The sequence below is a fragment of the Stenotrophomonas sp. YJH_SMC_65 genome (assembly GCF_059369475.1).
In genome coordinates this window covers 1-110787 of the sequence record NZ_JCAFSR010000002.1, presented here as the reverse complement: position 1 = coordinate 110787, position 110787 = coordinate 1, and the positions used below count along the sequence as shown (strand labels likewise).

Genomic DNA, 110787 nt, shown 5'->3' with positions numbered 1-110787 from the left:
TTGACCACCCAGGTCACCATCGCAAAGCCCGAACGCGAGACGTAGCCCATGAACGTGGTGGCGAAGCCGCCGGCCTGCTGCCAATGGCTGCGCACCCATTCGATCAGGCGGTCCGGATCCAGCCACTGCATCACTTCCAGGCCGGTCTTGTGCTCGAACCAGGGGATGCCGGTCTGCATCAGCCACGCCTGCGCCTGCGGCGCGGCCGCGATCAGGGTGGTGATCTGGCGCTCGATCATCGGCACCAGCACCAGCAGCAGTGCCACGATCACCAGCACCATCGCTGCGAACACCAGCACCACGCCGGTCATGCGCGAGCGGCCGGTGGCCTCGATGCGGTCCACCAGGGGGTCACCCAGCCAGGCCAGCGCCAGTGCCAGCACGAACGGGGTCAGGATCGGCGCCAGCAGCCACACCACCCAGCCGATCAGGCCGGCGAACAGGATGTACTTCAGCCGGCGCAGGAACTGCGCGATTTCAGCTTCCGGGCTCAGGATCATCGCAGGCGGTACTCGTTGCTGACCGGCGCGGCCACCGGGGCACCGGTGGTGTCATCGATCGGGGTCGGCAGGGCCGGCAGCGGCGCGCTTGGCACCAGCACGCCGTTGTCGCCAAGCATGCGGTTGAAGCCGGCCAGGCCGGTGGTCATCTCCACGCTCAGCTCCAGTTGGCCGGCCGAGGCGTGCAGCGGGGTGACGCTGCGCACCACCGGCACCTCGCGCAGGCCAGCGGCCAGCCGCAGGTAGTCATCGGCGCTGTTGATGCCGGTCACCACCAGGCGGTAGGTGCCGGCCTGGCCGACGGCAACGCCGGCCTTGGCATAGCGCTTGACCAGCGCATCGGCGGCACCGTCGGCACCGGCGGCCATCGCGCGCATGGCGTTGGCGTCCTTGCTGGTCCACTTGTTCAGTTCGCGGCCGTTGTCGACGAACACCCAGTCCGCCTGCCAGCCACCGTTGGCGCGGTAAAGCTTGCCGATCAGCTGCATCGGCGGTGAGTAGCGCGAGGAGGCACGGGCCACGGCGGCGCTGTCCTGGCGCCAGATGGCACCGGCCAGGGCCTGTTCGGCAGCACCGCCGCTGGGCAGGCCCAGCTTGTAACCCCGCTCGATGGCGCGGTTCAGCAGCGGGCGGGCGGCATTGGCCTGCTGCACGCTGACCAGGCGCGGGCCACTGCCGTCGTCGACGGCCAGCCACAGCACCGGCTTCGGTCGCGGCTGCGGCCACAGCGGCAGGCCCAGCGCCGAGACCAGCGAATCGACGTCATCATCGCGGAAGCGGGCCACCAGCAGGGTCCGGAAGCTCGGTGCGCCGCTAGCACCCACGCTCTGGTCCTGCTTGTAGTCGTAGCTGGCCACGTAGTCCTTGGCATTGCGCAGCGCCTGCACCACGCCGGGGCGTGACATCACGTTGCGGTCGCCGGACAGCTTGCCCAGCACCACGCTCAGGGCACGGGCCAGGGCACCGTTGCGATCGGCCTCGGCCTGGCTGTTGACGGGCACTTCGGCCTCGTAGGCCCCCGAAGCGGTGGCGACATCTCCCTCGGTGCGCAGGCCGCTCTGGGCCATCGTGGCCACCGGCAGGCTCAGTGCAAGGAGCAGGGTCAGAATCAGGCTGCGGCGCATCAGGACATCCATTGGCTCGACGAATCCGGGGGAATTGTTGCCCGAATACGGCCTTTGCGCCAATGCGGCCTGTTAAAATCGCTCATTCAACCCCTGCCAGCGCCGACGCCCGTGACCAACACCCCGTCTTCCGCCCCTTCCCCCCTCACCTACCGTGACGCGGGTGTCGACATCGACGCCGGCAACGCGCTGGTCGAGCGGATCAAGCCCCTGGTCAAGCGCAGCTTCCGCCCGGAAGTGATGGGCGGCCTGGGCGGCTTCGGCGCCCTGTTCGACCTGTCCAACAAGTACCGCGAGCCGGTGCTGGTGTCGGGTACCGATGGCGTGGGCACCAAGCTGAAGCTGGCCCACCAGCTGAACCGCCACGATACGATCGGCATCGACCTGGTCGCCATGTGCGTGAACGACGTGCTGGTGCAGGGTGCCGAGCCGCTGTTCTTCCTGGACTACTTCGCCACCGGCAAGCTGGACATCGACACCGCCGCAGCGGTCGTGGGCGGCATCGCCAACGGCTGCACCGAGGCCGGCTGCGCGCTGATCGGCGGCGAAACCGCTGAAATGCCCGACATGTATGCCCCGGGCGAGTACGACCTGGCCGGCTTCACGGTCGCCGCGGTCGAGAAGAGCGAGCTGAAGGACGGCGCCAGCGTGGCCGCCGGCGACGTGCTGATCGGCATCGCCTCGTCCGGTCCGCACTCCAACGGCTACTCGCTGGTGCGCCGCATCTACGACCGCGCCGGCCGCCCGGCCGACCTGGAGCTGGAGGGCGGCGTGAAGCTGGTCGACGCGCTGATGGCACCGACCCGCCTGTACGTGAAGCCGATCCTGGCGCTGCTGAAGTCGCACGGTGCCGCCATCCACGGCATGGCCCACATCACCGGTGGCGGCCTGACCGAGAACATCATCCGCGTGGTGCCCGACGGCCTCGGCCTGGACATCCAGGCATCGTCCTGGACCCTGCCGCCGGTGTTCCAGTGGCTGCAGAAGGAAGGCGCCGTGGCCGACAGCGAGATGTGGCGCACCTTCAACTGCGGCATCGGCTTCGTGCTGATCGTGGCAGCCGACCAGGTCGCCGCCGTGTCCGAGGCGGTCAAGGCGCAGGGCCTGGACCACTGGACCATCGGCCAGGTGGTCACTGCTGAAGGCGCCGAGCGCGTCCACATCGGCTGAACCCGGCCCCGAGGAGCCCGCATGGACGCAATGCCCCCGCTGCCCCCTACCCCCGTGCCGCCGCCAACGACGGCGGTACCGGCGTTCAGCCCCCAGGACGCCGACCACCTGCGCATGCTGTCAATCGCGCACTACGTGGTCGGCGGCCTGATCGCGCTGTTCTCGCTGATCTTCATCGTCCACATCGTGCTCGGCGTCACCGCGCTCACCGGCAACCTGCCGATGAACTCCGGCGGCCAGCCCTCGTCGCCGGCCGAACAGCGCGTGTTCGGCTGGATGTTCGTCGTGATCGGCTGTGTCATCGTGTTCGGTGGCGTCACCCTGGGCGCGTTCGTGGCCTACGCCGGCCGTTGCCTGGCCCGCCGCCGCCGCTACCTGCTGTGCCTGATCGTGGCCGGGCTGGCCTGTCTGTTCACGCCGATCGGTACCGTGCTGGGAGTACTCAGCCTGATCACGCTGCTGCGTCCGCAGGTCAAGGCCGCGTTCGACACAGCGGGCACGGCGGCATGACGAGCCCGGGCGCACCGCCGCCGCTGCCGCAGCAGACCCTGGCGCACCTTCAGCTGGGCAGCCACCTGCAGACGCTGAAGGTGCTGTTCTACGCGCTGGCGGTTTTCCACTGGATGGCCGCGCTGGCCTTCCTCGGTTTCATCGGCCTGGTTGCCAGCTCGCGCGGGCTGGACGATGGCGCGGTACTGGCCACCGTGTACGGCGTCGTTTCAGCGCTGGCTGCCGCGCTGGGCTTCGTGCAGCTGCACACCGCGCGCCTGCTGTCGCGCCGCACCGGGCTGGCCTGGTGCCAGCGCGCGGCCTGGCTGGCGGTGCTGGCCGGCCCGCTGGGCATGGCCCTGACCGCCTATGCCTGGGTGTTCCTGTCCAAGCCTGACATGGCCGCCCTGTTCGACCGCGGCGACCATCTCCGCGTCTGAACTTGCCGGCAGACGCCCCGCCCTTTCCTGATCGACTTCCCATGTCCGCGCCTGCCCTCCCCACGACCGCTTCGCCCAGCGCCTTCCGTTTCTCGCGCCCCAAGAAGCTGGCCTTCGCTGCCGTGCTGGCGGTATTCGCGGTCAGCTGGATCCAGCCGCTGTGGCCCACCGAGCAGGCGCTGCACAGCACGCTGACCGTGATCGGCCTGGGCGCCCTGCTGTGGGTCGACCGCCGGGGTGGCTGGCTGGGCAACGGTGCCTTCATCGCGATCTGCGGCTTCATCGCGCTGCACTGTGTGGCCGCCCGCTGGCTGTACTCGAACGTTCCCTACGACGCGTGGACGCAGGCGCTGATCGGCTGGTCGCCGAATGCGGCGTTCGGCTGGCAGCGCAATCATTTCGACCGCCTCATCCACTTCCTGTTCGGCGTCTGTTTCACGCCGGCACTGCTGCAGCTGGCACGTCACGCCTGGCCGGCGCTGCGCCGCGGCCAGGCCTTCGCCCTGGTGGTGATGACGGTGATGTGCGCCAGCCTGGTCTACGAGTGGTTCGAATGGGCCATCGCGCTCGCCCTGTCGCCGGACGCCGCCGAGGCCTACAACGGGCAGCAGGGCGACATGTGGGACGCCCATGCCGACATGCTGATGGCCACCGTGGGCAGCCTGCTGACCTGGCCGCTGATCCGCCGGAGTACCCCGCAATGACCGCGCCCACCCGCATTGCCGTGCTTGCCTCCGGCCGCGGCAGCAACCTGCAGGCCATCCTCGATGCCATCGCTGCGGGACGCCTGCGCGCCGAGGTCGTCGGCGTATTTTCCGACCGCCCGGCCGCCGCCGCGCTGCAGCGGGTCAGCGCCAACCTGCGCTGGGCGCATGCGCCGAAGGAATTCGACGACCGCGCCGCCTACGAGCAGGCACTGGGCGACGCACTGGCCGCGGTCGCACCGGACTGGATCGTCTGCGCCGGCTACATGCGCATACTCGGCGCCGCCTTCGTGCAGCGCTTCAATGGCCGCCTGGTCAACATCCACCCGTCACTGCTGCCGCTGCACAAGGGGCTGGACACGCATGCGCGGGCACTGGATGCAGGCGATGCCGAGCACGGTGCCAGCGTGCACCTGGTCGTACCCGAGCTGGACGCCGGCGCCGTGCTGGCCCAGGTGCGGGTACCGGTGCTGCCCGGCGATGACGCCGACACCCTGGCCGCGCGTGTGCTGGCGGTGGAGCATCCCCTGCTGATCGCCACGCTGCAGCTGCTGTGCGCCGGCCGCCTGACTGAACGGGAGGGCCAGCCGCAACTGGACGGTCACCCCCTGTTTAGCCCGCTGGCCCTAGATTCCGCCGGGAACCTGAACCGGTAACGCCCACGCACACGCCCCGCTGACTGCGGGGCTGGCATCCTGCCCACCTCCTGCGGCTCCTCTCTTCCATGAAGACCACGACCCTGCTGTCCACTTCGCTGCTGCTGTCGCTTGTCGTGCTCCCCGGCGTGGGTTGGGGCCAGGCGCAGGCGCCTGCCGCCTCGCCGGCTCCGGCGCCGGTGCCAGCGGTGCAACCGCCGGCCGAAGCGGCGGCCCCGGCCCTGCCGGCCTTGGCGTGGGAACCGCCGCCGCTGCAGCCGTTCAGCGCCACCTACCAGGCCTTCTACAAAGGCAAGGAGGCCGGCGACGCCAGCATGCAGGTCACCCATACCGGCGGCAACCAGTGGCGGGTCGACATGCAGGTGGTCGGCCGCCGCGGCTTTGCCAGCGTGCTGGGCCTGAACATCGAGCAGAGCACGGTGTTCGAGGAGCGCGCCGGCGCCTATGCACCGCTGAGCCAGAGCACGGTGCGCAAGGGCCTGTTCCTGGGCAAGAAGGCGGTCGGCACGTACAACTGGCAGGCCGGTACCGCGCAGTGGACCGGCGACGTCGAGAAGAAGCGTGCGCAGCCGATTCCGCTGCAGCCGGGCGACCAGAGCGCCCTGCTGATCAACCTGGCGATCATGCGGGATGCCCGTCCGGGTGCCACCATGCACTACCGCTACGTGGACATGGGCAAGGTCCGCCAGCACGACTACCAGGCCGCGCCGCAGACCGAGAACGTCGAGGTCGGCGACCTGTCCTACAACGCGCTGCGGGTCTACCGGACCAACGGCGGCAACAACGAAACCATCCTCTGGATCGCCAACGGTGTCCCCACCCCGGTGCGCATCCTGCAACGCGAAGACGGCGAAGACCGCGTCGATCTGCGCCTGATCGAATACCAAGGAGTCTGAGCATGAGCACCCTGACCCGCCCCCTCACCTGGATCGCTGCAGCCGCGCTGTCGGTGGCCAGCCTGCCGGCCATGGCCCTGCAGCCGTTCAAGGCCGATTACCTGGCCAGCTACATGGGCATGCAGGCCAATGGCAGCATGACGCTGAGCAGCGAGGGTGCCAACAAGTGGCGCTACACGCTGCAGGTGAAGAACCAGCTGGCCGACCTGAGCCAGAGCACCGTGTTCGAAGAAGTGCGCGGCCAGCTGCGCCCGCTCAGCAGCCAGGACCGTTCGGCGCTGCTGGTGAAGAAGCGCAACGTGCAGGCCAACTACAACTGGACCAGCAACCAGGCCACCTGGACCGGCGACATCAAGCCGGACCGCGCTGGACCTATCGCACTGAAATCCGGTGACATGGACGCGCTGCTGATCAACCTGGCGATCGCCCGTGACCTCGCCGCCGGCAAGCCGCTGACCTATCGCATGGTCGACGAAGGCCGCATCAAGAACATGACCTACCGCGTGATCGGCAAGGAGTCGATCACCGTGGGCGGCAAGAGCTACGAAGCGACCAAGGTCTCGCGTGCCGACGGCAACAAGGAGCTGATCGCCTGGATCGTGCCGGAGTTCCCGGTGCCGGCGCGCATGCTGCAGCGAGAGAACGACCGCGATGCACTGGACCTGACCATCAAGGCGATGAACTGAGTGCCGGGGTCGGATCCCATTCCCTCGGGGATGGGCTCCGACCCCAGGCCCCGCGAAAAGAAAACGCCCGCTTTCGCGGGCGTTTTTCTTACTTCTTTTCTTCGGCCGCCGCCGGCTTGAACTCGGTACGGCAGTCCACGCGGATCTGCTCGCCGGTGCTGCGCCAGACGAAGGTGCGGCAATGGCGGTTGCCGTCCTGGCTGTCATTCACCGCAACCGCATAGAACGACTCGATGATCTCGTCGCGCGAGACCGTGCCATCGCCATTCCAGTCCATGTCCTTCTGCTCGATGCCCTGGGTGATGGCGATGTTGGCGTACCAGGCGTAGCCCAGCCACGCCAGCACGATCAGCACCAGCGCCAGCAGCGCCTTGCGACGCGGGCTGAACTTGCCGCGCAGGATCATGGCACGCGCCGGATGGTGGCACCGAGCGAAGACAGCTTCTCTTCGATGTTCTCGTAGCCACGGTCAAGGTGGTAGATGCGGTCGATGGTGGTCTCGCCGCTGGCCATCAGGCCGGCCAGGATCAGCGAGGCCGAGGCACGCAGGTCGGTGGCCATCACCGGTGCGCCACTCAGGTGCTCGCTGCCCCGCACGATGGCGGTGTGGCCTTCGACCTGGATGTCCGCGCCCAGGCGCAGCAACTCGTTGACGTGCATGAAACGGTTTTCGAAGATCGTTTCGTTGATCACGCCGACGCCGTCGGCCACGCAGTTGAGCGCCATGAACTGCGCCTGCATGTCGGTCGGGAACGCCGGGTACGGCGCAGTGGTCAGGTTGACCGCCTTCGGCCGCTTGCCCTGCATGTCCAGGGTGATGGTGTCGTCGGTGGTCTCGATCTTCGCACCGGCTTCGACCAGCTTGGACAGCACCGCGTCCATGGTGTTCGGGCGCGCACGGTTGACCGTGACCTTGCCGCCGGTCATCGCCGCAGCCACCAGGAAGGTACCGGTCTCGATGCGGTCGGGCAGCACTTCATGGCGGCCGCCGGACAGGCGCTCGACGCCTTCGATGACCAGGCGGGCAGTGCCCAGGCCTTCGATCTTCGCGCCCAGCGCGATCAGGCAATGCGCCAGATCGGTCACTTCCGGTTCCATCGCACAGTTGTCGAGGATGGTGGTGCCTTCGGCCAGCACCGCGCCCATCAGCACGTTCTCGGTGCCGGTAACGCTGACCATGTCGAAGGTGAAATGGCCGCCCTTCAGGCGCTTGGCCGTGGCCTTGATGAAGCCGTTCTCGACCACGATCTCGGCGCCCAGCGCCTGCAGGCCCTTGATGTGCTGGTCGACCGGACGCGAGCCGATCGCGCAGCCGCCGGGCAGCGACACTTCCGCCGCGCCGAAGCGGGCCAGCAGCGGGCCCAGCACCAGGATCGAGGCGCGCATGGTCTTGACCAGCTCGTACGGGGCAACATGCTGGTTCACCGGACGCGGGTCGACCACGATCGCACTGCCGCGCGACAGCGTGCCCTGGTCGATGGTGACCTTGGCACCCAGTTCACCCAGCAGCTTCACCGTGGTGACCACATCGTGCAGGTGCGGCACGTTGGTGATCTCCACCGGCGCATCGGCCAGCAGGGTCGCGCAGAGAATGGGGAGGACGGCGTTCTTGGCGCCGGAGATGCTCACTTCACCGTGCAGCGCAGCGCCGCCGGTCACAACGATCTTGGCCATGTATTCGGGATCTTCTGCGGTTCAGCCGGCTTCGGCCGGGGTCACGGTTTTCAGCGCCAGCGCGTGGATCGCGCCGCCCATCAGGTCGCCCAGGGTGGCATAGACCATCCGGTGGCGGGCCAGCGGCATCTTGCCGGCAAAGGCCTCGCAGACCACGGTCGCTTCGAAATGCACGCCATCGTCGCCCTGCACGTCGGCGCGGGCGCCGGGCAGGCCGGTTTCGATCAGGTTGCGGATGGTGTCGGCGTCCAACGGGCTTTCCTAATAAAATGTGCCTCCATTCTACTTCCGCTGCGTGGCGTCCGCATGGCCGAATCCCTGTTGCCCCCCCGTTCCGTCGACCCTGCCGGCCTGGTCGCCAGCGGCCGCCGCGTCTTCGAGATCGAGCGGCAGGCGCTGGATGCCGTGGCCGACCGCCTCGGCGAGGCCTTCCAGCAGGCTTGCCAGGCGATCCTGGCCAGCCGCGGCCGGGTGGTCGCCACCGGCATGGGCAAGTCCGGGCACATCGCCCGCAAGATCGCCGCTACGCTGGCCTCCACCGGCACTCCCGCGTTCTACGTGCATCCGGGCGAAGCCGGCCATGGTGACCTGGGCATGATCACCGAGGCCGACGTGGTGCTGGCCCTGTCCTATTCGGGCGAATCGGACGAAGTGCTGATGCTGCTGCCGGTGCTCAAGCGCCAGGGCAACGTGCTGATTTCCATGACCGGCCGCCCGCAGTCCAGCCTGGCCACCGCCGCCGATATCCACCTGGACGTCAGCGTGCCGGCCGAGGCCTGCCCGCTGGCGCTGGCGCCGACCTCCAGCACCACCGCCTCGCTGGCGATGGGCGATGCGCTGGCCGTGGCCCTGCTCGACGCACGCGGCTTCACCGCCGACGATTTCGCCCGCTCGCACCCGGCCGGCAGCCTCGGCCGCCGCCTGCTGCTGCATATCACCGACGTCATGCACACCGGGGAGGACCTGCCCAGCGTGGGGGCCGACGCCAGCCTCAGCGAGGCGCTGGTCGAAATGAGCCGCAAGCGGCTGGGCATGACCGCCGTGGTCGATGCCGACGGTGTGCTGATCGGCCTGTTCACCGACGGTGACCTGCGCCGGGCGCTGGACAGCGCGCTGGACGTGCGCACCGCGAAGATCGCCGATGTGATGACCCGCAACCCACGTACCATCGGCGCCGACCAGCTGGCGGTGGAGGCTGCCCGGCTGATGGAGACCCACAAGATCACGGGCCTGATCGTGGTCGACGACCAGGGCCGGGCGGTCGGTGCCCTGAACATTCATGACCTGTTGCGGGCCCGGGTGGTTTAACCGACAGTCCGTAGACCCCATTCAGTCTGTACCGTCCCAACCCGAATCCACCGAGCCTGCCACCCTGATGCCCTGGTCCCCCCTGTCCGCCTTCCCCGCCCACCTGCATGCCGCCGCGGCCCGCGTCCGCCTGGCCTGCTTCGACGTGGACGGCACCCTCACCGACGGTCGGCTGTACTACGACAAGGACGGCAACGAGAGCAAGGCGTACTTCGTGCAGGATGGCCTGGGCCTGAAACTGCTGCAGCAGCACGGCATCCACCCCGTGCTGATCACCGCGCGCAACAGCCAGTCCGCGCTCAGGCGCGGCGCCGACCTCGGCATCGATACCCAGATCGCCGTGGGCGACAAGCTGGCCAGCGTGCAGGCGCTGTGTGCGCAGCACGGCATCGGCCTGGAGCAGGTGGCCTTCATGGGCGACGACCTGCCTGACCTGGCACCGCTGGGCGCGGTCGGCCTGGCGGTGGCGCCGGCCAACGCCCACCCGTGGATCGCCGAGCGCGTGCATTGGCAGACCCGCGCCGATGGCGGACGTGGTGCAGCCCGTGAGCTGTGTGACATCCTGCTGGCCGCGCAGGGACATGTGGACGCGGTCCTGGCGAGGTTCGGCGCATGAACCTGCCGAGCCTGAACTGGCGCACCCTGCTCGGCATCGGCCTGCTGCTGGCGGCCCTGCTCAGCAGCTGGGCGGCCCTGCGCAACCGCGACAAGGGTCCGGCCACTGCCGGCCAGGATGTCGGCGTGGACTACGTCCTGCACGACTTCCAGGTCGTCGCCCTGGATGAGCACGGCAAGGAATCGACCACCCTGCGCGCACCGTTGCTGGAGCGCCAGCGTGGCGACCAGACCATCAACATCGCCACGCCGCTGTTCGAGATGCCGGACAAGGATGGCAAGCACTGGACCCTGCGTGCCGAGACGGGCTGGCTCAGCGCCAAGGGCGACCAGATGAAGCTGCGCGGCAATGTCGCCGGCGACAGCCCGGCCGATCCGGGCGTGGTGCCGACCACCTTCCGCACCGACCACCTGGACGTGTTCCCGAAGGAGAACCGTGCCCGCACCGATGCGCTGGTCACCATGACCCGCCCCGGCATGGAACAGTCCGGCGTTGGCTTCGAGGTGGATTCGAAGAACAACACGTATCATTTCCTCAGCCAGTCCAAGGGCCGTTACACGCCCCGACGCTGATTCCGCCGCCCTCCTGCGACGTCCCCGGACAGGCGCAAGGCAGGCAGCCCACCCATCCGCCCCCGGTTTCCCGGGCGGCCCCACCGGTAGAACGGACCCCGATGAAGATTCCCTTTGCAGCCGTACTCGCGCTCGGTCTCCTTGTTCCCAGCGCTGCCTTTGCCAAGTCCACCGACCGCAACGAGAACATGAACATCGACTCCGGCGCGCAGTCGGGCGTGCTCACCGGCGATGGCAAGACCGTGCTCTCGCAGGGCGTGACCGTCACCCAGGGCTCGCTGGACATCCGCTCGTCCGAAGCCGAGATCTACCTGAAGGACGGCGAGGCCGTGCGTGCGGTGTTCACCGGCAAGCAGGCCACGATGAAGCAGCAGCTCGACGATGGCACCTGGATGGACGCGGTGGCTGATCGCATCGACTACGACATCAAGACCGAGATCATCACCCTGACCGGCAACTACAAGGTCACCAGCGCGCGCGGCACCAATGCCGGCCAGCGCATGGTCTACAACACCCGTAGTGGCGAAATGAATTCCGGTGGCGATGGCAGCCGCGTGCGCACCGTCATTCCGCCGAAGAACAAGAACGCGGCGGCACAGCCGGCGGCCACGCCCAAGGCGGCGGCGCCGGCCAGCACGTCGGCCAAGCCGGCCGGGAGCAAGAAGTAATGCTCGTCGCCAAGGGCCTGCGCAAGCGCTACAAGCAGCGCGAAGTCGTCAAGGACTTCGGGCTGACCCTCGACGCCGGTGAAGTGGTGGGCCTGCTCGGCCCCAACGGTGCCGGCAAGACCACCTGCTTCTACATGATCGTCGGCCTGGTCGCCGCCGATGCCGGCAGCATCGTGCTCGACGGCAAGGACATCACCAGCGATCCGATGTACACCCGTGCCAAGCAGGGCGTGGGCTACCTGCCGCAGGAGCCGTCGGTGTTCCGCAAGCTGACGGTGGCCGACAACCTCCGCCTGGTACTGGAGCTTCGCGAAGACCTGGATTCGGCCGGCCGCGAACGCGAATTGAACAGCCTGCTCGACGAGCTGCAGCTGGGCCATGTGGCCGACCAGCTCGGCGCCAGCCTGTCCGGTGGCGAACGTCGTCGCTGCGAGATCGCCCGCGCACTTGCCGCGCAGCCGCGCCTGATCCTGCTCGACGAACCGTTTGCCGGTGTCGACCCGATCTCGGTGGGTGAAATCCAGCGCATCGTCACCCATCTCAAGCAGCGTGGCATCGGCGTGCTGATCACCGACCACAACGTGCGCGAGACCTTGGGAATCTGCGACCGCGCGTATATCCTCGCCGAGGGCACCGTGCTGGCCCAGGGCTCGCCGGAGGCGATCCTGGACAACGCCGACGTACGTCGCGTCTACCTTGGGGATTCCTTCAAGCTGTGACCGCAGGCGCCGGGTCCCTTTCCTTCCGTTCGGCACAGGCATGAAGACTCGGCTGCAGACATCGTTGGGACAACAGCTGGTGCTCACGCCCCAGCTGCAGCAGGCGATCAAGCTGCTGCAGATGTCCACGACCGAGCTGGAGCTTGAAATCGCCCAGGCCGTGGAGAGCAATCCGCTGCTGGACTGGGCCGACAGCAACGACAGCAGTGCCGCCAATGAGGCCAGCGACAGCACCGATGCCGACGCGCCCGCCGAACGCACCGACAACGGCGACGACTGGGCGCCGGCCGAACTCGACTGGAGTGCCGCCGGCAGTGGTGGCAGCTTCGACGATGACGATGACACCGGCAGTGCCGCCGAGCGCGTGGCGGAAACCGAAACGCTGGCCGACCACCTGCTGTGGCAGCTGCACCTGTCGCATCTTTCCACGCATGACCGCAGCATCGGCGCTGCACTGATCGATGCGCTGGACGACGATGGTTACCTGCGCGAACCGCTGGCCACCATCGCCGAAACCCTGCTGCCGGCGGTCCATGCCGGTGAGGATGAAATCCTCGCGGTGCTGCATCGCATCCAGCGTTTCGACCCGGTCGGCGTTGCCGCGCGCACGCTCGGCGAGTGCCTGCAGCTGCAGCTGGACGTGTTGCCTGCCGACACGCCGGGGCTGGCGCTGGCGCGACAGATTGCCGCAGGCCCGCTGGAACGGCTGCCGCGCAGTGGCGTCTCCGGGCTGGCGCATGAACTGAAACAGCCGCTGGACGAGGTCGAGACGGCGGTCGCGCTGCTGCGCTCGCTGGACCCGCGTCCGGGCACGCAGATCGCGCCGCTGTCGCAGGACACCTATGTGGTGCCCGACGTGGTGGTGTGGCGGCAGAACGGCATCTGGCGCGCAGCGCTGGCGGCCCATGCCGGGCCGAAGGTGGTGATCCACCGTGGCTACGAACAGCTGATCCGCCGCTGTGGCGAGGCCGACGCCGGCTACCTGCGCGGCCAGCTGCAGGAGGCGCGCTGGCTGCTGAAGGGCCTGCAGCAGCGCGGCGAAACCCTGCTGCGGGTGGTGCGCAGCCTGATCCTGCAACAGGCCGGCTTCCTCGAATTCGGCGAGCAGGCGCTGCGCCCGCTGACCCTGCGCGAGATCGCCGCCGAGCTGGGCCTGCACGAATCCACGGTGTCGCGCGCGATCGCCCGCAAGCACGTGCGCACGCCGCGCGGCACCCTGCCGCTGCGCGCCTTCTTCGCCTCGGGCATCGATACCGAAGGCGGTGGCGAGGCGTCCAGCACGGCCATCCAGGCGATGATCCGCCGCCTGATCGACGACGAGAACCCGCGCAAGCCGCTTTCTGACGCCAAGCTGGCTGACCTGCTCAAATCGTCGGGAATTCCAGTAGCGCGACGCACCGTGGCGAAGTATCGTGAAGCCATGAACATTTCCGCCTCGCACGAAAGGGTCAGAATCGCTTGACGCGCCGCCGCGCCCGGCGGAGAGGTTCATTGGCACATCCGAACACAGGAGAAACCCGATGCGCATCGAAACGTTTGGCAAAGACGTCGAAGTCACCCCGGCCCTGCAGTCCTATGTAGAGGAGAAGCTGGCCCGGATCGGAAAACACTTCGACCAGCACTGCGAAGCGCGGGTGACCCTCAAGCTGCAGAAGACCGAACACCACGTCGACGCCAGCCTCAACATTCCGGGGCAGACCCTGCACGCCGAGGCCGGCGGCCAGACCATGTATGCCGCGATCGACCTGCTCGCGGACAAGCTTGACCGCCTGGTCATCAAGCACAAGGAGAAAAAACAGCAGCACGCACCGCTGCCGGTGGGCGACAATGGTGGCTGATCGCCACCGTTCCCCGCAGACATGCCCCTGACTGACCTCCTGGCGGCCGTGCAGACCCAGCTCTGCACGGCCACCGACCGTGACAGCGTCCTGCAGGCCGCCGCCGGGTTGCTGGCCTGCCGCCAGGCCAACGCCGAACAGATCTATCTGAACCTGTGCCAGCGCGAAGCCCTGGGCAGCACCGCGATCGGCCACGGCATCGCCATTCCCCACGGCCGCGCGCCGACCCTGGACCGCCCCCGTGGCGCCCTGCTGCGACTGGCGACCCCGGTCGATTTCGGCGGCGACGAACCGGTGGACCTGGTGTTCGCGATGGCCGTCCCCGCCCACTACACCCACCAGCACCTGATGCTGCTGTCCGAGCTGGCCGAGCTGTTTTCCGCACCGGACATCCGCCAGGCCCTGCGCGAAGCCGGCGATGCCCGGGCGCTGCGCGAGGCGCTGGACATGACCCCACCTGCGAGTGCCGCATGAATACCAGCATCACCGCCCGTGAACTGTTCGAACAGCAGCGCGAGCGGCTGGGGCTGCGCTGGGCCGCTGGCAAATCCGGTGAGAAACGCGAGCTGGAGGCCGGCAACACGGTCTCGCGGCGTCCGTCGCTGGCCGGCTACCTCAATGCGATCTATCCCAACAAGGTGCAGATCCTGGGCACCGAGGAACTGTCCTGGCTGGACGCGCTGGAACCCCGCCAGCGTTGGGAGACCATCGAGAAGATCATGCAGTCGCATCCGCTGGCGCTGGTGCTGACCCGCAACCAGGCGTGCCCGGAAGACCTGCGCGCGGCCGCCGATGAATCCGGCACACCGCTGTGGCTGTCGCCAAAGCGCGGCCACGAACTGCTCAACCACCTGTCCTACCACCTGGCGCGCACGCTGGCGCCGCGGGTGATCCTGCATGGCGTGTTCATGGAGATCTATTCCATCGGCGTGCTGATCACCGGTGAGGCCGGGTCGGGCAAGAGCGAGCTGGCGCTGGAGCTGCTAAGCCGCGGCCATCGCCTGGTGGCCGACGATGCGCCCGAATTCACCCAGATCGCCCCGGACGTGCTCGACGGCACCTGCCCCGAACTGCTGCAGGACCTGCTGGAAGTGCGCGGCCTGGGCGTGCTGAATGTGCGCGAGATGTTCGGCGACACGGCTGTAAAGAAGAACAAGTACCTTCGGCTGATCGTCCACCTGACCAAGCCGATGACCGAACCCACCCCGCATGGCTACGAGCGCCTGACCGGCGACTCGGGCACCCGCCATGTGCTGGACCTCGACGTTCCGCTGATCACCCTGCCGGTGATGCCCGGCCGCAACCTGGCCGTGCTGACCGAAGCCGCCACCCGCCTGCACATCCTGCGCACCAAGGGCATTGATCCGGCAGCGATGTTCATCGCCCGCCACAGCAATCTGCTGGAACGGCGAACACCCTGATTCCCCTGCCCCTCGAAGAGCCTGTCCATGAGCACCGCCACCCCCTCCGCCCCGACCCTGATCATCGTCAGCGGCCTGTCCGGCTCGGGTAAATCCGTCGCCCTGAAGACCTTCGAGGATCAGGACTACTACTGCTCGGACAACCTGCCGATCCACCTGCTGCCGGACTTCGTGCGCAGCCTGCTGGCCAACCACGATGGCAGCGCGCCGCGCCGGCTGGCGGTGGGCATCGACGTGCGCGGCCAGGCCGACCTGAGCCAGCTGGGCGACTGGCGGCAGCTGGCCACCGACGCCGGCGTGGAAGTGAAGGTGCTGTTCTTCGAGGCCAGCGACGAAACGGTGCTCAAGCGCTATGCCGACACCCGCCGCCGCCATCCGCTGAGCCAGCTGGGCCTGTCATTGCCCGAGGCGATCGCCCGCGAGCGCGAGCTGACCGCGCCATTGCGCCGCGAGGCCGATGCGGTGATCGATACCAGCAACCTCAACGTGCACCAACTGCGGCGGCGGATCATCACCGAGTTCGCGATGGACCATGCCACCGGCCTGTCGCTGCTGTTCGAATCATTCGCCTACAAGCGCGGTGTACCCGCCGAGGCGGACTTCGTGTTCGATGCGCGGGTGCTGCCCAATCCACACTGGGACCCGGACCTGCGTGCGCTCAGCGGCCGCGAACCGGGTGTACGCGACTACCTGGAAGCGCAACCGGACGTGCAGCGCTACCTGGCCCAGCTGATGGATTTCCTCGATACCTGGCTGCCGAAACTGGGTGATGGCACCCGCAGCTACGTGACCGTGGCGTTCGGCTGCACCGGCGGCAAGCACCGCTCGGTGTTCCTGGCCGAGCGCATGGCCCGGCATGCCCGCGAGATGGGCTGGCAGGACGTGGCGACGTACCACCGCGAACAGGATTGAGGGTGGCCGGCCGGGCTGCGCCCGACACCCGTCGGTAGTGCCGGCCGCTGACCGGCAACAGCAACAGCAACAGCAAAAGCGGCATTCCGTGGGATGGCGGGGCGGTGTGGGTAGGCAGGACACGCCGTGAACCCCCCTCCGGGGTCCGGCCCAGCCGCTGGCGGCTGGGCGTTCGGGCGCTTGCGAAGCAGTGCTTCGCAAGCAAAGCGCCCTCACCCATGGGGGCTCGATGGCGCCAACGGTCCTGCCTACCCACACCGCCCCGCCTCTGACAGATTCCGTGCGCTGTTGGTAGGTGTCGACCTTGGTCGACACGATGGATCCACACCATGCCTGGATGAATCGCTGCCAGGCATCGAAAAACGCATGGGGTCGGATCCCTTTTCCAGGGGAAAAGGGCTCTGACCCCGATAACGCTGAATACGGGACACAGTGCCCCTCATCTGCTGCTATCGCCGATTCACCTTGACCTGTTAACGTGCAGTAATGACCTGTGGCATTCTCCTCGTAACACATCCCGGGGTCGGGACCGCCCTGCTTGACGTGGCGACCCGGCTCCTGCGGCAATTGCCGCTGAAAACCGAAGCTTTCGAAGTACCGTTCGACGCAGACATGGACGCCCTGCTCCCGCTCGCCTCGGCCGCCCTGCGGCGGGTCGACAGTGGTGAGGGCGTGCTGATCCTGACCGACCTGTACGGCGCCAGCCCCGCCAACCTTGCAGGGCAGCTGGCCCGGCTGGGGACCCCGGTTCGCCGGGTGTCGGCGCTGAGCCTGCCGATGTTGCTGCGGGTGATGAATTATCCGGAACAGGGACTGGATCAACTGCCCGCCACAGCCGCGGCGGGTACCCGTAATGGAGCGATAGTCGACGATGCTTGAACGAGAACTCACCGTCAGCAACCGCCTGGGCCTGCATGCCCGGGCCACCGCCAAGCTGGTGCAGACCCTGGCGCCGTTCCGCTGCAACGTGACCATGGCCGCCAAGGGCCGTGAGATCAACGCCAAGAGCATCATGGGCGTGATGCTGCTGGCCGCCGGCCAGGGCACTCCGGTCACCGTGCGCATCAACGGCGAAGATGAAGCCGCCGCGATGGAGGCGGTGGTGGGCCTGTTCGAACGCCGCTTCGACGAGGACAGCTGAGCGTGCCACGCGCACGCGCCGGCCAGCTCCCTTCCGGCCAACGGCCGGTACAGCTGTTGGCCGGCCATGGCGCGGCGCGCGGAACGGCGATGGGCCGGGCGCGCGTGCGGCTGCCGCATGCACTGGAAGTGGCCGAGCAACGCGTGGCCGCCCACCAGGTCGAGGCCGAACTGGCCCGCCTGCACCGTGCGCTGGATGCCGCGCGTACGGAAATGCACGAACTGCGTCAGCGCCTGCATGGCGCACTGAACCAGGAAGTGGGCGAGTTCCTCGACCTGCACGCGTTGCTGCTGGACGACCCCGAGCTGCTGTATGGCCTGGACGAACTGATCCGCAGCGGCCCGTACAGTGCCGGCTACGCGCTGCGCCTGCAGCGTGACCGCCTGGCCAAGGTCTTCGATGGCATGGACGATGCCTACCTGAAGAGCCGCATGGACGATCTCGACCATGTGATCGGCCGCATCCACGCCTTCCTGCAACCCGAACGCCCGCCGGTGATGAAGGGCCTGGCCGGCGAGATCCTGGTCTGCGACAACATCGCCCCATCCGAACTGGCGCAGCTGCAGGCGCAGGGCGTGGTCGGCATCGTCACCGCCGCCGGCAGCGCGCTGTCGCACAGCGCGATCCTGGCGCGCAGCCTGCACCTGCCCCTGATCGTCAATGTGCCGCAACTGCTCAGCCGCGTCGCCGACGGCGACGTGCTGATCATCGACGGTGCCGACGGCAGCATCACCGTCAACCCGCTGGCCGACAACCTGCGTGACTACCGCGCACGCCTGAAGGAACACGCGCGCGAGCAGCGCGAGCTTGGCCGCCTGCGCAGCAAGCCCAGCCGTACCCGCGACCAGGTCGACATTGCCCTGCTGGCCAATGCCGAATCGCTGGAGGACGTCACCCAGGCGCATGCGCTGGGCGCGCAGGGGCTGGGCCTGTACCGCACCGAATTCCTGTTCCTGCAGCGCAACGAGCTGCCGGACGAAGAAGAACAGTTCCAGACCTACCGTGATGCCGCACTGGGCATGAGCGGCCGGCCGGTGACCATCCGCACGCTCGACCTGGGTGCGGACAAGGCCGATCGTACCGGCCTGACCCTGAGCAACGAAGAGAACCCGGCACTGGGCCTGCGCGGCGTGCGCCTGTCGCTGGCACGGCCCAAGGTGGCCGACACCCAGCTGCGCGCGATCCTGCGCGCCTCGGCCTACGGCAAGCTGCGCGTGCTGGTGCCGATGGTCAGCACCCGCGAGGAACTGCTGGCGGTGCGCCGGCGCATGCTCAAGCTGAGCGAACAGCTGCGCAGCGAAGGCCATATGGTGTCCGAGCACGTGCCGCTGGGCGCGATGATCGAAGTCCCGGCGGCGGCATTGGCGCTGGAGAGTTTCATCGATCTGGTCGATTTCCTGTCGATCGGCACCAACGACCTGGTGCAGTACCTGCTGGCCGCCGACCGCAACAACGAGGCGCTGGGCGAGTTGTATTCACCGTTGCACCCGGCGGTGCTGCGGCTGTTGCAGATGGTGATCGAGACCGGCGCACGCCACCGCATTCCGGTGGCGGTCTGCGGCGAGATGGCCGGTGATGCGCGGATGACCCCGTTGCTGCTGGCGCTGGGCCTGAGCGAGTTCAGCCTGCATCCCGGTACGTTGCTGGAGGTGCGCCGTGCCATCCGCGAAGCCGATCTGGGTGCGCTGCGCGCCCGTGCCCCGAAGCTGCTGGCCGCGCGCGACCGCCGCGCCATCGAACGCTGGCTGGCGCTGGTGGCCGATACGCCCTGACACCACCCGCTCGCCGGACATGCACGCCTGGGGTCAGATCCCTTTTTCGCGGGAAAAGGGATCTGGCCCCGTCTCGTTGAAGGCCAAGAGGTTGCCGGCCAGCGGCCGGCACTACCGCCACCCGGCGGCTATGCGCTGAAACATCCCCTTGCGATAATGACGCGCTGAACACCCCTGTTGCCGCATCCTTGCCGGGATCGCGGCTTTTCTTATCCCGCGGGAGCTGCGATGGCTGAAGCTGTACGCCACGACAAGACTGCGCGCCAACTGCGGATGTTGTCCGATGCACTGGACAGCGGCCGGCTGGGCCCGGTACGTCGGCTGGTCAACACCCTGGCCCCGGCCGAGATCGGCAACCTGCTTGAATCGCTGCCGCCGGGCAAGCGCGAGGTGGTGTGGGGCCTGGTTGATCCGGAAGATGACGGCGAGGTGCTGGTCCACGTCGGCGAAGACGTGCGCGAGAGCCTGCTCGCGGACATGGACCCGGACGAGATCATCGCCGCGGTCGAAGACCTGGACATCGACGACCTGGCCGACCTGGTCGAAGACCTGCCCGATACGGTCATCGACGAGGTCCTCAAGTCGATGGACCGCGAGAACCGCGAGCGCCTGGAGCAGGTGCTGTCCTATCCCGAGGACAGCGCCGGCCGCCTGATGAACCCGGACGTGGTGACCGTGCGCGCCGACGTCAATGTCGACGTGGTGCTGCGCTACCTGCGCCTGCGCGGCGAACTGCCGGACCATACCGATCACCTGTTCGTGGTCAGCCGGCGCCATCAGTACCTCGGCCGGGTGTCGCTGGCGGCACTGGTGACCCACGAGGACACCACCCCGATCAACCGCCTGATCGACGACGAGCAGCCGGCCATTGACGTCGGCGAGAGCGACCAGGAGGTCGCCCGCCAGTTCTCCGACCATGACTGGATCTCCGCGCCGGTGGTGGACGACAACAACATCCTGATCGGCCGCATCACCATCGATGACGTGGTCGACATCATCCGTGGCCAGGCCGAGCACCAGGCACTGGGCGCCGCCGGCCTGGACGAGGACGAAGACCTGTTCAGCCCGGTCTGGCGCGCCATGCGCCGGCGCTTGATGTGGCTGTCGGTGAACCTGTGCACCGCCTTCCTGGCCTCCAGCGTGGTCGGCCACTTCGAAGGCACCATCGACAAGCTGGTGGCGCTGGCCGTGCTGATGCCGATCGTGGCGGGCCTGGGCGGCAATGCCGGTACCCAGGTGCTGGCGCTGATGGTGCGCGGCCTGGCACTGGGCCAGGTAGGCGCGTCCAACGCGCGCACGCTGCTGTGGAAGGAGGTGCGGGTCGCCTTGTTGAACGGCGTGATGCTGGGTTCCGTGCTGGGGCTGATCGTGCTGGCCTGGTTCCACTCGCCCGGGCTGTCGGCGGTGATCGCCATCGCGCTGACCTGCAACCTGCTGTTCGCCGCACTGGCCGGCGTGCTGGTGCCACTGACCCTGAAACGCTTCGGCTTCGACCCGGCGCTGGCCAGCGGCATCTTCCTGACCGCCGTGACCGACTCGATGGGCTTCTTCACCTTCCTCGGCCTGGCCACGCTGGTGCTGCTGCACTGAACCCTGCAGGGTCCGATCCCCGCCGCGCGGAGTTCCAACCCACGCCAAAACCCAGGGTCGGATCTCCGCTGCGCGGGGCTCTGACCCGTTTCCAACTGGACACCCATGGCCACCACGATCGAAAACTATTTCCAGCCCGGCTGGCGCGACCAGCAGCACACCTGCCCGGCCTGCGAATGGAAGGGCAGCTCGCGTGCCATGGAGATGGAGCTGGACGAGGACGCCACCGAGTACGCCTGCCCGGTCTGCGAGAACCCGCTGCTGGTGGTGCTGCATCCGGACATCGCGCAGGTGCAGGCGGCCGCCGCCGAGGGCAATGCCGAAGCGCAGGAGCAGCTGGACATCATTGCCAGTTTCCCGCGACCGGAGTGACGCGCCGCACGATGCCGCGTTGACCTGCGGCGGGCTAGGATGCAGCTGACCCTGCCGCCCCGGGAAATCCCATGGTCCGATCGATGTCGCGCTGGCTGCCGCTGCTGGCCTTTCTGATGATGAGCGGTTGCACTTCGCTGCCGGACAGCGCGCGCGGCCGCTTCGAGGGCCGCGCAGTGAAGGTGGACGGCGAGACCGCCTACTACCAGGTGTTCATTCCGGCCGGCGTTCAGGCCACCGCTCCCACCAGACTCCCGGTCATCCTGTTCCTGCACGGCTCCGGCGAGCGTGGCGGCGACGGTGTCAAGCAGACCCATGCGGGGCTGGGGCCGCACCTGCGCAGGCACGCGGCCGACTTCCCCGCATTGGCCGTATTCCCCCAGGTGCCGGGCCACCAGGAATGGAGCGGGCGCAACAACCGCGTTGCGCTGGCCGCCCTGGACGCCACCATCGCCGAGTTCGGTGCCGATCGCTCACGGCAGTACCTGACCGGGATGTCGATGGGCGGCTATGGGAGCTGGAACATCGCGCTGGATGACCCCGGGCGCTTCGCCGCGATCGTGCCCGTGTGCGGCGCGGTGCTGGCGCCACGCGCGGTGCGCCCGACCCTGTTCGTCGAGCAGGTCGCCCAGGAAACCGATCCGTATGCGGCCATCGCCCAGCGCCTGAGAGGCACGCCGATCTGGATCTTCCACGGTGCGCTGGATGATGTAGTGCCACCGGACGACGATCGCAGACTGCACGCCGCATTCCGGAGCGCCGCTGCACGCGACGTGCGCTACACCGAGTACCCGGACGGCAACCACAATGCCTGGGACGCCACCTACGCCGACCCGGCGATGTGGGCATGGCTGTTCGCGCAGAAGCGCTGAGCCGCAGCTTCAGTAGTTGCCAACCTTGGTTGGCATTGACTGCCCTGGTAGTTGCCAACCTTGGTTGGCACTGACTGTCCTGGTAGTTGCCAACCTTGGTTGGCACTGACTGCTCTGGTAGTTGCCAACCTTGGTTGGCACTGGCCTACCTGAAACCAACCCATTCCCCGATGTTCACTGGAAGCAGGCCCGTCCATGCTTGCTCCATGCAGAACACACGTCTCCTGCTCGGTCGTCGCTCCAGCATCGGCCTCAGCTATATCCTCACCGCCGTCGTCCATGACCGCGCGCCGCTCTTCACCAACGCCGCAGCGGCCGCCTTGGCAGTCCGCGAATTCCAGCGACTGGATCAGGAAGGCTTCACCCGCTCGATTGCGTACGTGGTCATGCCCGACCACATCCACTGGCTGGTCGAACTACGTGCGGGAACGCTGGAAACCGTCATGAAGCGTTTCAAGTCGCGCACAGCCCAGCAGGCAAACCGGTTGCTGGGGCGAGTCGGGCGCTTCTGGCAGGCCTGCTATCACGATCATGCGATCCGCTCTGACGAATCGTTGCACCGGCGTGCGATGTACCTGATGGGAAATCCGATCAGGGCCGGACTGGCGACGCGGCTTGGGCAATATCCCCATGCATGGTGCGAATGGGAGCTTGGGGCTTCGTGTGATCCGCTCGACAACTTGGGCGCGGATGGATAGTGCCAACCAAGGTTGGCATCTACCAGAGCGGTGCGCGGACAAGCCGCGCGGCAAGTGTGTCAACCAAGGTTGACACCTACCAGAGCGGGTGGTCAGCCCAGCAGGGTTTCCAGCACGGCCATGCGCACGGCGACGCCGTTGGCGACCTGGCGCAGCACCCACGACTGCGGGCCGTCGGCCACGTCGTCGGTCACTTCCACGCCGCGGTTGATCGGGCCCGGGTGCAGCACCGCGGCATCCTTGCCGGCGCGCGCCAGGCGCTCGCGGGTCAGGCCGTACTGGGCGTGGTACTGCTCCAGCGACGGCACCAGGCCTTCTTCCATGCGCTCGCGCTGCAGGCGCAGCATCATCAGCGCGTCGACGCCTTCCAGCATCGCGTCGAAATCATCGCCGACCACGCAGCCCTTCAGGGTCTCATCGTCCGGCAGCAGCGACTGCGGGCCGCACACGCGGATCTCACCCACGCCCAGCGTGCGCAGCGCATGCAGGTCGGTGCGGGCCACGCGCGAGTGCTTCACGTCGCCGACGATCACCACTTTCATCTTCGAGAAATCCGGGCCCTTGGCCTGGCGCAGGGTCAGCATGTCCAGCAGGCCCTGGGTCGGGTGCGCGCTGCGGCCGTCACCGGCGTTGATCAGTGCGGTGCCCTCGCCCGCCGCTTCTGCCAGTGCGGCTACCGCGCCATCCTCCGGGTGGCGCACCACGAAGCCGCGCACGCCCATCGCTTCCAGGTTGCGCAGCGTATCGCAGGCGGTTTCGCCCTTGCGGGTGGACGAGGTCGAGGCATCGAAGTTGAGCACATCGGCGCCCAGGCGCTGCGCGGCCAGCTGGAATGAGCTGCGGGTGCGCGTGGACGGCTCGAAGAACAGCGTGCACACCGCCGAACCGGCCAGCACGTGGCGCTTGTTGCCGACGCGGCCGACTGCGGCATCGCGGATCTGACCTGCCCGGTCAAGCAGCTGCAGCAGGGTCCCGCGCGGCAGGCCCTCCAGGGTCAGCAGGTGGCGCAGGCGTCCGGAGGCATCGATTTGCTGGGCGGTCATGGCGGTGTCGGGCAGTCAGGGAATGGGGGTGGCGTCGTCGGGGGACGACAGCCAGCGGTCGATGATCACCGCCGCGGCCACGGCATCGAGCGCGGCCGCATCACGGCGGCGCTTGCGCCCTTCGGCGCGCTCGACGGCGAAGCGGCGGGCGGCCTCGACCGAGCTGGAACGCTCGTCGATCATCACCACCGGCAGCTTGAAACGTTCCCGCAGCTGGCGGGCGAAGCCCTGTGCGCGCTTGCGGTTGGGTTGGTCCTGGCCGTCCAGGGTCAGCGGGTCGCCGACCACCAGGCCGTCGGGCTTCCATTCCTTGAGCAGGCGTTCGATCGCGGTCCAGTCCGGGCCATTGCCGTGCACATCGACCACCGCCACCGCGCGCGCATGCGCAGCGAAGGCACTGCCGATGGCCACGCCGATCCGCCGCGAGCCGACGTCGAAACCCAGAACGGTGCCGTCACGGCGGATCGCCGGGGCAGCAGGAGCCGGTACGGGCGTGGCCGGCTCAGACATGGCCGCTGTAGTCGGTCAGCCGGAACAGGTCCACGCCGATGCGCGAGGCCGCACCCTGCCAGCGCTGCTCCAGCGGCAGCTGGAACACCAGCTCGGCATCGGCCGGCACGGTCAGCCAGCTGTTCTCGGACAGCTCGCTTTCCAGCTGCCCTGCGCCCCAACCGGCACAGCCGAGGGTGACCACGGCATTGGCCGGGCCTTCGCCACGCGCCATCGCTTCAAGGATGTCGCGCGAAGTGGTCAGGTACAGGCCGTCACCCACGATCAGGCTGGAATCCCACGCGCGCGCGTCGTCATGGATGACGAAGCCGCGCTCGGGATGCACCGGGCCGCCGTTGAGCACCATGCGCGCCTGCAGGTCGCCGTCACCGGTGGTGATGTCCATCTGGGCAAGCACTTCACCCAGCGTGTACTCGGAAGGCTGGTTGACCAGCACGCCCATCGCCCCGTTCTCGTCGTGCTGGCAGATCAGCGCGACGCTGCGGGCAAAGGTCGCGTCGAGCAGCGACGGCAGCGCGACGAGGAGGTGATCGGCGAGGGAGGTCGGCGTTACAGGCATGGTCCCATTCTACCTGCTGGGGGCGGGATGGTCGCGCAATGGCGGCGAACCGCGATGGGCTAGGATGGTGCTTTGCCATGGAAGGTCATCGATGCAGTCTTCATCGCCCCTGACCCTGCCGGCACGCAGCGCCATCGTCCTGATTGCCCTGCTGCAGGGTCTGATGCTGTATGCCGCGCAGGAACTGTCCGATGCGTGGCCGTTCCGCGATATCGGCTGGCGCTACTGCTGGTACGCCTGGGTGCTGGCCATTCCCAGCGCGGTGGCGCTGAGCCTGGTCGAGCTGGGCCAGCGCCGCCTGTGGCTGCAGGCCGTGCTCGGCTCGGCGGTGGTGCTGGCGCTGGCCGCTTGGATCGGCTGGAACCTCACTGGCGAGACCGCGCTGGAGTCGAGCGCGCTGCAGTTTCCACTGACCCTGGGCATGGCCGTGGCGGTGTTCGTGGTGCTGCCCTGGTGGCAGTTCCAGCTGCAGCACGGGCATTGGCGCGCCAGCTACCCCGAGCTGTTCGAGCGCGCCTGGCAGAACGGTTTGACCCTCGCCCTGGCGGCACTGTTCACCGGGCTGACCTGGCTGCTGCTGTGGCTGTGGGCGGCGCTGTTCCAGCTGCTGGAGGTCACCGTCTTCCGCGACCTGTTCCGCCAGGATGCCTTCATTGCGCTGGCTACCGGCAGCCTGGCCGGGTTCGGCGTGCTGATCGGGCGCACCCAGCACCGCGCGATCCAGATCACCCGTCAGGTGCTGTTCGCGATCTGCCGCGGACTGCTGCCGCTGCTCTCGTTCATCGCCGTATTGTTCGTGCTGAGCCTGCCGCTTACCGGGCTGGAACCGCTGTGGAAGACCCGCTCGGCCGCCAGCCTGCTGCTGGTGCTGTCGCTGTTGCTGGTGACGTTCACCAATGCGGTCTACCAGCAGGGGGACGACACCGCGCCCTACCCCGTCGTGCTGCGCCGTCTGGTTGAAGCCAGCCTGCTGGCGCTGCCGGTCTACGCCGCACTGGCGCTGTACGCACTGGGGCTGCGCGTGGTGCAGTACGGCTGGACCGTGGACCGGTTCTGGGCGGTACTCGTCGCAGTGGCCGTGGCCGGCTATGCCGTGGGCTACGCGCTGGCGGTGCTGCGCCGGCAGCGCCGCTGGTTGCAGATGCTGGAGCCGGTCAACCGCTGGATGTGCTGGGCGGTGCTGGCACTGGCATTGCTGGGCAACTCGCCGCTGCTGGACCCGGTGCGGCTGACCCTGTCCAGCCAGCTGGCGCGCCTGCGTGCCGACCCGCCCGCGATCACCAGCAGTGACGTCAACGTGCTGCGCTTCGATCTTGGCCACCGCGGCGTGCGGGCGCTGCGCGAGCTGCAGCGTGATCCAGCCATCACCGCCGATGCCAACGCGCCACAGGTGATCGCTGCCGCGCTGGCACGTACCTCGCGCTGGGATGACGGCCAGCGCCTCGACAAGGGGCCGCAGGACGTCGTCGCCCTGCAGCGCGCGTTGAAGCTGGCCAAGGGATCCAGCTCGCCACCGGACGACTGGTGGCAGGCACTGGCCACGCGCGCGATCGATGGCGAATCCTGCGCCCAGAGCGAGCGCGACTGCCTGATCGTGCATCGCGATCTGGATGGCGACGGGAACACCGACGTGCTGCTGTGCGAGCTGTACACCATCCGTGGGCCGGACTGCGTGCTGTACGCACGTGGCAGGGACAACCACTGGCGCCGGGCCGGTTCGCTGTTCGGCACCGCCAGCGGCCAGGCCGAGGCGATCAACCAGGCGCTGCGTGATGGCAAACTCACTCTTGAACCGCCGCGCTGGCCGATGCTGTCCATTGGTGGGCGCCCCGCAGTGGCCATCGATCCCGAACCCGAATCCAGCGAGTCTTCCCCATGAGCGGCTACTGCCTCATCGCCCCGGGCCATCCGGTGCACGACTACTACCACGCCAACGAGTACGGCTTCCCGCAGCGTGACGAGGGCGAACTGTTCGAGCGGCTGGTGCTGGAAATCAACCAGGCCGGGCTGAGCTGGGAGACGATCCTGAAAAAGCGCGAGGGCTTCCGCGCGGCCTATGACGGCTTCGATGTCGACCGCGTGGCGGCCTATGCCGAGCAGGACATCGAGCGCCTGCTATCGGACGCGGGCATCATCCGCAACCGGCTGAAGGTACTGGCCGCCATCCACAACGCGCAGGTGATCCAGCAGCTGCGGGCCAGTCATGGCAGCTTCGCGGCGTGGCTGGATGCGCATCATCCGCGCAGCAAGGCCGACTGGGTGAAGCTGTTCAAGAAGACCTTCCGCTTCACCGGTGGCGAGATCACCGGCGAGTTCCTGATGAGCCTGGGCTACCTGCCCGGCGCGCACGCCGAGGATTGCCCGGTGCATGCGCGGCTGCTGACGCTGTCGCCGCCGTGGTTGCAGGCCGCCGTCCGCTGAGGGATCTCCGCGCGTGGATGCCGGTAGTGCCGGCCGCTGGCCGGCAACCCCGTTGAACGGTCACACGCCCATGTAACGGCCGGGGCGGTGGTTGAACATCAGCACCAGGCTGAGCACCACCGCGCCGATGGCCGAGTACAGCACCTTCGATGGCGACAGCACGAAGAACGCGGCCACCATCAGGCAGGCGTCGTAGGACATCTGCACCTTGCCGGCGCTCCAGCCTCGGGTGCGCTGCAGGTATACCGCCAGGATGCCGATGCCGCCCAGGCTGGCGCGGTGGCGGATGAAGAACAGGATGCCCAGGCCTGACAGCGCACCACCGACGATCGCCGAATACAGCGGGTTGATGTGCGAGAAGTCGATCCAGCGCGGCAGCAGGTCGGTCAGCACGCCACAGGCGGTGACCGCAGCGAAGGTCTTCAGGGTGAATTCCCAGCCCATGCGCCGCAGCGCCACCCAGTAGAACGGCAGGTTGACCAGCACGAACACCAGGCCGAAGTTCCAGCCCATCGCGTAGTGCAGCAGGAAGGCCATGCCCGCCATGCCGCCGATCATCAGCCCGCCCTTGGCGAAGATGGCCAGGCCCAGCGAGGCCACCATCGTGGCCAGCACCATGCCCTGCACGTCCTCGGCGATCGAGTGACGCAGCGCTTTTTCGTCGGCGGTGGTGCCAGCACTGTCGGGCGGCGGGGTCAGCGGACCGGCGGTGACCAGGTGGCCGTCAGCGTCGTCGCACGGCGCGGGGCCATGGGAAGGAAGGGACATGCGGTGGGGGAACAGCAGGTAGGGAGCGGTATTAGACACGATCTGCATGACAGTTGCAGATGAAATCGTTCAGCTGAATGCGCCTCGCACTGCCCCGGGCTCGGCGCTGCTCAGCCCTTGCCGGCCAGATGGTGAGCCACCAGTGCGTTGGCATGGCCATGGCCCAAGCCATGTTCACTCTTCAGGAAGCTGACCAGTTCCATGTGTTTCAGGCCCTTCTTCCCGGCCAGCAACCCGAACCAGTGCGCCACCGGCTGCCCGTAGGTCTTCTCGATGGAGGGGAAATACGAGGCCGGGCCTTTCGGCTTGATGTCAGTGCTCATGTGCAGCTCCCGTTGAAGTCATTCATTCGACGAACCACAGACGCAGAAATCGACACACCCAAACGTCCGACCCCGCCTCGCCCGACAGGCCGCAGCCAACTGTCGAAGGCGGGGTGGGTCCGGTTGAGGGGGTGTGAGCGGCATGGATGCCGCGACCAAGCCCCCATGGATGGGTCTACGGCGTCCCCCTCAACCGGGCCCACCCCGCCATCTCACGGATAGCCAGTTTTTGAAGTTGACGTGGCCGTTGACGTTGCTTCGGCAGGTGCCGGGCGCAGCCCGGCCGTATCATTCCAGCATGCCCCGCGAAAACCTCAACGACCTGCAGGCCTTCGTCCACGTTGCCCGCGAGGGCAGCTTCACCCGGGCCGCCGCCCAGCTGGGCGTGTCCCAGTCCGCGCTCAGCCATGCCATGCGCGGCCTGGAACAGCGCCTGGGCGTGCGCCTGCTGACCCGTACCACCCGCAGCGTATCGACCACCGAAGCCGGTGCCCGCCTGCTCGACACCCTGGGCCCACGCCTGGCCGAGATCGAGGACGGGCTGGCCGCACTGGCCGAGTACCGCGAACGCCCGGCCGGCACCATCCGCATCAACGCCACCGGCCATGCCGCCGAGTACATCGCCTGGCCGCGGCTGGCGCCGTTGTTGCAGCGTTATCCGGACCTGAAGGTGGAACTGACCACCGACTACGGCCTGGCCGACATCGTCGCCGAGCGCTACGACATCGGCATCCGCCTCGGCGAGCGCCTGGCGCGCGACATGGTCGCGGTGCCGATCAGCCCGCCGCTGCGCATGCGCGTGGTCGGTGCACCCAGCTACTTCCGCCAGCACGTGGTGCCGCAGCATCCGGACGACCTGGCCAAGCACAACTGCGTGACCCTGCGCCTGCCTACGCATGGGGGACTGATGCCGTGGGATTTCGGCCAGGATGGCAACGAACTGAGTGTGCGCGTTGGCGGGCAATGGACGTTCAACACCATGGGCATGACCCGCGCCGCTGCGCTGGCCGGCAGCGGACTGGCCTGGCTGCCGGAAGACCAGGTGCAGCCGATGCTGGACGATGGCCGCCTGCAGTCGGTGCTGGACGACTGGTGCCCGCACTTCGATGGCTACTACGCGTACTACCCGTCGCGCCGCCACATCACCGTGGCGATGCGCACGGTGCTTGATGCGCTGCGCGGGCCGCTGGGGTGAGGGTCGAGGCGTGCGGACCAACGGTCCGCACCCACCACCAACGGTCCGCACCCAGCTGGTGATCAGCCCTTGGCCTGCGCAGCACGCTGCGCGTTGTAGCGCTCGCCGACGATCGACACTTCGTCCAGCGCCTGTGCGATGCGTTGCAGCTCCTCCGGTGCCAGCTGCAGGTCGGCCGCGCCCAGGTTTTCTTCCAGGCGATGGATCTTGGTGGTGCCTGGGATCGGCACGATCCACGGCGCCTGTGCCAGCAGCCAGGCCAGCGCCACCTGCGCCGGCGTCGCGCCCCGTGCTGCCGCAATCGTACTGATGCGATCCACCAGCGCCTGGTTGGCGCGGCGCGCCTCCACTTCGAAACGCGGAACGCTGTTGCGGAAATCGTTGGCATCGAAGGTGGTGTCGGCGTTGATCGTGCCGGTGAGGAAGCCGCGGCCAAGCGGGCTGAATGGCACGAAGCCGATGCCCAGCTCCTGCAGCGTCGGCAACAACACGCGCTCCGGTTCGCGCCACCACAGCGAGTACTCACTCTGCACGGCGGCAACCGGCTGCACCGCATGCGCGCGACGCACGGTGGCAGCGCTCGCCTCGGACAGCCCGAAGTGGCCGACCTTGCCTTCGGCGATCAGGTCGCGCACGGTGCCAGCCACATCCTCGATCGGCACGTTCGGGTCGACGCGGTGCTGGTAGAACAGGTCGATATGGTCGGTGCGCAGGCGCTTGAGGCTGGCTTCGGCAACGGCACGGATATTCTCGGGGCGGCTGTCCAGGCCGTCATCGGTGCGCGCGCCCTTGAATCCGAACTTGGTGGCAATCACCAGCCTGTCGCGGTAGGGCGCCAGCGCGCGGCCGAGCAGGTCTTCGTTGGTGTACGGACCATACACCTCGGCGGTGTCGAAGAAGGTCACGCCGCGCTCGACGGCGGCCTGCAGCAGGGCGATGCCCTGGCCCTGCTCGACCGGCTGCCCGTAGGCATGGGTCAGGCCCATGCAGCCCAGGCCGAGGGCGGAAACCTTCAGGCCACTGCGGCCCAGTTCGCGTGTCTGCATCGTCGTGCTCCAGAGGGGGAGTGATGACGATACGCCTGTCGTGGCGCTGGATTGAGCCAGCCCGGCCGCAGTCGGTCATGACCGGAATTCATCAATCCAGCCACGACCGATGCCGGCCAGGTCAACGGATCTCCGAGATCTCCACGCCGTCCAGCCCCTGCGACAGGGTACGTGCGTCGCCGCCCTGGCTGAGCTTGATGCGCAGGCGCACCTCGTTCTGCGAATCGGCGTAGCGCAGCGCGTCCTCGTAGCTGATCTCGCCGGCCTGGTACAGCTCGAACAGGCTCTGGTCGAAGGTCTTCATGCCCAGCTGGACCGAGTCCTTCATCACTTCCTTCAGCTTGTGGATCTCGCCGTCGCGGATGTAGTCCTGCACCAGCGGCGTGCCCAGCAGGATCTCCATCGCCACCTTGCGCGAGCGGCCATCGGGCGATGGCACCAGCTGTTGCGCGACCACGCCCTTGAGATTCAGCGACAGGTCCATCAGCAGCTGGTTGCGGCGGTCTTCCGGGAAGAAGTTGACGATGCGGTCCATCGCCTGGTTGGCGTTGTTCGCATGCAGGGTGCACAGCACCAGGTGGCCGGTTTCGGCGAACGCGATGGCGTGATCCATGCCTTCGCGGGTACGCACCTCGCCGATCATGATCACGTCCGGCGCCTGGCGCAGGGTGTTCTTCAGCGCGGCTTCCCAGCTGTCGGTATCGATGCCGACCTCGCGCTGGGTGATGATGCAGCCCTCGTGCTTGTGCACGAACTCGATCGGGTCTTCGATGGTGATGATGTGGCCGGTCGAGTTCTGGTTGCGGTAACCGATCATCGCTGCCAGCGAGGTCGATTTACCGGTACCGGTGGCGCCGACGAACAGGATGATGCCGCGCTTGGTCATCGCCAGCGTCTTGATGATCGGCGGCAGGCTCAGTTCTTCCACGGTCGGAATGCGCGTCTCGATGCGACGCAGCACCATGCCGACCTGGTTGCGCTGGTAGAAGCAGCTGACGCGGAAGCGGCCGACGCCGGACAGGCCGATGGCGAAGTTGCATTCGTGCGTCTTCTCGAATTCCTCGCGCTGCGCCGGGGTCATCACGTTGAGGACCAGGTCGCGGCTCTGCTGCGGCGTGAGCGGGGTCTGGGTGATCGGCGAGATCTTGCCGTTGACCTTCATCGCCGGCGGCATGCCGGCCGTGATGAACAGGTCCGAGGCGCGCTGGTGCGCCATCAGCTTGAGGAACGAAGTGAAATCGATGGTGGTCGCGGTGCTGTTCACGGCGGGCTCCCAAGAGGGCATTTACCAGGAAACGGTCGGTGGAGGAAACGGCACGGGGACGGCGCCGCACTGGTGCACGCCGCCCGTGGTTGTCCCGCCTTACTCGAACAGGCGCTTGTCCTTGGCGTACTCGCGGGCCTGGTTGCGGGTGATCAGGCTGCGCTTGACCAGGTCCTGCAGGTGCTGGTCCAGGGTCATCATGCCGTACTGCTGGCCGGTCTGGATGGCCGAGTACATCTGCGCCACCTTGTCTTCGCGGATCAGGTTGCGGATGGCCGGGGTGCCGACCATGATTTCCCACGCTGCGGTACGACCGCCGCCAACCTTCTTCAGCAGCGCCTGCGAGATCACCGCACGCAGCGACTCGGACAGCATCGAACGCACCATCGGCTTTTCGCCGGCCGGGAACACGTCGATGATGCGGTCGATGGTCTTGGCCGCCGAGCTGGTGTGCAGGGTTCCGAACACCAGGTGGCCGGTTTCCGCGGCGGTCAGTGCCAGGCGGATGGTTTCCAGGTCGCGAAGTTCGCCCACCAGGATGATGTCCGGGTCCTCACGCAGTGCCGAGCGCAGCGCTTCGTTGAAGCCATGCGTATCGCGGTGCACTTCGCGCTGGTTGATCAGGCACTTCTGCGAGGTGTGCACGAATTCGATCGGATCCTCGACGGTGAGGATGTGGCCGTATTCGTTCTTGTTGATGTAGTCGATCATCGCCGCCAGCGTGGTCGACTTGCCCGAACCGGTGGGACCGGTCACCAGGATCAGGCCCTGCGGTTGCTGGATCACCTCGCGGAACAGCGGCGGGCAGGCCAGGTCCTCGAGGGTGAGCACCTCGGACGGAATGGTACGGAACACCGCACCGGCGCCACGGTTCTGGTTGAACGCGTTCACACGGAAGCGCGCCAGCGACGGGATCTCGAAGGAGAAGTCCACTTCGAGGAATTCCTCGTAATCGCGGCGCTGCTTGTCGGACATGATGTCGTACACCAGCGCATGGACCTGCTTGTGGTCCAGGGCCGGGATGTTGATCCGGCGAACGTCGCCGTCCACGCGGATCATCGGCGGCAGGCCTGCGGACAGGTGCAGGTCGGACGCTTTGTTCTTTACGGAAAACGCCAGCAGTTCGGCGATATCCATGAGCGGCTACTCCCCAATAACGGCTTCGACTGGAAGGATCTTTCCCCGGGCGGCAGTATAGCCTCCTGATTCAACGGAACGCGTTACGTGGCCACTCCCCTGCCCCAGATCCTGAGCAACCTGCATGCCGCCGCCGAGGCGGCCGGCCGGCCCGATCCGCGCCTGCTGGCCGTTTCCAAGACCCAACCGGCCGAGGCCGTGGCCGCGCTGGCCGCGCAGGGCCAGCAGGCCTTCGGCGAGAACTATGTGCAGGAAGCGCTGGCCAAGATGCAGGCGCTGCAGCACCTGGCGCTGGAGTGGCACCTGATCGGCCACCTGCAGTCGAACAAGGCCGAGGCCGTGGCCACCCACTTCGATTGGGTGCAGAGCGTGGACCGGCCCAAGCTGGTGACGGCGCTGGCGCGCCATCGCCCGGCAGCGCGTGGTCCGCTGAATGTGCTGATCCAGGTCAACATCGACGATGAATCCAGCAAGCACGGCTGTGCGCCGGAGGATGTCGAGGTGCTGGCCGCTGCGATTGCCGCCGAGCCCACCCTGCGCCTGCGTGGCCTGATGGCGATTCCCGCGCCATGGCCCGAGGCGGAACGCCGTCGGGATGCGTTCGTGCGCATGCGCACACTTTTCCAGTCGCTGGCCGCCCAGCACGCGCAGGTCGACACGCTGTCGATGGGCATGAGCAGCGACTACGCCGACGCCATCGCCGAGGGCGCCACTTTGGTGCGCATCGGCACCGCCCTGTTCGGCGCGCGTCCTCGCCCGGCCTGATCTTGCAAGGAGAGTTTCATGACAGCTGATTCCATCACCTTCATCGGCGGCGGCAACATGGCGCGCAGCCTGATCGCCGGCCTGATCCGCCAGGGCGTGCCCGCCGCACACATCCACGTGGCCGAACCGGTTGTAGCACTGCGCGAGTCGCTGGCCACCGATTTCGGCGTGCAGGTGCACGACAATGCCGCCGATGCCGCCGCACAGGGCCGCACCTGGCTGATGGCGGTGAAGCCACAGGTGCTGCGCGAGGTCTGCCAGTCGCTGCAGGCACTGGCCCAGGCAAGCCGGCCACTGGTGGTGTCGATCGCCGCCGGCATCACCAGCGCGCAGCTGGAACGCTGGCTGGGCGGCAACCTGCCGGTGGTGCGTGCAATGCCCAACACGCCGGCCCTGCTCGGCGCCGGCGTGACCGGCCTGTATGCCACGCCGTCGGTGGATGCACAGCAGCGCTCGCAGGCCGAACAGGTATTGGCCAGTGCTGGCCGTACCGTGTGGATCGAGCGCGAGGCGCTGATGGATTCGGTCACTGCCGTGTCCGGCAGCGGGCCGGCCTACGTGTTCCTGCTGGCCGAAGCGATGGAAGCGGCGGGCATTGCCCAGGGCCTGCCGGCCGACGCCGCGCGCACGCTGGTGGTGCAGACCCTGCTGGGCGCCTCGCGCATGCTGGATGAAGCCGGCGAAAGCCCCGCCGAGCTCCGCCGCCGTGTGACCTCGCCGAACGGCACCACCCAGGCCGCGATCGAGAGCTTCCAGGCCGGAGGTTTCGAAGTGCTGGTGGACAACGCGCTGCGTGCTGCGCAGGTGCGCGGGCAGGAATTGTCTGCGGCGAATGATTGATCCCGATGTGTGCCGACCAACGGTCGGCACCTACCATCATCCACGCATGGCGTGGATGCTCATTGCCCAAATGTGGCCATGACGAAATCGACGAAGCACTGCAGCCGCGGGCGCGGCCGTCGATCCGGCAGGTAGATCAGATGCATCGGTCGCGGTTCGGGCAGGTAGTCGCGCAGCAGCGGCTTCAGGCGCCCTGCTGCGATCTCCCCTGCCAACAGCGCGGTGGGCTGCAACACCAACCCGGCCCCGGCCACGGCGGCTTCGCGCAGCGCGAACCCGTCGTTGCAGGTCAGCCGCGCCTCCCAATCCACCTGTTCACCGTTGGCCAACTGCCAGCCATGGCCACCACGCCAGGCAAGATGGCTCAGGCAATCATGCCCCTGCAGGTCCGCCGGCGTGCGTGGCGTGCCGCGCCTGCGCAGGTAAGACGGCGCCGCGCACAGGCTCATCGCATACGGCGGCAGCGGCCGCGCCACCACCTCCTGCGATGGCAACGGCCCGACCCGGATCGCCACGTCGAAGCCGTCCTCGATCAGGTCCACACGGCGGTTGCTCAGATCCAGTTCGATGTTCAACTGCGGCTGCGCGCGCAGCAGGCCGGCCAGCTGCGGCGCCAGCACGCAGCTGCCCCAGGTGGTCGGCGCACTGACCCGCAGCAGGCCACGCGGCTGTACCTGCAGACCGGCCACATCGGCCTCGGCCTGCTGCACCTGCTCCAGCACTTGCCGGCATCCAGCCAGATAGGCGCTGCCGGCTTCGGTCAGGCGCTGGCGGCGGGTGTTCCGTTGCAGCAGCGCGGTACCCAGATGCGCCTCCAGCTGCTGGATGTACTTGCCCACCATCACCGCCGAGACCTGCAGCTGTTCGGCGGCGCCGGCGAAGCTGCCACGCTCGGCCACGGCAACGAAGGCCTGCATGCATCGAAGGGTATCCATTACTAATCCTTAGTTAGGAATCTGCGAATCATACGCCGCTTACCTAACCCCATTGTGAGGGCGCAGACTGCGCTCACTCCCTTACGCAAGGAACGGCCATGAAGATCCTCCTCGTTGGTGCCAGCGGCACCCTCGGCCAGGCAGTCGCCCGCCAGCTCGGCCAACAGCATCAGATTCTCGCCGCCGGCCGCAGCAGCGGCGAACTGCGCGTGGACCTGACCGATGACGCCAGCGTCGCCGAACTGTTCGCACGTACCGGCCCGGTCGATGCGGTGATTTCCACCGCCGGCAAGCTGCACTTCGGCCCGCTGCAGCAGATGACGCCGGCGCAGTTCAACCTCGGCCTGCAGGACAAACTGCTGGGCCAGGTGAGGCTGGCACTGGCCGCGCAGCATCATCTCAACAGCGGCGGCTCGATCACCCTGACCAGCGGCATCGTCAGCGCACAACCGATCCGCGACGGCGTCAACGCCACCTCGGTGAATGCCGCACTGGAAGGCTTCGTGCGCGCAGCCGCACTGGAGCTGCTGCCGCGCGGCCTGCGCATCAACGTGGTCAGCCCGAACGTACTGATCGAATCGATGGCCGCCTACGGCCCCTACTTCCCGGGCTTCGAGGCGGTAAGCGCACAGCGCGCGGCACTGGCCTTCCAGCGCGCGGTGGAAGGCATCCAGAGCGGCGAGACGATCACGGTCTGGTAAGAAAAAGGGGACGGAGGGGATTAAGTCGCAAGTGCACAAACGACATAATCCCCTCCGTCCCCTTTTTGTCGCTCACTCCCAGCGCATCGGGCCGTCGCCGCGTTCGCCGAGGACGTCGCCGGGATTGGCCAGGCGGCAGTGCTGCAGCGACAGGCAGCCACAACCGATGCAGCCGGTCAGTTCGTCGCGCAGCAGCTGCAGCATGTGGATGCGCTCTTCCAGCTCGGTGCGCCAGCGCGCGGACAGCCTGGCCCAATCCGCTTTGGTCGGTGCGCGTCCGTCAGGCAGGCTTTCGAAGGCACGGCCGACTGCTTCCAGCGGCATGCCCACCCGCTGCGCCACGCGGATCACCGCCAACCGGCGCAGCACGTCCCGGCTGTAACGACGTTGGTTGCCCGAGGTGCGCAGGCTGCTGATCAGCCCCTTGCGCTCGTAGAAATGCAGTGCGGAAACGGCCACGCCACTGCGCTGGGAGACCTCGCCAACGCTGAGTTCCTGGGATGCCATTGCTTGACCTCAACTACAGTTGAGGTGGCATGCTGCTATCTTCGCCGCCCGTTGACAAGCGCGGCCTGCACCTGACCCGTATGACCCCGACCCTCTCTCCCGCCGACACCCACCTGCCGGCTGACAGCTCGATCCTGTCCGCGCGCTACCGCGCCACGACCATCGGCATGGTCGCACTGGTCGCGCTGCACGCCTTCGAAGCACTGGCCGTCGCGGCCGCGATGCCCACCGTGGCCGAAGCACTCGATGGACTGCGCCTGTACGCACTGGCCTTTGGCGGCACCCTGGCCACCAGTGTGATCGGCATGACCCTGGCCGGGCGCTGGGCCGATCGCCACGGCCCCGCGCGGCCACTCTGGTACGGCCTGGGCTGCTTCGTGCTGGGCCTGCTGCTGGCCGGCTTTGCGACGCGCATGGGCATGCTGGTGGCCGGGCGCCTGATGCAGGGCCTGGGCGCGGGCGCGATTTCGGTCTCGCTGTACGTGATGGTCGGCCGCAGCTACCCCGAACACCTGCGGCCGAAGGTGTTCGCGGCGTTCTCCGCAGGCTGGGTGGTGCCCTCGATGGTCGGCCCGGCGTTGAGTGGCCTGATGGTGCAGCACCTGGGCTGGCGCTGGGTATTCCTGGCAGTGCCACTGCTGGCGATACCGGCCGCACTGCTGCTGCGCCCGGCACTGGCGCGCATGCAACCTCCCGTTGCGGTCTGCAACGATGGCGAACGCAGCAACGTGGTGCGCTGGGCCTCTGGCGCCTCACTGGCCGCACTACTGCTCTACGTCGGCGGCCAGCAACAGGGCATGGCCGCCCTGCTCTGCATCGGCGTGGCGATGCTGGCGCTGCTGTTCTGCGTCCATCGGCTGCTGCCGGCCGGAACCCTGATCCTGCGCCGCGGCCTGCCCAGCGTGATCGCGTTGCGCGGCATTGCTGCAGCGGCGTTCTTCGCCTGCGAGGCCTATCTGCCCCTGCTGCTGCAGCGCGAACGCGGGCTCTCGCCCAGCTGGGCCGGCGCCGTGCTCAGCCTCGGTGCGCTGGGCTGGTTCGCCGGTTCATGGCTGCAGGGCCACCAGCAGCGTGGCTGGTCACGCCAGCAGCTGCTGCGCGTTGGCACGGTGATGATGACGGTCGGCATCGCCGCAACGCTGTCGGTGCTGTTCAACCCGATGCCGCTGCCGGTCGCGCTGGTCGGCTGGGCCGTGACCGGCTTCGGCATGGGCATGATCTACGCCAGCCTGTCGGTGCTGACCCTGTCGCTGTCAGCACCGCATGAGCAGGGTGCCAATACCTCGGCGCTGCAGCTGAGCGAGGCGTTGTCGGTGACCACCGCGCTGGCGGTGTCCGGCGCGTTGTTCGCCATGTTCGTGGAAAGCGCGCCGCACACCGGCTACCTGCTGTGCCTGGCCATCACCTTCGGTCTGGCGGTGCTGGCCGCAGTGATCGCGCGGCGGGTGTAGCGCCGCCGGATTCCGGTAGTGCCGGCCGCTGGCCGGCAACCTCCGCGCACGCGGGAATCCCATGATGGCGACGGCCAGAGGCCGGCATTACCGTGTACCGGCCCCCACATCATCGATATCCCGATGCAGGATGCGGCGCACTTCCAGCACGGCCTGCGGGGTCTCCTGCACGCTGTGGCCGGAAATGATCACCTTCTCCGACAGCGCGCCCGGCAGATGCGCGCTCCAGTACGGCACCAGCCCGTCATCGGACTTCTCCACCGGCAGCTCCGGCTTGCGCTGGGCGATGATCGAGTGGTACTTCAGGCCCGCTTCGATCGGCAGCTGTGCGGCGGCCTTCACGAACGGATCGCTGGCCTTGAGGTTGTCGATGCTGTTGGGAATCTTCGGCTTGGCGGTGCCGTCGACCTGCTGCTCGGCCTGTGCCAGCGCCATGAACACGTCCTCGAACTTGCCGAGAATGGTCAGCGGCAGGCGTACCAGGCGCCCGATCAGCCGCCCGACCTTGTTGCCTGCGATATCCGTGCCCTGGTGCGGCGCGGCGATGAAGATCGCGCGTTCCACGTTCGGCTGCGCCTTGAAATGCAGCAGTGGCCCCAGCTTGGCCTGCACCCGCTTCAGCCGCTCGCCCTTCAGGTCATAGTTGGCCAGCAGGTCATCCCACAGCACATCACCCGAGTCGCTCACCAGCAGCCGCGCGAGCACGCCGCCCATGCTGTGGCCGATATAGACCATGTCCTTCGATGCACGCGTGCTGCCGTTGGGATCAAAGTGCTTGAGGGTATCGTTGAACGCGTTGGCGATCTCGTAGCGGTTCAAGGCAATCGGCGCGTTGGTCGGGTAATAGACCTGCCACACCTGGAACTGCTGGCGCAGCTCGGGGTCACCCATGATCTCGTTGGCCAGGTTCACCCAGGCTTCCGGGCTGCTGGCCAGGCCGTGCAGCATGAAGATGATGCGGCGGTTCGGGTCCCACGGCTGCATCAGGTAGATGTGCGGTTCGCCGATGCCCTCACTCATGCCGAACAGGGTGCGCAGTGACTGCCGGGCAAAGCCACTCTGCGCCAGCCACAGGCCGTAGGCGGCGGTGAAGTTGCCCGCCAGCGGCACCTGTTCGCCGTGCAGGGTGATGCGTTCAGTGGCCTCCGGCGAATAGGCGTCCAGTTCAACCCGGCGCGTGCGCATCACGTCTTCCAGGCTGCTGCCTTCGAAACGCAGCAGCGCGGTGACGTTGATCGAGGACATCTCGCTGAATTCCGGCACCGAATCGTCATGCCGATGGCGGCGGCCACGGCGCTCGTCGTCGGCATCATCCGCCGCTGTCTCCGCCTTCGGCCCATCGCCCGCGATCACCGGCGCGACCAGCTTGGGCGGGTCCATCACCATCACCAGCTCGGCACCGAAGCCATCGCGGCGATAGGTGCTGCGCAGGCCGACGAAGCTGACCGTGCCGGCCGGCACCAGCTGCGCCGGAATGCTCTTCAGGTTCAACTGCTGGTAGTTGGAGGCCAGCGACCAGCTGCCGACCGAGATCGGCTTCGTATAGTCCTCGCCGGCCAGTGCCGCTGCACGCGCGCGCACGAACAGCACCACCGCCGCCTTCTCGGCGGCGTAGTTGTAGTAGTCGCGCACCTGCGTCTGCCGGTCCTCGAAGGCGCGGTCGGACGGCGAGCGGCCGCTGTAGAACAGGTAGGCATAGGCATAGCGCGCGGCTTCCAGCCAGGCATCCAGCGCCGCATCGCTCATCGGCGGATCGCCGGCGGCGGTCTTCTTCGGCGTCAGCGCCAGTGCGGCCTTCACCCACAGTTCGGACAGCGCCGACAGCCGCTGCTCGACGTTGAGGTCATCGGTCATCAACAACGTGCTGCGGCAGACCAGGAAGTCCTTCTCGCACTGCGACTCATCCAGGCCCGCCGCGCTGAGCGTCTCGCGCGCGGCCGGGCTGAGCTTGCCGGTGTTGAGCACATCGGCGCGCTTGTTCACCAGCGAATCGCTGGACTTCACCTGCTTGACAGTCACCATCGCGCAGCCGCTGCTGCCCAGCAGCAGGAAGGCGGCGAACAACACCGGCAGCGCGCGCTGCCAGCGGATCAGGAAGAGTCGGGTCATTACTGCGGGTCCTGCTCGGTGCCGGGCACGCCCTGGCGGATCACGGTGGAGAAGTGGTCGCCGCTGCCCAGGTCCAGCGCACGCTGGGTGATGCGGCCCTTGTCATGCAGTTCGGCATAAGGCACGCCCGGCGTGAGCGCGCCGACCTCCTGTGCGTATTTGGCCAGGTAGCCGGACAGCAGCAGGCGGTAGTCCAGCGGCAGGCGCGGCGCGATGTGGCGGGCCAGATCGAAGACGATGGTGGTGCAGTTGCTGGTGAGCGTGTTGTAGAAGCCCGGCTTCGCATCCAGTTCGCGCGCCTGCGCGATGTACGCGGCGAACAGTTGCTTCAGCTGCGCCTGGTCCATGCCGTGCAGGCGGTACAGGTAGACATCCTCGCCACGCGCGTTGGTGCGGGTGCGGATGATGTCGGTCTCCTCCGCGGCCACCAGGGTCATCTCGAATTTGCGGAAGAAGCCGCCCAGCGCCGAGAACGATTCGCCGCGTTCCTTGCGGATCTCCAGCGAGAACACCACGTGGCGCCCATCCTCGAAACCGAACGAGATCAGGGTGTGGGCGATCGCCGGGCCCATCCAGTACGACAGCACCAGATCGGCCGAGCGGAGTTGGTCCAGGTCGTACGCGCGGCGCACCCAGTGCGCGTCGTAGTCGGTCTCGCTGCGCCAGGTGAAATCACGCACGTTGTCGAGCACCACGTGGCGCCCGTCGAAGGACACCACGTGCAGGCGCTGGGCCACGTCATCGGCCCAGACGCGGTCCTGGCGCGGGGTGAGCAGCAGCCACCACAGGCCGGCCAGCGCCAGCGACGCGCCGAACGCCATGCCCAGGCGACGATGGCCACGGCCACGCGCGACCTGCCACGACGCCCACAGCGCAACCAGCAGCCACAGCACCGCAATGCCATTGGCCAGCCAGCCCGGCCCCGGCATCTGATAGGCCAGCAGCCCGGTCACCCACAACGCTGCCAGCGCCATGGCACTTCCTGTCATCCAACGTCCTGCGGCTCTCACTGGCATCCTGTCGCGGTCCCGAAGCCGCATAGTTAGCCACAAGCGGGTTCACCGTGGCATCTACGGCCCGTTCAGGGACCGCGGCGCACCGTCTGCGGCGGTCCATGCGGCCAGGTTCACCTCACAGGAGCAACGATGGGCATCACTTCCGTGGCCGGCGTTCCGGTCCAACCCCAGCACCGCGCCACCTGCCACTGCGGCACGGTCGAGCTGTTGCTGGACCTCCCGGACGGCATCGTCGACCCGCGCCGCTGCGACTGCTCGATGTGCCGGCGCCGGGGTGCCATCGCCGCCAGCGTCCCCCGCCAGGGCCTGCAGGTGGTGCGCGGGCAGCATCACCTGCAGAAATACCAGTTCAACACCCATGTGGCCGAGCACTACTTCTGCGGGGTGTGCGGCATCTACACCCATCACCGGCGCCGCTCCAACCCCGACCAGTACGGCTACAACGTGGCCTGCCTGGAGGGCATCGACCCGTTCGCGCTGGGGGTGATCCCGGTCAGCGATGGGGTCAACCACCCATCAGACCGCACCGGCTAGTGGCGCGTGCGCCGCGGTGGCGTGGCCACCTTCTGCCAGGGCGCCATGCCGCTGCGCCCGGCCCGCGCCGGGCGTTTCAGCCAGGGCCGGCGTGACGGTGCCTGTGGCGCGTCCTCGACCGGGGGAGGAAGGGGTCGACGGCTGGGCCAGAGATGGTCGAGCAGCCACATGGCGGGTCTCCGTGGGGGACGGGGACGATCAACACTAGGCCCGGGTGGGCATAGGCGGCGTGAGCGGGACACGACAACGGGATGACGGCGGAGGCGGCGATGAGCCAGCTACACCATGTTCCCGACCAAGGCACCTGTCCTTTTCCGCAGCAACAGGCGCAACACGGCGGCACAGGCGGCGGTCAGCAGCGCCAGTACGCGCAGCAGTGTCGCCAGCGCATCACTACTGGCGTGCTGCAGCTGCATGCGGCTCATCGTCGGTAGCAGTGCCTGCGCCTGTTCCCGCGCCCCCGTGGCCAGATAGGCACCGGCACGCACCAGCGATGCCGGCGACGCGCCCTGCAGCTGACGGCCGATCAGCAGCGCAAGCAAGGCAGTGACTGCGGCCAACGCGATGCCTTCGCCGGCCACCCGCACGGTTCCGAATATGCCTGCGGCCATGCCGGCACGTTGCACCGGTACCACGCTCACCGACAGTCCATCCATCAGCCCCCACGGCAAAGCCGTGCCTGCGCCGACCAGCATCAGCAGCGGCACCCACTGCAAGGGCGACGGGTGCGACGCCTGCCGCGACAACAGGTACAGGCCGGCGGCACACACCAGCAGACCCAGCGTGCACAGCCGCGCACTTCCCACGCGCTCCGCCCAACGCGCGGCCAGCATCGGCAGGACCAGCATCGGCGCGGACAGCGCCAGCATCTGCAGTCCCACCAGCGTCGCGCTCTGGCCATGCACGCCCAGCAGTTGCAGAGGTAACGCGACCAGCAGCACCACGTAGCCGAAGCAGGTCGCCACCGGCAGCAGCTGGACACCGAGGAACGCCGGTTGCGAGAGCAGTGAGAGGTCCAGCAACGGTGAGGGGTGCCGCCGTTCGATGAAGACGAACACCCCGCCCAACAGCAGCGTCACCAGCAGCGCCAGCCGCACGCGCGCGGCATGCAGGCCGAACTCGCCCAGCCACAGCAGCGCCAGGGTCAACGCCGCCAGCGTCAGGCTGAAAATCAGCATGCCGCCGATATCCAGCGGTCGGCGCTCGCCATGACTTTCAGGCAACGCGCGTGCCCCCAGGCCGAAGGCCACCAACGTGAGCACACCGCCCGCGGCGAACACGCTGCGCCATCCCAATGTCTGCAGCAGCAGGCCCGCGAGCAGGGGCCCCAGCGCCAGCCCCATGCCGAACGTGGTGCCCAGCAGGGCGAAGACACGGGCACGCGCCGGCCCCTGCCAGGCCTGTGCCAGCAGCGCCGTGCCGGATGCCAGCGCCGCCGCCGCGGCAACGCCCTGCAACCCGCGCGCCAGATCCAGCCATAGCAGCGTGCGAGCAAGGCAGACGGCGGCGGTGGCGGTGGTGAAGCCCGCCGTGCCCAGCAGGAACAGCCGCCGACGGCCATATCGATCGGCCAAGCCGCCCGCAGCGAGCAACAGACTGCCGAAGGTGAGCATGAAGGCGTTGGTCACCCAGGCCAGCGCGGTGGGCGATGCCGCCGCGGAACGGGCCAGCGCCGGCACCGCGACTGCACCGGCAGAGAAGGACAACGGCAACGCCAGCGCGGCCAGGCAGACCGCAAGCAGCGCCCAGCGCTGCTGCGCGCGGACAGGTACAGGGAGCATCGAATCCGGGGCCATGCGGGCCTCCATCCATCAGGGGCATTGATGATGGACAGGCCGCTATTCCAGAAAAACAGGCTCGGTGGATGTTGATTGCGGCCAGATGTTCCGCAATCATCCAAGCATGGACTCCATCTCCGCCCTGCTCGCCTTCGTCCGCACCGCGGAGTCAGGCAGCATTGTCGGTGCCGCCCGCGTACTCGGCCTGTCAGCCTCGGCCGTCGGCAAGCGCATCGCCCGGCTTGAACAGGAACTCGGCACGCGCCTGTTCCAGCGCACCACCCGCCGCGTGCATCTCACCGACGAAGGCGAACTGCTGCTGCAACGCTGCCGGCGTGCGCTGGATGAGCTTTCCGAAGCACAGGCGGACCTGGCGCAGCGACAGCACGCCCCCAGCGGGCTGCTGCGCATTGGCCTGCCCACCATCGGCTACCGCTTCCTGCTGCCGGTGCTGCCCGGCTTCCAGCAACGCTATCCGCAGGTGCAGCTGGAACTGGACTTCAACGACCGCATCGTCGATGTGGTCAGCGAAGGCCTGGATGCGGTGATACGAAGTGGCGAACTGGCTGATTCCAGCCTGACCGCACGGCGGCTGGGGGGTTTTCGTTTCATCCTCTGTGCTGCGCCGGGCTATCTGCAGATGCATGGAACGCCCGGCGATGTGGGCGACCTGCGCATGCATACCGCGCTGCGCTTCCGTTACCCCACCACCGGAAAGCTGCATGCGTGGCAGCTGCCCGGCATCGAAGGCGACGCCGGGGCGCGCCTTTCCACGGCGATGACCTGCAACAACATGGAAGCCGTGCTGGCCGCTGCGATCGGATGCATGGGCCTGGCCTGGATGCCTGACTTCCTCGCAGCTGACGCGCTGGCCGATGGCCGCCTGCAACAGGTGCTGCCCACACTGCCCACGCACCAGGGGCAGTTCTCGCTGCTGTGGCCCGGCGGGCGCCATCCCAGTGCACGCTTGCGGGTGTTCATCGACTACGCCGTTGCGCACCTTTTCCGCCCGGAAAAGGGGACGGAGGGGATTAAGTCGTAATTGGTCCTGCTGTGCCTGAAACGACTTAATCCCCTCCGTCCCCTTTTTCCTAGCGGCTGAAGCGGCGCGCGCCGGCGACGCAGATCACCGCGACCAGAGTCACCAGCACCATGCTGAGGCTGACCGATTCGTGCAGCAGCAGCGCGGCCAGGGCCAGGCCGAAGAACGGCTGCAGCAGCTGCAGCTGGCCGACGGCAGCGATGCCGCCCTGGGCCAGCCCGCGGTACCAGAACAGGAAGCCGATCAGCATGCTGAACACTGCCACGTAGCCCAGTGCCCACCACGCCGAGGCACCGACCGCGGTGAACGAGGCCGGGCGCATCAGCACCGTCAGCGGCAGCATCACCGGCAACGCCAGCAGCAGTGCCCAGCTGATCACCTGCCAGCCGCCCAGATGACGGGCGAGCCGACCACCTTCCGCGTAGCCCAGCCCGCACACCACGATCGCCGCCAGCATCAGCAGGTCGGCCTGCAACGAGGCTTCGATTCCGTTGCGCGCGGCATAGCCGACCACGCAGGCACTGCCCAGCAACGAGAACAGCCAGAACGCCGGGCGCGGCCGATCGCCACCGCGCAGCACGCCGAACACCGCTGTACTCAACGGCAGCAGGCCAAGGAACACGATGGTGTGCGCCGACGACGCGTGACGCAGGGCGAGTGCGGTCAGCAGCGGGAAGCCGACCACAACGCCGAGGCTGACCACCACCAGCCCCGGCAGGTCGCCGCGCCGCGGCCATGGCTGGCGCAGCAGAAGCAGCAGCCCCAGACCGAGCACCGCGGCGATGGTGGCGCGTGCGGCGGTGACGAACCCGGCATCCAGCTGCAGCACCGCCAGGCGGGTGGCCGGCAATGAGCCGGCGAAGATCACCACACCGATGAAGCCATTGATCCAACCACTCGCCGACCGTTCCACGTCTGTACTCCTGAAGGTGCCGGACGATGCCCGGCTGCACCTGTATGGAAGCATCCGGCGCGGAACGACCCCAGCTACAATCCAGTACAGCCGCAAGTAACTGTACTGCCCACACTTCCACTACGGTTCCACCATGCCGCGCCCGCTCACCCGCATCGAATCGGTCATCCAGACCGTCCGCACCCGCATCAGTGCACGGGTGGATGGCCCCGGCTCCCGCCTGCCTTCGGTACGTGCGCAGGCGGCGACCATGGGGGTTTCAGTCTCCACCGTGGTCGAGGCCTACGAGCGCCTGGCGGCCGAAGGCCTGATCAGTGCGCGCGCAGGCTCGGGCTTCTACGTCAGTGGCCCGGCCGCACCGCTGGCGCTGGCTGAAATGGAGCCGCGACTGGATCGCGCGGTGGATCCGCTGTGGGTGTCACGGCAATCGCTGGAAACGCCCGCGGGCGATCTCAAGCCAGGGTGCGGCTGGATGCCCAGTGACTGGCTGTATCACGATGGCGTGCGCCGCGGCCTGCGCCGGCTGTCGCGTGCCGATGCCATGCAACTGGTGGACTACGCCGGTCCGCTCGGGCTGCCCGCGTTGCGCCAGCTGCTGCAAAGGCGCAGCGCCACGCTTGGCATCGATGCACCGATGGAGCAGATCCTGCTGACCGAATCCGGTACGCACGCGGTCGATCTGCTCTGCCGTTTCCTGCTCAAGCCCGGCGACTGCGTGCTGGTCGATGACCCGAGCTACTTCAATTACCACGCGCTGCTCAAGGCGCACCAGGTGCAGGCCATCGGCGTGCCGTACACGCACAGCGGCCCGGACTTGGAGGCGTTCGCGCAAGCCCTGCAGGCGCATTCGCCGCGGCTGTACATCACCAATTCCGGCCTGCACAACCCGACCGGCGCGGTGCTTTCGGCCAACACCGCGCACCGCCTGCTGGGCCTGGCCGAACGCAGCGAGTTGATCATCGTCGAGGACGACATCTTCGCCGACTTCGAACTGCAGCCGGCACCGCGGCTGGCCGCGCTCGATGGACTGTCACGGGTGATCCACGTCGGCAGTTTCTCCAAGACGCTGTCGGCAGCGTCGCGCTGCGGCTACATCGCTGCGCGCCACGACTGGATAGAAGCACTGACCGACCTGAAGCTGGCGACCAGCTTTGGCGGCGGCCATCTGGCCGCGCAGTTGATGCACATCGCGCTGACCGATAGCGGTTACCGCCGCCACATGCAGTCGATACGTTCGCGCCTGGCCGATGCACGCCGGCACACACTGCGGAAACTGCAGGCGCTGGGCATCACGCCGTGGCTGCAGCCGGAAGCCGGCCTGTTCCTGTGGTGCCAGCTGCCCGACGGCCGCGACGCCGCCGCACTGGCGCGGCAATGCCTGCGCGAGGGCATCGTGCTGGCGCCGGGCAACGCGTTCAGCCAGTCGCAGCGCGCGGCCGACTATCTGCGCTTCAACGTCTCGCAGTGCCAGGACCCGAGGATCTGGCAGGTGCTGGCGCGGGCGTTGCGCTGAGCTGGATGCAAGCCGGTCAGCGCAGGCAGGAGCGACCCGCGGCAAAGGCACTTGCATGCCACGGTACAGTGGTATGTCCCTGTTGCAGGAATGCACGCATGTCTTCGTTCTCCGATCCGCAGGCCGTTGCCCGCTATGCCGAGGGCCCGCTGCGCCAGGTGCCGGGCTTCCTCGCGTTGCAGCAGATGAGTCGCCTGCTGCTGGCCGAACACGTTCCTGCGCAGGGCCGCGTGCTGGTGCTGGGCGCCGGTGGCGGGCTGGAGCTGAAGGCATTTGCCGAGGCGCAGCCGGGCTGGCAGCTGCTGGGCGTGGACCCGGCTGCACCGATGCTGGCCCTGGCCGAACAGACACTGGGCCCGCTGATGTCGCGCGTGCAGTTGCTGGAAGGCTACATCGACGATGCCCCCGACGTGCGCTTCGATGGTGCCAGCTGCCTGCTGACCCTGCACTTCCTCGACGGCGCGCAGCGCCTGCACACGCTGCAGGAGCTGCACAGGCGCCTGCAGCCCGGCGCGCCGCTGGTGGTGGCCCACCACAGCGTGCCGCAGGATCCGGCCGGCAAGCTGCGCTGGTTGCAGCGCTACGCCGCGTTCGCCGAAGCCTCCGGCGTTGCCCACGCCGATGCACAGCGCGCGATCGACGCCATTGCCGAGCGGCTGCCGCTGCTGGCCCCCGAACAGGAGGTCGCCCTGCTGCAGGAGGCCGGCTTCGACGATGTGGAGCTGTTCTATGCGGGCTTCAGCTTCAAGGGCTGGGTGGCGTACGCCGGCTGATGCCTACGGCACCACCGTGATGCCGATGCGCTGCATCAACAGCGCCACCTGCTGGACATCCAGCGTGGCGCCACGCAGGTTGGTGCTGCGCAGGTCCAGCTCGCCCAGATCGGAATTGGTCAGGTCGCAGTCGGTGAAGTTGGCGCTGTTCCAGTCGATTCCCTCGAACTGGCCACCGGACAGGTCCGAGCCGGCAAAGCTGGCGCCGCTGACGTTTGCACCGTCCCAGCGGTTCTCCCACAGTTCGCATTTCTCCAGCGTGACCCGCGAGAAATTGGCATAGCGCAGGTTCGACTTCTTGATGAAGGCGCTGCAGAACCAGCTGCGCGTGGTGATCTGGTTCATGAAGCTGGCGTTGCTGAAATCCGCACCCTGCGCGCGGCACTCGCTGATCTCCAGGCCCAGCGCCTTGATGAAGTTGAAGTGGCACATGCTGATGTCGCAGCTGCGGAAGCTGGCCTCCTTCAATGTGGCGCCATTGAAGCGGCAGCCGCTGCGGCTGTCGGCATCGTAGAAGCTGCAGTTGATGAACTCGGTGGCGGTCAGGTCGGCACCGGAAAAATCGCACTCATGGAACTGCTGGTCGACCACTTTCTGGCCGGTGTACTGGTCCGCGTCGATGCGCAGCTTGCGGTGAACGGTGGGGGACATCAGGGATTCCATGCCAGGTGCCCCGCCATCATGCCGGGCCGCGAGGGCGATCCATAGACGTGGGCACGGGCGGATTCACCGGCAGTCCAGCCGCCCTGTGCCCCGCCCAAACGCAGCATTCACGTTGTTGCACGTTAATGCACGAACGTGCAGACTTGCAGCATGAGCTCCGATCCCAGCCCCCTCCCCGCCCAGCGCACCCGGCAGATCCTGGAGGAACTTCGCCAGCAGGGCCGCGTGGTTGCCGCCGAGCTGGCGCGCCGCTATGCCGTGTCCGAAGATTCGATCCGCCGCGACCTGCGCGAGCTGGCCGCGCAGGGCCTGTGCCAGCGCGTCTACGGTGGCGCCGTGCTGCCACCGCCCAAGGAACGCCCGCTGCGCGAGCGGCTGACCCGCGACCGCGGCGACAAGGCCGAGCTGGCCGCCCGCGTCTGCGCGTTGCTGCAACCCGGCCAGGTCGTACTGCTCGACGCCGGTTCAACCAACCTGGCGATCGCCCAGCAGTTGCCGGCCGCCCTCGGCTTGACGGTGATCACCAACGCGCCACAGATCGCCACGGCCGCCAGCCTGCTTGAAGGCACCTCGGTGCAGCTGATCGGCGGGCGCCTGGCCAGCGGTGGCGGCGCGGTCGGCGCCGAAGCACTGGCCCAGGTGCAGCGCCTGCGCGCCGATGTGTACCTGCCCGGCCCCTGCGCGGTGGACGGCGACACCGGCGTGTGGGCAATGGATGCGGAAGAAGCCACGCTGAAGCGCGCGATGGTGGCCTGCAGCAGCCGTGTCATCGTCGCCGCCACGACTGAAAAGCTGGGTGCACGCGGCAACTGGCAGATTGCCAGCCTCGACGAGATCGACGACCTGGTGCTGACCACCACCGCACCGCCCGCATTGGCGGCACGCTTCCGCGCCGCAGGCATCGCGGTACACCCCACTCCCCCCTGACCGTACCGCTCATGTCCGTTGCCAACCGCGCGCGTGCCGAACAGCACGCGACCCGCGCTGCGTTCTTCATTCCCGGCTTCGCCACCGCGCTGTGGGCCACCCTGGTGCCGTTCGCAAAGGCACGCACCGGGATCAACGACGCCACGCTGGGGCTGGTGCTGCTCTGCCTCGGTGCCGGTTCGCTGCTGGCGATGCCGTTGTCCGGCGTGCTGGCCGCGCGCCTCGGTTGCCGGCGGGTGATGGTGGCCAGCAGCCTGCTGATCTGCCTGACCGTGCCCGGCCTGGCGCTGGCCGGTTCGGCCTGGACACTCGGGCTGGTCCTGTTCGTGTTCGGCGCCGCCGTGGGGGCAATGGACTGCACGATGAACGTACAGGCCGTCATCGTCGAGCGCGAAGCACGGCGCGTGATGATGTCCGGCTTCCATGCGTTCTTCAGCATCGGCGGCTTCCTCGGCGCGGCCACCATGACCGTGCTGCTGTCTGCTCACCTGCCTCCCTCGGCGTCCGTGCTGATCGGCGTTGGCGCCATGCTGCTGGTGATGCTGCTGTCGGCGTCGTACTGGCACAGCGAACGCATGCCGCACGACACACCGATGCTGGCCCTGCCACACGGCATCGTGCTGTTCATCGGCGTGCTGGCGTTCGTCGCGTTCCTCGGCGAAGGTGCGATGCTCGACTGGAGCGCGGTGTTTCTCAGCGACGTGCGCCGCGTCGATGCCGGCCTCGCCGGCATCGGCTATGTGACCTTCACCCTGACCATGACCGTCGCACGCCTGTTCGGTGATGCACTGGTGGCACGCGTGGGCCGCCAGCGCGCGATCGTGTTCGGCGCGTTGCTTGCCGCCGCGGGCGTGCTGGTGCTGACCCTGGTCACGCCGTGGCAGGCGTCGCTGATCGGCTATGTGCTGGTCGGCCTCGGCTGCGCCAACATCGCACCGGCGCTGTTCTCGCTGGCTGGCCACCAGACCCGCATGCCCGGCGCGCTGGCCATCACCGCCGTTTCCACGCTGGGCTTTGCCGGCATCCTTGCTGGCCCGGCACTGATCGGTTTTGCCGCCAACCACTTCGGCCTGATCGCTGCATTCATCGGCGTGGCCACGGCCTTGTTGCTGGTGGCGATGTCCACGCGTTGGCTGCGGGTGTAGCCCAGGGCATCAGCGCCGCCTGCGCCGCAGCTTCATCCGCAATCGCCGATAGCCGATCACCGTCGCCGTGGCACACAACGCGGTGCCGGCAGCGCTCAGCAGCAGCAACACCGCCAACCGGGCACCTTCCTGGCGCAGCATCGCCGGCAGGTCCCAGCTATGCAGGAAGTAGAACAGCCAGCGCCCCACCCGCTCACGATGCCCCATCGTCAGCAACGGATCGCCGGTCGCCAGATCGAGATAGACGCGTGTCGCCTCGGCATCACCGAAATCCACCACTGCCACCGGGAAGCGACGTACCGCTGCACCATTCATGGCCTCGGGCGCACGCGGGTAGAAGTACGCATCCGCTGCATGCTGCACCACGAAACCCTGCATGGGTGTAGCGGACAGCGCACGTGCCCTCTGCTGCAACCACGCGGTCGGCAGCCACCGTGCGACATGCAGGTGCCCATTGCCGCCGGACACGATGCGCGTATCACCCTGCCCGTCCAGCAACACCGCGAACAGCTCACCACCGATCCGTCGCCACTGGATCTCCACCGGCTGGAAGCGCGCAGCTTCGGCCATCGCCAGAAGCTTCGCAGGATCACCCAGCGCACCATCCACCGCCACCGCGCCGCCACGGTAGTGCTCAACATCGATCGCTTCACCCGTACTGCTGAAGACACCCAATGGGTTCATCGACATCAGCCCGCTGAAGATCCAGGTGAACACGAAGGCGGACGCCATCAGGCCAAGCAGGTGGTGCCAGCGCATCCACGACTCCACGTACGGCGTCTTCGCACCGGAACGATAGTGCCCACGGAAACGCCAGCGCCATACGCCCACCACGATGCCGCTGATCGCCGCCACCGTGCACAGTGCGGACAGCACGATCACCACCCACGTCCACACCGGGTCGACCGACTGCATGCGCAGGAAGTACAGCCAGTGCAGCCAGGCGCCCACATAGTTCCAGCGCTGCTGCACATGCGGAGCGTCCAGCACCACTTCACCGGTACGCGAGGACACATACAGGTCGCCCGGCTGCGCGCCGCCCACCTCCACCCGATACAGCGGCCGATGCGCGTCCAGTGCACGCGAATGCGTCCAACGATCCTCATTCACGCGCATCGCACCCACGAAGGCCTGGCCGCCCGCGAACTGCGCAGCGGATGCTTCGGCGCGCTGTGCCGACACCGGCAGCAGCGCCTGGCCGGTCACGGCAGACCAGGCGCCCACGTTGCTGCCACTGCGCACCACATACGCCGGCTCGCCACGCAGCGTGGTCAATGCCACAGCCTCCGGCTCGGCCTGCACGGCGGCAGGCAGTACCGACAGCCCCTGCAGGTCGCGGGCCTCACCCAGCACCGGCAACGCCGCCAGCCGCTCGCCGGGCGTCAGCTTCGGGTAACCAATGAACAGCATCACCATGCCGCTGACGAACCACAGCAGCATCAGCAGGCATCCGCCGATGCCCAGCCAGCGATGCACCAGGTAGGTCCAGCGCTTGGCGGTGGAACGCATCGTCATCGCCAGCGCCCTCAGAAGCGATGGTCGACGGTGAATTCGACGCGCCGGTCCGCACCCAGCAACCACTGCGTACTGGTGTAGTACGCGGTGGCGTAGTACCCCTTGTCGAACACGTTGAACAATCGCGCGGACAGCCGCGTGTGCGGTGCCGCCTGCCAGGTCAGGGCGAGGTCGGTGGTGCTGTAACCGGGCAACTCCAGCGTGTTGGCATTATCGGCGTAGCGCTTGCCGACATAGCGAACGCCACCCGCCGCACTCCAGTCCGGTGCGAACTGCCAGCTCAGCCACACGCTGGCCAGGCGCTCGGCCACGTTCGGCGGCACGTTGCCGTCGCGCGACACCAACACCGCCGGCGAACCCGTGGTTTCCAGGAAGTCCTCGAATTCGGCCTTCAGCACCGTCGCGTTGGCATCGAGCGACCAGCGCGGCGCGAAGTTCCAGTTCAACGACGCTTCAATACCGCGCGAGGTCTGCGCGCCCACCTGCACCCGGCGATCCGGCACCAGCGGATCGCGGCTGAGCAGCCCGGTCTTGCGGATGCGATACGCCGCCAGCGTCCACTCGCCACCGTCGAAGGCCTGCTTCAGGCCAACCTCGATCTGCCGGCCCTTGGCCAGGTCAAAGGCGCCGTTGGCCGGGCTGATCATCAGCAGGCCACTGACCGGGTCCGCCGCCTGCGAATACTGCGCATACAGGCTCAGCGTCGGCTGCAGCGCGAGTACCGTACCCGCACGCCAGCCTGTGCTGCTGTAGGTCTTCGAGAACGCATTCTGGCCACTGATCAGATCGGTGCGATCGATGCGCGCGCGGTCGTGGCGCAGGCCACCCAGCACCGACCAGCGCTCGCTCAGCGCCAGCCGGTCTTCCACGAACAGCGCGTACTGCTCGGCAAGGTTGCGGTAGCGCGGCAGGTTCGGCGCGTCGCTGGCGAACTGGCCCGGGACAGGATCGAACGGATCGACCGGGCCCGAGCTGCCGGCATAGGTGTTGTTGGTGTGCTTGAAGTGCGCGCGGTTGGCGTCCAGGCCCACCGCGAAGTTGTTCTGCAGGCCACCCGCCGTTCCCTGCACACGCAGCGTCGAGGTCAGTCCGGTCTGGTCCTGGTTGTGGGTGATCTCGGTATTGCCCGAGCGATCGATCAAGCCGGTAGCGCGGTTGTAGACATAGGCCTCGGCATTGCGCCAATCACTCTGGCTGTCGATCTGGTAGACGCGGGTTCGCCATTCCACGTTCGCGTTCGGTGTCCACAGCGCGTCGAGCTGGGTCCAGCGGTCGCGGAAGCGGATCTCGCTGTCGTCCACGTTGTAGTTGCGGTGGCGCAGCGCCTCCAGCTGGCGGCCCTCGACCAGCGGCGTGCCGAAGTAGCGCATGGGTTTCTGGTAGCCCTGCGCATGGGTGAGCATCAGCTGCAGGTCCGCACGTGGCTGCCACAGCAACGCACCGGAGAATGTCGCGTCGCTGTTGCGTCCACGATCAACCCAGCCACCGCTGTAGTTGCCGCTCACATCAACCCGATAGGCCAGCTCAGGCGTCAGCGCGCCACCACTGCCGAAGCCCAGCCGCGCGGTGTCCTCGCTGCCCACGGTCATGCTGATCTGGTTCTCGATGGCGCCGCGCGTGGGCTTCTTCGGCACGATGTTGATCACGCCGCCGATCGCCCCGTCGCCATGGATCACCGAGGCCGGGCCGCGCAGCACTTCGATGCGCTCGATCGACCAGGTATCGAACGGGAACGTGATGCCCACGCCGCCGTACTGGCGCAGCCCATCGTACAGCCGCATCACCGAGGCACCGTCGGTGAAGCCGCGGCTGGACAGCGCACTCAGGCCATTGCCCGGATGCGGCATGGCACTGATCGCACCCGCCCGGCTGATCGCATCGTTGAGGTTGCTGTCGCCGCGCTGCTCCAGCTGCTCGCGCGAAATTACCGTCAGGCTGGCCGGTGTCTGCAACACGCTCAGGCCCAACGCAGAGCCCGCGCTGGCGGTGGACGACAGTTCACCGCTGCGGGTATCGACCACCCGCACGGTATCCAGCGTGGTCGGTGGGGCCGCGTCAGCGGCAAGTACGGGGGCGGTGTGCAGGAGCAACGCGCACAGGACAGGCAGCGTCGCCCGGCGCAGGCGCGCGGAGTTGGGGTTCGTTTTCATTTTTTCACGGCATGCAAGGCCACCCCGCAATGGCAGGGCAGCAATCAGAAAGGGACAGACACGCGCGTGCGGGCACCGGCCGTGGCCGGCAACCTCATGGAAGAACGTTCAATGCAGCGCGCGTGCGGCTCAGGCGGCCATCAAGGCCGGCGGCCCACGCGCGCCCAATGTGCCGCTGATCCGTTGCGGCAACGCCCGCACCGCGCCGCGCAGTGCGCGGCACACCGGTGCCATCGGCGCCAACAGCAGCACGGCCGCCACCAGCAGGGTGATCAGCCGTGCAGCGATCAGGCAGTAATCGCAGTCCACGCCCATCTCATGATCGGCATGTGGATCGGCGGGCGGCTTCTTCGTGGCCCCGCCGTGCGGCATCGCCATCGCGTGATGGTCGTGGTGCCCTTCCATCGCGTGCTGTGCATGCTCTGCGTGCATCGCATGGTCCATGGCTGCCACCGGCGCAGCGGCAGCCACGTGACCATGCGCCAGCCAGCGGCTCACCAGCGGGGCGAGCAGCACCAGCAGCATGGCAAGCCATGCCAGGGCCTGGAACCGGCGGTGGAGAGCAGAACGGCGCACGCCGCCATTCTACGGGGCCATGGCCAACCTTGGACCCCGTTCAGGGTTTGGCCCCTGCGACACGGTGACGCAGGGGTTCGCCTCCAGCGGCGACATGTGAATGCAACGCACCGCGGTCCCTGCGCTTGCAGGCCCCGCCTCGCCAACGTTAGGGTTCAGATGGCCACGGCAAGGAGCCAGAGGGATCGGCATGACCACCCGAATCACACACCGGCTGCGCATCAGCCTGCTCGGCCTGACCGCGCTGCTTGCCGCCTGCGCCGACAAGGGGCCGCCCCCACCGCCAGAGCCGCTGGAACTCTCACAGCCCATCGCCGTGGACACGCCCGGCCAGCAGGTGCAGTTCGAGTTCGAAACCACGGCGCGCAATTTTGCCAGCTACCTTACATATGCGGTGGAGCTGGATCTGCAGCACCTCTCCCCATCGCCAGATGCTGCTTCTCCGCGCGACCTGCACATTCCTTTACGCGTCGGACTTCAGCAATGGTCCGGCGGCACGTGGCAGTCGCTGGCAAGCCCCGACGCCTACCAGATCGCACAGTCGCAATCTGGCCAGCCACTGCCAGACTGGCACCGCGATGCGGGACTGAACTACGCTCAGACCCAACGAGGCAGCGACGGGGCCTATCGACTCCATGTCGCGCTGCTGCCGTTGCAGGCGCGACGTCGCTACCGCGTCCAGATCAGCACGGTTGAAGACATCGCACCGCTTCGTGGCGCAAGCGCCAGGATGCTGATTCACGAATCCCGTCCGCTCGCCAAGTAGCACAGCGCCTTGGCACGCCCTAAAGAAACAGCGCAGCGCACCCGCATCAACTCACGTACTGCGCCTGACCGTTCCCGAACGACCAGTTCTCCTTCTTCACTTCCACCAGATTGATGAACACGTCTTCGCGGCGGATGCCCACCGCCGCATGCAGGCCGTCGGCGATGCCCAGGTACAACGCCTTCTTCTGCTCCAGCGTGCGCCCTTCGTTCCAGGTGATCTGGATGCAGATGAAGTCATCGGTACGGTCCACGCCCAGGTAGCCGGGGTCGTAGATCAGCGTGCCGGGCGCGTGTTCCTGGAAGATCTGGAAACGGTCGTTTTCCGGCACGCCCACCGCGCGCATGGCCTGGTAGATGGTTTCGCCGACGCGTTGCAGGTAGTCGGCGGATTTACCTTTGCGAAGATCGATGCGGGCGAGCGGCATGGTGGTACTCCGGGGTGGATGGGCACGGCAATGGGCTGAGACTACGCCTGCCCAAGGCGGTGGGACAGCACAGGGATGGAACCCTCTGGCTCCATGCGTGGCATGGTCCCGCCTCCGCCGCGCGGGGTGACGCGATTGCCGTGGTGGCTCCGCTGTGGAGTCGTCTCGTGCACGGTCGGCAGGTGCGGCGATGTGCGCCATCAGTGATGGGCCGCACTACTCGCGGGTGCTGGACTGCACACATTGGGAAACATCTGGCCTGCCTAGGGACAGTTGAGAATTTTCCTTACAGACCGATGTGATTGCCCGGCTTGAAGATCGCCGCGCCGAGGCAAGACGCCTTGGCCGGGATTGGCGTCTCGAATAAACAAACAAGATTTAGGGGCTGCAGGAACAATCGCAGCAGAGAGAATGCACCGACTGCCTTCAATGGCGGCCGGTGCGTGGGGATCGCCAGATCCGCCAGGCATTCTTCTCCCCTGAAGCTTGTTTGCCTTGGTACGCCAACCCGCACCGTCCGCCACCTTCACTCCTGAAGGTGGCCCTACGCCAGTGAGGGTTTCGCCATGACCAACCGCACCGCCGTCCATCCCCGCCTGCACACCCTGATCGGCGACGTCGCAACCGATGTGCCGGAAGACCTCGCACGCGAGATCGAGTGCGCCCTGAACGCACAGAATTTGCCCGCGCAGCTGCCCACTTTCTTCGCCCGTCTCAATGCGATCAACCATGCTGACGGCGATGACGGACAGCCATGCATCAGCCTCACCCTCGGCGCCAGCAATCACGCTTCGTTGCGCCGCTCGCTATCCGGGCTCGGCGCATTGCTCGATCTGCTGCAGGCCGCCGATCATGCGCGCAACGAAGGCGGCCCGGACGAACAGTTGGGCGCCTTCCATATCGACGGACTGATCGTGGCCGCACGACAGCTGGTGCGCGAGGCGCATCATTGCCTCTTCAGCGGCGATGCCTGACCGGCCCGGATGTGCTGCCGCTACAATCGCGCAGGGAGCGCAGGAGACCGCAATGGACGCCGAACACCTGGAGTACTTCAAGGCCGCACTGGAAGGCCGCGCAACCGTGGGCTGGAACGTCTGGTTCGCGGCCAACCAACACGCGCTGGCGCAACAGCTGAGCCGCCCTGCACTGCTGCGCTTGAAGTTCAGCACACTGGATGAAGCCGAACGCCTGCTCGCCGAAGCCGGCATCGTGCCCCGCAGCACAGCGGGCAAGCGCTACGAAATGTACTGCGCGCAGTTCTCGGCGGACGTGGTGGACGCGAACGGTCGCCCGCTACCGGCCATCTGGCGCGCGGCGCACGGCGGTGCCATCGGCCTGCTGGCCGATGGCGAGCAGGAGGCCGGCCAGGCGAAGCTGCTCGCGGAGTTCCGCCGCGTCCGCAAGCGCGGGCTGCAACAGGCCAACGAATGGTTGGCCGATCTGTGCTTTGAAGCAGAGATGGAGCTGACCAGCGGCAATGCCGAGGTGGGCCGGACTCTGCTGGCGGTGGTGGTGCAGGCCGGCAGCGGCCACGACCTGCTGGATGCTACGGCGATGATCGCGCGCGAGCTGCTGGAGCGGCACGGCTGAAAGGGTGTGCGCTTCCGGCTGATCCTGCTGGATCGCAGGCAACAAAAAAGCCCCCATTGCTGGAGGCTTTTTTCGTTCTGCAACATGGTGGGCGGTACAGGGATCGAACCTGTGACCCTTGCCGTGTGAAGGCAATGCTCTACCGCTGAGCTAACCGCCCGGTGTGTTGCTGAGCCGCTCATTATAGGGGCTTTTCAGAGGCCGTCAACAGTTTTTCACAGTCGTGTTCACGGGCATTTCGGGGCACGCAGCCGGGCATGACCCGACGCTACCGGAATCACATCGTATGGGTCGGTTTGTCCGAACCGGTCAGCCCGGCCAGCAGGGTCTCGATCTTGTGGCGCACGCCCTCGCCTTCGGCACCGTCGGCCAGCTGCACGCCGATGCCGGCGGTGCGGTTGCCCTGCGCGCCGGCCGGGGTCACCCAGATCACCTTGCCGGCCACCGGCAGGCGCTCGCTGGAATCGGGCAGCGTCAGCAGCAGGAACACCTCGTCGCCCAGGAAATAGCGCTTGGGCGTGGGCACGAAGATGCCGCCATTCTTCACGAACGGCATGTACGCGCTGTACAGCGCGGCTTTGTCCTTCACAGCCAGGGACAGGATGCCCTGGCGGGCGTTGCTGGCACTCATCGATTTCCCCTTGCGGCAGGCCGCTCGTTCACCTTGTTCCAGGCCAGCAGCAACTCGACCACCGCAAGGTCTGCACGCACCGTGGTGCGCAGCAGGTCGCGGGTGCGGTTGGCCGCATCGAACCAGGCTGCAAGCTTGTGCAATCGCTCCGGCGTGGTCAAGGCATCGGTGCTGGCCTGGGCCAGCGCCAGGTCGGCAGCGAAGCGCAGGCGCAGCGCCGCGTTGTCATCACCACACCACTTCTGCGCCAGCTCCACCGCGCCGGTCTTGCCGGCGGCCAGCTGTTCCAGATCTCGACCGACTTCGCGGCGCAGGCTCAGGCCGTCTTCGCGCAGCCAGTTGTCGGCCTGGCCGGGATGGCCGCGGGCGGCCTCCAGCGCTTCGCGCGCCGATGCTTCACTGTGGCCCAGCTGCTGCAGCCAGGCCAGTGCTTCGTGCTGCGGCGGCAGCTTGAATTCCAGTCGCTGGCAACGGCTGCGGATGGTCTGCGGCAGGCGTGCCGGGTCGCTGCTGATCAGCCAAAGGTAGCGGCCGGGCTGCGGCTCTTCCAGGGTCTTCAGCAGCGCATTGGCCGCCGAGCGGTTGATCGCATCGGCCGGATCGACGATCACCACCTGCGCCACGCCGTACTGCGGGGTCAGCGCCAGCTTGTCGGTGATCTCGCGCACCTGCTCGATGACGATCTCGGTACGCAGCTTGTCGCCGCTCTTGTTCGGAATGAAGCTGACCAGCTGCAGGTCCGGATGGGTGCTGGCGGCGATCAGCTGGCGCGTACGCGTGGCGTGCGTTGCATCACCCTGCGCCAGCACGTGGTCGGCCAGCGCCAGCGCTACCTCGCGCTTACCCAGCCCGGCCGGGCCGCAGATCAGCAGGCCATGACCGAGGCGACCCGCATCGAGCGCGGCCACGGTCTGGTCGAACGCACGCTGCTGCCACGGCGAAAACGTGCTCATGCGCCCTCCCCTTCCTGCAGCCAACTCTCGACATGTGCGACCACATCGGCGGCCACGCGTTCCTGCACCTGGCCGGCGTCGATCAGCGCGAAGCGCTGCGGGTCCTGCTGTGCGCGGCTGCGGAACACGGCGCGCACGCGCTGGAAGAAATCGTCCTGCTCGCTCTCGATGCGGTCCGGCCACAGGTCGCGACCGTTGGCGCGCGCGCGGCCGACGGCCACGTCCACATCCAGCAGAAGGGTCAGCCCTGGCAGCAGGCCGACCGCGCGGCGCTCCAGGTCGGCAATCCACTGCGGGTCAAGCCCGCGGCCACCGCCCTGGTAGGCGTAGCTGGAATCGGTGAAGCGGTCGCTCAGCACGTAGGCACCGCGCTGCAGCGCCGGCCGGATCACCTGACGCACATGCTGGGCGCGTGCGGCGAACACCAGCAGCAGCTCGGCTTCGGCGCTGAGCGGTTCGGCAGCGATCTCGGCATCGGGCTTCAGCAGCAGGCCGCGGATGCGCTCGGCCAGTGGCGTACCGCCCGGCTCGCGGGTCAGCACCACCTCGTGGCCGTGGCGGCGCAGGCAGTCACGGATGGCATTGATGGCGGTGGTCTTGCCTGCGCCCTCGCCGCCTTCCAGGCTGACGAAACGCGGGTGGCGAAGCAGCGCGGGACTCATTGCGCCGGGGTCTCCTGGGTACGTTGCTGGCGCAGCTGCTGCAGGTAGCGGGCTACGGCGGCGTTGTGCTGGTCCAGGCTGGGCGAGAACACGTGCGCGCCGCTGCCGTCGCCCACGGCGACGAAGTACAGCGCATCACCGGCGGCCGGCTGCGCCGCGGCCATCAGCGCGTCGCGACTGGGCATGGCGATCGGGGTCGGGGTCAGGCCCGCACGGGTATAGGTGTTGTACGGCGTATCGGTGGTCAGGTCGCGGCGGCGGATGTTGCCGTCATACGCGGCACCGATGCCGTAGATCACGGTCGGGTCGGTCTGCAGGCGCATGCCGATCTTCAGGCGGCGCATGAACACGCCGGCGATCTGCGGGCGCTCGCTGGCCAGCGCGGTTTCCTTCTCGATGATCGACGCCAGCGTCAGCAGTTCGTAGGGCGTGTTGATCGGCAGGTCCGGCGCGCGGCTTTCCCAGGCTTCGTCCAGCGCCTTTTCCATTGCGGCGTGGGCGCGCTTGAGCACGTCCAGATCACTGTCGCCGCGCTGGTAAACGTAGGTCTCCGGCAGGAAGCGGCCTTCCGGGTGCTGGCCACCGAAGCCAAGGCGCTGCATCAACGCGGCGTCATCCAGGTTGTCGGTGGTGTGCAGCAGCGGCTCGGCGCGCTTGAGTGCGGCACGCAGCTGGCGGATGTTCCAGCCCTCGACAATGGTGACGCGGTGCTGCAGCACCTTGCCGGCGCGCATGCGCAGCAGCAGCTCGCGCGGGGTCAGCTCGCCACCGAGCGCGTACTCGCCCACCTTCAGCTTGCCGGCCGCATCGAGCTGGCGCGCCAACAGCTGCCACTGGGTGTCCTGGCCCTCGTCCACGCCGGCGTCGCGCAGCTTGCGCAGCACGCTGTTCATGCCATCGCCGCTGGCGATGACCACGCTCTCGGCGGTCGGGGTGATCGGGGCATCGGCGAACCGGGTCTGCTGGTAGAAGAACCACGCGCCCGCGCCCGCCACGACGGCGGCCAGCACCACCACCAGCGTTACCACGAACAGACACCCGCGCTTGGCTCCCGCCATGGACTACCTCTGAACTCGATTCCGTCGTGCAGGATACCGTGCCGGTGGATTGGGGTCATGACCGGGGTGGCGCCTGCGTGCCGGCCAACGGTCGATCAGTAGATCCACGCCATGCGTGGATGAACGCCCGGCGGCATGACTGCGGGGGTCAGAGCCCTCGCGCGGTGCGCAAGGGATCCGACCCCGACCGGATCAGCCCTGCTGGCCCAGTGCGCGCAGCAGGCCGCGGGCCTTGGCGCGGGTCTCGTCCAGTTCCTTGTCCGGGTCCGAATCGGCCACGATGCCGGCGCCGGTGCGGAAGCTGACCTGGTGGCCATCCACTTCGGCGGTGCGGATCAGGATGTTCAGGTCCAGGTCGCCATCGCGGTTCAGCCAGCCGAACGCGCCGGTGTAGGCACCACGCGGCACCTGCTCCAGCTCGCTGATGATCTGCATGCAGCGCACCTTGGGGCAGCCGGTGATGGTGCCGCCCGGGAAGGTCGCGACGATCACCTCGCCCGGGGTCACATCGGGGCGCAGGTGGCCGCTGACGTTGCTGACGATGTGGTGCACATGCGCGTAGCTCTCCACGGTCATCAGCTCGTCGACCACCACGGTGCCGGGCATGCAGATGCGGCCCAGGTCGTTGCGCTCCAGGTCGATCAGCATCACGTGCTCGGCGCGCTCCTTGGGGTGGCCGACCAGCTCCTGGATGCGTGCGGCATCATCGTCCCCCTCGAAGCGCGGACGCGTACCGGCAATCGGACGGGTCTGCGCGTGGCCGGCATGCACCGACACCAGCCGCTCCGGCGAGGAACTGACCACATGGCGGCCGTGGGCGCTGAACAGGCCGGCGAACGGTGCCGGATTGGCACGGCGCAGCTGCGCGTACAGCGCCTGCGGGCTGACCGGCGCAGCGAACTGCGCGCTCCAGCGCCGCGACAGGTTCACCTGGAACACGTCGCCGGCACGCAGGTACTCGATCACCCGGCGCACGCCGTCGGTGAAGCGCTGCGGCGCATCCTCGCCCACCGCCTGCGGCGGCTGCCAGCCCTGCCCGGCCTCGGGCAGCGCGGCCGAGGCCAGTGCCACCAGCGCATCCAGCAACGCCTGCTCGCCGGCCTCGGCGATGACGAAGCTGGCGCCGTTGTGATGGTCATGCAGCACCGCGGCCGGGCAGCGCAGCGCCAGCGCGGTCGGGCGGCCGTCCTCGCGCGCACGCGCCGGCAGCACCGGTTCGATCTGGCTGGCCACTTCGTAATCGAGCATCAACGCCCAGCCGCCGCGGAACGGCAGGCTGTGGCTGCCGTCATGCGGCAGGCGTTCGCGCTGCCAGGCACGGTCCAGCACCTGCAGGAAGCTGCCGGCGTGCACCGCGTCGTGCTGGTCGCGCACCTGGCCATCCGCATCCAGTCGCAGGCCATCGCCCTGCGCGGCCAGCAGCAGGCTCCAGCGGCCCTGCGCGGTGCCCGAGGCAGTGGATTCCATCAGCAGCGGAAAGCGCGCCGGGTCATGCTGCTGCAGGGCCAGCAGATCGATCGGGTGCGGCAGCGGGTGGATCAGCGGTGCGTGGGTCATGGCAGCCAGTTCTGGGGTTCAGATGCACGGAAGCCGCCTTGCGGCGGCTCCGTAGAACGCGGCGTCGAGCATGGCCCGACGCTACAACTCGGTCAGACGCGCTTGAAGACCAGCGTGCCGTTGGTGCCGCCGAAGCCGAAGCCATTGGACATCACCACGTCGACCTTGGCCTGGCGTGCTTCGTTGGGCACGTAGTCCAGGTCGCAGCCTTCGCCCGGCTGCTGCAGGTTGATGGTCGGCGGGATGACGTTGTCCTGCAGTGCCATCACCGAGAAGATCGCTTCCACGCCGCCGGCAGCACCCAGCAGGTGGCCGGTCATCGACTTGGTGGAGCTGACCATCATCTTGTAGGCGTGGTCGCCGAAGGCGGTCTTCATCGCCATGGTCTCGCCCAGGTCGCCCAGCGGCGTGGAGGTGCCGTGCGCGTTGAGGTAGCCCACCTGTTCCGGGGTCACGCCCGCGTCCTTCATGGCCATGGCCATGCAGCGCGCGGCGCCTTCGCCGTTCTCGCTCGGTGCGGTCATGTGGTACGCGTCGGAGCTGGCGCCGAAGCCGGCCAGTTCACAGTAGATCTTCGCGCCACGCGCCTTGGCGTGCTCGTACTCTTCCAGGATCAGGATGCCGGCGCCGTCGCCCAGCACGAAGCCGTCACGGTCCTTGTCCCACGGGCGCGAGGCCTGTTCCGGGGCATCGTTGCGGGTGCTCATGGCCTTCATCGCGCAGAAGCCGCCCAGCGCGGTCGGCGACGAGCCACGCTCGGCACCGCCAACCACCATCACGTCGGCGTCGCCGTACTGGATCATGCGCATCGCGGTACCGATCGAATGGTTCGAGGTCGCGCAGGCCGACACCGCCGAGAACGACGGGCCCTTCAGGCCGGTGATGATGCTCAGCTGGCCCGGCAGCATGTTGATGATGGTCTTGGGCACGTAGAAGGGCGAGATCTTCTTGCCCTCGTGGAACTCGATGGTCTGCTCTTCGATACCGAGCAGGCCGCCGATGCCGGCGCCGACGATGGCGCCGATGCGATCGGCATTGGCGTCGGTGATCTCCAGGCCCGAGTCGTGCAGGGCCATGAACGAGGCACCGAGGCCGTAATGGATGAACGGGTCCATCTTCTTGGCATCCTTGCCGCTGACCCGGAACTTGCCGAACAATTCATTGTCGGCGGTGATGTCGAATCCCTTGACCTCACCTGCAATCTTGGTGGTGAACCGATCCAGATAGGCATCCGCAACGTTGGTCAGCGGACCGATGCCCGAACGACCGTGGGTGATGCCTTCCCAGCTGCTGGCCAGATCATTGCCCAACGGCGAGACGATACCCAGGCCGGTTACGACGACGCGACGCTTCATTGCTGATTCTCCTGACCCGGCTGATTTCAACGGGCAACTCGGTTTGCTTCGGTGTGATGCTCAAACACACGGGGCCGCAACTGCGGCCCCATGGGGTGCGGTGCGCGGCGAGCGTGGGCCCGCGCGCGCACTGCCGTCTGACATCAGGCCTTGACGTGGGCCTTGATGTAGTCGATGGCGGCCTGCACGGTGCTGATCTTCTCGGCTTCTTCGTCCGGGATCTCGCACTCGAATTCTTCTTCCAGGGCCATCACCAGCTCGACGGTGTCCAGCGAGTCAGCGCCCAGGTCATCGACGAACGATGCGCTGTTGGTGACTTCTTCTTCCTTGACGCCAAGCTGTTCGACGACGATTTTCTTGACGCGTTCTTCGATGGTGCTCATGGGATCTCGCTCCAGATGGAGTTGTGGTTCAAAAGTGGTCGCCATCAAAGGCGATGGCCGTGGGATAGTGTAGTGGAAACCGGCGCGGCCATGCATTGCAGCAAAAACCTCCGCAGATCAACCACTTGCGGCGCAATCCCTGCGCCCCTTGCTTACGGCATGTACATGCCGCCGTTCACATGGAGGGTTTCGCCGGTGATGTAACCGGCAGCCGGGCTGGCCAGGAAGGCCACCGCATGGGCGATGTCTTCCGGCGACCCCAGGCGTTCGAGGGCGATGTCGTTGATCAGCGCGGTGCGCGCTTCTTCCGGCAACGCCTTGGTCATGTCGGTGTCGATGAAGCCAGGTGCGACAACATTGACGGTGACGCCGCGCGAACCGATTTCCTTGGCCAGCGACTTGCTGAAGCCGATGATGCCCGCCTTGGCCGCGGCGTAGTTGGCCTGGCCGGCATTGCCGGTCACGCCCACCACCGATGCGATGTTGATGATGCGGCCCTTGCGCGCCTTCATCATGCCGCGCATCACCGCCTTGCTGGTGCGGAACACGCTGGTCAGGTTGGTGTCGATGATCGACGCCCAGTCCTCGTCCTTCATGCGCATGAGCAGGTTGTCGCGGGTGATGCCGGCATTGTTGACCAGGATCGAGATCGGGCCGAATTCCTTGGCGATGCCATCGAGCACGCTGTCCAGCGCGGCGGCATCGGTGACGTTCAGCGCGCGGCCGTGACCACCGTGGGCGGCCAGGCGTTCGCCGATCGCGGCAGCGCCGGATTCAGTGGTGGCGGTACCGATGACGGTGGCGCCCTGGGCGGCCAGCAGATCGGCGATGGCGGCACCGATGCCACGGCTGGCGCCGGTGACCAGTGCGATTTCACCCTGCAGGGGCTTGCTCATGATGTTTTCCTCAGGCTGGGGCGACCGCCGCACCCGTGCCGCTTGCCGCGGCCACCGGTACGGTCGGCAGGAACAGGGGGGATCAGGCCGACCATGCCTCGCGGGCGGCTTCGAAGTCGCCCGGCGTGGCCAGCGAACGGCCGTCGATGGCCTTGTCGATGCGCTTGACCAGGCCGGTCAGCACCTTGCCCGGGCCGCACTCGGCGATCCGGGTGACGCCACGGGCAGCCAGCGCCTGCACGCACCCGGTCCACTGTACCGGCTGGTACAGCTGCTGGACCAGCGCGGTGCGGATCGCGTCGATGCCGCTGTGCACCTGGGCGTCGACGTTCTGCACCACCGGCAGCTGCGGCGCGTGCCAGGACAGGCCGGCCATCACTTCGGCCAGGCGGTTGGCGGCTTCGCGCATGAGCGGGGTGTGCGAGGGCACGCTGACGGCCAGCTTGACCGCCTTGCGCACGCCCTTCTCGGCCAGCAGCGCCAGCGCACGGTCGACCGCGTCGGCGTCGCCACCGATCACGATCTGGCCCGGCGAATTGAAGTTGGCCGGCACCACCACCTGGCTGCCTGCCGCTTCGGCGCAGACGTCCAGCACCAGCTGGTCTTCGGCGCCGAGCACGGCGGCCATGGCGCCGACACCGGCCGGTGCGGCTTCCTGCATCAGCTGGCCGCGCAGGCGCACCAGGTGCGCACCGTCATGCAGGCTCAGTGCGCCTGCGGCAACCAGGGCGGTGTACTCGCCCAGGCTGTGGCCGGCCAATACCGACGGGCGCGGACCGCCCACGGCGTTCCAGGCGCGCCACACGCCGATGCTCGCGGCCAGCAGGGCCGGCTGGGTGTATTCGGTACGGTTGAGCATTTCCTCCGGGCCGCCCTGGGACAGCGCCCACAGGTCGACGCCGGCACCATCGGATGCCTCGGTGAAGGCTTCACGCACCTGTGGGTGCAGTTCGGCCAGCTCGGCCACCATGCCCACAGACTGCGAGCCCTGGCCGGGGAAGACAAAAGCGAGGGTGGATACGGTCACGCGGTCATCCGCTTGTTGCAATCGAAGCGGGCCATGATAAGGGCGAATCCGCTGTGTCGTCTGTACGTGCGCGTATGCAGGCGTATGGAGCGCGGCCGGGCAAGCGCAACGGGGTCAGATCCCTTTTCCTGCGGAAAAGGGATCTGACCCCTATCAGCCTCAGCAGAACAGCTGCAGGACGTCCAGGTCGCCGTCGGCGAGGAAATCCACGCACAGGCACACCAGCATCAACACGCCGGCGGTGCTGGCGCCGTGGGCGATGAAGATGGAATGGGCCAGCGCGCGCGCCGAACGGCCCAGCTTCATGCAGACCCGGGCCAGGCTGCGCAGGCGGCCGCTGACCGCATGCACGTGCTCGCGCACCGGCGCCTGAACGTCACCCATCGCCTCGGCCATCATCGCCTGCAGGTGCCCGGGGCGGTCGGCGTAGTACTTGGCCACGCCGTAGCCGAACATCAGCCAGTCGCGGGCCTGCGCTTCGGACAGATCCATCACTTCCAGCGGATCTTCCTCGAAATCGATGAAGCCGACCTTCTCGCCATCCCATGTGAGGTTGCGCGGCAATGGCTGCCCGAAATAGGCGCCGCGGGCATGAGCTTCAGCAATGGCCAGCATCGCCGCCATCACCAGCTGATCGCGACCGGCTTCGTCGGCTTCGCGCAGGCAGGTGTTGAACGAGCTGCCGTTGTCGCCGATCACCAGCGCGGCATGACCGGTGCCCAGTACGTCCGGCACGTTCACACCCTGCGCCTGCAGTTCCGCGAGGCGGCGGGCCTCGGTTTCGCGTGCGGCGTCGCCACCGCGGTGCGGCGGCGGGCGCAGCGCATCCAGATGGAAACGGCGCGCAACAAAATTGAGCAGGCCCAGGGCCATTGCCCGGCTTCCCTTGCCGTACTGCTTCAGCCAGGCACGTTGCCCTTCGATGACGATGGGCTCAACCATGACAGGTCCTCCTTAAACGCGTTACGGCCCCGAAGGGGCCGTAACGACAAGACTTCACATTGTCGTAACTTGCACTATCAATAGCGCAGCAGGGCCGAACCCCAGGTGAAGCCGCCGCCGAAGGCCTCCAGCAGCAGCAACTGGCCACGCTCGACCTTGCCCGAACGCACCGCGGCATCCAGCGCCAGCGGCACCGAGCCGGAGGAGGTGTTGCCGTGCTTGTCGACGGTCACCACGACCTGGTCCATCGACATCTCCAGCCGCTTGGCGGTGGCTTCGATGATGCGCAGGTTGGCCTGGTGCGGGATCAGCCAGTCCAGGTCGGACTTGTCCAGGCCGTTGGCGGCCAGGGTCTCGTCCACGACCGAGTCCAGCGCCTTGACGGCGTACTTGAACACGTCGTTGCCCTTCATGTTGATGGTGCCGCCACCGTTGGCGCCGTCCTTGAAGCCGGTCGAAACGCCGACCGGGTTCCACAGCAGTTCCTTCTTGCTGCCATCGGCATGCAGGTGGGTGCTGAGGATGCCGGTGTCTTCGTCGGCCTTGAGCACGACGGCGCCGGCGCCATCGCCGAACAGCACGCAGGTGGTGCGATCGTTCCAGTCGACCATGCGGGTCAACGTTTCGGTGCCGATCACCAGCACGTGCTTGCAGTCGCCGGAGCGGATGAACTTGTCGGCCACGCCCAGCGCGAACACGAAGCCGGAACAGGCTGCGTTGACGTCGAAGGCGGGGCACCCGGCCACACCGAGCTTGGCCTGGATCAGGCACGCGGTGGACGGGAAAATGAGATCAGGGGTGGTCGTGCCGACCACGATCATGTCGAGCTGCGAGGCATCGATGCCTGCGGCTTCAAGCGCGCGCAGGGCGGCGTTGTAGCCAAGGTCGCTGGTGGTTTCGCCTTCGGCCGCGATGTGCCGTTCACGAATGCCGGTGCGCGACTGGATCCACTCATCCGAGGTTTCGACCATTTTTTCCAGGTCGGCGTTGGTCAGGACTTTTTCCGGCAAATAGCTACCGGTGCCCGCGATCCTCGAATAGATCCGCTTGCTCATCATGTTTCCTGTTGCGCGGGCCGCCGATCACCGGCACGCCCGGGAAAGAAGGCAAAGGCCGCTGCCCGGAGGCAGCGGCCTTCCCGGCACATCAATCTTCTTCGACGGCCGAGGTCTTGGTCTGGATGACCTTCTTGCCGCGGTAGAAACCGTCGGCAGTGATGTGGTGACGCAGGTGCACTTCGCCGGTGGTCGGGTCGGTCGACAGCTGCTTGGCGCTCAGGGCGTCGTGGGCACGACGCATGCCGCGGCGGGACGGGGTGACACGGGATTTCTGCACAGCCATGGGATTGCTCCAAACTCGGTTCGATTTGCTTCGTCGTATCGTCGCGCAGGACGCCAGCGCCCAGCACACTTTCGCTTTCGCCGCAGCCGCCGACGACAATCCGGCTGCTATTGTTTCTTCAGTGCTGCCAACGCCGCAAACGGGTTGGCCTTCTTCGTTTCTTCTTCGCTCGGTGCCCAGTCCTTGTCGACTGCTTCACCGTCGGGCGACAGCGGCACCACGGGCACCGCCAGCACCAATTCGTCCTCGACCAGATCCAGCGGACGCAGCTGGCCGTCTTCCGGCACCAGCAACGCCTCGTATTCCTCCGGCAGGGACGATTCCTCGTCCTCGTCGCGGATCAGGCCAAGCCTCTGGGTCACCTTCACCGGCAACAGGAATCGCTGCATGCTGCGCTGACAGGTCAGCGGCAGCGCGGTGTCGATGGTCAGTTCCACATAGGATACCCGCAAGACGTCGTCGCGACCGAATTCAAGCGAGTAGACACACTCGCCGTCGGTATCTGCGACCAACCCCTGCAGGCGGGTCAATTCAGCCAGGGAGACCTGACCGTCGAAGCGCCTTCGCGCTACAACCATCCGCCAGGCATCCAGCGTTTCGGGCACGTTCGCGGACATAAGCCGCTGAATACTAAGGATCGCACCGCCTGCTGTCAAATGCCCGCCCTGCAGGACTTGCCGCTGGCGCCGTGGAGGGGCCAGACTGCCGCGCCCTGCCCCGGTATTGTCACATGTCACTGGTCCTGGCCTCCACCTCCCGCTACCGTCGCGAACTGCTGGAACGGCTGGGCCTGCCCTTCGACTGCGCACGCCCGGACGTGGATGAAACCCCTCTGGGCGCCGAGACCCCGCTGGCCCTGGCCACGCGCCTGGCCGCCGCCAAGGCCGCCGACGTGGCCGCCCGCCATCCGGGCGCCTGGGTGATCGGCTCGGACCAGGTGGCCGACCTGAACGGCCAGCCGCTGGGCAAGCCGGGCACGGTCGAGGCGGCCTGTGCGCAGCTGGCGGCAATGTCCGGACAGACGGTGCGTTTTCACACGGCAATCAGTCTCAGGCGGGATGGAGAATCCCTCGCCACCCTGGATCTGACCGAAGTACGCTTCCGCGTGCTGGACCCGCAGGAAATCATCCGCTACGTCGCCGCCGAGCAGCCGCTGGACTGCGCCGGCAGCTTCAAGTGCGAGGGCCTGGGCATCAGCCTGTTCGAGGCAATCGACAACCGCGACCCGACCGCGCTGGTCGGCCTGCCACTGATCGCGCTGTGCGGCCTGCTGCGCAGGGCTGGATTCGCGGTGCCGTGAACGGTAGAGCCGAGCCCTTGCTCGGCCGTCTTTTTTTTAGGCTGCCCGCCATCTGTAGCAGAAGCAGCCGAGCATCGGCTCGGCTCTACAGGACCAGGGGACCTCAACGAACTTCGAACGGCTGCTCCTGCCACGCCTCCACGCTGCCGTCGCGGCCGTGCAGGCGCAGGCCAAGCCAATGCCGCCCCGGCGCCAGCGTGGTGGTATCCAGCGATGCGTCGAAGCCCACCGCCGGATGTTGCGGATCGGTGCTGTCCGGCCAGGTGTGGCGGATGTCGAACATGCGCCCGTAGCGCGCATCGCCAATCGAATGGCCATCGACCAGCACTTCGATGCGCGCCAACCCCACGCCATCCTTGAATGCCCAGCCCTTGATGGCGAGCGTTCCGGAGACCTTCTCACCGTTGGACGGCGCATCCAGCCAGGCCATTGCCGGCGTCACGCAGGGCCCCTGCGCGCGCTGCACCGGCAGCTGGAACAGCAGGAAGCGCTGGAAACCATGATCGCTGCTGACCACGCGCGGCGCCGGCAACGGCCCCACCTGCTCGCAGATGGCGTGATAGCGCGCCAGCAGATCGCGGTAGCGCTGGTCGCTGGGTGACAGCACCAGCAGCATCGGCGCACTGCGCGGGCCTTCGTGCAGCAGGCCCCACTGTGCCAGCTGTGCGGTCCGCCCATGCTTGTCGTTGAGCGGATGCGGCAACACCTCGATATCACCGTTGCCCAGCTGGAAGCCCAGTTCGGCACCGACCTTGAAGTTGCCCGCCAGCACACGCGTGCCCGGCGGCATCTGCCGCAGTTCGTCGCGCACCGCCACGGCCAGCGGCTGCCAGCCGGCAAAGTTGCGCGGGTAGTACTTGCTGCCGGCCATCTGCTCGCGCAGCGCCGGCGTGGACGCCATCAGGTAGTAGCCGAAAGCCAGTACGGTGCCTGCAGCTGCCAGCCACCAGCCGGTGCGGCGCAGCCAGCGTGGCCAGCCGTTGAGGACCACCGGCACGGCCACCAGCAGCGCCAGGTAGCCCGGCAACGGCCAATGGAAACTGATCCGCTCGACATCGGTGAAGAAGCCCAGCAGGAAGATGCCCAGCGTCGACACCCCGCCCACCAGGCCGAAATAGCGCCATTGCACCCGCACACCACCACCACTGCGGGTACCCGCCAGGGCGACCTTCCACATCGCGATGCACAGGATCGGCGTCACCAGCATCGGCTGGATCACCAGGAACCACAGCCCTTCCCACTCGAACGTCCACGGGTGGCGCTCGACCACCTGGAACTTCAGGCCGGCATCATGGTTGTCCGCATTCCACGCCAGCAACGGCAGCCAGGCCAGTACACCCACCGCCAGCGCCACCCATACGCGCGGGTCGGCCAGCATGCGGCGGCCCTGCGGCAGCGCCAGCAGCGCAATGAAGCCGACACCGATGACGCCAATGAAACGGTAGTGGCTGAGCGCACCGATCAGCAGGCCCAGCGCCAGCTTCATCGCCGACGACGCATCCACGTTGTGCAGCAGGCGCGCACCGGCCTGCAGGCAGATCACCGCCGCAAGCGCCATCGGCACATCCGGCACGGCCAGCAGGCCCAGCGTGGCCGACAGCGGCATCAGCAGGGTCAGGCTGCCCGCCTGCCACCCTGCGACGTTGCCAAACCAGCGCGTGGCGATGCGCACCACCAGCAACGGCAGCAACGCACCGATGGCCAGGAACGGCAGGCGCAATGCGAGCACGTGATGGCCACCGATTTCCACGCCCAGGCGTGCAAGCCATGCTGTCAACCCCGGCAGGTCGGAATAGGCAGCGGCCAGGTGCTGGCCTTCCTGCCAATAGAACGCCTCATCGACGAACAGCGGCAGGCGTGCAGCCACCACCAGCTTGGCCGCTGTGATCAGCGTCCATAACCAGAGAAATATTGCCCGCGCGCGCTGTTCGCCTTGCATTGCTCTATGGATAATCGAGTGGATTCCAGACCTGAGACGATCATGCCAGCCTCGTCCCCCAATCCCAGCATGCTAACCGATCAACTGCGCCAAGCCCTGCGGGAGGCACAGGATCAGGTGAACGCACTGGTACTGGGCAAGGTGCCGGAAGTCAGGCTGGCCTTTGTCGCCCTGCTTTCCGGCGGCCACCTGCTCATCGAAGATCTGCCTGGGCTGGGCAAGACCACGCTGGCGCATGCATTGGCCAGCAGCCTCGGCCTCAGCTTCCAGCGCGTGCAGTTCACTTCCGACCTGTTGCCGGCGGACGTACTGGGCGTATCGGTGTACGAGGCCGGCAGCCGCCAGTTCCAGTTCCACCCCGGCCCGGTGTTCACCCACGTGCTGCTGGCCGATGAGATCAACCGCGCACCGCCGCGCACGCAGAGTGCGTTGCTGGAGGCGATGGCCGAGCAGCAGGTCACCCTGGATGGACAGACGCATCCACTGCCCGATCCATTCTTCGTGATCGCCACGCAGAACCCGGTCGACCTGTCCGGCACCTTCCCGTTGCCGGATTCGCAGCTCGATCGTTTCCTGCTGCGGCTGGCGATGGGCTACCCGAGCGTGCAGGCCGAGCGCGAGCTGCTGCGTGGCAGCGATCGCCGCGACCTGATCGCCCGCGCGGTGCCGAAGCTGGATGACACCCAGGTGCGTGCGCTGCGTGAAGCCGTTGGCCAGGTACACGCCAGCGACGCGCTGATCGACTACGTGCAGGCACTGTTGACCCGCAGCCGCCAGCATGCCGGCGTACGCGTGGGCCTGTCACCGCGCGCCGGGCTGGCCCTGCTGCGTGCCGCCAGGGCGCATGCACTGCTGCTCGGCCGCGGGCATGTGGTGCCCGAAGACGTGCAGACCCTGTTCGTGGCAGTGGCCGGCCATCGCCTGGTGGCGGAGGCCGAATCCAGCTCCGGGCCGGCACTGGCGCGGGCGATCCTGCAGACCGTCGCGGTGGACTGAAGGTGGCCACACGCTGGGCACGCATGCAGCTGCTGGCACGCCCACGCAGGCCCGAAGCCCTGCCGCAGCGACTGGATCGCCATCGCATCTATGTACTGCCGACGCGCTTCGGCCTGTTCGTCGCCACCCTGCTGTCGGCGATGCTGCTGGGCGCATTGAACTACAACAACAACCCGGCCCTGCTGCTGGCACTGTTGCTGGCCGCAGCAGCGATCGCCAGCGCCATTGCCGCGCACCTGCAGCTGTCCGGCATACAGATCGATGCAATCTCCGCCGAGCCGGTTCCGGCCGGGCACCCCCTGCGCCTGCGCGTGGACCTGTCGTTGCGCGACCCGCGCGCGCGCCACGGGCTGCACCTGCAGCTGGGCGCAAGCGAGGCGTGGGTCGCACTGCCTGCACACGGTCGCGGCGAAGTGGAGCTGGATGTCCCCAGCGAGCGCCGCGGCTGGCTGGAACTGCCGCGCATCCGCCTGTCCAGCACGCAGCCGCTGGGGCTGGTGCGGGCATGGTCGTGGGTGTGGCCGGAGCAGCCGCTGCTGGTTTATCCACTGGCCGAGGCACTGGCACCACCCCTTCCGGAAAGTGGCAGCGATCCACTGCACACCCGCGCCCATGCCAGTGGCGAAGAGCTGCACCAGCTGCGCCCCTATCGTGCCGGCGACGCCCCGCGCAGCATTGCCTGGAAACACTCGGCACGCCGCGACAGCCTGCTGGTACGCGAATACGAGAAGCCGATCGGCATCGAAGTGGTGCTGGACTGGCGCACGCTGGCGCCGCTGGGCCATGAAGCACGCATCGCGCGGTTGGCACGCTGGGTCGACATGGCCGAGCGCGAAGGCCGGCGCTACACGCTGCTGCTTCCAGCCCATCCCCCGTTCGGGCCCGGCCAGGGCGCCAGCCACCACCACCTGTGCCTGCGCGCACTGGCGCTGATGCCCCATGACTGAGCCTGCCGTCCTGCTCGATCGCAACGCCCGCAGCTGGACCCTGGCCAGCGCAGCGCTGGCGCTGCTGCCACTGCTGCTGCAGCTGCCGCCGGTGCTGGCCGTCGTGATCGCGATCACCGCCGTGCTGACCGCTGCGCTTTCCTGGCGGCGGGTGCTGCCGATGCCGGTGCGCCTGCTGCTGGTGCTGGCCATGCTCGCCACCATCGTCTGGCAGATGGGCATGGTGCGGCCGGGGCGTGATACCGGCTGTGCGCTGCTGGCGGCGATGCTGGCCATCAAATCCAGCGAACTGCGCAACCTGCGTGATGCGCGCAGCCTGCTCGGTTTCGCGCTGTTCTCGCCGTTCGCGGCCTTCCTGCTCGACCAGGGCCCGCTGACCACGGGACTGGCTGCGCTGGCCGCGGTTGCCGCACTGCTGGCCCTGCAACGCCTGGCCCAGGACGAGGGCCGCAGCCCACGCCTGCCACTGCACGGTCAACTGCGCGGCGTCGGCCGCCTGCTTGGCATCGGCCTGCCGCTGGCACTGGCCTGCTTCTGGCTGTTCCCGCGCTTGTCCACGCCGTTGTGGGGCGTACCCGAACGAGCGGTGGGTACACCCGGCCTGGCTGACAGCATGGCGCCGGACCAATGGCTGGACCTGATGGCCGACGACACCCCGGCGCTGCGCGTGCAGTTCTTCGGCGCGGTGCCCGAGCCCACGCAGCGCTATTGGCGCGGCCCGGTGCTGACTTCCTTCGATGGCCACCGCTGGAGCCGCGATCGCGCGACGGCCCGGCGCCCCGCCCCCGTGGTCGAAGCCGCCGCACAGGGATGGGACTACCAGATCGACTACGAACCCACCGACCGTCGCCTGCTGGTGGCCCTGGACCTGCCCAGCCGCGCACCGGAAGGCAGCAGTTTCGATGCGGACATGAGCCTGCGCAGCGACCGCACGCTGTCCGCGCTCAGCCGCTGGCGGTTGCATTCGGCGCCTCCGCAACGGTTCGACACCGATCTGTCGCCCTACCTGCGCCGTGCCGCGCTGCAGCTTCCCCCCGGCTTCAATCCGCGCACCGCCCAGCTGGCACGGCAATGGCGGCAGGAGGCCGGCAACGATGACGAAGCCATCGTCCGCCGAGCGCTGCAGTGGATCACCCGCGACTTCTCCTACACGCTCGATACCCCGGTGGCCGGGCGCGATCCGGTCGACGATTTCCTGTTCAACTACAAGGCCGGCTTCTGCCAGCACTTCAGCTCGGCCTTCGTGGTGCTGATGCGCAACGCCGGCATTCCGGCCCGGGTGGTGACCGGCTTCGCAGGTGGCACCCGCAACCGCATCGGGGACTACTGGGTAGTGCGGCGCATGGACGCCCACGCCTGGGCCGAAGTCTGGCTGCCCCAGCGCGGCTGGGTCCGGGTGGACCCGACTGCGACCGTGGCACCGGAACGCATCCTGGACACGCTGGACGACCGCTTGCAGGCCGGCACGGACACCCCGCTGCAGCAGCGCTGGCTGCAGCTGGGGCAGATGGGTGACTGGCTGCGCCGTGGCTGGAACGACCTGGTGCTTTCCTTCGACGCACGCCGTCAGCAGCAGCTGCTCAGGCCGTTCGGGCTGGATGATCTCGGGCCGGCGCAGCTGGTGGCCGGCTTCGTGGTCGCCGCACTGCTGGCATTGGCATGGATGGCCTGGCTGCTGGCCCGCGGCGAGCGCGAGCGCGACCCGCTGCTGCGCGCCTGGCACCGGCTGGGGCGGCGCTATGCGCGCCTTGGCCTGGCCCGCGCCCCCCACGAGACGGCATGCGACTGGTCACGACGGGTACACGCCGTGCGCCCCGACCCCGCCCTGCTGGCACTCAGCCAGCGTTTCGCCGACGCGCGTTACGCTGGAACTTGCACCGACCTCGCTTCATTATTGCGGGACCTGCGCAGGCATCGCCCGACTTCCGGAGCCTCCCCATGAACACCAAGTTCCTCCTCACCGCTGTGGCCACGCTGGCCCTGTCGGCCTGCGCCACGGCCCCCAAGCCGCTGCAGGGACAGTTCAGCCTGGTCTCCCCGCGCGACTCGGTCGCCACCCAGCAGGTCGGCACGCCGGTCCGATGGGGTGGTCGCATCATCGAGACCAAGCCCGGCCAGGGCGAGACCTGCTTCCAGATGATCTCGCGCCCCCTCAACGCCAGTGGCCGCCCGAACACCACCTCGTCCGACGCCAGCGACGGCCGCTTCATTGCCTGCCGCGCCGGCTTCTACGACCCGGCCGTGTTTGAAGCCGGCCGCGACGTGACCTTCATCGGCAAGATCGACGGCTACCAGAACACCCGCATCGGGGAGTACGACTATCGCCTGCCGAAGCTGTCGGCCGATGTGATCTACCTGTGGCCGGAACAGCGCCAGGTCGATGTGGTGCCCTATCCCTATGGCCCGTGGGGCCCGGGCCCGTATGGCCCGTACTGGGGTGGTTACGGCCGTTGGGGCTGGTGGTGATCGCCACCGGCCATGCGTGATCGAAAAAGGCCGCCTTCGGGCGGCCTTTTTTTCATCCACGCATCGCATGGATCCACTGCGGGCAATGGTGGATGCCGGGCGCTCAGCGCCCCGGCGTACCGAAATGCCCCAGCGGCGCACCGGCCAGCAGGTGCATGTGGATGTGGAACACGGTCTGCCCGGCATCCTCGCGGCAGTTCATCACGATGCGGTAGCCGTCCTGCGCGAACCCTTCGCGGCGCGCATATTCGGCGGCAGCCAGGGCAAGCTTCCCGATCAGGTGCGCCTGCGACGGCTGCAGGTCGTCCAGGGTCGGGATGATCTCGTTCTTCGGAATGAACAGTACGTGCACCGGCGCCTGCGGTGCGATGTCCTTGAAGCCCAGCACCTCGTCGTCCTCGTAGACGATGGTGGCCGGGATCTCGCGACGGATGATCTTGCTGAAGAGGGTTTCGTTGCTCATGGTCGGCCTCGGCGGGAGTGTCTTCCGCATTGTAGGCCGGCCGCGCCGGGCGATGCCCGGGTGGCGCTCAATCGCGGAATTCGCTGCGCGTTCCGAACGCGTGCGACAGCGTGCCGCGGTCAACGTATTCAAGCTCGCCACCGAGCGGCAGGCCCTGTGCCAGCCGGCTGGGCTGCACCTTGCGCGCGCGCGCCAGCTGCGCCAGGTAGTGCGCGGTGGCTTCGCCTTCGACGGTGGCACTGGTGGCGATGATCAGCTCCTGCACCTCACCTTCGGCCAGACGCTGCTCCAGCTGCTCCAGGCCCAGCTCGCGCGGGCCGATGCCATCGAGCGGCGACAGCCGGCCCTGCAGCACGAAGTAGACACCGCGGAAGCCGGTGGCGTTTTCGATGGCCAGGCGGTCGGCCGGCGATTCGACCACGCACAGCTGGCTGCGCTCGCGGCTGCTGTTGGCACAGGTCGGGCACAGCTCGGTTTCGCTGAAGTCGCGGCACTGCGCGCAGTGGCCGATGCGCTCCACCGCCAGCGCCAGGGCTTCGGCCAGTCGCTGGCCACCTTCGCGCTCGCGCTCGAGCAGGTGGTAGGCCATGCGCTGTGCGGTCTTCTGGCCCACGCCAGGCAGCACCCGCAGTGCGTCGATCAATTGTTCAAGCAGGGGTGCGGACACGGCGGCATGCTTTCATGGCGTCGAGCAGGCTCGACAGCTACAGATTCTGTGGCACCCGCTTGCACGGGTGCCACGCTGGCAATCAGAACGGCAGCTTCATGCCCGGCGGCAGCTGCATGCCGGCGGTGGCCGAACCCATCTTCGACTTCGACTCGGCGTCGATCTTGTTCGAAGCGTCGTTGAAGGCGGCGGCGATCAGGTCTTCCAGCATCTCCGGGTCGCTGGTCAGCGACGGGTCGATGCGCACCTTGCGGCATTCCTTGGCACCGGTCAGGGTCACGCTGACCATGCCGCCGCCGGCACTGCCGGTCACTTCGATCTTGGCGATTTCTTCCTGGGCCTTCTGCAGGTTTTCCTGCATCTTCTGGGCCTGCTGCATCAGTTGGGCGATGTTTCCGCGCATGGTGTCTTACTCGTCAAAAGAACGGATGGAATCGGAAACAACCCGGGCACCGTGCTGCTGGATCAGCACCTGCACTTCCGGGTCGTCCATGAAAACGGCCTCTGCCACCTGCTGCCGCTCGCCACGCTGGCGGTCGGCCCGCTGATGCAGGGTCTCGGCCGGAACGTGTTCGGTTTCCACGGTCTCGACCACGATCTTCGGCGCCTGGCCGAGGGCCTTCTGCAGCATTTCGCCCAGGGCAGCCAGCGCGCGCTCCGAGCGCAGGTATTCAAATCCGGGCGAAAGGCCCAGTTTCAAGGTCCCATGCTGGCAGCTGATGAAGGCGGCGTTGGCGGCCAGCTGTCGCGAGGGGCCGCTCAGGCCGCTGTTGGCGACCAGGTCCAGCCAGTCTTCGGCCGTGGCCAGCTCGCTGACACCTTCCTGCGGCGCGGCGGCATGCGCCGGGGCCGGCTTGGCATGTTCGGCCGGCGCAATGGCAATGCCTTCGGCGCGGAACGGGCGCTCGGGCGGCGCAGGCTCGCTGGGAGCCGCGACGGGAGCCGGCGGTTCGTGCCAGGGCGCAGCCATGGCGGCGTCCGGGCCGGACATCTCGGCCGCCAATGCCTCGTCACGCGCCTCGGCTTCGTCAGTGGCCCACGGCGGCAGGTCGTCGCCTGCCTCTGCAGTGACGGCAGGCGCCGGCACCTGTGGCTCAGCCTTCACCGGCGGCGGCGACACGGGCTCTTCCACCGGAACCGGCTCGGGCTCCGGCGTCGGGTCTGGTTCCGGTTGCGGGGCCGGTTCGGGCTCGGGTTCAGGTTCGCGCGGCGCGGCCTGCACCGGCGCGGCGGCCTGCGCCGCTACCGCCGGGCTGCCCGAAGCGGCAGCAGCGGCCGGCGTCGCATCGCGGCTACCGGTACCGGCGCCACCACCGGCAGCGTTGCCACCCGGCGTGCCGCCCAACGCACCGTCGACGGCCTTCGGCACCGGCGGTACCGCTGCGGCCGGACGGAACGCCAGCATGCGCAGCACGGCCATTTCAAAGCCCGCGCGCGGGCTGGGTGCCAGCGGCAGGTCGCGGCGGCCATTCAAGGCCATCTGGTACCAGAGCTGCACCACTTCCGGGCGCAGGCGCTCGGCGAATGCGGCGACATCCAGGCCTTCCGCCGCAGCAGCGCCCGGCACCAGCTGCTGCACCTGGATGCGGTGCAGCCCTTCGGCCAGCGCTTCCAGCACACCACTCCAGTCCGGCGAGAACTCTGCCAGCGCGGCTACCACCTGCAGCAGGCGCGGGCCATCGCCGTCGGCCAGCGCATCGAGCATCGCCGCCACCTGGGTGCGGTCCACGGTACCCAGCATGGTGCGCACCACGTCCTCACGCAGCGCGCCGCCGGCATAGGCGATCGCCTGGTCCAGCAGTGACAGGCCATCGCGCAGGCTGCCGTCAGCGGCCTTGGCCAGCTGCACGATGGCGCTGCCATCGGCCTCGATCGCTTCCGCCGCCAGGATGCGGGTCATCTGGCCCTGGATCTGGTCTTCATCCAGGCGCTTGAGGTTGAACTGCAGGCAGCGGCTGAGCACGGTGACCGGCAGCTTCTGCGGATCGGTGGTGGCCAGCAGGAACTTCACGTGCTCCGGCGGTTCTTCCAGCGTCTTCAGCAGCGCGTTGAACGCCGCCTTGGACAGCATGTGCACTTCGTCGATCAGGTAGACCTTGTACTTGCCGCGCGAGGGCATGTACTGCGCGTTCTCGATCACCTCGCGCACGTCATCCACACCGGTGTTGGACGCGGCGTCGATTTCCAGCAGGTCGATGTAGCGGCCGGCGTCGATGTCCAGGCAGGCCGCGCACTGGCCGCACGGGTCGGCGCTGGTACCCTGCTCGCAGTTCAGCGACTTGGCGAAGATGCGCGCGATGGTGGTCTTGCCCACGCCGCGGGTGCCGGTGAACAGGAACGCGTGGTGGACCCGGCCGCTGTCCAGCGCGTTGCTGAGCGCACGGACCACGTGTTCCTGGCCCACCAGCTCGGCGAAACGCTTCGGACGCCACTTGCGGGCAAGGACGAGATAGGACATCAGGCCACCGTTTTCCATCGGATGTTCCATTGTGCCATGCCTGTCCAGCCCCCTCGCCACCCATGGCCATGGATACGCCGTCGATCGGGGTGCTTGTGTCCGGCCGCGCCGCCCGCTAGAATCTGCGCCCCTGCTGAGGCGTTTGCCGATGGCAGGGATCCGGAGAGGTGTCCGAGTGGTTGAAGGAGCACGCCTGGAAAGTGTGTAAGCGTCTAAACCGCGCTTCGGGGGTTCGAATCCCCCTCTCTCCGCCAGACAAATGAAGAAGCCGCCCTCTGGGCGGCTTTTTTATTTGGCTGGCGGAGAGCATCGGGCGAGAGAAGCCCTGCCGGGGTTCGACGGTTCTGCAGGAGCAGAACCGGACCGCCGAAGGCGGGTCCCGGGGCGCAGCGCGCACCGGGATCGGGTGCATGGATGCACCCGACAATCCCCCTCTCTCCGCCAGATAACTGAAAAAGGCTGCCTTCGGGCAGCCTTTTTCAGTTATCTGGCGGGGGATGCGAAGTGCGCTGCGCGCGCTTCGCCCCAAACGTTGCTGCGCAACGTTCGGGCCCCTCCCCTTGCCGGCCTCTCCCCGCCCCTGTCGGGGCAGCCCCTCAACAGAGGGGCTTGTTGCTCCAGATCCATCAATGGGTTTCCGCCGTGCGGGGATGCCTGGTCGGCTGTACCTCGCAGAAGCCACTGGCGGGAGATGCGAAGTGCGCTGCGCGCGCTTCGCCCCAAACGTTGCTGCGCAACGTTCGGGCCCCTCCCCTTGCCGGCCTCTCCCCGCCCCTGTCGGGGCACCCCTCAACAGAGGGGCTTGTTGCTCCAGATCCATCAATGGGTTTCCGCCGTGCGGGGATGCCTGGTCGGTTGTACCTCGCAGAAGCCGCTGGCGGGAGATGCGAAGTGCGCTGCGCGCGCTTCACCCCAGACGTTGCTGCGCAACGTTCGGGCCCCTCCCCTTGCCGGCCTCTCCCCGCCCCTGTCGGGGCAGCCCCTCAACAGAGGGGCTTGTTGCTCCAGATCCATCAATGGGTTTCCGTCGTGCGGGGATGCCTGGTCGACCGTCCCGCTTCCACGTTCGATGGCCGTCCAACGACAGGATCTGCCCCACGTCGTGGCACCCCGCGCTTCCTGTCCACGCCCTGACCACTGGCCGTGCCGTGGCGATGCAACGACACGCTGGCACTCACTGCCTGTTGCTATGCTCGGGCCACAGGGGATTGATGCCCGCTATCGGGCCGGATGAGGAACATCAACATGCGGTATTTCATGACGAAGCTAGTGATCACCTCCGCCTTGCTGATCGGCAGCGGCACCGCAGTCGCACAGGGCGGCGGTGCGGCGCAGTTCGGCGCACTGGGAGGCACGCATGCAGGCAATGCCCTGGCGTGCGGCGCAACCCCGGAACAGGCCGCCAAGCTGCGCGCAAGCCACAAGGCACAGGCAAAAACCGTGTTCGGCGCCGAAGCAGGCTTCGACCAGGCCTATGACACGGCCGAAGCGCAGACACAGAAGAAGATCACCGATGCCTGGAAGAAGGGCCAGTACAAGCCCACCAGCGAAGTCTGCAACGAACTGATGAAGCAGGTGCGTTCATGACGCAGAAGCACGGATCGACGATGTCCGCAGTGCGCGCGAGCCTGTTGGCCGCCAGCCTGGTACTGGCACTGGGTGCCTGCAAGCGCGCTGGCGAAGCGCCTGCAGAGGGTGGCGCTTCCTCGGCCGCACCTTCCAGCACCGCAGCCGAACCATCACCGCAGGCGGCTGCGGCCACGGATGGAAGCCAGAAGGCCGCAGCGTTCAATGTTGCCGAGCTGCCCGTATCGCAGGCAACGATCGGCAGCTTCCCTTATCTCGGACTGCCGCAGGGCTACACCAGCCAGGACGTCGTAGACAGCGAATTCGATCGCGTACCGTTCTGGACCGGCGATCGCGTGGAATGGATTGAAGGCAAGGTTCATTCTTCGGTCCTGCAGAGCAGCAGCGATCACCCTTATTCGCAGCTGGAGCTCAGCCGCAATGTACAGAGCCTGGTCGAGGCCCTGGGGGGCAAGCGCATTTTCTCCGGCACCATACCGGCCGATGCATCGCGTGACATCGGCAACAGCAAGGCGGCGACCACCTATGTCGGCGGCATCGGCGACATCTACAACGAACCCGCAGAAACCTATGTCATCCATCGCGAAGATCGCGATATCTGGATTCACCTGGGCTCGGGTGGAAACTCCGGCGGCCTGCTCGTCGCAGAGACAAAACCGGTGCAGATCACGGCCAAGGTCATTGAAGCGGACACGCTGAAACAGGCACTGGACAGCAGTGGCAAGGTATCCATCCAGGTGAACTTCGCAACCGACGCGGCCGAGATCCTGCCCGATTCGGAACCGCAGATCGCACAGGTCACCCAGCTGTTGAAGGCCGACCCACAGCTTCGCCTTTCCGTTGAAGGACACACCGACAACAGCGGCAGCCAATCGCACAACCAGACGCTCTCGCAGGCGCGTGCGGAGTCGGTGCGCACGCGTCTTGTCGGCGGTGGAATCGCAGCCGAACGCCTGAGCGCGAAAGGCTATGGGCAGAGCCAGCCGGTCGCCGACAACGCAACCGAAGAAGGGCGCCGCGCCAATCGTCGCGTGGAACTGGTCAAGCGCTGATATCACCACGACGTTACTGCGTTGAAGCACTCCGGAAAAAGCACATGCCCTGCATGTGCTTTTTTCTTTTCCGCGCCGCACGGTCATTTGTTTTGCCGCGGATGCAACGAGATAAAAACACGCGGATCTCTCATCCCGTTCGAACAAGAAGCAGGCCGTGCACGCGCCCTCTGTAGCGCGCCAATATTCCGGCACCACAAGCCGCCTGCGTGACACAAATATGTCAGTTAAGTGTTAATTTCCTTAACGAAAAGCGGCGCATCTAGCTCAAATTTGACGTGATTATGTGCAGACAATTGTTAATCTGCAATGTGCATCACATTTTCAAATATTTCATTGCATATCGGAAAAACCTGACTTGTATCGTCAATTTTCTGTCGATAGGCTTGGCCCCGTTCTCGAACAAGCGACAAATTTTCGACGAACCAGGGTGTGAGCTTCCTGTCTTTACCTCGCCCTGCCATTAATCAGGATCCCCCAGCGGACACGCCGAATATCCCGCACACCCGGGAGGATTCCTGCCATCAAGGAGGAAATACATGGAACGCAGCCGTCGTCACATCCGTTTTTCCCGTAAGCAGGCCGGTCAGGGCATGACCGAGTACATCATCATCACCGCGCTGATCGCCATCGCCGCGATCGGAGCCGTCACCTTCTTCGGAGGCACGGTTCGCAGCCAGGTGGCAGGCATGTCGAAGGAACTTTCCGGCCAGAGCGCGACGCAGTCGATCAACCGCGCCAAGAACCAGGCCAACAGCGCCCAGCAGGAAGCTGACAAGACCAAGGGCATGGACGCGTACAAGAACAAGTAATACCCCAGCCCTGGCGGCATGAAGCCGCCAGGGCCCTCCCAGCATAATCTCCCTGCGCGCACCGCACGCGGCGCGCGACGGGCAGCCATGGCCTCCGGCCCAGGAATTCGTTATGCGCAGCGCATTGGCTTTGGCACGAAGCCGTGCGGCCCGGGGCGTTTCCAGCCACCGAACGGTCGCCGGCCAAGCAATGGTTCTCGGGCTGGCACTCATTCTGGTTCTATGCATCGGGATTGTCCTGCTGTTCAACACAGGGCAGGTGGTGAACAAGAAGGTGGAGCTGGTCAATGCGGCCGACGCCGCCGCCTACAGCGTTGCGATCCAGCAGGCACGCGCACTGAACTACGCGGCCTACATGAACCGTGCCCGCGTTGCCAACGAAGTGGCCGTGGCACAGACGATCAGCCTCTATTCGTGGCTGAACCAGATGCACACCACCTCCATCGTCATCCGCACCACGCTGGATGTGCTCTCCGCCATTCCCTACATCGGCGTGGTGTTCAAGGCATTGGCAACCGCCTTCAAGGTCGCCGAACGCATTCTCAAGGTCACCCGCCAGGCGTTCCAGCCTGTCGCGCAGGCGGCCATCATCGCCATCGACAAGCTCAACATGATGTTCGCCGCCTCGGTGCAGCTCGTCATCGAGGGCGTATCGCGGCTGGACAGCTACACCATCGCCAAGGATGTGCTGCAGCGGAACTCACCGCAGGCACAACTGGGCACCATCGGAACCGCGGTGCTCGGCACGCAACTGGCCACGGCCGAGAACCGGCTGCTGCAGCGCTACAGCATTCCCCGTACCGCCAACGGTGGCTCGGCCACGCAGCGCCAGGGCGCCGACCGCTTCCGCAATGTGGTGATGCAGTCGCGTGATGGCTTCAGCAAGAGCCGCAGCGATGATTTCCTCGGCTTCCTGGTGCAGTCCGGCGGCACCGACATGGTCGACTACAACCGATGGGCAGCGCTGGACACCATGGCCGTCGAGCTTCCGCTGCCATGGCCGCTTTCCGATATCGATATTCCAGTCGGCTGGGGCGGTGCGCAGGCCGTGGAAAGCTATCGCAACCAGCGCTTCCTCAACGGCTTCGGCAACGGCAACGGCTGGTACTCGGACTGGGACCGCCGCCGCTACCGTCCGTATGGCGAAGCGGTGCGCCGCAATCGTGGCGCGGCGTGGATTGTCGACCGCAGCCAGGATGCCAACGTGCGCTTCGCCAATGGCCAGCATCGCAAGGCCTTCTTCACCGGCTACAACGGCCTGCGCGACTATCACGACGTCAAGGCCGGGCAGGCACTGCAGCCCTACGCCGAGAATGATCGTGACCGCGACAAGGTCGGCCCGGTCTTCACCATCTATGCCGAGACCGCCGGCACCAGCGCGCGCACCACGTCCGGCGCCGGCATCGGCGCCCCGGCCGGCTCGCAGACGGAACTGCCGGACAGGATGGCCAACAACAAGATCGCCGCACTTTCCTCCGCGCAGGTGTTCTTCGACCGCCCGGTGCAGCTGCGCATGTTCAGCCGCGATGACCGCAAGCGTGAAACCGGAAACCTGTTCAGCCCTTACTGGCAGGCACGACTGGTCAAGACCGATGCCACCACCAAGGCTGCCCTGGCGGCAGCCGGAGCCTTGATGCCATGACGTTTGCTGTTTTCAATCGCCTGCACCTGTCGATCGCCACACTGCTGATCAGCGGCTGTGGCAGCGCGGCGGACAACGGCGAGCCCGCCGCTGCCAGGAACATGCCGGGCATCCATCTTGACCAGATTGCCGAAACCCTGGTGGATGGACGCAACGCGGCGCGCACCAGCTACCAGCAGGCACTGAGCGACTGCCAGGCGGCAGGATTGCCGACCCGCGCACTGGATGACGCCGATGTCGCCCGCCTGGGAACCGTTCGTTACGAAGCCTGGCTTTCCAGCAAAGAGGAAGTGTTCCGTACCCGCGAGTGGCGCCTGCTCAACGATGGCCCTGCGACCAGCTGCCAGTTCCGGCTGGAGGCCACCGGCCTGCAGGAGACCCAGAGCGCCTCCGGCGTGGAGCAGGTCGATCTGGCAACGGGAGAGCGTAGCCAGTCCCCCGCCGACAGCGACGGGCTCACCCGCTTTGCCGCCGAAGCCGACGAAGGCAGCGCCTCGCCGGGCTTCCAGCGCGCGGGCAACCGCAGGGTCGCTGGCCAGCCGTGCAACGTGTGGAAGGACGAGAACGGACGGTTCAGCCAGTGCGTGTGGTCGGCTGGTGCCAGCTGGGGCTTCACCCCCGGTGCACTGAACGACTACCGGCCGAGCCGCTACGCCATTGTCCTGGAGCAGGAACCCCTCGACGGCAATGGCACCCGCCTGACCACGCAGCGCATGACGGTGGGCCAACCCTTTGAACGCGGCGACCTCGAGGTACCGCGCGAACCGTCCTCCCAACGATGACCTGCTGAGGTAGCCATGGACAGGGAACGCCCATTCCGCGGCGCGCGTCGCCAGCGCGGCCAGAGTCTCACCGAAGTCGCCGTGCTCTGCGCCGTGCTGGTGCCGATCTTCCTGCTGATCCCGATCCTGGCCAAGTACATCCACGCCCGCCAGGCCACCCAGCAGGCCGCGCGCGCGATCGCCTGGGAAGCCACCGTATCGCCGGACTACAAGCTGCCGGCCAGCGGCCGCCAGCGCGATCTTGCCGTCGACCGCTATTTCGGGCGTGCCAACGATCCCATCGTCAGCCAGGCGCAGACCGGCGCACGCGATGCCGCCGTCGGCGACGTCCTGATGAATACCTTCTCCAACCAGCCGCTGGTGCGGCGCGGTGACCTCGCCCTGGTCTCCTACACCAGCACGTCGGCAGGCGGCATGATGAAGAAGATCGGCGACGTGACCTCGATGTTCGGTTCGTTCCCGCCCAACCGCAACGGCCTGACCCAGGCCCAGCTGCGGTTGGATGTGCAGGATCTGAAAAGTGCCAACGGCAGTGCTGCCGCCTATCTGGAACCCTTCGATTCGCTGGGCCTGAAGCTGCAGGCCACCCATGTGGTGCTGGCCGACCCCTGGAATGCAGCCGGTTCCGGGCTCAAGGCCAACTCGTCACGCTCGGTGATCGCGCAGGTCAAGCCACTGGTGCCATCCCAGCACATGGCGGGCATCGCCAAGGCGTTTGACGGCCTCTCCGGCATCCCGATGATCGGGACGCTGAGCAGGCTTGATCCCGGTTACATCGCGCCCGACGTGGTGCCTGTCGACAAGTTGCCTGCCTATGCGCCGTCGCGTTGACCTGCTGGCGGCACTGGCCGCGCTGCTGTTCGCCTGGCCTGCGCTGGCCGCGTCCTGGCCGGACATTCCCGAGCCCGAGGGCGCGCAGAGCGAGTGGGTGGCCAAGGACATGCTCTACAACGGCCTGCCCATGCGCATCTCGCGCTTCACGTCCGCATTGCCGGTGTCGTCCATCGTCAGCTACTACAACCGCGAATGGCCCGGGCAGACCGTGATCAACGAGGTCGGCGGCAAGACCGTGATCGGCCACGCACACGGCGAGTACTACGTGACCATCGAGGTATCGGCCAAGGGCAGTGGCAGCCAGTCACAGATCGGCATTACACGCCTGCTCAAGCGCAAGCCCGATGCCGCGGCCGGCGCCGATTTCCCGAAACCGTCCGGGACGCAGGTGATCAATGACATCACCTACCTGGACACGCCCGGGCGCAGCCTGTCCATGGAAAGCACGCTGTCTCCGTTCCAGACCGATGCCTTCTATGCCAGCCGCCTCCCTGCGGACGGCTGGAGCCGAAGTTCCGGCCCTGCGGGGTGTTCGATGATCGCGCTGCAGTGCGTTGTCCGCTACAGCAAGGGCAGCCAGGAAATGACCATGACCTTCAACCGGCACGAGCAGGGAACCTCGATTGTCGTCAACCAGTCGCAGCACTGAGACCACCGCCATGAGAAAACGCATTCCCCCGTCCCTACGCCGCCAGCGCGGGGCCGCACTGATCGAGTACGCCGTGGTCGCTTCCGTCGGTGTCCTGGTCCTGGTCGCCGAGCCGAACATCGTGCTCGAGCTGATCGATTCACTGCGCAAGGCGTACCAGGGGTTCACCTACATGCTGTCGATGGGAGTCGTATGAAGGCGCTCCCGCTGAAAGCCAACCGCAACGTCGTCTTCATCATCATCGCCCTCGCGCTCGGCCTGTTCGCGGCCCTGGTCGCCGTGCGCTACGTGCAGAAGGCAGTGAACGAGCGTGCCGCTCCGCCGGTGGAAATGGTGCCGGTAGCCGTGCCCAAGACCGACATGGAGCCGGGCAGCATTGTCACCGTTGCCGACCTTGCAGTGCGCGAAGTCCCCGCCGACCTGCCGCCTGCCGATGCGATCACGCCGGACAATGTGTCCGAGTACAGCGGCCGCATGCTGCGCGCGCCGATCCGCGAAGGTGCACCGCTGGGTGCCAGTGCACTGGTACCGCTGTACGACCAGTTCTCGCGCGTGATCGCCAAGGGCAACGTGGGCTACACCCTCCAGGTGGACGAGACGAACTCGATCTCCGGCATGATTGCTCCCGGAGATCACGTCGACATCCTGCTCACCGTCGAGCAGGAACAGACCGGTGCCCGGGTGCTGCCGCTGCTTGAGGACATCAACGTTCTGGCAACCGGCAACCGCGTCGGCGAAACGCCGGCCTCGGAAGACCAGCAGGGCTATTCGAACATCACTCTGGAACTGACACCGGCACAGGCGCAGCGACTCACGGTCGCCGCCAAGGCGGGTTCGATGCGGGTGATGCTTCGCCAGGTGGAGGATCGTGGTGCGTTCGGCCTCAGTGGCATGACGCAGAGGGAACTGCTCGGCAACGGCACGCAGGGTCGTGCTGGCGTGCAATTCATCATTGGGGGCAAAGGGTCGACGAATGCGCAGCAATAATGGAATCCGCAGCCTCATCGCCGCCACTGCGGCCATCGCTGTTGTCACCTCGCCACTGCTGGCCGTGGCACAGACCACCGGCACCCAGCTGACCCCGGTACCGGTCATGGCCGCACCGCGCCCTGCTGTCCAGGCGCAACCGCAGCCCAACACCAACCATGCACCGGTACCCGGTGGGCAGAGCGCCTTCCCGGCGCCGGTTCCCGATCCCGCCTATCGCACCAGCGCATCGGCCATGCCTGCGGTGCCGCTGCCCACCCGCGCCCGGATCTATGCCGGCCAGGCCGCCGTCTACACGCTGCCCAGCGGGCTCAAGCGCGTGGCCGTCGGTAGTGGCGAGATGCTCGAGGTCACCAACGTCGGCCCGCGCGACCTGATCATGATGGGCATGAAGCCCGGCTCCACCACGGTTCACCTGTGGCTGCAGAACGGCAAGCAGCTGCAGGTGCAGGTGGACATCTCCGAGAACGATGCCGTCAGCCTGGCCGAGACCATCCGTACCCTGCTGGCCGACGTGGAAAAGATCAATGTGCATGCGGTCGCCGACCGTGTGGTCATTACCGGCCAGGACATCAACCCGGGCATCGGCAGCCGCATTGATGCGATCCAGAAGATCTACCCGACGGTGTTGAATTTCACTACTGCCGACCCGGTGGGCATGCGCCCGATGGTGCAGATGGACGTGAAGATCATGGAATTCGACACCAATGCGCTGGAAGAACTCGGCATCCAGTGGGACAACGTCATCCGTGGCCCGGTGGCGGGCATCGTCAAGGATTTCACCAACAACAACTACTACCGCATCAACCCCGAGCAGAGCCCGGCCAACGGCGTGCTGCTGCCGAACAAGCTGCAGGGAACCCAGGCCTTCTTTGGCATCGCCACGCAGATCGGCTCGGCGATCAACCTGATGATGAACAAGGGCAAGGCGTTCCTGCTGGCCTCGCCCCAACTCAGCGCCCGCAGCGGCGGGCAGGCCAAGTTCCTGGCCGGCGGCGAAGTGCCGATCCCGGTTCCGCAGGGCTTCGGCCAGGTCACCGTCGACTACAAGGAATACGGCATCAAGCTCGACATCGAGCCCCTGGTCAACTTCAACCAGGACATCTCCACCCGCATCCTGGCTGAGGTCAGCCGCGTCGATCCGACGGTGACCGTGCAGGGCGTGCCTGGCTTCACCACCCGCCGCACCGAGTCGGAAATCAACGTCCACGCAGGGGAAACCATCGTCATCTCCGGGCTGATCGACTCCAGCGCGCAGCAGGATGCCAAGCGCCTGCCGCTGCTGGGCGATATCCCGATCCTCGGAAAGCTGTTCCGCTCCGATGGCTTCCGTGGCAACCGTACCGAGCTGGTGATGTTCGTTACTCCGCGCGTGGTGACGCCGGGCTCGCAGGAAAACCTCGATGGCCTGGAGCGTGCGCGACAGATCCAGGAGCGCGGCCAGCAGGCCATGCCGCGCCGGAACAAAGATTTCGTGCAGTGACCGGAGCCGTCGCATGTTCAACATCCTCATCGACACACCCAACCGCGACCAGCGACGTGTCCGCTGCCTGCACCGTGAATGCGGGATCGGCCGTGGCGACGGCAACCTGGTGGTGCTGCAGGGCTGGAGCATCGCCCAACGCCATGCGGCGCTGAAGCGCGAGGACCAGGGCATCTTCATCGAGAGCCTGGGAGGCCGCTCGCCGGTACTGGTGAATGGCGAACAGGTCAAAGGCAGCCGTGGCCCGCTCACCAGCCGTGACCGCGTGCAGATCGGCGACTACCTGCTGCAGGTGGTGGACGACGACCCGCCGGCCGAACCCCTCGCCGATGCTGGAAGTTTCAATGCGGGCGCGGCCAACGATGTACCGGTGGACGCCACGCCCGCACCGGCACCCGCACCGGCGCAGCCATCCAGCGAACGCCAGCTGGCGCGGCCGGAGCAGCTGCCGCCGGACATGGCGGTCTATCGTGCAAAGCTGCATGCCTCGCTGGTCAAGCAGATGGACCTGCGCCGGCTTGACGTGCGCAGCATGGACGATGAGTCGCTGCGCAACGCCACGATCAAGCTGATCGATGAGGTGATGCAACGGGAGTTCTCCGAGCTGCCCAAGACGATCAACCCACGCAGGCTGGCCAAGGAGGTGCTCGATGAGGCCATCGGCCTGGGCCCGCTGGAAGACCTGATCGACGATGCGACGGTGACGGAAATCATGGTCAACGCGCACGACCAGATCTTCATTGAACGTGCGGGCCGGATCGAACGGTCCCCCATTGTCTTCACCAGTGACCGCGCGGTGCTGTCAGCCATCGAGCGCATCGTGACGCCCCTCGGTCGCCGCATCGACGAAAGCTCGCCGATGGTCGACGCGCGGCTGAAGGATGGCTCCCGCGTCAACGCCATCATTCCGCCGGTGGCGCTGCGCGGTCCGAGCATCAGCATCCGAAAGTTCGCCAAGCGCAAGCTGGAAGGAAAGGACCTGCTCACCTTCGGTTCGCTCAGCCAGCCGATGCTGGAATTCCTGATCGTTGCGGTGCGCGAACGGCGCAACATCGTCGTCACCGGCGGCACCGGCTCCGGCAAGACCACCCTGCTCAACATCCTTTCCAACTTCATTCCCGATACCGATCGCATCGTCACCATCGAGGACGCGGCCGAACTGAAGCTCGTCCAGCCCAACCTGGTTGCCCTGGAAGCGCGTCCTCCCAACATGGAAGGCAAGGGCCACATTTCCATCCGCGACCTGGTGCGCAACGCGCTGCGCATGCGCCCGGACCGCATCGTGGTCGGCGAGTGCCGCGGCGGCGAAGCACTGGACATGCTGCAGGCCATGAACACCGGCCACGAAGGATCGCTGACCACCGCCCATGCCAACAATCCGCGCGAGGCGCTGTCGCGCCTGGAAGTGATGGTCATGATGTCCGGCATGGAGCTGCCGATGACGGTGGTGCGCGAACAGATCTCGTCGGCAGTGGACCTGATCGTGCACCAGAAGCGCTTCCCCTGCGGTTCGCGCAAGGTCAGCCACATCACTGAGTTGACGGGCATGGAAAGCGGAACCATCCAGCTGCAGGATGTGTTCCTGTTCAAGGCACGCTCCACTGCCGGACGCGATGGCAAGGTGGTGGGCGAGTTCGTCGCGACCGGTGCAGTGCCGGAGTTCTATGAAGAGCTTGCCGAGCGCGGCGTCGCCGTTGACCTGGACATTTTCCGTACCGGGGGACGGCGGAATGAGTGACATCCTGCTGATCGCCCTGCTGTGTTTTGCCTGCGTGACGGGCTCGGTGCTGTTGCTGGCGCGTGCCAGCTCCGGCTTCATGGACCGTTACCGCGCCAACTTCATGGACCAGGCGCGGGTCAATCTGGCCGACATGTTCCTGTTCGTCGACCCGCGCGTGCTGTTCAGGACCAATGTCCTGATGCTGCTGGCGATTCCCGTGCTGCTGTGGATCGTCACCGGCGGCAACCTGCTGCTGCCGATCCTGGCCCTGATCCTGCTGGCCATAGCGCCACGCAAGATCTACCTGTGGCTGAAGCAGCGCCGCCTCGACCAGATCCAGCAGCAGTTGCCCGACGGGCTGCTGATGCTGGCCGGCAGCCTCAAGGCCGGCGTCGGCTTCAATCCTGCGCTGGAAGCACTGGCCCATGACGGCCTGCCTCCGCTGGCCCAGGAGCTGGCACTGGTACTGCGCGAGCAGCACATGGGCGTGCGCACGGAGGAGGCGCTGGACAACTTCGCCGCCCGCGTGCCCATTGCCGACGTGAAGCTGTTCGTGGCCGCCGTCAGCATTTCGCGCGAGGTTGGTGGCAATCTCGCCGAGAGCCTCTCCACGCTCGCCGAAACGCTGCGGCGCAAGCTCATCATGGAAGGCAAGGTCAAGGCACTTACCGCGCAGGGGCGCCTGCAGGGCATCGTCATGGCGATGCTGCCAGCCGGCCTTGTCGGCTTCCTCGTGCTGTTCTATCCAGAAACGATGAACCCCATGTTCCACACCTTCATCGGCTGGTGCGTCATGGCCCTGATCGGGGTACTGGAATACCTCGGCTACCGCATGTGCCGCAAAATCATGACGATCGATATATGAACGCCCTGCTCATCCTGGTCGCACTGCTTGCCGCTGCCGCTGTTGGGCTGCTTGCATTCGCGCTGCGCGGACTGGTGCAGTCGGTCGAGGTGGACCAGCGCAACTACCAGGATCCGCTGCCGCTGCTGCTGCGCATCCTGTGGCCGCTGATTACGGTCGCTACGCGCCTGGCCGGGCCGCGCCTGTCCTCGGCACAGCTGGAGCGCGCGCATCGCAGCCTGCAGTCGGCCGGCCAGGACTTCGTGCTGTCACCGGAAGAACTGTATGGCGCACGGATCGTCTCCGCCGCCGTGGCCAGTACCTTCCTGTTGCTCACCATCATCCTGCTGGGCCGGTTCGGAGTCGGCTCCGTGCTGATGGCCCTGGCATTCGGCGCACCCTTCGGGTGGATGTATCCCACGCTGTGGCTGGGCGAACGGCGGAAAGCGCGCTCCAAGCATGTGATCCGCGACCTGCCTATCTTCCTCGACTTCATCACCATGGCCGTCGAAGCGGGCCTGAACATCACCGGTGCGATCGAACAGTCCGTCGACAAGGGTCCACCCGGTCCGCTGTCACAGGAGTTCTCGCGCATGTTGCGTGATCTGCGCGCCGGCCTTCCGCGTGCCGAAGCGCTGCGGCGCATGTCCGATCGCGCCGACATTTCCCAGGTGACCAGCTTCACCAGCGCCTTGATCCAGGCGGACCGGGTGGGTGCCAGCCTGAGTGACACACTGCGCTCGCAGGCCATGCAGCGCCGCGAAGAGCGCTTCCTTCGCGCCGAGAAGCTGGCCCTGGAAGCGCCGGTGAAGATGATGCTGCCGCTGGTGCTGTTCTTCTTCCCGCTGATCTTCGTCGTCCTGGCCTACTTCATCTTCCTGCAGATGAAGCAGCAGGGCATCCTGTGAGTCCCCGCACATGAGAACCGGCGCCCTGATCCGCGACCACCAGCAGTTGCTCAGCTGCGTCTGGCATGCCGATCGCTGGCACCAGCGGCTGCGCGGCCTGCTGTTGCGCGCGCCACTCCAGCCTGGGCAAGGCCTGCTGATAACCCCCTGCTCGAGCGTGCACACCCTGGCCATGGGGTATCCACTCGACCTGTTGTTCCTGGACCGCGATCAGCGCGCCGTTGGCTGGCGCGAGGCCGTGCGCCCATGGCGCGGCGCCTGGTGCCGCGGCGCCTACTCGACGCTGGAAATGCCGGTGGACAGCCTCAGGCATATTGCTCCGGTGCTGGGCGAGACGTTCCAATGGTGCCCTTCTCCGCCTGCGGCACCGCCATCCACGAGGGCGTTGCAATGAAGCACATCCGCACATCCATCCGCCAGCAGCGGGGGCAATCGCTGATTGAATTCTGCATCGTGGTTCCGGCCTTCGTCTTCCTCATCCTGGTCATCTTCCAGTTCGTCCTGATCTATCGCGCCAAGTCGCTGCTGGATTTCGCCACGCTGCAGGCCGCGCGTGCCGGCGCGGTCAGTGGCGTCAATCATTCCGAGATGCGCAGCGCACTGGAAATGGCAATGGCTCCCCTGTACGCGACCTCGCCGGATGCCGCCGGTGCCGTCGCCGCCCGCGCCAAGGTCGCCCTGCTGTGGAAGAACCCGTTGCTGTCACCGAAGATCGAGGTCATTTCACCCAGCCGCGCGGCGTACAACGAGTTCCGCGAGCGCCAGTTCGATGGGCGCTATGCGCTGCCGAACGACAATCTTGCCTTCCGCGATGCACGTGTCGGCAGCAGCCGCGTCAGCGTGCAGGACGCCAACATCCTCAAGATCAAGGTCACCTATCCGATGCCCCTGATCGTTCCCTTTGCCGACCGGGTGATTGCCGGTCTTTCAGACCTGGTCAGCGAAGGCGACAGCTTCCGCCCGGCCTCGATGCTGATCGAGGACCCGATCACCGGCCATCGCCGCATGCCGATCGAGTCCTACGCGATCGTCCGCATGCAGAGCCCCGTGCATGACAGCAACAACCTGGCGCGCTGACATGCAGGTGCTGCTGGCCAGCCTGTTGATGGCAGCAACCTGGGCCGTCGCCGCACAATCCACAGACGCTGCTGACAACGAACCTCCACAGGCGCGATTGCTGGCACGCGCTTATGGCCTGGGCCCACTCGGTCCAAGCTCGCCTGGTGGTGAGGTCGAGGTCGAGATCCGTTTGCGCGGGCCTGCCATCCGTATTGATTTCCGCGGCGACAATGCGCCCGATGCATGGCTGACCACCCAGGGCCAGCGCGGCCGGGCATGGCTGGTGAGCGAGCGCGGCAACTACACGCTGCCGGTCGCCGACGCCAGTGGTCCCTACTGGTACGATCCTGCCGCCCCATGCCACACGATCGGAGGGCGCTGCTCTCCCGCACCCGGCGAGTTCATCCTGGGTCGCCTCGCTGCCGGCTGGCGCTATGACAATGCGCAGGGCCCTGATGGCACCACCTCCGGCACGTTGTGGATCGATACCCGCACGGGCCTGCTGCTGGGTTACCGCGGACGCACCGGCAACCAGCGTACCGAACGCGGCCTGCGGGTTACCGAGGTCACATTCGATGAGGTGCCGTCGAGCCTGTTCGACCCGCCCGCCGGATTGCGGCGACGCACGCAGGATGCGGCGAACTGAGCGAGGTGGTTGCAGTGCCGCCACCGTGGCGCGGGAGGTCTCACTCCCTCCGCGCCGGTAGATCCACGCAGCGCGTGGATCTACCGCTGGCCCGCCCCCCTTAGAAGCCTACCCGCAGGTTGATCTGCCCGCCGACATCGCGGCGGCCATCACCGTGCTGGCCCTGCACGAACATCGACAGCTGGCTGTTGCGACCCAGGCCGACCGCCACGCCGAGCTGGCTGACCAGCGCATTGCGTGCCATCACCGCGCTGTAGACATCGAAGGCATCGCCACCGACCGCGAAGCGGTTGCGGCTGGCCACATCGGTGTCACCCGATGCATGCTGCCAGCCCAGGCCGACGGTCAGCTGCGCCGGGAAGCGCGCGCCGCTACCCACGTCCCAGCGGCCCCGCACGCCCACTGTGCTGACGTTGAGCGTGTCCTTGCCACCTTCCAGCACCAGTGCGGCACTGCCACCCTGCTCCAGCGCACGATCACTGTCGACCCAGTGCCGGGTGAACTGCACGTACGGCTGCAGTTGGGTCCTGCCATGGGTCCAGGTCCAGCTGCCTTCGACCTGGGCGATGGTCACGTCCGAATCCTGGCGGCTGTACAGGGTCTGGCCCAGCAGAGGCACTTCACGCGTGGTGCGCGTGCGGTAGTCACCGCGCGACACGCTGCCACCGACCGCAAAGCCGTTGTTCCACTGTCCCTGTGCATACAGGCCGAACGTGTTGCCGCGCAGGCGGGCGCGCGAACTGCGATCGTACAGGCGCGTATACAGCCGTTCGTTGCCGGCCGCCGCACCCAGCACCACGTGTTCACCCAGCTGCCAGTCCACACCCGCCATCACCGCATTGCGGTTGGAACGGATCTCATCGCCATTGCCATCGCCATCCTGCTTGAACACCTTGCCGCTACCAGCCAGCCAGGCCGAGGCACGCTCACCACGCACGGTCGGCAGCTCACTGCCCAGGCGCTGGCGGATGCCCTCTTCCAGGTAGTTGTCGTACAGCAGCACCGCGCGGCTGGCCGCGTGCACTTCGCCGGAGAGCTGGTCGAATGCGCTGCGCGCAGTGCTGGCGTCATACAGCAGCACCGTGTTGTACAGGCCCAGCGCCGCGCCACTCTGCGGCAGGCTGTCCAGCGCCGCAGCGGTGTTGTACTGGTTGCGCGTGTTGGCCACGGTGGTGAACGCCGCTGTCTGCGCCACGTCGATCTGCAGGTTGGCGGTGTTGGCGGTGTAGACCGGGGTGATGGTCAGGAAGGCCGACGGCGAGTTCGCCGAGGCGAACTGCCCGCTCACCCCACCGCCCGCGTTGATCACCGTGTACTGCTGGCCCTGCTGGTAGCTGGTGCTCGGCGAGATGGTGTTCACCTTTACGGTGCTGCCACCCACGTTGGCGCTGCCGCCCACCTGTACCGTATCGCTGCCGCTGGCACCCAGATCGATGCCCAGCGTGCTGCCCGGCGACAGGGTCAGGTTGCCACCCACGGTGATCGTGCCGGTGCCATTGCCTGTGCCGCTGCCGTTGCCCGGGCCATTACCCGGCGACAGCACGCCACCACTGGACACCGTCACGCCACCGCCGGTGCCACCAATGGTGCCGGTGCCGGACAGCGTGGTACCGCTGCCGATGGTCCACTGGCCGCCGATGGTGCCGGTGACATTCAGGCCGCCGCCGGTGACCTGGCCGGTACCGTTGAAGCCACCACTGTTGCCGCCGAGGTTCAGGCCACCGGGGCCGGCCTGCACGATGCTGCCGCCGCCGCTGATGCTGCCGCCCAGCGTGGTGGTGCCACCGGTGTTGATCACCAGGCCACCGTTGTTGGTGATGTTGCCGGTGATCGCGCCGCTGGCCCCACCGTTGCCGACCTGCACCGTGCCACCGGCGTTGATGGTGGTGCCACCGGTATAGGTGTTGTTGCCGGTCAGGATCACGGTGCCGGTGCCGGCCTGGGTCAGGCCGCCGCTGCCGCTGATGGTGCCGCCGACGGTGCTGTTGCCACCCACATTGAACACCAGGCTGCCGTTGTTGCTGACGTTGCCGGTGATCGCACCGCTCGCGCCACCGTTGCCGACCTGCAGCGTGCCGCCGGTGTTGATGGTGGTGTCGCCGGTATAGGTGTTGTTGCTGGCCAGGACCACGGTGCCGGTGCCGGCCTGGGTCAGGCCGCCGCTGCCGCTGATGGCGCCGCCGACGGTGCTGTTGCCACCCACGTTGAACACCAGGCTGCCGTTGTTGACGACACTGCCGCCGATCGCACCGGTCGCGCCGCCATTGCCAACCTGCAGCGTGCCACCGGCGTTGATGGTGGTCGGGCCGGTATAGGTGTTGTTGCCGGTCAGGGTCAGCGTGCCGCTGCCGGCCTGGGTCAGGCCGCCACTGCCGCTGATGGTGCCGCCCAGCGTGGTGTTGCCGGCCACGTTGGACAGCAGCGTGCCATTGTTGGTGACATCACCGACGATCGAACCGGTCGCACCGCCATTGCCCAGCTGCAGCGTGCCACCGGCATTGATGGTGGTACCGCCGGTGTAGGTGTTGGTGCCGGTCAGCAGCAACGTACCGCTGCCGGCCTGGGTCAGGCCGCCACTGCCACTGATGGTGCCGCCCAGCGCGGTGTTGCCGGCCACGTTGGAAATCAACGCACCATTGTTGGTGATGTCGCCGGCGATGGCGCCGGTTGTACCGCCATTGCCCACCTGCAGCGTGCCGCCGGCATTGATGGTGGTACCGCCGCTGTAGGTGTTGTTGCCGACCAGGGTCAGCACCCCGCTGCCGGCCTGGGTCAGGCCACCACTGCCACTGATCGCGCCGCCGACGGTGGTGTTGCCCGCGACGTCGAAGACCAGGCTGCCGTTGTTGGCGACATTGCCGGTGATCGCACCGGTGGCACCGCCATTGCCCACCTGCAGCGTGCCACCGGCATTGATGGTGGTACCGCCGGTATAGGTGTTGTTGCCGGTCAGGGTCAGCGTACCGGCACCGGCCTGGGTCAGGCCACCGGTGCCGCTGATGGTGCCGCCCAGCAAGGTGTTGCCGGCCACGTTGGACACCAGCGCACCGTTGTTGGTGATGTCACCGACGATCGCGCCGGTCGCACCGCCATTGCCCACCTGCAGCGTGCCGCCGGCATTAATGGTGGTACCGCCGGTGTAGGTGTTGTTGCCGGTCAGCACCAGCGTGCCACTACCGGCCTGGGTCAGGCCGCCGCTGCCACTGACCACCGCACCCACGGTTGCCGTCGTGCCCAGGTTGTAGACCAGGCTGCCATTGTTGGTGATGTCGCCCAGCACCGAGCCGGTGCTGCCGCCATTGCCGATCTGCAGCGTGCTGCCACCATTGATGGTGGTGCCGCCGGTATAGACGTTGTCGCCGCTCAAGGTCAGCGTGCCGGTGCCGCTCTGCACCAGGCCACCAGTGCCGCTGAGCACACCGCCGAAGGTGGTGCTGCCGTTGTTGCCGCCGGTGGTCAGGGTCGCACCGCCCAGCACCACGCTGGATCCGGTCACGCCGGCCAGGCCACCGATGCTCTGGCTGCCACCGGCACTGATGTCCAACGTGCCGGCACCGGACAGGTTCACCGTGCTGGCACCGGACAGGCTGCCACCGGCCGCCACCGCCAGCGTGCCGCTGTTGATGGTGGTGGTACCGGTGTAGGTGCTGGCGCCGCCCAGGGTGACGGTTGCCGCGCCATCTTTCAGCAGGCCGCCAGCGCCGCTGATCGGGCCATTCAAGGTCAGCGCGTTGCTGCCCGCCAGGGTCAGCGTGCCATTGGCCAGCTGCACGGTGTTGGCCAGGGTCAGCGCGCTGGTGCCGTCCAGGCTGGCGTTGCCGCCCACGGTCAGCGCGCCGGTGCCCAGCGAACCGTCGTTGCCCAGCAGCAGGCCACCGGCATTGAGGGTCACGCCGCCCGTGAAGACGTTGACGCCAGTCAAGCCCTGGATGCCTGCGCCGTTCTTTACCAGGCCACCGGCCCCTCCGATGGTGCCGGCGAACGTGGTATTGCCCACGCCATTGAGGGTCAGCGTGCTGCCGCCCAGCGCAACGGTCGAACCCGCCACGCCTGCCAGCGAACCGATCGCCTGCGCACCACCCGCGCTGATGTCGAAGGTGGTACCGGCATTGGCCAGGTTCACCGCACCGGTCGCCGCCAGGCTGCCACCGGCGCCGATCGCCAGCGTGCCGGCGTTGATGGTGGTACCCCCGGTGAAGGTGTTGGTGCCGGTCAGCGTCTGGGTCCCCGAGCCTTCCTTGATCAGGCCACCCGAGCCGGCCAACGAACCACTGAACGTGCCATTGCTGGCATCACCGATCGTCAGCGTGTTGGCCCCCAGGTTCACCGTACCGTTGCCGACCAGTGTGCCGAACTGCTGCGTGCCGCTGCCCGCCGACAGATCGAAGATCGCACCCGAGGCCAGGTTGACGATGCCACTGGCGTGCAGGCTCGCGCCAGCGCCCAGTGCCAATGTACCGGCGTTGATGTTGGTGCCACCGGTGTAGGTGTTGGTGCCGTTCAGGGTCAGCGTTGCGGCTCCCTCCTTGGTCAGGCTGCCGGTGCCGCTCAGGTTGCCGTTGAGGGTGAGGTTGTTGCTGCCGAGGACGGTCAACGCGTTGTTGAGGGTGAAGTTGTTGGCGAGGGTGACCGCTGTGTTCGAATCGAGCGTCGCAGCGCCTGCGACCGTCACCGCACCGGTGCCTAGCGCAGCATTGTTGCCGACCACCAGGCCGCCGGCGTTGAGCGTTACGCCGCCGCTGAAGGTGCTGCCGCCGTTGAGCGTCTGCACGCCTGCACCGTTCTTGACCAGGCCGCCGTTGCCACTGATCGCACCGCTGAAGGTGCTGTCCACGGTGCCGCCCAGGGTCAGCGTGCTGCCACCCAGCGCCACCGTGCTGCCGGCGACGCCGGCCAGCGAGCCGATGGCCTGGTTGCCCGCCGAAATGTCGAACGTGCCGGCACCGGCCAGGTTCACCGCGCCGGTCGCGGCGAGGCTGCCACCCGCGCCGATCGCCAGCGTGCCGTTGTTGATGGTGGTACCACCGGTGTAGGTGTTGGCACCGCTCAGGGTCACGGTGGCCGCACCGTCCTTGACCAGGCCGCCGGTACCGGAAATCACACCGCCCAGTGTCAGCGCCTGGCTGCCAAGCAGGTCGAGGTTCGCGCCCGCTGCGAGCCCGATGTTGTTGGCCAGGTTGACGCCTGTCGATGCGTCCAGCGTCGCGTTGCCGCCCACTGCCAGCGCACCGCTGCCGAGCGCAGCGTTGTTGCCGACCACCAGGCCACCGCCGTTGAGTGCGACGCCACCACTGAACAGATTGGCGCCTCCCAGTGTGAGGACGCCGGCGCCATTCTTGACCAGGCCACCGGTGCCGGAAATCGCGCCATCGAAGAGGCTGTTGCCCACACCACCGAGTGTCAGCGTCTGTGCACCCAGGCTCACCGTCGAGCCCGCCACGCCGTTCAACGAGCCGATGGTCTGGTTGGCACCTGCGGTGGAGATATCGAAGCCGGTGCCTGCAGCGCTCAGCGTCACCGCGCCGGTGGCTGCAAGGCTGCCGCCCGGACCAATCGCCAGCGTACCGGCAGTGATGAAGGTGCCGCCGGTGTAGGTGTTGGCACCGGTCAGCGTCTCGATGCCCGTACCGACCTTGGTCAGGCCACCCGTGCCTGCGATCGAGCCACTGAAGGTGCCATTGGTGGCGCCGCCGACTTCGATCGAGTTGGCGCCGAGGTTCACCGTACCGTTGCCGACCAGGGTTCCGAACACCTGCGTGCCGCTGCCGGCAGACAGATCCAGCGTGGCACCTGTGGCGAGGTTCACGGTACCGCTCGCCGCCAGGCTGGCACCGGCCCCCAGCGCCAGCGTGCCGGCGTTGATGTTGGTGCCACCGGTATAGCTGTTGATGCCATTCAAGGTCAGCGTCGCGCTGCCGTTCTTGGTCAGGCTGCCGGCACCGGAAAGGACGCCGTTGAGCGTCAGTGCGTTGGTCCCGAGCACGGTCAGCCCGGCGTTGAGCGCGATGTTGTTGGCCAGCGTTGCCAGGCCGGTGGTATCCAGCGTGGCAGCACCGCCGACCGTCAATGCACCGGTGCCCAGCGCCGCGTCATTGCCGAGTACCAGCCCGCCTGCATTGAGGGTCACGCCGCCGCCAAAGGTGTTGGCACCGGACAGCGTCTGTACGCCCGCGCCCACCTTGACCAGCCCCCCGCCGCCACTGATCACGCCGTCGAACGCGGCGTTGCCGGCCGTACCGAACGTCAATGAGTTTCCGCCCAGCGCCAGCGTGCTGCCGCCCAGACCATTGAGTGCGCCGATGGTCTGGCTGCTGCCGGCACCGGAGATATCGAAGCCGGCGCCCGCCCCCAACGTGACGTCACCCGCCGCGGCCAGGCTGCCGCCCGTGCCCAGCGCCAGCGTGCCGGCATTGATGGTGGTACCGCCGGTGTAGGTGTTGGCACCGGACAGCGTCAGCGTGGTAGCGCCGTTCTTGATCAGGCTGCCATTGCCGCCGACCACGCCCGACAGCGTCAGCGCATTGCTGCCCGGCACCGTCAGTGCAACGCCCGAGCCCAGCGTGACCGCATTGCCGAGCGTCACTGCCGCGCCCGCATCCAGCGTGGTGCTGGTATTCACCGCCAGCGCGCCGGTACCAAGCGCACCATCCGCACCGACGACCAAGCCACCACCGTTCAGGGTCAGGCCGCCAGCGAAGGTGTTGGTGTTGTTGAGGGTCAGCAGGCCCGTACCGTTCTTGACCAGGCTGCCATTGCCGGCCACCACGCCACCGAGCGTGACATCGTTGCTGCCGCCCAGCGTCAGCTGCGTGCCCGCACCGAAGTTCACTGCATTGGCCAGGTTCAACGCCACCGTGCTGTCCAGCGTGGTGGTGCCACCGATGCCCAGCGCACCGGTGCCGAGCGCGCTGGCATTGCCGAGGATCAGGCCACCCGCGTTGAGTGCAACACCGCCACTGAAGGTGTTGGCACCGGACAGCGTCTGCACGCCGGTACCCGTCTTGACCAGGCCGCCAGTGCCACCGATCACGCCGGCAAAGCTGCCGTTGCCGGCGCCGCCAAAGGTCAGCGACTGCGCGCCCAGCGCCAGCTGGCTGCCTGCGACGCCGTTGAGTGCGCCAATGGTCTGCGCGGCACCGGCTGCGGAGATGTCCAGCGTCGCACCGGCGCCGGCAAGATCCACCGCACCGGCCGCGGCAAGGCTGCCACCGGCCCCCAGCGCCAGCGTGCCGGCGTTGACGGTGGTGCCACCCCCGAACGTGTTGGCGCCAGACAGCGTGAGGCGCGCCGCGCCATCCTTGATCAGCCCGCCGGCGCCGAACACCGGACCGGTCAGCGTCAGGTCATTGCTGCCCAGCACGGTGAGGTTGGCGCCGGCGGCGAGGCCGAGGGTGTTGCCCACCGAAAGCGCCGCAGTGGCATCCAGCGAAGCGTTGCCGCCCACGTCCAGCTGGCCGGTACCCAGCGCCTGTGCGTTGCCAAGCTGCAGTACGCCCGCGTTGAGCCCGACGCCCCCGCTGAACGTATTGGCGCCGTTCAACGCCAGTGTCGCCGCACCGTTCTTGACCAGCCCGCCGGTGCCGCTGATGACGCCCCCCAGCGACACGTTCTGGCTGCCCAGCAGATCCAGCACCGCACCGGCGCCGAGGTTGACGCTGTTGGCCAGGTCCAGCGCCACCGAACTGTCCAGCGTGGTATTGGCCCCCACCGACAATGCACCGGTGCCCAGCGCGCCGGCATTGCCCAGCAGCAGGCCGCCGCCGTTGACGGTCAGCCCGCCACCGAAGCTGTTGGCGCCATTGAGGGTCAAGGTGGTGGCACCGTTCTTCACCAGCCTGCCCGCACCGGACACCACCCCACCCAGCGTGATCGACTGCGAACCCGGCAGCGACAACGCGGCGCCTGCACCCAGTGCCACGTTGTTGCCCAGGTTCAGCGGCGCACTGCCGTCGAGCGAGACGTTGCCACCGATGCCCAGCGTCCCCGTGCCGAGTGCGCCGCTGTTGCCCAGCAGCAGGGCGCCAGCGTTTGCGTTCAGTCCACCACTGAAGGTGTTGGTACCGTTCAAGGACAGTGTCGCCGCGCCGTTCTTGACCAGGCTGCCGGTGCCCGTGATGTTGCCGGCCAGGGCCAGGTTCTGGCTGCCCGGCAGGGTCAGGGCCGCGCCGAGGTTGATCGCATTGCCCAGGTTCAACGCTGCCGTGGTATCCAGCGAACCGTTGCCGCTGACCGTCAACGCCCCGCTGCCGATCGCACTGCTGTCGCCCAGCAGCAGGCCGCCCGCCGTCAGATTCACGCCGCCACTGAAGGTGTTGGCGCCGCTCAGCGTCTGGATGCCCGTGCCCTGCTTGACCAGGCCGCCGGTACCACCGATCACGCCCGCGAACGTCTGGTTGGTGGCATCACCGAAGGTGAGCGTGCTGCTGCCCAGCGTCACCGTGCTGCCGGCAATACCGGACAGCGCGCCGATGGTCTGGTTGCCGCCGAGCGAGATGTCCAGGTCCGCGCCAACGCCGGCCAGGCTGACCGCACCGCCGGCGGCCAGGCTTCCGCCGCTGCCCACCGCAACCTTGCCGGCATTGATCGCCAGGCCGCCGGTGAAGGTATTCGCGCCACCCAGCGTAAGCGTGGCGGCACCGTTCTTGACCAGGCTGCCGGTGCCACCGATGGCGCCGCCCAGCGTCAATGCGTTCGAGCCCAGCACATTGAGCGAGCCACCCGCGCCCAGCGTGATGCCATTGCCGACCGCAAGCGCCGCGCTGGTGTCGAGCGACACCACGCCATCAACATTCAGCCCACCGGTTCCCAGTGCTCCACCGTTGCCCAGCACCAGGCTGCCGGCATTGAACGCCACGCCGCCGCCGAAGGTGTTGGCGCCATTGAGCGTCAGCGACGACGCACCGCTCTTGACCAGGCCACCGGTGCCACCGATCACGCCGTTGAACGTCAACGCCTGGTTGCCGAGCAGATTGAGGCTGGCACCCGAACCGAGGTTGACCGCGTTGGCCAGTGCAAGCGCCCCCGTGGTTCCATCGAGCGTCACGTTGCCGCCGACACTGAGCGCACCGCTGCCCAGCGCAGCAGCATTGCCCAGCAGCAGGCCGCCGCCGTTGAGTGCCACGCCGCCGCTGAGGTTGTTCACGCCCGACAAGGTCTGCACGCCGGTGCCCAGCTTGACCAGGCCACCCGTGCCTGCGGCGAACGTGCCGCTGTAGCTGGTATCGCCCAGCCCGGCGAGGGTGAGCGTGTGGCTGCCCAGGTTGACCGAACCGCCGAGGCCCGCCAGCGAACCGATGGTCTGGTTGGCGGCCGCCGACAGGTCCAGGGTGGTACCGACGCCGACCGTGATCGCACCGGTGGGTGACAGGCTGCCGCCCGCGCCCAGCGCCAACGCGCCTCCGGCCAGGTTGAAACTGCCGGTCAGCGCATTGGCGCCGTTCAAGGTGAGGGTGCCGGCGCCGCTCTTGGTCAGGTTGCCGGCACCGGAGATCGAACCGTTCAATGACAACGCATTGCTGCCGAGCAGGTTCAGCGAGCCCCCGCCATTGATCACCAGATTGTTGCCCAGGGTGAAGCCCGCCGTCGTATCCAGTGAAGCGCTGCCACCCACGGTCAGGTTGCCGCTGCCCAGTGCACCGGCATTGCCCAGTACCAGGCCGCCGGCATTGAGGTTGACGCCGCCGGAGAACAGGTTTGCGCCGCCGAGAGTAACGATGCCGGTGTTGTTGACCGTCAGCCCGCCAGTACCGGACAGCAAGCCCCCCAGGCTGAACGCATTGGTCCCTGCCAGGGACAGATTGCCACCAAGGCTGAAAGCGTTGGCCAGGTTCAGACCGGCCGTGGCAGAGGCGATGGCACCGCCGTTGGCGGTGAACAGCCCTGTGCCGAAGGAACCGGCATTGTTGAAATTGACCAGGCCATCATTGAGCGTGGTCGTACCTGCACCCGCCCACGCACCCTGCAGGTTCCAGGTGCCGCTGTTGACGGTGAGCTTCTGGAAGTTGAGGTACTGGTTCCAGCCCAGCGTGGTCACCGCTCCGCCGGTGCCGGACCCCGGACCGCTGACGACGTTCTGCAACACCAGCGTGTTGTTGGCCGCACCACTGCCGGTACCGGCGTCGACCGATCCCGCAGCCGCAACCTTTACCCCGGTGACACCGGTAATCACGCCGGCAAGAGCGCTGCCGCCGCCGCTCACAACGCTGGAACCCGACACTGCGGTGAAGGTGTTGCCGCCGGTTGAATCACCCAGGTGAACGCTGCCACTGACCGCCCCCGCATTGAGGAACGTGTTACCGCCAGAAGCACCCAGGCCGACGCGTCCGTCGATGGTGCCTGTGTTGGTCACATTGGCGGCTGCACCACCATAGGTCACCACCGTGGTCGCGTCGGAAACGCTGCCTGCACCGATCAGCGACGTGCTGATCAGGCCGGCGTTGTTGATGGTGGTGGTGCCGTTGACATTCTGTGCCACCAGCGCCTGTCCACCGAAGCCCAGCAGCGTCGCGATGTTGACGACACCCTTGATCTGTCCGCTGGCGTTGTTGTTGACGACGATCGCGCTGTTGTTGGCAGAACCATTGCCGATGACCAGGCCGGGCGAGGCGAGGATGATCGAGCTCGGATCGATCGTGCCATTGTTGTTGACCGTCACGTTGTCGCCGGTCAGCGTTGCTGCGTTGCCGCCGCCTACAATCGGCGGCGTACGCAGCAATGCACCCGCGTCGATGTTCAGCGTGAGGCCGTTGGTCGCGTTGGAGTAGTTGTTGATGCTGGTGGTGCTGTCGCAGTTTACGGTTGTGGTGCCGGTGCACGCTGCGAATGCCGATCCGCTGGCCAGTGTGGCGGCCAAAGCCGCCGCCAGCTGGTGCGCCCGCAATCGCGGCACCCGCCCTGCGCTGACCGCGCTTCCGCCGGGGTTCTGGGCGACCTCCGAAGCAACCTGCATTACCCCAAGGGCACGATTGAAAACCAGACGGTAAATGCGGTTCATCGGTAAATCTCCATGAAAAGACCGGATGGCACAGCTGGCAGGTTTTTTGGAGACAATGCGGCCCACCCCGGCTCCCCGAACGGGAACAAGGCCTGAAGGCATTAACTCCTGAAAATCTTCACATCTTCACGCGATCGCACCCGGGGACAGGTGCGCCAGCGCGTCCGTCAAGGCGAAAACTCCCCGATTTCGCCCGACGAATGGCGGCACTGTGCGACCGACGGTGCCAGCGGCATGTGAATCACGCGCGCTATTTTTATGACGTGCGTCAAATAACGGGGGCGGACAAAATGGTTTTGCCGAAAATGCATATTGCTGCATGTGGCGGAGAATCCATTCCCCGCCATGAGTAAATAAATTCAGCTGCTGGAGAGTTTCATCAGCACCAGGCCGGAAACGATCAACACCGCCGCACCGATCCGCATCGGGCTGACCTGCTCGCCCAGGAACACAATGCCAACCACGAACGCCCCGACCGCGCCGATGCCGGTCCAGATCGTATAGGCGGTTCCCAGCGGCAGGCTGCGCATGGCCACCGCCAGCAACCAGAAGCTGGCGATCATGCCGATGATGGTGACCACGGTGGGGGTGAGCCGGGTGAAGCCTTCGGACTGCTTCATGGACACGGCCCAGACGATTTCCAGCAGGCCGGCAAACAACAGATAGATCCAGGCCATGACGGCCCTCCTCTTGGTAGGGCCAGGCCGTCCTGGTCATTGGTTCCCGATGTGGGGGAGGTCGTTCCTCCTGGCCGGCATTCTAGCAACGGGGGTGGGTACCGGCCGCTGCCGCCGGGAGCGGGTTACAGCCGATTCAGTGCATGAAGCTGGCGTCGATGGGCCCGTCTGCGCTAGAATGCGCGTCTGCCATCGGCCAGCCCGATGTGCAGTCCGGCTGTGGTCTCCGGCGCGCCGCGCGCTGTTTCCCCTGATCCGTGAACTGGCCGCCCACCGGGCGGCCAACGTCTCTATGGTGGCCCCGTCGGCCCCTCGCGACGCTAGGTCGAAAACCCCGCCAGGGCCGGAAGGCAGCAACGGTATCGATCGACGCGGGCGCCGAGGTCAGCCGGCGGGGCCACCGCCTTTTCCGCACTGGGCTCAGATCCCTTTGCATGGCAGAGGGATCTGACCCCGGCTTCGCATTCTTGGCCCGGCATGGCGCCGCGCTACCCTGCCTCGGGCGTGCCCTGGTGGAACACCATGCGCCATCTGTCCCCGTGCCGGCGCCACAGCGAACTGCGCAGCACCCAGTGCTGCAGCTGCCCATCAAGGTGATGGCGGCTGCGGTAGCGCACCTGGGCCAGGTCCTGCGACAGCAGCCAGACGGCGTACTGATCCGATTCGATCTGCACCTGGGCACGCTCCAGCGGAATCTCCACCAGCGCGGCCGCACGGTCGTAGCACTGGCCGGAGCTGCCGATCTCGCTGAAATCCTCATCCAGCAATGCGGCCAGTTGCTCGCGGTCGGCACGCACCTGCGGCGCATGCAGTGCACGCTCCAGCGCCTCCAGCCCGGCAGCCAACGCCGCATCTGCGGGCTGGCCGGTACCGCTCACGGCGGGTCCTGGACCAGCACGTGCGGGGCGGTCGGGCTCGCCAGCGGCACGCACTGCCCCGGCTGCGCCACGCGGTGCCCACGCGCAGCCAGCGCCAGACCATCGGCCGCGCTGGCGTAGTGGTACAGCATCATCCGCGCCTGCAGTTCGGCGCTGTACTCACGCTCCAGATCGTCCACGCCGGTATGCGAGGGATTGCCGTGCAGGCCGCAATCGTGAGCGATCAGTTCGTTGTCACTGGCAAAGCGTGCCAGCATCTCCGGAATCGGCCGGGTATCGCCGCTCCAGGTCAGCGCGCCCTGCAGGCGCAGGCCATAGGCCGTCTCCGGCCAGTGGTGGCGCACCGGAAACACTTCCAGGCGCACGCCCTCGTGCCAGAACGCCTCGCCCACCACGATCAGCTGGAAGGCATCCCAGAAGTTCGCACCGCCCTCGGCCAGCACGTTCGGGTAATCCCCGATGCGCTTGTGCAGCAGCGGCACCACCGTGGCGGGCACGTACAGGCGCACCTTGCCGCGCCGGTGCGCATTGAAGAAGGTATCCACGAACAGGCGCTCGAAGCCGGCCACGTGGTCCAGGTGCACATGGGTGACGAACAGCGCCTGCGGCATCTGCCCGTAGTGCGCCTTGAACGCGGTCAGGCCTTCGCCACCACAATCGATGGTCAGCCATGGGCGCCCATCGCGCTCGATCACCGACATCGGCGACCCCAGCTCGACCGCCGACGCATTGCCGACGCCGAGGAAACGCAACGTCCAGTCCATCAGGTGCCCCGGTTCCAGGCCATGTCATAGGCACGGCGCAGCCGCGCGTAGTCCTTCTGCACGTCTTCCACGCTGCGCTCGCCGCGCAGCTTGATCAGCGAGCGCAGCAGGCGCTTGAGGTTGCGCTCGCGCCAGGCGGTCGCCGGGATGCGGATCACGCCGCGGTCGAAATCGATCAGCCAGCCATGGCCGCTGCCATCGAACAGGATGTTGTGCGCGTTGAGATCGGCATGGTCCAGGCCGGCACGATGGAAACGGGCAATCAGGCGCCCGGTCTCCTCCCAGGGAGCCCCCCGGCCGGCCACCAGTGCGCGGTCGGCCAGCGAGCGCACGCCCTCGATCCGCTCCATCAGGATCGCCGCCCGGTAGCGCAGGCCCTCGCGCATGTAGAAGGCGGCGATCGGCCGTGGCACCGGCAGCTTTTTCTCGCGCAGGGCGCGCATCAGGCGGAATTCGGCGAAGCTGCGGGTCCGGTCCGAGCCGCGCCAGAGGTACTGGTCATGGCTTATACGGGCCGCCATGCCGCCGCGCAGGTAGTGGCGCAGCACGCTGGCACCGAACGGCGCATCGACGAACCAGGCGCTGCCGCGGCCGCCCTCGCCCACCGGCCGGGCCCTGCTGCCCCAGTGCTGGGGCGAGAACAGGCCGATCTCGGCTTGCCGCAGCCGCTCGCGGTCGAACAGAATGGCCCCGATGCCGCGACCCTCGCGGCATGGCGTCAGCGCTTCATTGGCGTCGAATGCGACCATTTCATTGAGTCTAACAACACATGGCATCAGCGTCCTCCTCCTTGTGCCTCCTGCGCCTGTCCGCACTTGGCGATGTCACCCACGTGGTGCCCCTGGTGCGTACCCTGCAGGCCGCGCGCCCGGACACGCCGATCCACTGGATCATCGACAAGGTCGGCCACAAGCTGCTCGACGGCCTGCCCGGCGTCACCTTCCATGCCTACGACAAGAAGAGCGGCATGGCCGGGGTCAAGGAACTGCGCAGGCAGCTGCCGCCGGGGCGCTTCGAAGCGCTGCTGCAGATGCAGGTCGCGTTCCGCGCCAACCTGCTGTCGGCCTTCATTCCGGCCGAGCGCCGCATCGGCTACGACCGCAGCCGCTCGAAGGACCTGCATGGGCTTTTCATCAACGAACGCATTCCCGACCGTCCGGGCATCCATGTGCTCGATGCCATCGGCAGCTTCTGCGAACCGCTGGGCCTGCGCCAGACCGAGGTCAGCTGGGACCTGGCCGTGCCGCAGTCGGCATATGAGTGGGCCGCCGCGCAGTGGCACGACGATGGTCGCCCGGTGCTGATGATCTCGCCGTGCTCCAGCCACGTGCGCCGCAACTGGTACGCCGACCGCTACGCCGCCGTGGCCAACCACGCGGTCACGCGCGGCTGGCAGGTGGTGCTGTGCGGCGGCCGCAGCGAACTTGAGCGCAGCATGGCCGACGCCATCCAGGCACAGCTGCACACGCCGGCGCTGGACCTGGTAGGCAAGGACACGCTGAAGCAGCTGCCCGCCCTGCTGGCCCGCGCCAACCTGGTGATGACGCCCGATTCCGGCCCGATGCACATCGCCAACGCGATGGGCGCCAAGGTGCTGGGCCTGCATGCGGCCAGCAATCCGAACCGCAGCGGCCCGTACTCGGATCGTCGCTATTGCGTGGACCGCTACGACGATGCGGCACGCAAGTACCTCGCCAAGCAGGCCACCGATCTGAAGTGGGGCACCAAGATCGAGTTCGACGATGTGATGGAACTGATCACCGTGGAAGACGGTATCGCTGCCTTCGAACGCTACGTCGCCGACCACCTGGGGTGAGCGGCAGGCCGCCCGGGATTACACGCGCTGCGCGTAATCCTGATAGGACTTCTCCTCCACGTACGCCGAGCCCAGCGCCAGGTTGATCGCCTTCTTGATGCGCGCGCGTTCGTCATTGCGCAGGTACACGCTGCGCGCCAGGTCGATGAAGCCCTGGTCGAACGCCTGCGCCTTCTCCTTCAGCCGGATGTCGTCCTCGATCTCCCACAGCTGCTCGTTGACCACCTTCAGCTCGGCACGCAGCCTGGCGATGTCCTTCACGGCCGCCGGGTGTGCCATCCAGGTCTGCTCCAGCGCCGACAGCTCCCTGCGCACGTTGGCCAGCTTGCCCTCGTCGCTGATGCGCTCGGACTTGATCTGCAGGATCGAAATCTTGTCCAGCAGCTCGCCGAAAGAAACGGGAACGAGGATTTCAGCGGTCATGGGGAAAAGCTCCAGCAGGTGATGCGTACATGGTAACCCGCAGCGTCCGCACGGATATCCCCGGTAGATCCACGTCATGCGTGGATGAGCCTGCCAGCAGGAACAGCATCCACGCACCGCGCGGATCTCAGTGATGCATCTGGAGGACCAAGCCCCTCTGTTGAGGGGCTGCCCCGACAGGGGCGGGGAGAGGCCGGCAAAGGGAGGGGCCCACACGTTGCACAGCAACGTGTGGGGCGACGCGCAGAGCGCGTCGCGTCCCGCGCCAGATCAGTACAGGGTCACTACGGCGTGATTCCCGCCGCGCATCGCACCGCGCGGATCTCCCGTGATGCATCTGGAGGACCAAGCCCCTCTGTTGAGGGGCTGCCCCGACAGGGGCGGGGAGAGGCCGGCAAAGGGAGGGGCCCACGCGTTGCGCAGCAACGTGTGGGGCGACGCGCAGAGCGC

The 110787-nt window shown here is 67.2% G+C and carries 109 protein-coding genes, 2 tRNA genes, 1 other RNA gene and 1 pseudogene (1 of these 113 only partly in view); 64 read left to right on the top strand and 49 right to left on the bottom strand.

Translation table 11 applies throughout. The features are described from left to right. Both AC5P7A_RS03535 and AC5P7A_RS03530 read right to left on the bottom strand, forming a co-directional pair. Positions 1-500: the 5' end (the start) of an AI-2E family transporter gene (locus tag AC5P7A_RS03535; RefSeq protein ID WP_014646246.1), read on the bottom strand. The gene continues 670 nt to the left of window position 1, outside the view; the window shows 500 of its 1170 coding nt (coding positions 1-500); its start codon is at positions 498-500; its stop codon lies beyond the left edge, outside the window. Continuing rightward, a complete protein-coding gene (locus tag AC5P7A_RS03530) occupies positions 497-1636 on the bottom strand; it encodes a DUF8605 domain-containing protein (protein WP_164077930.1) in 1140 nt (379 codons plus the stop codon). The genes AC5P7A_RS03535 and AC5P7A_RS03530 overlap by 4 nt, the downstream gene beginning before the upstream one ends. Before the next feature lie 99 nt (positions 1637-1735). On the opposite strand from AC5P7A_RS03530, the gene purM reads away from it, so the two are divergent. The 7 genes from purM (at position 1736) to AC5P7A_RS03495 (ending at position 6665) form a co-directional block, all read left to right on the top strand. Continuing rightward, positions 1736-2794 carry a phosphoribosylformylglycinamidine cyclo-ligase gene (purM, locus tag AC5P7A_RS03525; RefSeq protein WP_057495024.1) on the top strand — a complete coding sequence of 353 codons (1059 nt, stop codon included), beginning with the start codon at positions 1736-1738 and terminating at the stop codon, positions 2792-2794. A 21-nt stretch (positions 2795-2815) separates the two neighbouring features. Then, the gene (locus tag AC5P7A_RS03520) at positions 2816-3304 is read left to right on the top strand and encodes a hypothetical protein (RefSeq protein WP_032957615.1); all 489 of its coding nucleotides are present in this window, start codon (positions 2816-2818) and stop codon (positions 3302-3304) included. Then, positions 3301-3723: a hypothetical protein gene (locus tag AC5P7A_RS03515; RefSeq protein WP_014646242.1), complete on the top strand. Its 423-nt coding sequence runs from the start codon at positions 3301-3303 to the stop codon at positions 3721-3723. The genes AC5P7A_RS03520 and AC5P7A_RS03515 overlap by 4 nt, the downstream gene beginning before the upstream one ends. A 41-nt stretch (positions 3724-3764) precedes the next feature. Then, positions 3765-4427, top strand: a complete 663-nt coding sequence (locus AC5P7A_RS03510; protein WP_069117523.1) for a DUF2238 domain-containing protein — start codon at positions 3765-3767, stop codon at positions 4425-4427. Then, the gene (purN, locus tag AC5P7A_RS03505) at positions 4424-5083 is read left to right on the top strand and encodes a phosphoribosylglycinamide formyltransferase (RefSeq protein ID WP_049441056.1); all 660 of its coding nucleotides are present in this window, start codon (positions 4424-4426) and stop codon (positions 5081-5083) included. The genes AC5P7A_RS03510 and purN overlap by 4 nt, the downstream gene beginning before the upstream one ends. Positions 5084-5151: 68 nt before the next feature. Beyond that, complete coding sequence (locus tag AC5P7A_RS03500) at positions 5152-5979, top strand: DUF3108 domain-containing protein (RefSeq protein ID WP_049405384.1); 828 nt, start codon at positions 5152-5154, stop codon at positions 5977-5979. 2 nt (positions 5980-5981) lie between these two features. Next, positions 5982-6665, top strand: a complete 684-nt coding sequence (locus tag AC5P7A_RS03495) for a DUF3108 domain-containing protein (RefSeq protein ID WP_014036249.1) — start codon at positions 5982-5984, stop codon at positions 6663-6665. A gap of 88 nt (positions 6666-6753) precedes the next feature. Here AC5P7A_RS03495 and AC5P7A_RS03490 read toward each other — a convergent pair whose 3' ends face one another. From AC5P7A_RS03490 to AC5P7A_RS03480, 3 genes are read right to left on the bottom strand one after another with little or no spacing between them, the layout of a single operon-like run. Then, positions 6754-7071 carry a hypothetical protein gene (locus AC5P7A_RS03490; RefSeq protein ID WP_032957609.1) on the bottom strand — a complete coding sequence of 106 codons (318 nt, stop codon included), beginning with the start codon at positions 7069-7071 and terminating at the stop codon, positions 6754-6756. Beyond that, entirely contained in the window at positions 7068-8339 is a 1272-nt protein-coding gene (gene murA / locus AC5P7A_RS03485) for a UDP-N-acetylglucosamine 1-carboxyvinyltransferase (protein WP_014646237.1), read from the bottom strand. Before murA ends, AC5P7A_RS03490 begins: the two co-directional genes overlap by 4 nt. Positions 8340-8360: 21 nt before the next feature. Beyond that, positions 8361-8591 (bottom strand): BolA family protein, encoded by a 231-nt coding sequence (locus AC5P7A_RS03480; protein ID WP_005408396.1) that lies wholly within the window; start codon positions 8589-8591, stop codon positions 8361-8363. A gap of 54 nt (positions 8592-8645) precedes the next feature. Here AC5P7A_RS03480 and AC5P7A_RS03475 point away from each other — a divergent pair, with 54 nt between their 5' ends. The 17 genes from AC5P7A_RS03475 (at position 8646) to AC5P7A_RS03395 (ending at position 22838) form a co-directional block, all read left to right on the top strand. Further along, positions 8646-9647, top strand: a complete 1002-nt coding sequence (locus AC5P7A_RS03475; RefSeq protein WP_014646236.1) for a KpsF/GutQ family sugar-phosphate isomerase — start codon at positions 8646-8648, stop codon at positions 9645-9647. Between the two features lie 67 nt (positions 9648-9714). Further along, entirely contained in the window at positions 9715-10263 is a 549-nt protein-coding gene (locus AC5P7A_RS03470) for a KdsC family phosphatase (RefSeq protein ID WP_445392207.1), read from the top strand. Further along, complete coding sequence (gene lptC, locus AC5P7A_RS03465; protein ID WP_014646235.1) at positions 10260-10835, top strand: LPS export ABC transporter periplasmic protein LptC; 576 nt, start codon at positions 10260-10262, stop codon at positions 10833-10835. The genes AC5P7A_RS03470 and lptC overlap by 4 nt, the downstream gene beginning before the upstream one ends. A gap of 101 nt (positions 10836-10936) precedes the next feature. Continuing rightward, entirely contained in the window at positions 10937-11503 is a 567-nt protein-coding gene (lptA, locus tag AC5P7A_RS03460) for a lipopolysaccharide transport periplasmic protein LptA (protein ID WP_032959333.1), read from the top strand. Continuing rightward, positions 11503-12222 (top strand): LPS export ABC transporter ATP-binding protein, encoded by a 720-nt coding sequence (gene lptB, locus AC5P7A_RS03455; RefSeq protein WP_005415558.1) that lies wholly within the window; start codon positions 11503-11505, stop codon positions 12220-12222. Before lptA ends, lptB begins: the two co-directional genes overlap by 1 nt. Before the next feature lie 40 nt (positions 12223-12262). Further along, a complete protein-coding gene (locus AC5P7A_RS03450) occupies positions 12263-13684 on the top strand; it encodes an RNA polymerase factor sigma-54 (RefSeq protein WP_014646233.1) in 1422 nt (473 codons plus the stop codon). A gap of 58 nt (positions 13685-13742) precedes the next feature. Beyond that, positions 13743-14060 (top strand): ribosome hibernation-promoting factor, HPF/YfiA family, encoded by a 318-nt coding sequence (gene hpf, locus AC5P7A_RS03445; RefSeq protein WP_005415556.1) that lies wholly within the window; start codon positions 13743-13745, stop codon positions 14058-14060. A gap of 21 nt (positions 14061-14081) precedes the next feature. Next, positions 14082-14534: a PTS sugar transporter subunit IIA gene (locus AC5P7A_RS03440; protein ID WP_032130191.1), complete on the top strand. Its 453-nt coding sequence runs from the start codon at positions 14082-14084 to the stop codon at positions 14532-14534. Next, positions 14531-15481 carry an HPr(Ser) kinase/phosphatase gene (hprK, locus tag AC5P7A_RS03435; protein ID WP_005408388.1) on the top strand — a complete coding sequence of 317 codons (951 nt, stop codon included), beginning with the start codon at positions 14531-14533 and terminating at the stop codon, positions 15479-15481. Before AC5P7A_RS03440 ends, hprK begins: the two co-directional genes overlap by 4 nt. A gap of 27 nt (positions 15482-15508) precedes the next feature. Continuing rightward, positions 15509-16393, top strand: a complete 885-nt coding sequence (rapZ, locus tag AC5P7A_RS03430; protein WP_014646231.1) for an RNase adapter RapZ — start codon at positions 15509-15511, stop codon at positions 16391-16393. Between the two features lie 486 nt (positions 16394-16879). Further along, entirely contained in the window at positions 16880-17272 is a 393-nt protein-coding gene (locus AC5P7A_RS03425; protein ID WP_032958481.1) for a PTS sugar transporter subunit IIA, read from the top strand. Next, a complete protein-coding gene (locus AC5P7A_RS03420) occupies positions 17265-17534 on the top strand; it encodes an HPr family phosphocarrier protein (RefSeq protein ID WP_005408385.1) in 270 nt (89 codons plus the stop codon). The genes AC5P7A_RS03425 and AC5P7A_RS03420 overlap by 8 nt, the downstream gene beginning before the upstream one ends. Before the next feature lie 2 nt (positions 17535-17536). Beyond that, positions 17537-19306 (top strand): phosphoenolpyruvate--protein phosphotransferase, encoded by a 1770-nt coding sequence (gene ptsP, locus AC5P7A_RS03415; protein ID WP_032958484.1) that lies wholly within the window; start codon positions 17537-17539, stop codon positions 19304-19306. Positions 19307-19534: 228 nt separating this feature from the next. Next, the gene (gene mgtE / locus AC5P7A_RS03410; RefSeq protein ID WP_008266103.1) at positions 19535-20896 is read left to right on the top strand and encodes a magnesium transporter; all 1362 of its coding nucleotides are present in this window, start codon (positions 19535-19537) and stop codon (positions 20894-20896) included. 105 nt (positions 20897-21001) lie between these two features. Continuing rightward, on the top strand, positions 21002-21268 hold the full coding sequence (locus AC5P7A_RS03405) for a hypothetical protein (protein WP_032958486.1): 267 nt from the start codon (positions 21002-21004) through the stop codon (positions 21266-21268). 71 nt (positions 21269-21339) lie between these two features. Then, entirely contained in the window at positions 21340-22140 is an 801-nt protein-coding gene (locus AC5P7A_RS03400) for a carboxylesterase family protein (protein ID WP_080052966.1), read from the top strand. 206 nt (positions 22141-22346) lie between these two features. Next, the gene (locus AC5P7A_RS03395) at positions 22347-22838 is read left to right on the top strand and encodes an REP-associated tyrosine transposase (protein ID WP_014646227.1); all 492 of its coding nucleotides are present in this window, start codon (positions 22347-22349) and stop codon (positions 22836-22838) included. Positions 22839-22930: 92 nt separating this feature from the next. Here the strand turns inward: AC5P7A_RS03395 and AC5P7A_RS03390 are convergent, their stop codons facing one another. Genes AC5P7A_RS03390 through AC5P7A_RS03380 form a run of 3 tightly spaced genes read right to left on the bottom strand, consistent with a single transcriptional unit; the run spans position 22931 to position 24950 of the window. Further along, on the bottom strand, positions 22931-23881 hold the full coding sequence (locus AC5P7A_RS03390; RefSeq protein WP_014646226.1) for an aspartate carbamoyltransferase catalytic subunit: 951 nt from the start codon (positions 23879-23881) through the stop codon (positions 22931-22933). 15 nt (positions 23882-23896) lie between these two features. Continuing rightward, entirely contained in the window at positions 23897-24391 is a 495-nt protein-coding gene (ruvX, locus tag AC5P7A_RS03385) for a Holliday junction resolvase RuvX (protein ID WP_049440988.1), read from the bottom strand. Further along, positions 24384-24950: a YqgE/AlgH family protein gene (locus tag AC5P7A_RS03380; protein ID WP_014646224.1), complete on the bottom strand. Its 567-nt coding sequence runs from the start codon at positions 24948-24950 to the stop codon at positions 24384-24386. The genes ruvX and AC5P7A_RS03380 overlap by 8 nt, the downstream gene beginning before the upstream one ends. Before the next feature lie 91 nt (positions 24951-25041). On the opposite strand from AC5P7A_RS03380, the gene AC5P7A_RS03375 reads away from it, so the two are divergent. Together AC5P7A_RS03375 and AC5P7A_RS03370 are read left to right on the top strand one after the other, a co-directional pair. Next, positions 25042-26829, top strand: coding sequence for a DUF4153 domain-containing protein (locus tag AC5P7A_RS03375; protein ID WP_049440990.1), 1788 nt, complete (start codon positions 25042-25044; stop codon positions 26827-26829). Continuing rightward, positions 26826-27371 carry a DNA-3-methyladenine glycosylase I gene (locus AC5P7A_RS03370; RefSeq protein ID WP_111205534.1) on the top strand — a complete coding sequence of 182 codons (546 nt, stop codon included), beginning with the start codon at positions 26826-26828 and terminating at the stop codon, positions 27369-27371. Before AC5P7A_RS03375 ends, AC5P7A_RS03370 begins: the two co-directional genes overlap by 4 nt. Before the next feature lie 60 nt (positions 27372-27431). Here AC5P7A_RS03370 and AC5P7A_RS03365 read toward each other — a convergent pair whose 3' ends face one another. Continuing rightward, positions 27432-28139, bottom strand: a complete 708-nt coding sequence (locus AC5P7A_RS03365; RefSeq protein ID WP_014036228.1) for a YitT family protein — start codon at positions 28137-28139, stop codon at positions 27432-27434. A gap of 110 nt (positions 28140-28249) precedes the next feature. Continuing rightward, positions 28250-28462 carry a DUF4287 domain-containing protein gene (locus AC5P7A_RS03360; protein WP_495217562.1) on the bottom strand — a complete coding sequence of 71 codons (213 nt, stop codon included), beginning with the start codon at positions 28460-28462 and terminating at the stop codon, positions 28250-28252. A gap of 298 nt (positions 28463-28760) precedes the next feature. Here AC5P7A_RS03360 and AC5P7A_RS03355 point away from each other — a divergent pair, with 298 nt between their 5' ends. Continuing rightward, on the top strand, positions 28761-29657 hold the full coding sequence (locus AC5P7A_RS03355; protein ID WP_169410503.1) for a LysR family transcriptional regulator: 897 nt from the start codon (positions 28761-28763) through the stop codon (positions 29655-29657). A gap of 62 nt (positions 29658-29719) precedes the next feature. Here AC5P7A_RS03355 and AC5P7A_RS03350 read toward each other — a convergent pair whose 3' ends face one another. The 3 genes from AC5P7A_RS03350 to AC5P7A_RS03340 form a co-directional block, all read right to left on the bottom strand. Beyond that, positions 29720-30703: an aldo/keto reductase gene (locus tag AC5P7A_RS03350; protein ID WP_169410505.1), complete on the bottom strand. Its 984-nt coding sequence runs from the start codon at positions 30701-30703 to the stop codon at positions 29720-29722. Between the two features lie 121 nt (positions 30704-30824). Then, positions 30825-31988, bottom strand: a complete 1164-nt coding sequence (locus AC5P7A_RS03345; RefSeq protein ID WP_042358565.1) for a PilT/PilU family type 4a pilus ATPase — start codon at positions 31986-31988, stop codon at positions 30825-30827. A gap of 78 nt (positions 31989-32066) precedes the next feature. Continuing rightward, on the bottom strand, positions 32067-33104 hold the full coding sequence (locus AC5P7A_RS03340; RefSeq protein ID WP_004147099.1) for a type IV pilus twitching motility protein PilT: 1038 nt from the start codon (positions 33102-33104) through the stop codon (positions 32067-32069). Positions 33105-33191: 87 nt separating this feature from the next. Between AC5P7A_RS03340 and AC5P7A_RS03335 the strand changes: the two genes are divergently transcribed. Both AC5P7A_RS03335 and proC read left to right on the top strand, forming a co-directional pair. Continuing rightward, on the top strand, positions 33192-33869 hold the full coding sequence (locus AC5P7A_RS03335; protein ID WP_032958502.1) for a YggS family pyridoxal phosphate-dependent enzyme: 678 nt from the start codon (positions 33192-33194) through the stop codon (positions 33867-33869). 18 nt (positions 33870-33887) lie between these two features. Further along, on the top strand, positions 33888-34709 hold the full coding sequence (gene proC / locus AC5P7A_RS03330; RefSeq protein WP_241887203.1) for a pyrroline-5-carboxylate reductase: 822 nt from the start codon (positions 33888-33890) through the stop codon (positions 34707-34709). Positions 34710-34768: 59 nt separating this feature from the next. Here proC and AC5P7A_RS03325 read toward each other — a convergent pair whose 3' ends face one another. Continuing rightward, a complete protein-coding gene (locus AC5P7A_RS03325; protein WP_014646215.1) occupies positions 34769-35644 on the bottom strand; it encodes a LysR family transcriptional regulator in 876 nt (291 codons plus the stop codon). A 71-nt stretch (positions 35645-35715) separates the two neighbouring features. Between AC5P7A_RS03325 and AC5P7A_RS03320 the strand changes: the two are divergent. Beyond that, positions 35716-36345: pseudogene (locus AC5P7A_RS03320) on the top strand (short chain dehydrogenase); the annotation flags it as partial. Between the two features lie 72 nt (positions 36346-36417). On the opposite strand, the gene soxR reads toward AC5P7A_RS03320, so the two are convergent. Further along, positions 36418-36852 (bottom strand): redox-sensitive transcriptional activator SoxR, encoded by a 435-nt coding sequence (gene soxR / locus AC5P7A_RS03315; RefSeq protein ID WP_021202603.1) that lies wholly within the window; start codon positions 36850-36852, stop codon positions 36418-36420. 29 nt (positions 36853-36881) lie between these two features. On the opposite strand from soxR, the gene AC5P7A_RS03310 reads away from it, so the two are divergent. Continuing rightward, entirely contained in the window at positions 36882-38303 is a 1422-nt protein-coding gene (locus AC5P7A_RS03310; protein ID WP_262216577.1) for an MFS transporter, read from the top strand. Positions 38304-38390: 87 nt separating this feature from the next. Here AC5P7A_RS03310 and AC5P7A_RS03305 read toward each other — a convergent pair whose 3' ends face one another. Beyond that, entirely contained in the window at positions 38391-40412 is a 2022-nt protein-coding gene (locus AC5P7A_RS03305; protein ID WP_014646211.1) for an esterase/lipase family protein, read from the bottom strand. Beyond that, positions 40412-41386, bottom strand: coding sequence for a lipoprotein N-acyltransferase Lnb domain-containing protein (locus tag AC5P7A_RS03300; protein WP_197606098.1), 975 nt, complete (start codon positions 41384-41386; stop codon positions 40412-40414). Before AC5P7A_RS03300 ends, AC5P7A_RS03305 begins: the two co-directional genes overlap by 1 nt. A gap of 171 nt (positions 41387-41557) precedes the next feature. Between AC5P7A_RS03300 and AC5P7A_RS03295 the strand changes: the two genes are divergently transcribed. Continuing rightward, positions 41558-41962, top strand: a complete 405-nt coding sequence (locus AC5P7A_RS03295) for a GFA family protein (protein ID WP_014646209.1) — start codon at positions 41558-41560, stop codon at positions 41960-41962. Positions 41963-42240: 278 nt separating this feature from the next. Here AC5P7A_RS03295 and AC5P7A_RS03290 read toward each other — a convergent pair whose 3' ends face one another. After that, positions 42241-43758 (bottom strand): MFS transporter, encoded by a 1518-nt coding sequence (locus AC5P7A_RS03290; protein WP_495219888.1) that lies wholly within the window; start codon positions 43756-43758, stop codon positions 42241-42243. A gap of 106 nt (positions 43759-43864) precedes the next feature. Here AC5P7A_RS03290 and AC5P7A_RS03285 point away from each other — a divergent pair, with 106 nt between their 5' ends. Further along, on the top strand, positions 43865-44782 hold the full coding sequence (locus AC5P7A_RS03285) for a LysR family transcriptional regulator (protein WP_495219887.1): 918 nt from the start codon (positions 43865-43867) through the stop codon (positions 44780-44782). 49 nt (positions 44783-44831) lie between these two features. Here the strand turns inward: AC5P7A_RS03285 and AC5P7A_RS03280 are convergent, their stop codons facing one another. Next, positions 44832-45695, bottom strand: a complete 864-nt coding sequence (locus AC5P7A_RS03280) for a DMT family transporter (RefSeq protein WP_032958514.1) — start codon at positions 45693-45695, stop codon at positions 44832-44834. Between the two features lie 133 nt (positions 45696-45828). Here AC5P7A_RS03280 and AC5P7A_RS03275 point away from each other — a divergent pair, with 133 nt between their 5' ends. Together AC5P7A_RS03275 and AC5P7A_RS03270 are read left to right on the top strand one after the other, a co-directional pair. Beyond that, positions 45829-47208 carry an aminotransferase-like domain-containing protein gene (locus tag AC5P7A_RS03275; RefSeq protein WP_041863130.1) on the top strand — a complete coding sequence of 460 codons (1380 nt, stop codon included), beginning with the start codon at positions 45829-45831 and terminating at the stop codon, positions 47206-47208. A 98-nt stretch (positions 47209-47306) separates the two neighbouring features. After that, complete coding sequence (locus AC5P7A_RS03270) at positions 47307-47981, top strand: class I SAM-dependent methyltransferase (RefSeq protein ID WP_126411786.1); 675 nt, start codon at positions 47307-47309, stop codon at positions 47979-47981. A gap of 3 nt (positions 47982-47984) precedes the next feature. Here AC5P7A_RS03270 and smqnr read toward each other — a convergent pair whose 3' ends face one another. Continuing rightward, positions 47985-48632, bottom strand: a complete 648-nt coding sequence (gene smqnr, locus AC5P7A_RS03265) for a SmQnr family pentapeptide repeat protein (protein ID WP_134808564.1) — start codon at positions 48630-48632, stop codon at positions 47985-47987. A gap of 162 nt (positions 48633-48794) precedes the next feature. Between smqnr and AC5P7A_RS03260 the strand changes: the two genes are divergently transcribed. After that, complete coding sequence (locus AC5P7A_RS03260; RefSeq protein ID WP_014646202.1) at positions 48795-49571, top strand: DeoR/GlpR family DNA-binding transcription regulator; 777 nt, start codon at positions 48795-48797, stop codon at positions 49569-49571. Between the two features lie 11 nt (positions 49572-49582). Beyond that, positions 49583-50716, top strand: coding sequence for an MFS transporter (locus AC5P7A_RS03255; protein WP_111205527.1), 1134 nt, complete (start codon positions 49583-49585; stop codon positions 50714-50716). Positions 50717-50725: 9 nt separating this feature from the next. Here the strand turns inward: AC5P7A_RS03255 and AC5P7A_RS03250 are convergent, their stop codons facing one another. The 3 genes from AC5P7A_RS03250 to AC5P7A_RS03240 all read right to left on the bottom strand — a co-directional run bounded on the left by AC5P7A_RS03250 (position 50726) and on the right by AC5P7A_RS03240 (position 54906). Continuing rightward, positions 50726-52231: a PepSY domain-containing protein gene (locus AC5P7A_RS03250; protein ID WP_227864271.1), complete on the bottom strand. Its 1506-nt coding sequence runs from the start codon at positions 52229-52231 to the stop codon at positions 50726-50728. An 11-nt stretch (positions 52232-52242) separates the two neighbouring features. Next, positions 52243-54381, bottom strand: a complete 2139-nt coding sequence (locus AC5P7A_RS03245; protein ID WP_495219886.1) for a TonB-dependent receptor — start codon at positions 54379-54381, stop codon at positions 52243-52245. 129 nt (positions 54382-54510) lie between these two features. Beyond that, positions 54511-54906, bottom strand: a complete 396-nt coding sequence (locus tag AC5P7A_RS03240; RefSeq protein WP_057495159.1) for a DUF2946 family protein — start codon at positions 54904-54906, stop codon at positions 54511-54513. Between the two features lie 241 nt (positions 54907-55147). Between AC5P7A_RS03240 and AC5P7A_RS03235 the strand changes: the two genes are divergently transcribed. Continuing rightward, positions 55148-55723 carry a hypothetical protein gene (locus AC5P7A_RS03235; protein WP_111205525.1) on the top strand — a complete coding sequence of 192 codons (576 nt, stop codon included), beginning with the start codon at positions 55148-55150 and terminating at the stop codon, positions 55721-55723. Between the two features lie 46 nt (positions 55724-55769). Here AC5P7A_RS03235 and AC5P7A_RS03230 read toward each other — a convergent pair whose 3' ends face one another. Beyond that, positions 55770-56150 (bottom strand): tautomerase family protein, encoded by a 381-nt coding sequence (locus AC5P7A_RS03230; protein WP_074726395.1) that lies wholly within the window; start codon positions 56148-56150, stop codon positions 55770-55772. A 566-nt stretch (positions 56151-56716) separates the two neighbouring features. On the opposite strand from AC5P7A_RS03230, the gene AC5P7A_RS03225 reads away from it, so the two are divergent. Continuing rightward, a complete protein-coding gene (locus tag AC5P7A_RS03225; RefSeq protein WP_111205524.1) occupies positions 56717-57124 on the top strand; it encodes a hypothetical protein in 408 nt (135 codons plus the stop codon). A 52-nt stretch (positions 57125-57176) separates the two neighbouring features. After that, positions 57177-57740, top strand: coding sequence for a hypothetical protein (locus tag AC5P7A_RS03220; protein ID WP_111205523.1), 564 nt, complete (start codon positions 57177-57179; stop codon positions 57738-57740). An 85-nt stretch (positions 57741-57825) separates the two neighbouring features. Here the strand turns inward: AC5P7A_RS03220 and AC5P7A_RS03215 are convergent. The 14 genes from AC5P7A_RS03215 to AC5P7A_RS03150 form a co-directional block, all read right to left on the bottom strand. After that, positions 57826-57900: transfer RNA gene (locus tag AC5P7A_RS03215), tRNA-Val, on the bottom strand. 117 nt (positions 57901-58017) lie between these two features. Continuing rightward, the gene (locus AC5P7A_RS03210) at positions 58018-58371 is read right to left on the bottom strand and encodes a PilZ domain-containing protein (RefSeq protein ID WP_005412452.1); all 354 of its coding nucleotides are present in this window, start codon (positions 58369-58371) and stop codon (positions 58018-58020) included. Then, positions 58368-59324, bottom strand: coding sequence for a DNA polymerase III subunit delta' (locus AC5P7A_RS03205; RefSeq protein WP_032958537.1), 957 nt, complete (start codon positions 59322-59324; stop codon positions 58368-58370). Before AC5P7A_RS03205 ends, AC5P7A_RS03210 begins: the two co-directional genes overlap by 4 nt. Then, a complete protein-coding gene (gene tmk, locus AC5P7A_RS03200; protein ID WP_495219885.1) occupies positions 59321-59986 on the bottom strand; it encodes a dTMP kinase in 666 nt (221 codons plus the stop codon). Before tmk ends, AC5P7A_RS03205 begins: the two co-directional genes overlap by 4 nt. After that, positions 59983-61044, bottom strand: a complete 1062-nt coding sequence (gene mltG, locus AC5P7A_RS03195; protein WP_014646191.1) for an endolytic transglycosylase MltG — start codon at positions 61042-61044, stop codon at positions 59983-59985. Before mltG ends, tmk begins: the two co-directional genes overlap by 4 nt. 192 nt (positions 61045-61236) lie before the next feature. After that, positions 61237-62601 (bottom strand): aminodeoxychorismate synthase component I, encoded by a 1365-nt coding sequence (locus tag AC5P7A_RS03190; RefSeq protein WP_495219884.1) that lies wholly within the window; start codon positions 62599-62601, stop codon positions 61237-61239. A 92-nt stretch (positions 62602-62693) separates the two neighbouring features. Beyond that, complete coding sequence (gene fabF, locus AC5P7A_RS03185) at positions 62694-63956, bottom strand: beta-ketoacyl-ACP synthase II (protein WP_111205520.1); 1263 nt, start codon at positions 63954-63956, stop codon at positions 62694-62696. A gap of 143 nt (positions 63957-64099) precedes the next feature. Next, positions 64100-64339 carry an acyl carrier protein gene (acpP, locus tag AC5P7A_RS03180; protein WP_005415509.1) on the bottom strand — a complete coding sequence of 80 codons (240 nt, stop codon included), beginning with the start codon at positions 64337-64339 and terminating at the stop codon, positions 64100-64102. Between the two features lie 152 nt (positions 64340-64491). After that, on the bottom strand, positions 64492-65235 hold the full coding sequence (gene fabG / locus AC5P7A_RS03175; RefSeq protein WP_005408312.1) for a 3-oxoacyl-ACP reductase FabG: 744 nt from the start codon (positions 65233-65235) through the stop codon (positions 64492-64494). An 82-nt stretch (positions 65236-65317) separates the two neighbouring features. Beyond that, the gene (gene fabD, locus AC5P7A_RS03170; RefSeq protein WP_032958546.1) at positions 65318-66262 is read right to left on the bottom strand and encodes an ACP S-malonyltransferase; all 945 of its coding nucleotides are present in this window, start codon (positions 66260-66262) and stop codon (positions 65318-65320) included. 159 nt (positions 66263-66421) lie between these two features. Further along, positions 66422-67204 (bottom strand): BUD32 family EKC/KEOPS complex subunit, encoded by a 783-nt coding sequence (locus AC5P7A_RS03165; protein WP_495219883.1) that lies wholly within the window; start codon positions 67202-67204, stop codon positions 66422-66424. Between the two features lie 77 nt (positions 67205-67281). After that, entirely contained in the window at positions 67282-68259 is a 978-nt protein-coding gene (locus AC5P7A_RS03160; RefSeq protein WP_014646186.1) for a beta-ketoacyl-ACP synthase III, read from the bottom strand. Positions 68260-68350: 91 nt separating this feature from the next. Continuing rightward, a complete protein-coding gene (rpmF, locus tag AC5P7A_RS03155; RefSeq protein WP_004154640.1) occupies positions 68351-68545 on the bottom strand; it encodes a 50S ribosomal protein L32 in 195 nt (64 codons plus the stop codon). Positions 68546-68652: 107 nt separating this feature from the next. After that, complete coding sequence (locus AC5P7A_RS03150) at positions 68653-69162, bottom strand: YceD family protein (protein ID WP_049404889.1); 510 nt, start codon at positions 69160-69162, stop codon at positions 68653-68655. A gap of 113 nt (positions 69163-69275) precedes the next feature. Between AC5P7A_RS03150 and AC5P7A_RS03145 the strand changes: the two genes are divergently transcribed. After that, positions 69276-69845 (top strand): Maf family protein, encoded by a 570-nt coding sequence (locus AC5P7A_RS03145; protein WP_046429198.1) that lies wholly within the window; start codon positions 69276-69278, stop codon positions 69843-69845. Between the two features lie 103 nt (positions 69846-69948). Here the strand turns inward: AC5P7A_RS03145 and AC5P7A_RS03140 are convergent, their stop codons facing one another. Further along, positions 69949-71784, bottom strand: a complete 1836-nt coding sequence (locus AC5P7A_RS03140) for a glycosyltransferase family 39 protein (RefSeq protein WP_197606096.1) — start codon at positions 71782-71784, stop codon at positions 69949-69951. A gap of 42 nt (positions 71785-71826) precedes the next feature. On the opposite strand from AC5P7A_RS03140, the gene AC5P7A_RS03135 reads away from it, so the two are divergent. From AC5P7A_RS03135 to AC5P7A_RS03120, 4 genes are read left to right on the top strand one after another with little or no spacing between them, the layout of a single operon-like run. After that, complete coding sequence (locus tag AC5P7A_RS03135; protein ID WP_032958559.1) at positions 71827-72780, top strand: AAA family ATPase; 954 nt, start codon at positions 71827-71829, stop codon at positions 72778-72780. A 23-nt stretch (positions 72781-72803) separates the two neighbouring features. After that, positions 72804-73727 (top strand): DUF58 domain-containing protein, encoded by a 924-nt coding sequence (locus AC5P7A_RS03130; RefSeq protein ID WP_049441032.1) that lies wholly within the window; start codon positions 72804-72806, stop codon positions 73725-73727. Continuing rightward, entirely contained in the window at positions 73720-75669 is a 1950-nt protein-coding gene (locus tag AC5P7A_RS03125) for a transglutaminase TgpA family protein (protein WP_495219882.1), read from the top strand. The genes AC5P7A_RS03130 and AC5P7A_RS03125 overlap by 8 nt, the downstream gene beginning before the upstream one ends. Further along, positions 75666-76193 (top strand): Slp family lipoprotein, encoded by a 528-nt coding sequence (locus tag AC5P7A_RS03120; protein WP_014036182.1) that lies wholly within the window; start codon positions 75666-75668, stop codon positions 76191-76193. The genes AC5P7A_RS03125 and AC5P7A_RS03120 overlap by 4 nt, the downstream gene beginning before the upstream one ends. Positions 76194-76296: 103 nt before the next feature. On the opposite strand, the gene AC5P7A_RS03115 is transcribed toward AC5P7A_RS03120, so the two are convergent. From AC5P7A_RS03115 to dnaX, 4 genes are all read right to left on the bottom strand, one after another. Then, positions 76297-76656, bottom strand: a complete 360-nt coding sequence (locus AC5P7A_RS03115) for a histidine triad nucleotide-binding protein (protein ID WP_014646179.1) — start codon at positions 76654-76656, stop codon at positions 76297-76299. A 67-nt stretch (positions 76657-76723) separates the two neighbouring features. Next, entirely contained in the window at positions 76724-77323 is a 600-nt protein-coding gene (gene recR / locus AC5P7A_RS03110) for a recombination mediator RecR (protein ID WP_049441038.1), read from the bottom strand. 82 nt (positions 77324-77405) lie between these two features. Then, a complete protein-coding gene (locus AC5P7A_RS03105) occupies positions 77406-77726 on the bottom strand; it encodes a YbaB/EbfC family nucleoid-associated protein (protein WP_005408298.1) in 321 nt (106 codons plus the stop codon). A gap of 6 nt (positions 77727-77732) precedes the next feature. Further along, positions 77733-79799, bottom strand: a complete 2067-nt coding sequence (gene dnaX / locus AC5P7A_RS03100; RefSeq protein ID WP_046429188.1) for a DNA polymerase III subunit gamma/tau — start codon at positions 79797-79799, stop codon at positions 77733-77735. Positions 79800-79942: 143 nt separating this feature from the next. Here dnaX and AC5P7A_RS03095 point away from each other — a divergent pair. From AC5P7A_RS03095 to AC5P7A_RS03015, 17 genes are all read left to right on the top strand, one after another. Next, a tRNA-Ser gene (locus AC5P7A_RS03095) sits at positions 79943-80035 on the top strand. Between the two features lie 1003 nt (positions 80036-81038). Continuing rightward, positions 81039-81368, top strand: coding sequence for a hypothetical protein (locus AC5P7A_RS03090; RefSeq protein ID WP_126411778.1), 330 nt, complete (start codon positions 81039-81041; stop codon positions 81366-81368). A 44-nt stretch (positions 81369-81412) separates the two neighbouring features. Continuing rightward, positions 81413-82420, top strand: coding sequence for an OmpA family protein (locus AC5P7A_RS03085; protein ID WP_168708242.1), 1008 nt, complete (start codon positions 81413-81415; stop codon positions 82418-82420). A 539-nt stretch (positions 82421-82959) separates the two neighbouring features. After that, on the top strand, positions 82960-83232 hold the full coding sequence (locus tag AC5P7A_RS03080) for a hypothetical protein (protein ID WP_014036176.1): 273 nt from the start codon (positions 82960-82962) through the stop codon (positions 83230-83232). 112 nt (positions 83233-83344) lie between these two features. Continuing rightward, the gene (locus tag AC5P7A_RS03075; protein WP_495219881.1) at positions 83345-84874 is read left to right on the top strand and encodes a pilus assembly protein TadG-related protein; all 1530 of its coding nucleotides are present in this window, start codon (positions 83345-83347) and stop codon (positions 84872-84874) included. Next, a complete protein-coding gene (locus AC5P7A_RS03070) occupies positions 84871-85656 on the top strand; it encodes a hypothetical protein (protein WP_014646173.1) in 786 nt (261 codons plus the stop codon). Before AC5P7A_RS03075 ends, AC5P7A_RS03070 begins: the two co-directional genes overlap by 4 nt. A 15-nt stretch (positions 85657-85671) precedes the next feature. Beyond that, the gene (locus tag AC5P7A_RS03065; RefSeq protein WP_495219880.1) at positions 85672-86487 is read left to right on the top strand and encodes a TadE/TadG family type IV pilus assembly protein; all 816 of its coding nucleotides are present in this window, start codon (positions 85672-85674) and stop codon (positions 86485-86487) included. Continuing rightward, positions 86471-87139, top strand: a complete 669-nt coding sequence (locus AC5P7A_RS03060; RefSeq protein WP_014646172.1) for a hypothetical protein — start codon at positions 86471-86473, stop codon at positions 87137-87139. The genes AC5P7A_RS03065 and AC5P7A_RS03060 overlap by 17 nt, the downstream gene beginning before the upstream one ends. Before the next feature lie 10 nt (positions 87140-87149). Beyond that, positions 87150-87335 carry a hypothetical protein gene (locus AC5P7A_RS03055; protein ID WP_014646171.1) on the top strand — a complete coding sequence of 62 codons (186 nt, stop codon included), beginning with the start codon at positions 87150-87152 and terminating at the stop codon, positions 87333-87335. Next, positions 87332-88126: a Flp pilus assembly protein CpaB gene (cpaB, locus tag AC5P7A_RS03050; protein ID WP_014036170.1), complete on the top strand. Its 795-nt coding sequence runs from the start codon at positions 87332-87334 to the stop codon at positions 88124-88126. Before AC5P7A_RS03055 ends, cpaB begins: the two co-directional genes overlap by 4 nt. Further along, positions 88113-89609: a type II and III secretion system protein family protein gene (locus AC5P7A_RS03045; RefSeq protein WP_014646170.1), complete on the top strand. Its 1497-nt coding sequence runs from the start codon at positions 88113-88115 to the stop codon at positions 89607-89609. Before cpaB ends, AC5P7A_RS03045 begins: the two co-directional genes overlap by 14 nt. Positions 89610-89622: 13 nt before the next feature. Beyond that, positions 89623-91347, top strand: a complete 1725-nt coding sequence (locus tag AC5P7A_RS03040) for a TadA family conjugal transfer-associated ATPase (RefSeq protein ID WP_111205553.1) — start codon at positions 89623-89625, stop codon at positions 91345-91347. After that, positions 91340-92194 carry a type II secretion system F family protein gene (locus tag AC5P7A_RS03035; protein ID WP_014646168.1) on the top strand — a complete coding sequence of 285 codons (855 nt, stop codon included), beginning with the start codon at positions 91340-91342 and terminating at the stop codon, positions 92192-92194. Before AC5P7A_RS03040 ends, AC5P7A_RS03035 begins: the two co-directional genes overlap by 8 nt. Continuing rightward, on the top strand, positions 92191-93081 hold the full coding sequence (locus tag AC5P7A_RS03030) for a type II secretion system F family protein (RefSeq protein WP_014646167.1): 891 nt from the start codon (positions 92191-92193) through the stop codon (positions 93079-93081). Before AC5P7A_RS03035 ends, AC5P7A_RS03030 begins: the two co-directional genes overlap by 4 nt. A gap of 10 nt (positions 93082-93091) precedes the next feature. Further along, complete coding sequence (locus AC5P7A_RS03025; protein ID WP_032958206.1) at positions 93092-93475, top strand: DUF192 domain-containing protein; 384 nt, start codon at positions 93092-93094, stop codon at positions 93473-93475. After that, positions 93472-94158 carry a TadE/TadG family type IV pilus assembly protein gene (locus AC5P7A_RS03020; RefSeq protein WP_032958205.1) on the top strand — a complete coding sequence of 229 codons (687 nt, stop codon included), beginning with the start codon at positions 93472-93474 and terminating at the stop codon, positions 94156-94158. Before AC5P7A_RS03025 ends, AC5P7A_RS03020 begins: the two co-directional genes overlap by 4 nt. 1 nt (position 94159) lies before the next feature. Continuing rightward, positions 94160-94786 (top strand): hypothetical protein, encoded by a 627-nt coding sequence (locus AC5P7A_RS03015; protein ID WP_032958203.1) that lies wholly within the window; start codon positions 94160-94162, stop codon positions 94784-94786. A 100-nt stretch (positions 94787-94886) separates the two neighbouring features. On the opposite strand, the gene AC5P7A_RS03010 is transcribed toward AC5P7A_RS03015, so the two are convergent. Both AC5P7A_RS03010 and AC5P7A_RS03005 read right to left on the bottom strand, forming a co-directional pair. Next, a complete protein-coding gene (locus tag AC5P7A_RS03010) occupies positions 94887-105779 on the bottom strand; it encodes an autotransporter-associated beta strand repeat-containing protein (RefSeq protein ID WP_495219879.1) in 10893 nt (3630 codons plus the stop codon). A gap of 359 nt (positions 105780-106138) precedes the next feature. After that, entirely contained in the window at positions 106139-106456 is a 318-nt protein-coding gene (locus AC5P7A_RS03005) for a DMT family transporter (protein ID WP_005415486.1), read from the bottom strand. Positions 106457-106757: 301 nt separating this feature from the next. Between AC5P7A_RS03005 and ffs the strand changes: the two genes are divergently transcribed. Beyond that, positions 106758-106854, top strand: an RNA gene (gene ffs, locus AC5P7A_RS03000) — signal recognition particle sRNA small type. A gap of 90 nt (positions 106855-106944) precedes the next feature. Here the strand turns inward: ffs and AC5P7A_RS02995 are convergent. Genes AC5P7A_RS02995 through AC5P7A_RS02985 form a run of 3 tightly spaced genes read right to left on the bottom strand, consistent with a single transcriptional unit; the run spans position 106945 to position 108847 of the window. Beyond that, positions 106945-107334: a nuclear transport factor 2 family protein gene (locus AC5P7A_RS02995; protein WP_495219878.1), complete on the bottom strand. Its 390-nt coding sequence runs from the start codon at positions 107332-107334 to the stop codon at positions 106945-106947. After that, a complete protein-coding gene (locus tag AC5P7A_RS02990) occupies positions 107331-108098 on the bottom strand; it encodes an MBL fold metallo-hydrolase (RefSeq protein ID WP_481442247.1) in 768 nt (255 codons plus the stop codon). The genes AC5P7A_RS02995 and AC5P7A_RS02990 overlap by 4 nt, the downstream gene beginning before the upstream one ends. Then, positions 108098-108847: a 3-deoxy-D-manno-octulosonic acid kinase gene (locus AC5P7A_RS02985; protein ID WP_032958195.1), complete on the bottom strand. Its 750-nt coding sequence runs from the start codon at positions 108845-108847 to the stop codon at positions 108098-108100. Before AC5P7A_RS02985 ends, AC5P7A_RS02990 begins: the two co-directional genes overlap by 1 nt. 20 nt (positions 108848-108867) lie before the next feature. Between AC5P7A_RS02985 and AC5P7A_RS02980 the strand changes: the two genes are divergently transcribed. Then, positions 108868-109914 carry a glycosyltransferase family 9 protein gene (locus tag AC5P7A_RS02980; RefSeq protein WP_046429133.1) on the top strand — a complete coding sequence of 349 codons (1047 nt, stop codon included), beginning with the start codon at positions 108868-108870 and terminating at the stop codon, positions 109912-109914. Between the two features lie 18 nt (positions 109915-109932). On the opposite strand, the gene AC5P7A_RS02975 is transcribed toward AC5P7A_RS02980, so the two are convergent. Further along, a complete protein-coding gene (locus AC5P7A_RS02975) occupies positions 109933-110337 on the bottom strand; it encodes a DUF6165 family protein (RefSeq protein WP_014646159.1) in 405 nt (134 codons plus the stop codon). Positions 110338-110787 lie beyond the last annotated feature (450 nt).

Bases quoted from the DNA above. Each gene is read 5' to 3' on its own strand.
- AC5P7A_RS03530 (WP_164077930.1), bottom strand. From the start codon at position 1,636: ATGGATGTCCTGATGCGCCGCAGCCTGATTCTGACCCTGCTCCTTGCA.
- AC5P7A_RS03520 (WP_032957615.1), top strand. From the start codon at position 2,816: ATGGACGCAATGCCCCCGCTGCCCCCTACCCCCGTGCCGCCGCCAACG.
- AC5P7A_RS03515 (WP_014646242.1), top strand. From the start codon at position 3,301: ATGACGAGCCCGGGCGCACCGCCGCCGCTGCCGCAGCAGACCCTGGCG.
- AC5P7A_RS03510 (WP_069117523.1), top strand. From the start codon at position 3,765: ATGTCCGCGCCTGCCCTCCCCACGACCGCTTCGCCCAGCGCCTTCCGT.
- purN (WP_049441056.1), top strand. From the start codon at position 4,424: ATGACCGCGCCCACCCGCATTGCCGTGCTTGCCTCCGGCCGCGGCAGC.
- AC5P7A_RS03500 (WP_049405384.1), top strand. From the start codon at position 5,152: ATGAAGACCACGACCCTGCTGTCCACTTCGCTGCTGCTGTCGCTTGTC.
- AC5P7A_RS03495 (WP_014036249.1), top strand. From the start codon at position 5,982: ATGAGCACCCTGACCCGCCCCCTCACCTGGATCGCTGCAGCCGCGCTG.
- AC5P7A_RS03490 (WP_032957609.1), bottom strand. From the start codon at position 7,071: ATGATCCTGCGCGGCAAGTTCAGCCCGCGTCGCAAGGCGCTGCTGGCG.
- murA (WP_014646237.1), bottom strand. From the start codon at position 8,339: ATGGCCAAGATCGTTGTGACCGGCGGCGCTGCGCTGCACGGTGAAGTG.
- AC5P7A_RS03475 (WP_014646236.1), top strand. From the start codon at position 8,646: ATGGCCGAATCCCTGTTGCCCCCCCGTTCCGTCGACCCTGCCGGCCTG.
- AC5P7A_RS03470 (WP_445392207.1), top strand. From the start codon at position 9,715: ATGCCCTGGTCCCCCCTGTCCGCCTTCCCCGCCCACCTGCATGCCGCC.
- lptC (WP_014646235.1), top strand. From the start codon at position 10,260: ATGAACCTGCCGAGCCTGAACTGGCGCACCCTGCTCGGCATCGGCCTG.
- lptA (WP_032959333.1), top strand. From the start codon at position 10,937: ATGAAGATTCCCTTTGCAGCCGTACTCGCGCTCGGTCTCCTTGTTCCC.
- lptB (WP_005415558.1), top strand. From the start codon at position 11,503: ATGCTCGTCGCCAAGGGCCTGCGCAAGCGCTACAAGCAGCGCGAAGTC.
- AC5P7A_RS03450 (WP_014646233.1), top strand. From the start codon at position 12,263: ATGAAGACTCGGCTGCAGACATCGTTGGGACAACAGCTGGTGCTCACG.
- hpf (WP_005415556.1), top strand. From the start codon at position 13,743: ATGCGCATCGAAACGTTTGGCAAAGACGTCGAAGTCACCCCGGCCCTG.
- AC5P7A_RS03440 (WP_032130191.1), top strand. From the start codon at position 14,082: ATGCCCCTGACTGACCTCCTGGCGGCCGTGCAGACCCAGCTCTGCACG.
- hprK (WP_005408388.1), top strand. From the start codon at position 14,531: ATGAATACCAGCATCACCGCCCGTGAACTGTTCGAACAGCAGCGCGAG.
- rapZ (WP_014646231.1), top strand. From the start codon at position 15,509: ATGAGCACCGCCACCCCCTCCGCCCCGACCCTGATCATCGTCAGCGGC.
- AC5P7A_RS03425 (WP_032958481.1), top strand. From the start codon at position 16,880: ATGACCTGTGGCATTCTCCTCGTAACACATCCCGGGGTCGGGACCGCC.
- AC5P7A_RS03420 (WP_005408385.1), top strand. From the start codon at position 17,265: ATGCTTGAACGAGAACTCACCGTCAGCAACCGCCTGGGCCTGCATGCC.
- mgtE (WP_008266103.1), top strand. From the start codon at position 19,535: ATGGCTGAAGCTGTACGCCACGACAAGACTGCGCGCCAACTGCGGATG.
- AC5P7A_RS03405 (WP_032958486.1), top strand. From the start codon at position 21,002: ATGGCCACCACGATCGAAAACTATTTCCAGCCCGGCTGGCGCGACCAG.
- AC5P7A_RS03400 (WP_080052966.1), top strand. From the start codon at position 21,340: ATGGTCCGATCGATGTCGCGCTGGCTGCCGCTGCTGGCCTTTCTGATG.
- AC5P7A_RS03395 (WP_014646227.1), top strand. From the start codon at position 22,347: ATGCAGAACACACGTCTCCTGCTCGGTCGTCGCTCCAGCATCGGCCTC.
- AC5P7A_RS03390 (WP_014646226.1), bottom strand. From the start codon at position 23,881: ATGACCGCCCAGCAAATCGATGCCTCCGGACGCCTGCGCCACCTGCTG.
- ruvX (WP_049440988.1), bottom strand. From the start codon at position 24,391: ATGTCTGAGCCGGCCACGCCCGTACCGGCTCCTGCTGCCCCGGCGATC.
- AC5P7A_RS03380 (WP_014646224.1), bottom strand. From the start codon at position 24,950: ATGCCTGTAACGCCGACCTCCCTCGCCGATCACCTCCTCGTCGCGCTG.
- AC5P7A_RS03375 (WP_049440990.1), top strand. From the start codon at position 25,042: ATGCAGTCTTCATCGCCCCTGACCCTGCCGGCACGCAGCGCCATCGTC.
- AC5P7A_RS03370 (WP_111205534.1), top strand. From the start codon at position 26,826: ATGAGCGGCTACTGCCTCATCGCCCCGGGCCATCCGGTGCACGACTAC.
- AC5P7A_RS03365 (WP_014036228.1), bottom strand. From the start codon at position 28,139: ATGTCCCTTCCTTCCCATGGCCCCGCGCCGTGCGACGACGCTGACGGC.
- AC5P7A_RS03360 (WP_495217562.1), bottom strand. From the start codon at position 28,462: ATGAGCACTGACATCAAGCCGAAAGGCCCGGCCTCGTATTTCCCCTCC.
- AC5P7A_RS03355 (WP_169410503.1), top strand. From the start codon at position 28,761: ATGCCCCGCGAAAACCTCAACGACCTGCAGGCCTTCGTCCACGTTGCC.
- AC5P7A_RS03350 (WP_169410505.1), bottom strand. From the start codon at position 30,703: ATGCAGACACGCGAACTGGGCCGCAGTGGCCTGAAGGTTTCCGCCCTC.
- AC5P7A_RS03345 (WP_042358565.1), bottom strand. From the start codon at position 31,988: ATGCCCTCTTGGGAGCCCGCCGTGAACAGCACCGCGACCACCATCGAT.
- AC5P7A_RS03340 (WP_004147099.1), bottom strand. From the start codon at position 33,104: ATGGATATCGCCGAACTGCTGGCGTTTTCCGTAAAGAACAAAGCGTCC.
- proC (WP_241887203.1), top strand. From the start codon at position 33,888: ATGACAGCTGATTCCATCACCTTCATCGGCGGCGGCAACATGGCGCGC.
- AC5P7A_RS03325 (WP_014646215.1), bottom strand. From the start codon at position 35,644: ATGGATACCCTTCGATGCATGCAGGCCTTCGTTGCCGTGGCCGAGCGT.
- soxR (WP_021202603.1), bottom strand. From the start codon at position 36,852: ATGGCATCCCAGGAACTCAGCGTTGGCGAGGTCTCCCAGCGCAGTGGC.
- AC5P7A_RS03310 (WP_262216577.1), top strand. From the start codon at position 36,882: ATGCTGCTATCTTCGCCGCCCGTTGACAAGCGCGGCCTGCACCTGACC.
- AC5P7A_RS03305 (WP_014646211.1), bottom strand. From the start codon at position 40,412: ATGACCCGACTCTTCCTGATCCGCTGGCAGCGCGCGCTGCCGGTGTTG.
- AC5P7A_RS03300 (WP_197606098.1), bottom strand. From the start codon at position 41,386: ATGGCGCTGGCAGCGTTGTGGGTGACCGGGCTGCTGGCCTATCAGATG.
- AC5P7A_RS03295 (WP_014646209.1), top strand. From the start codon at position 41,558: ATGGGCATCACTTCCGTGGCCGGCGTTCCGGTCCAACCCCAGCACCGC.
- AC5P7A_RS03290 (WP_495219888.1), bottom strand. From the start codon at position 43,758: ATGGCCCCGGATTCGATGCTCCCTGTACCTGTCCGCGCGCAGCAGCGC.
- AC5P7A_RS03285 (WP_495219887.1), top strand. From the start codon at position 43,865: ATGGACTCCATCTCCGCCCTGCTCGCCTTCGTCCGCACCGCGGAGTCA.
- AC5P7A_RS03275 (WP_041863130.1), top strand. From the start codon at position 45,829: ATGCCGCGCCCGCTCACCCGCATCGAATCGGTCATCCAGACCGTCCGC.
- AC5P7A_RS03270 (WP_126411786.1), top strand. From the start codon at position 47,307: ATGTCTTCGTTCTCCGATCCGCAGGCCGTTGCCCGCTATGCCGAGGGC.
- smqnr (WP_134808564.1), bottom strand. From the start codon at position 48,632: ATGTCCCCCACCGTTCACCGCAAGCTGCGCATCGACGCGGACCAGTAC.
- AC5P7A_RS03260 (WP_014646202.1), top strand. From the start codon at position 48,795: ATGAGCTCCGATCCCAGCCCCCTCCCCGCCCAGCGCACCCGGCAGATC.
- AC5P7A_RS03255 (WP_111205527.1), top strand. From the start codon at position 49,583: ATGTCCGTTGCCAACCGCGCGCGTGCCGAACAGCACGCGACCCGCGCT.
- AC5P7A_RS03250 (WP_227864271.1), bottom strand. From the start codon at position 52,231: ATGACGATGCGTTCCACCGCCAAGCGCTGGACCTACCTGGTGCATCGC.
- AC5P7A_RS03245 (WP_495219886.1), bottom strand. From the start codon at position 54,381: ATGAAAACGAACCCCAACTCCGCGCGCCTGCGCCGGGCGACGCTGCCT.
- AC5P7A_RS03240 (WP_057495159.1), bottom strand. From the start codon at position 54,906: ATGCTGCTGGTGCTGCTCGCCCCGCTGGTGAGCCGCTGGCTGGCGCAT.
- AC5P7A_RS03235 (WP_111205525.1), top strand. From the start codon at position 55,148: ATGACCACCCGAATCACACACCGGCTGCGCATCAGCCTGCTCGGCCTG.
- AC5P7A_RS03230 (WP_074726395.1), bottom strand. From the start codon at position 56,150: ATGCCGCTCGCCCGCATCGATCTTCGCAAAGGTAAATCCGCCGACTAC.
- AC5P7A_RS03225 (WP_111205524.1), top strand. From the start codon at position 56,717: ATGACCAACCGCACCGCCGTCCATCCCCGCCTGCACACCCTGATCGGC.
- AC5P7A_RS03220 (WP_111205523.1), top strand. From the start codon at position 57,177: ATGGACGCCGAACACCTGGAGTACTTCAAGGCCGCACTGGAAGGCCGC.
- AC5P7A_RS03210 (WP_005412452.1), bottom strand. From the start codon at position 58,371: ATGAGTGCCAGCAACGCCCGCCAGGGCATCCTGTCCCTGGCTGTGAAG.
- AC5P7A_RS03205 (WP_032958537.1), bottom strand. From the start codon at position 59,324: ATGAGCACGTTTTCGCCGTGGCAGCAGCGTGCGTTCGACCAGACCGTG.
- tmk (WP_495219885.1), bottom strand. From the start codon at position 59,986: ATGAGTCCCGCGCTGCTTCGCCACCCGCGTTTCGTCAGCCTGGAAGGC.
- mltG (WP_014646191.1), bottom strand. From the start codon at position 61,044: ATGGCGGGAGCCAAGCGCGGGTGTCTGTTCGTGGTAACGCTGGTGGTG.
- AC5P7A_RS03190 (WP_495219884.1), bottom strand. From the start codon at position 62,601: ATGACCCACGCACCGCTGATCCACCCGCTGCCGCACCCGATCGATCTG.
- fabF (WP_111205520.1), bottom strand. From the start codon at position 63,956: ATGAAGCGTCGCGTCGTCGTAACCGGCCTGGGTATCGTCTCGCCGTTG.
- acpP (WP_005415509.1), bottom strand. From the start codon at position 64,339: ATGAGCACCATCGAAGAACGCGTCAAGAAAATCGTCGTCGAACAGCTT.
- fabG (WP_005408312.1), bottom strand. From the start codon at position 65,235: ATGAGCAAGCCCCTGCAGGGTGAAATCGCACTGGTCACCGGCGCCAGC.
- AC5P7A_RS03165 (WP_495219883.1), bottom strand. From the start codon at position 67,204: ATGGTTGAGCCCATCGTCATCGAAGGGCAACGTGCCTGGCTGAAGCAG.
- AC5P7A_RS03160 (WP_014646186.1), bottom strand. From the start codon at position 68,259: ATGAGCAAGCGGATCTATTCGAGGATCGCGGGCACCGGTAGCTATTTG.
- rpmF (WP_004154640.1), bottom strand. From the start codon at position 68,545: ATGGCTGTGCAGAAATCCCGTGTCACCCCGTCCCGCCGCGGCATGCGT.
- AC5P7A_RS03150 (WP_049404889.1), bottom strand. From the start codon at position 69,162: ATGTCCGCGAACGTGCCCGAAACGCTGGATGCCTGGCGGATGGTTGTA.
- AC5P7A_RS03145 (WP_046429198.1), top strand. From the start codon at position 69,276: ATGTCACTGGTCCTGGCCTCCACCTCCCGCTACCGTCGCGAACTGCTG.
- AC5P7A_RS03140 (WP_197606096.1), bottom strand. From the start codon at position 71,784: ATGCAAGGCGAACAGCGCGCGCGGGCAATATTTCTCTGGTTATGGACG.
- AC5P7A_RS03135 (WP_032958559.1), top strand. From the start codon at position 71,827: ATGCCAGCCTCGTCCCCCAATCCCAGCATGCTAACCGATCAACTGCGC.
- AC5P7A_RS03130 (WP_049441032.1), top strand. From the start codon at position 72,804: ATGCAGCTGCTGGCACGCCCACGCAGGCCCGAAGCCCTGCCGCAGCGA.
- AC5P7A_RS03125 (WP_495219882.1), top strand. From the start codon at position 73,720: ATGACTGAGCCTGCCGTCCTGCTCGATCGCAACGCCCGCAGCTGGACC.
- AC5P7A_RS03120 (WP_014036182.1), top strand. From the start codon at position 75,666: ATGAACACCAAGTTCCTCCTCACCGCTGTGGCCACGCTGGCCCTGTCG.
- AC5P7A_RS03115 (WP_014646179.1), bottom strand. From the start codon at position 76,656: ATGAGCAACGAAACCCTCTTCAGCAAGATCATCCGTCGCGAGATCCCG.
- AC5P7A_RS03105 (WP_005408298.1), bottom strand. From the start codon at position 77,726: ATGCGCGGAAACATCGCCCAACTGATGCAGCAGGCCCAGAAGATGCAG.
- dnaX (WP_046429188.1), bottom strand. From the start codon at position 79,799: ATGGAAAACGGTGGCCTGATGTCCTATCTCGTCCTTGCCCGCAAGTGG.
- AC5P7A_RS03090 (WP_126411778.1), top strand. From the start codon at position 81,039: ATGACGAAGCTAGTGATCACCTCCGCCTTGCTGATCGGCAGCGGCACC.
- AC5P7A_RS03080 (WP_014036176.1), top strand. From the start codon at position 82,960: ATGGAACGCAGCCGTCGTCACATCCGTTTTTCCCGTAAGCAGGCCGGT.
- AC5P7A_RS03075 (WP_495219881.1), top strand. From the start codon at position 83,345: ATGCGCAGCGCATTGGCTTTGGCACGAAGCCGTGCGGCCCGGGGCGTT.
- AC5P7A_RS03070 (WP_014646173.1), top strand. From the start codon at position 84,871: ATGACGTTTGCTGTTTTCAATCGCCTGCACCTGTCGATCGCCACACTG.
- AC5P7A_RS03065 (WP_495219880.1), top strand. From the start codon at position 85,672: ATGGACAGGGAACGCCCATTCCGCGGCGCGCGTCGCCAGCGCGGCCAG.
- AC5P7A_RS03060 (WP_014646172.1), top strand. From the start codon at position 86,471: ATGCGCCGTCGCGTTGACCTGCTGGCGGCACTGGCCGCGCTGCTGTTC.
- AC5P7A_RS03055 (WP_014646171.1), top strand. From the start codon at position 87,150: ATGAGAAAACGCATTCCCCCGTCCCTACGCCGCCAGCGCGGGGCCGCA.
- cpaB (WP_014036170.1), top strand. From the start codon at position 87,332: ATGAAGGCGCTCCCGCTGAAAGCCAACCGCAACGTCGTCTTCATCATC.
- AC5P7A_RS03045 (WP_014646170.1), top strand. From the start codon at position 88,113: ATGCGCAGCAATAATGGAATCCGCAGCCTCATCGCCGCCACTGCGGCC.
- AC5P7A_RS03040 (WP_111205553.1), top strand. From the start codon at position 89,623: ATGTTCAACATCCTCATCGACACACCCAACCGCGACCAGCGACGTGTC.
- AC5P7A_RS03035 (WP_014646168.1), top strand. From the start codon at position 91,340: ATGAGTGACATCCTGCTGATCGCCCTGCTGTGTTTTGCCTGCGTGACG.
- AC5P7A_RS03030 (WP_014646167.1), top strand. From the start codon at position 92,191: ATGAACGCCCTGCTCATCCTGGTCGCACTGCTTGCCGCTGCCGCTGTT.
- AC5P7A_RS03025 (WP_032958206.1), top strand. From the start codon at position 93,092: ATGAGAACCGGCGCCCTGATCCGCGACCACCAGCAGTTGCTCAGCTGC.
- AC5P7A_RS03020 (WP_032958205.1), top strand. From the start codon at position 93,472: ATGAAGCACATCCGCACATCCATCCGCCAGCAGCGGGGGCAATCGCTG.
- AC5P7A_RS03015 (WP_032958203.1), top strand. From the start codon at position 94,160: ATGCAGGTGCTGCTGGCCAGCCTGTTGATGGCAGCAACCTGGGCCGTC.
- AC5P7A_RS03010 (WP_495219879.1), bottom strand. From the start codon at position 105,779: ATGAACCGCATTTACCGTCTGGTTTTCAATCGTGCCCTTGGGGTAATG.
- AC5P7A_RS03005 (WP_005415486.1), bottom strand. From the start codon at position 106,456: ATGGCCTGGATCTATCTGTTGTTTGCCGGCCTGCTGGAAATCGTCTGG.
- AC5P7A_RS02990 (WP_481442247.1), bottom strand. From the start codon at position 108,098: ATGGACTGGACGTTGCGTTTCCTCGGCGTCGGCAATGCGTCGGCGGTC.
- AC5P7A_RS02985 (WP_032958195.1), bottom strand. From the start codon at position 108,847: ATGGTCGCATTCGACGCCAATGAAGCGCTGACGCCATGCCGCGAGGGT.
- AC5P7A_RS02980 (WP_046429133.1), top strand. From the start codon at position 108,868: ATGGCATCAGCGTCCTCCTCCTTGTGCCTCCTGCGCCTGTCCGCACTT.
- AC5P7A_RS02975 (WP_014646159.1), bottom strand. From the start codon at position 110,337: ATGACCGCTGAAATCCTCGTTCCCGTTTCTTTCGGCGAGCTGCTGGAC.